This window comes from Marinobacter sp. (assembly GCF_048259445.1).
Lineage (GTDB): Bacteria > Pseudomonadota > Gammaproteobacteria > Pseudomonadales > Oleiphilaceae > Marinobacter.
In genome coordinates, this window is record NZ_JBLXHQ010000003.1 from 1 (window position 1) to 115343 (window position 115343).

General features: G+C 54.2%; 105 protein-coding genes (1 of these 105 running past the window's edge). 50 read left to right on the forward strand and 55 right to left on the reverse strand.

Annotation, left to right across the window (positions count from 1 at the left end; all coding sequences use genetic code 11):
* Positions 1–74: 74 nt before the first annotated feature.
* The 3 genes from hflC to ACN0RL_RS02765 all read left to right on the forward strand — a co-directional run bounded on the left by hflC (position 75) and on the right by ACN0RL_RS02765 (position 3693).
* Positions 75–950: a protease modulator HflC gene (gene hflC, locus ACN0RL_RS02755; protein WP_417513467.1), complete on the forward strand. Its 876-nt coding sequence runs from the start codon at positions 75–77 to the stop codon at positions 948–950.
* Between the two features lie 179 nt (positions 951–1129).
* Complete coding sequence (locus ACN0RL_RS02760; protein WP_417513469.1) at positions 1130–2311, forward strand: ATP phosphoribosyltransferase regulatory subunit; 1182 nt, start codon at positions 1130–1132, stop codon at positions 2309–2311.
* Positions 2312–2397: 86 nt separating this feature from the next.
* Positions 2398–3693, forward strand: a complete 1296-nt coding sequence (locus tag ACN0RL_RS02765) for an adenylosuccinate synthase (protein WP_417513471.1) — start codon at positions 2398–2400, stop codon at positions 3691–3693.
* A 70-nt stretch (positions 3694–3763) separates the two neighbouring features.
* Here the strand turns inward: ACN0RL_RS02765 and cmoB are convergent, their stop codons facing one another.
* From cmoB to ACN0RL_RS02785, 4 genes are read right to left on the reverse strand one after another with little or no spacing between them, the layout of a single operon-like run.
* Positions 3764–4756, reverse strand: a complete 993-nt coding sequence (cmoB, locus tag ACN0RL_RS02770; protein ID WP_417513473.1) for a tRNA 5-methoxyuridine(34)/uridine 5-oxyacetic acid(34) synthase CmoB — start codon at positions 4754–4756, stop codon at positions 3764–3766.
* A gap of 24 nt (positions 4757–4780) precedes the next feature.
* Positions 4781–5536 carry a carboxy-S-adenosyl-L-methionine synthase CmoA gene (gene cmoA / locus ACN0RL_RS02775; protein ID WP_417513475.1) on the reverse strand — a complete coding sequence of 252 codons (756 nt, stop codon included), beginning with the start codon at positions 5534–5536 and terminating at the stop codon, positions 4781–4783.
* Positions 5529–5915, reverse strand: a complete 387-nt coding sequence (locus ACN0RL_RS02780; RefSeq protein ID WP_417513477.1) for a kinase — start codon at positions 5913–5915, stop codon at positions 5529–5531. Before ACN0RL_RS02780 ends, cmoA begins: the two co-directional genes overlap by 8 nt.
* 30 nt (positions 5916–5945) lie before the next feature.
* Positions 5946–6947 carry a serine/threonine protein kinase gene (locus ACN0RL_RS02785; protein WP_417513479.1) on the reverse strand — a complete coding sequence of 334 codons (1002 nt, stop codon included), beginning with the start codon at positions 6945–6947 and terminating at the stop codon, positions 5946–5948.
* Between the two features lie 182 nt (positions 6948–7129).
* Here ACN0RL_RS02785 and ACN0RL_RS02790 point away from each other — a divergent pair, with 182 nt between their 5' ends.
* On the forward strand, positions 7130–8239 hold the full coding sequence (locus ACN0RL_RS02790) for an NAD(P)/FAD-dependent oxidoreductase (protein WP_417513481.1): 1110 nt from the start codon (positions 7130–7132) through the stop codon (positions 8237–8239).
* 11 nt (positions 8240–8250) lie between these two features.
* On the opposite strand, the gene ACN0RL_RS02795 is transcribed toward ACN0RL_RS02790, so the two are convergent.
* Positions 8251–8574 (reverse strand): ComF family protein, encoded by a 324-nt coding sequence (locus ACN0RL_RS02795; protein WP_417513483.1) that lies wholly within the window; start codon positions 8572–8574, stop codon positions 8251–8253.
* A gap of 461 nt (positions 8575–9035) precedes the next feature.
* On the opposite strand from ACN0RL_RS02795, the gene bioB reads away from it, so the two are divergent.
* The 7 genes from bioB (at position 9036) to ACN0RL_RS02830 (ending at position 17348) form a co-directional block, all read left to right on the forward strand.
* Entirely contained in the window at positions 9036–10094 is a 1059-nt protein-coding gene (gene bioB / locus ACN0RL_RS02800) for a biotin synthase BioB (RefSeq protein ID WP_417513485.1), read from the forward strand.
* Positions 10095–10301: 207 nt separating this feature from the next.
* Positions 10302–11465 (forward strand): 8-amino-7-oxononanoate synthase, encoded by a 1164-nt coding sequence (gene bioF, locus ACN0RL_RS02805; RefSeq protein WP_417513487.1) that lies wholly within the window; start codon positions 10302–10304, stop codon positions 11463–11465.
* Between the two features lie 12 nt (positions 11466–11477).
* The gene (bioD, locus tag ACN0RL_RS02810) at positions 11478–12170 is read left to right on the forward strand and encodes a dethiobiotin synthase (protein ID WP_417513489.1); all 693 of its coding nucleotides are present in this window, start codon (positions 11478–11480) and stop codon (positions 12168–12170) included.
* Positions 12171–12221: 51 nt separating this feature from the next.
* Positions 12222–12467, forward strand: coding sequence for a flagellar basal body rod C-terminal domain-containing protein (locus tag ACN0RL_RS02815; RefSeq protein ID WP_417513491.1), 246 nt, complete (start codon positions 12222–12224; stop codon positions 12465–12467).
* 11 nt (positions 12468–12478) lie between these two features.
* Positions 12479–13231 (forward strand): putative metalloprotease CJM1_0395 family protein, encoded by a 753-nt coding sequence (locus ACN0RL_RS02820; protein WP_417513493.1) that lies wholly within the window; start codon positions 12479–12481, stop codon positions 13229–13231.
* A gap of 318 nt (positions 13232–13549) precedes the next feature.
* Positions 13550–15349, forward strand: coding sequence for an acyl-CoA dehydrogenase C-terminal domain-containing protein (locus ACN0RL_RS02825; RefSeq protein ID WP_417513495.1), 1800 nt, complete (start codon positions 13550–13552; stop codon positions 15347–15349).
* Between the two features lie 202 nt (positions 15350–15551).
* Positions 15552–17348: an acyl-CoA dehydrogenase C-terminal domain-containing protein gene (locus tag ACN0RL_RS02830; protein ID WP_417513497.1), complete on the forward strand. Its 1797-nt coding sequence runs from the start codon at positions 15552–15554 to the stop codon at positions 17346–17348.
* A gap of 89 nt (positions 17349–17437) precedes the next feature.
* Here the strand turns inward: ACN0RL_RS02830 and ACN0RL_RS02835 are convergent, their stop codons facing one another.
* The 5 genes from ACN0RL_RS02835 to leuS all read right to left on the reverse strand — a co-directional run bounded on the left by ACN0RL_RS02835 (position 17438) and on the right by leuS (position 22821).
* On the reverse strand, positions 17438–18073 hold the full coding sequence (locus tag ACN0RL_RS02835; protein ID WP_417513499.1) for an endonuclease: 636 nt from the start codon (positions 18071–18073) through the stop codon (positions 17438–17440).
* 195 nt (positions 18074–18268) lie between these two features.
* Positions 18269–18532, reverse strand: a complete 264-nt coding sequence (locus tag ACN0RL_RS02840; RefSeq protein WP_417513501.1) for a hypothetical protein — start codon at positions 18530–18532, stop codon at positions 18269–18271.
* Between the two features lie 110 nt (positions 18533–18642).
* Complete coding sequence (gene holA / locus ACN0RL_RS02845) at positions 18643–19650, reverse strand: DNA polymerase III subunit delta (protein ID WP_417513503.1); 1008 nt, start codon at positions 19648–19650, stop codon at positions 18643–18645.
* Positions 19647–20234, reverse strand: a complete 588-nt coding sequence (gene lptE / locus ACN0RL_RS02850; protein ID WP_417513505.1) for an LPS assembly lipoprotein LptE — start codon at positions 20232–20234, stop codon at positions 19647–19649. The genes holA and lptE overlap by 4 nt, the downstream gene beginning before the upstream one ends.
* Position 20235: 1 nt before the next feature.
* Entirely contained in the window at positions 20236–22821 is a 2586-nt protein-coding gene (leuS, locus tag ACN0RL_RS02855; RefSeq protein ID WP_417513928.1) for a leucine--tRNA ligase, read from the reverse strand.
* 261 nt (positions 22822–23082) lie between these two features.
* On the opposite strand from leuS, the gene ACN0RL_RS02860 reads away from it, so the two are divergent.
* Complete coding sequence (locus tag ACN0RL_RS02860; RefSeq protein ID WP_417513507.1) at positions 23083–23631, forward strand: zinc ribbon-containing protein; 549 nt, start codon at positions 23083–23085, stop codon at positions 23629–23631.
* A 180-nt stretch (positions 23632–23811) separates the two neighbouring features.
* On the opposite strand, the gene lnt is transcribed toward ACN0RL_RS02860, so the two are convergent.
* From lnt to miaB, 5 genes are all read right to left on the reverse strand, one after another.
* Positions 23812–25368: an apolipoprotein N-acyltransferase gene (gene lnt / locus ACN0RL_RS02865; protein ID WP_417513509.1), complete on the reverse strand. Its 1557-nt coding sequence runs from the start codon at positions 25366–25368 to the stop codon at positions 23812–23814.
* The gene (locus ACN0RL_RS02870; RefSeq protein WP_417513511.1) at positions 25358–26206 is read right to left on the reverse strand and encodes an HlyC/CorC family transporter; all 849 of its coding nucleotides are present in this window, start codon (positions 26204–26206) and stop codon (positions 25358–25360) included. The genes lnt and ACN0RL_RS02870 overlap by 11 nt, the downstream gene beginning before the upstream one ends.
* Complete coding sequence (gene ybeY, locus ACN0RL_RS02875; protein WP_417513513.1) at positions 26203–26676, reverse strand: rRNA maturation RNase YbeY; 474 nt, start codon at positions 26674–26676, stop codon at positions 26203–26205. The genes ACN0RL_RS02870 and ybeY overlap by 4 nt, the downstream gene beginning before the upstream one ends.
* The gene (locus ACN0RL_RS02880; RefSeq protein WP_417513515.1) at positions 26673–27656 is read right to left on the reverse strand and encodes a PhoH family protein; all 984 of its coding nucleotides are present in this window, start codon (positions 27654–27656) and stop codon (positions 26673–26675) included. Before ACN0RL_RS02880 ends, ybeY begins: the two co-directional genes overlap by 4 nt.
* 442 nt (positions 27657–28098) lie before the next feature.
* Positions 28099–29445: a tRNA (N6-isopentenyl adenosine(37)-C2)-methylthiotransferase MiaB gene (miaB, locus tag ACN0RL_RS02885; protein WP_417513517.1), complete on the reverse strand. Its 1347-nt coding sequence runs from the start codon at positions 29443–29445 to the stop codon at positions 28099–28101.
* Between the two features lie 332 nt (positions 29446–29777).
* Here miaB and trmH point away from each other — a divergent pair, with 332 nt between their 5' ends.
* Entirely contained in the window at positions 29778–30509 is a 732-nt protein-coding gene (gene trmH / locus ACN0RL_RS02890; RefSeq protein ID WP_417513519.1) for a tRNA (guanosine(18)-2'-O)-methyltransferase TrmH, read from the forward strand.
* Positions 30510–30540: 31 nt separating this feature from the next.
* Here trmH and ACN0RL_RS02895 read toward each other — a convergent pair whose 3' ends face one another.
* Together ACN0RL_RS02895 and ACN0RL_RS02900 are read right to left on the reverse strand one after the other, a co-directional pair.
* Positions 30541–30843, reverse strand: a complete 303-nt coding sequence (locus ACN0RL_RS02895; protein ID WP_417513521.1) for a type II toxin-antitoxin system RelE/ParE family toxin — start codon at positions 30841–30843, stop codon at positions 30541–30543.
* Positions 30840–31043: an addiction module protein gene (locus tag ACN0RL_RS02900; RefSeq protein ID WP_417513523.1), complete on the reverse strand. Its 204-nt coding sequence runs from the start codon at positions 31041–31043 to the stop codon at positions 30840–30842. The genes ACN0RL_RS02895 and ACN0RL_RS02900 overlap by 4 nt, the downstream gene beginning before the upstream one ends.
* Positions 31044–31061: 18 nt before the next feature.
* Between ACN0RL_RS02900 and ACN0RL_RS02905 the strand changes: the two genes are divergently transcribed.
* Positions 31062–31280, forward strand: a complete 219-nt coding sequence (locus tag ACN0RL_RS02905; protein WP_417513525.1) for a hypothetical protein — start codon at positions 31062–31064, stop codon at positions 31278–31280.
* 1 nt (position 31281) lies between these two features.
* Here ACN0RL_RS02905 and ACN0RL_RS02910 read toward each other — a convergent pair whose 3' ends face one another.
* From ACN0RL_RS02910 to ACN0RL_RS02925, 4 genes are all read right to left on the reverse strand, one after another.
* Positions 31282–32298 (reverse strand): nucleoid-associated protein, encoded by a 1017-nt coding sequence (locus ACN0RL_RS02910; protein WP_417513527.1) that lies wholly within the window; start codon positions 32296–32298, stop codon positions 31282–31284.
* Positions 32299–32553: 255 nt separating this feature from the next.
* Positions 32554–34212 (reverse strand): sulfate adenylyltransferase subunit CysN, encoded by a 1659-nt coding sequence (gene cysN / locus ACN0RL_RS02915; protein ID WP_417513529.1) that lies wholly within the window; start codon positions 34210–34212, stop codon positions 32554–32556.
* Position 34213: 1 nt separating this feature from the next.
* Positions 34214–35122 carry a sulfate adenylyltransferase subunit CysD gene (gene cysD / locus ACN0RL_RS02920; protein ID WP_417513531.1) on the reverse strand — a complete coding sequence of 303 codons (909 nt, stop codon included), beginning with the start codon at positions 35120–35122 and terminating at the stop codon, positions 34214–34216.
* Between the two features lie 183 nt (positions 35123–35305).
* Positions 35306–35716, reverse strand: a complete 411-nt coding sequence (locus ACN0RL_RS02925) for a PilZ domain-containing protein (protein ID WP_417513533.1) — start codon at positions 35714–35716, stop codon at positions 35306–35308.
* A 295-nt stretch (positions 35717–36011) separates the two neighbouring features.
* On the opposite strand from ACN0RL_RS02925, the gene rimO reads away from it, so the two are divergent.
* Entirely contained in the window at positions 36012–37355 is a 1344-nt protein-coding gene (gene rimO / locus ACN0RL_RS02930; RefSeq protein ID WP_417513536.1) for a 30S ribosomal protein S12 methylthiotransferase RimO, read from the forward strand.
* Positions 37356–37417: 62 nt separating this feature from the next.
* Here the strand turns inward: rimO and oadA are convergent, their stop codons facing one another.
* Together oadA and ACN0RL_RS02940 are read right to left on the reverse strand one after the other, a co-directional pair.
* Positions 37418–39223: a sodium-extruding oxaloacetate decarboxylase subunit alpha gene (gene oadA / locus ACN0RL_RS02935; RefSeq protein ID WP_417513538.1), complete on the reverse strand. Its 1806-nt coding sequence runs from the start codon at positions 39221–39223 to the stop codon at positions 37418–37420.
* Between the two features lie 19 nt (positions 39224–39242).
* Positions 39243–40658 carry an acetyl-CoA carboxylase biotin carboxylase subunit gene (locus ACN0RL_RS02940; protein ID WP_417513540.1) on the reverse strand — a complete coding sequence of 472 codons (1416 nt, stop codon included), beginning with the start codon at positions 40656–40658 and terminating at the stop codon, positions 39243–39245.
* A gap of 132 nt (positions 40659–40790) precedes the next feature.
* Here ACN0RL_RS02940 and ACN0RL_RS02945 point away from each other — a divergent pair, with 132 nt between their 5' ends.
* On the forward strand, positions 40791–41759 hold the full coding sequence (locus tag ACN0RL_RS02945) for a LysR family transcriptional regulator (RefSeq protein ID WP_417513542.1): 969 nt from the start codon (positions 40791–40793) through the stop codon (positions 41757–41759).
* Here the strand turns inward: ACN0RL_RS02945 and ACN0RL_RS02950 are convergent.
* The 5 genes from ACN0RL_RS02950 to ACN0RL_RS02970 all read right to left on the reverse strand — a co-directional run bounded on the left by ACN0RL_RS02950 (position 41742) and on the right by ACN0RL_RS02970 (position 48060).
* Positions 41742–43097, reverse strand: coding sequence for an MBL fold metallo-hydrolase (locus ACN0RL_RS02950; RefSeq protein ID WP_417513544.1), 1356 nt, complete (start codon positions 43095–43097; stop codon positions 41742–41744). The two genes, ACN0RL_RS02945 and ACN0RL_RS02950, sit on opposite strands and share 18 nt — an antisense overlap.
* 187 nt (positions 43098–43284) lie before the next feature.
* Entirely contained in the window at positions 43285–44751 is a 1467-nt protein-coding gene (gene gatB, locus ACN0RL_RS02955; RefSeq protein WP_417513930.1) for an Asp-tRNA(Asn)/Glu-tRNA(Gln) amidotransferase subunit GatB, read from the reverse strand.
* A gap of 6 nt (positions 44752–44757) precedes the next feature.
* A complete protein-coding gene (gene gatA / locus ACN0RL_RS02960) occupies positions 44758–46215 on the reverse strand; it encodes an Asp-tRNA(Asn)/Glu-tRNA(Gln) amidotransferase subunit GatA (protein WP_417513546.1) in 1458 nt (485 codons plus the stop codon).
* Positions 46216–46255: 40 nt separating this feature from the next.
* Positions 46256–46543, reverse strand: coding sequence for an Asp-tRNA(Asn)/Glu-tRNA(Gln) amidotransferase subunit GatC (gene gatC / locus ACN0RL_RS02965; RefSeq protein ID WP_304102171.1), 288 nt, complete (start codon positions 46541–46543; stop codon positions 46256–46258).
* A gap of 86 nt (positions 46544–46629) precedes the next feature.
* A complete protein-coding gene (locus tag ACN0RL_RS02970; protein ID WP_417513548.1) occupies positions 46630–48060 on the reverse strand; it encodes a mechanosensitive ion channel domain-containing protein in 1431 nt (476 codons plus the stop codon).
* Between the two features lie 268 nt (positions 48061–48328).
* On the opposite strand from ACN0RL_RS02970, the gene ACN0RL_RS02975 reads away from it, so the two are divergent.
* From ACN0RL_RS02975 to ACN0RL_RS03000, 6 genes are read left to right on the forward strand one after another with little or no spacing between them, the layout of a single operon-like run.
* The gene (locus ACN0RL_RS02975) at positions 48329–49369 is read left to right on the forward strand and encodes a rod shape-determining protein (protein WP_072797766.1); all 1041 of its coding nucleotides are present in this window, start codon (positions 48329–48331) and stop codon (positions 49367–49369) included.
* 29 nt (positions 49370–49398) lie between these two features.
* Positions 49399–50307: a rod shape-determining protein MreC gene (gene mreC, locus ACN0RL_RS02980; RefSeq protein ID WP_417513932.1), complete on the forward strand. Its 909-nt coding sequence runs from the start codon at positions 49399–49401 to the stop codon at positions 50305–50307.
* Positions 50307–50783 carry a rod shape-determining protein MreD gene (gene mreD / locus ACN0RL_RS02985; RefSeq protein ID WP_417513550.1) on the forward strand — a complete coding sequence of 159 codons (477 nt, stop codon included), beginning with the start codon at positions 50307–50309 and terminating at the stop codon, positions 50781–50783. The genes mreC and mreD overlap by 1 nt, the downstream gene beginning before the upstream one ends.
* Positions 50784–50785: 2 nt before the next feature.
* On the forward strand, positions 50786–51388 hold the full coding sequence (locus ACN0RL_RS02990; RefSeq protein WP_417513552.1) for a Maf family protein: 603 nt from the start codon (positions 50786–50788) through the stop codon (positions 51386–51388).
* Positions 51385–52866 carry a ribonuclease G gene (gene rng, locus ACN0RL_RS02995; protein ID WP_417513554.1) on the forward strand — a complete coding sequence of 494 codons (1482 nt, stop codon included), beginning with the start codon at positions 51385–51387 and terminating at the stop codon, positions 52864–52866. The genes ACN0RL_RS02990 and rng overlap by 4 nt, the downstream gene beginning before the upstream one ends.
* A 49-nt stretch (positions 52867–52915) precedes the next feature.
* On the forward strand, positions 52916–56677 hold the full coding sequence (locus tag ACN0RL_RS03000; RefSeq protein ID WP_417513556.1) for a YhdP family protein: 3762 nt from the start codon (positions 52916–52918) through the stop codon (positions 56675–56677).
* 6 nt (positions 56678–56683) lie between these two features.
* Here ACN0RL_RS03000 and yjgA read toward each other — a convergent pair whose 3' ends face one another.
* The 12 genes from yjgA to ACN0RL_RS03060 form a co-directional block, all read right to left on the reverse strand.
* Positions 56684–57217, reverse strand: a complete 534-nt coding sequence (gene yjgA / locus ACN0RL_RS03005; RefSeq protein ID WP_417513558.1) for a ribosome biogenesis factor YjgA — start codon at positions 57215–57217, stop codon at positions 56684–56686.
* A gap of 22 nt (positions 57218–57239) precedes the next feature.
* Positions 57240–58601, reverse strand: a complete 1362-nt coding sequence (gene mgtE, locus ACN0RL_RS03010; protein ID WP_417513560.1) for a magnesium transporter — start codon at positions 58599–58601, stop codon at positions 57240–57242.
* Between the two features lie 74 nt (positions 58602–58675).
* On the reverse strand, positions 58676–58945 hold the full coding sequence (locus tag ACN0RL_RS03015) for an HPr family phosphocarrier protein (RefSeq protein WP_417513562.1): 270 nt from the start codon (positions 58943–58945) through the stop codon (positions 58676–58678).
* A gap of 6 nt (positions 58946–58951) precedes the next feature.
* Entirely contained in the window at positions 58952–59836 is an 885-nt protein-coding gene (rapZ, locus tag ACN0RL_RS03020; protein ID WP_417513564.1) for an RNase adapter RapZ, read from the reverse strand.
* Positions 59837–59865: 29 nt separating this feature from the next.
* Positions 59866–60336 (reverse strand): PTS IIA-like nitrogen regulatory protein PtsN, encoded by a 471-nt coding sequence (gene ptsN, locus ACN0RL_RS03025; RefSeq protein WP_417513566.1) that lies wholly within the window; start codon positions 60334–60336, stop codon positions 59866–59868.
* Between the two features lie 85 nt (positions 60337–60421).
* Complete coding sequence (hpf, locus tag ACN0RL_RS03030; RefSeq protein ID WP_417513568.1) at positions 60422–60730, reverse strand: ribosome hibernation promoting factor; 309 nt, start codon at positions 60728–60730, stop codon at positions 60422–60424.
* Between the two features lie 105 nt (positions 60731–60835).
* A complete protein-coding gene (locus ACN0RL_RS03035; RefSeq protein ID WP_417513570.1) occupies positions 60836–62377 on the reverse strand; it encodes an RNA polymerase factor sigma-54 in 1542 nt (513 codons plus the stop codon).
* Between the two features lie 174 nt (positions 62378–62551).
* The gene (gene lptB / locus ACN0RL_RS03040) at positions 62552–63277 is read right to left on the reverse strand and encodes an LPS export ABC transporter ATP-binding protein (protein ID WP_417513572.1); all 726 of its coding nucleotides are present in this window, start codon (positions 63275–63277) and stop codon (positions 62552–62554) included.
* Positions 63278–63304: 27 nt separating this feature from the next.
* A complete protein-coding gene (gene lptA, locus ACN0RL_RS03045) occupies positions 63305–63838 on the reverse strand; it encodes a lipopolysaccharide transport periplasmic protein LptA (RefSeq protein ID WP_417513574.1) in 534 nt (177 codons plus the stop codon).
* Positions 63822–64442 (reverse strand): LPS export ABC transporter periplasmic protein LptC, encoded by a 621-nt coding sequence (gene lptC / locus ACN0RL_RS03050; RefSeq protein ID WP_417513576.1) that lies wholly within the window; start codon positions 64440–64442, stop codon positions 63822–63824. Before lptC ends, lptA begins: the two co-directional genes overlap by 17 nt.
* A gap of 2 nt (positions 64443–64444) precedes the next feature.
* Positions 64445–65008, reverse strand: a complete 564-nt coding sequence (locus ACN0RL_RS03055; RefSeq protein ID WP_417513578.1) for a KdsC family phosphatase — start codon at positions 65006–65008, stop codon at positions 64445–64447.
* A 47-nt stretch (positions 65009–65055) separates the two neighbouring features.
* Complete coding sequence (locus tag ACN0RL_RS03060; RefSeq protein WP_417513580.1) at positions 65056–66036, reverse strand: KpsF/GutQ family sugar-phosphate isomerase; 981 nt, start codon at positions 66034–66036, stop codon at positions 65056–65058.
* Positions 66037–66360: 324 nt separating this feature from the next.
* Between ACN0RL_RS03060 and ACN0RL_RS03065 the strand changes: the two genes are divergently transcribed.
* The 11 genes from ACN0RL_RS03065 to ACN0RL_RS03115 all read left to right on the forward strand — a co-directional run bounded on the left by ACN0RL_RS03065 (position 66361) and on the right by ACN0RL_RS03115 (position 75192).
* Positions 66361–67173, forward strand: coding sequence for an ABC transporter ATP-binding protein (locus ACN0RL_RS03065; protein ID WP_417513582.1), 813 nt, complete (start codon positions 66361–66363; stop codon positions 67171–67173).
* Positions 67170–67952 (forward strand): lipid asymmetry maintenance ABC transporter permease subunit MlaE, encoded by a 783-nt coding sequence (mlaE, locus tag ACN0RL_RS03070; RefSeq protein WP_417513584.1) that lies wholly within the window; start codon positions 67170–67172, stop codon positions 67950–67952. The genes ACN0RL_RS03065 and mlaE overlap by 4 nt, the downstream gene beginning before the upstream one ends.
* Before the next feature lie 34 nt (positions 67953–67986).
* Entirely contained in the window at positions 67987–68436 is a 450-nt protein-coding gene (gene mlaD / locus ACN0RL_RS03075) for an outer membrane lipid asymmetry maintenance protein MlaD (protein ID WP_417513586.1), read from the forward strand.
* A 73-nt stretch (positions 68437–68509) separates the two neighbouring features.
* Positions 68510–69121, forward strand: coding sequence for an MlaC/ttg2D family ABC transporter substrate-binding protein (locus ACN0RL_RS03080; RefSeq protein ID WP_417513934.1), 612 nt, complete (start codon positions 68510–68512; stop codon positions 69119–69121).
* A complete protein-coding gene (locus tag ACN0RL_RS03085; protein ID WP_417513588.1) occupies positions 69118–69426 on the forward strand; it encodes an STAS domain-containing protein in 309 nt (102 codons plus the stop codon). Before ACN0RL_RS03080 ends, ACN0RL_RS03085 begins: the two co-directional genes overlap by 4 nt.
* Before the next feature lie 26 nt (positions 69427–69452).
* Positions 69453–69695 carry a BolA family protein gene (locus ACN0RL_RS03090; protein ID WP_417513590.1) on the forward strand — a complete coding sequence of 81 codons (243 nt, stop codon included), beginning with the start codon at positions 69453–69455 and terminating at the stop codon, positions 69693–69695.
* A gap of 34 nt (positions 69696–69729) precedes the next feature.
* Entirely contained in the window at positions 69730–70992 is a 1263-nt protein-coding gene (gene murA / locus ACN0RL_RS03095; RefSeq protein ID WP_417513592.1) for a UDP-N-acetylglucosamine 1-carboxyvinyltransferase, read from the forward strand.
* Between the two features lie 29 nt (positions 70993–71021).
* On the forward strand, positions 71022–71660 hold the full coding sequence (gene hisG, locus ACN0RL_RS03100; RefSeq protein WP_417513594.1) for an ATP phosphoribosyltransferase: 639 nt from the start codon (positions 71022–71024) through the stop codon (positions 71658–71660).
* A 183-nt stretch (positions 71661–71843) separates the two neighbouring features.
* Positions 71844–73154, forward strand: coding sequence for a histidinol dehydrogenase (gene hisD / locus ACN0RL_RS03105; protein WP_417513596.1), 1311 nt, complete (start codon positions 71844–71846; stop codon positions 73152–73154).
* Positions 73147–74199: a histidinol-phosphate transaminase gene (hisC, locus tag ACN0RL_RS03110; protein ID WP_417513598.1), complete on the forward strand. Its 1053-nt coding sequence runs from the start codon at positions 73147–73149 to the stop codon at positions 74197–74199. The genes hisD and hisC overlap by 8 nt, the downstream gene beginning before the upstream one ends.
* A 249-nt stretch (positions 74200–74448) precedes the next feature.
* Positions 74449–75192: a Nif3-like dinuclear metal center hexameric protein gene (locus ACN0RL_RS03115; protein ID WP_417513600.1), complete on the forward strand. Its 744-nt coding sequence runs from the start codon at positions 74449–74451 to the stop codon at positions 75190–75192.
* Here ACN0RL_RS03115 and ACN0RL_RS03120 read toward each other — a convergent pair whose 3' ends face one another.
* Entirely contained in the window at positions 75193–75621 is a 429-nt protein-coding gene (locus ACN0RL_RS03120) for a YhcB family protein (RefSeq protein WP_417513602.1), read from the reverse strand.
* A 195-nt stretch (positions 75622–75816) separates the two neighbouring features.
* Between ACN0RL_RS03120 and zapE the strand changes: the two genes are divergently transcribed.
* From zapE to ACN0RL_RS03140, 4 genes are all read left to right on the forward strand, one after another.
* Positions 75817–76950: a cell division protein ZapE gene (zapE, locus tag ACN0RL_RS03125; protein WP_417513604.1), complete on the forward strand. Its 1134-nt coding sequence runs from the start codon at positions 75817–75819 to the stop codon at positions 76948–76950.
* A gap of 256 nt (positions 76951–77206) precedes the next feature.
* Positions 77207–79057, forward strand: coding sequence for a DUF1302 domain-containing protein (locus ACN0RL_RS03130; protein ID WP_417513606.1), 1851 nt, complete (start codon positions 77207–77209; stop codon positions 79055–79057).
* A 33-nt stretch (positions 79058–79090) separates the two neighbouring features.
* A complete protein-coding gene (locus ACN0RL_RS03135; protein ID WP_417513608.1) occupies positions 79091–80452 on the forward strand; it encodes a DUF1329 domain-containing protein in 1362 nt (453 codons plus the stop codon).
* A 164-nt stretch (positions 80453–80616) separates the two neighbouring features.
* Complete coding sequence (locus ACN0RL_RS03140) at positions 80617–83304, forward strand: LuxR C-terminal-related transcriptional regulator (RefSeq protein WP_417513610.1); 2688 nt, start codon at positions 80617–80619, stop codon at positions 83302–83304.
* A gap of 22 nt (positions 83305–83326) precedes the next feature.
* Here the strand turns inward: ACN0RL_RS03140 and ACN0RL_RS03145 are convergent, their stop codons facing one another.
* From ACN0RL_RS03145 to pilB, 12 genes are all read right to left on the reverse strand, one after another.
* Positions 83327–84241 carry an acyltransferase gene (locus tag ACN0RL_RS03145; RefSeq protein WP_417513612.1) on the reverse strand — a complete coding sequence of 305 codons (915 nt, stop codon included), beginning with the start codon at positions 84239–84241 and terminating at the stop codon, positions 83327–83329.
* Positions 84242–84278: 37 nt separating this feature from the next.
* Positions 84279–85214 (reverse strand): glucosaminidase domain-containing protein, encoded by a 936-nt coding sequence (locus ACN0RL_RS03150; protein ID WP_417513614.1) that lies wholly within the window; start codon positions 85212–85214, stop codon positions 84279–84281.
* A 102-nt stretch (positions 85215–85316) separates the two neighbouring features.
* Positions 85317–87506 (reverse strand): hypothetical protein, encoded by a 2190-nt coding sequence (locus tag ACN0RL_RS03155; RefSeq protein ID WP_417513616.1) that lies wholly within the window; start codon positions 87504–87506, stop codon positions 85317–85319.
* 120 nt (positions 87507–87626) lie between these two features.
* Positions 87627–88187 carry a YfaZ family outer membrane protein gene (locus ACN0RL_RS03160; protein WP_417513618.1) on the reverse strand — a complete coding sequence of 187 codons (561 nt, stop codon included), beginning with the start codon at positions 88185–88187 and terminating at the stop codon, positions 87627–87629.
* A 123-nt stretch (positions 88188–88310) separates the two neighbouring features.
* A complete protein-coding gene (gene yacG / locus ACN0RL_RS03165) occupies positions 88311–88499 on the reverse strand; it encodes a DNA gyrase inhibitor YacG (protein WP_417513620.1) in 189 nt (62 codons plus the stop codon).
* Positions 88500–88516: 17 nt separating this feature from the next.
* Entirely contained in the window at positions 88517–90877 is a 2361-nt protein-coding gene (locus ACN0RL_RS03170) for a response regulator (protein WP_417513622.1), read from the reverse strand.
* Positions 90878–90920: 43 nt separating this feature from the next.
* Positions 90921–91664, reverse strand: coding sequence for a tRNA (N6-threonylcarbamoyladenosine(37)-N6)-methyltransferase TrmO (tsaA, locus tag ACN0RL_RS03175; RefSeq protein ID WP_417513624.1), 744 nt, complete (start codon positions 91662–91664; stop codon positions 90921–90923).
* 149 nt (positions 91665–91813) lie between these two features.
* On the reverse strand, positions 91814–92935 hold the full coding sequence (locus ACN0RL_RS03180; protein WP_417513626.1) for a hypothetical protein: 1122 nt from the start codon (positions 92933–92935) through the stop codon (positions 91814–91816).
* Positions 92907–93506, reverse strand: coding sequence for a dephospho-CoA kinase (coaE, locus tag ACN0RL_RS03185; RefSeq protein ID WP_417513628.1), 600 nt, complete (start codon positions 93504–93506; stop codon positions 92907–92909). The genes ACN0RL_RS03180 and coaE overlap by 29 nt, the downstream gene beginning before the upstream one ends.
* Positions 93507–93514: 8 nt before the next feature.
* On the reverse strand, positions 93515–94384 hold the full coding sequence (locus ACN0RL_RS03190; protein ID WP_417513630.1) for a prepilin peptidase: 870 nt from the start codon (positions 94382–94384) through the stop codon (positions 93515–93517).
* The gene (locus tag ACN0RL_RS03195) at positions 94381–95601 is read right to left on the reverse strand and encodes a type II secretion system F family protein (protein WP_417513632.1); all 1221 of its coding nucleotides are present in this window, start codon (positions 95599–95601) and stop codon (positions 94381–94383) included. The genes ACN0RL_RS03190 and ACN0RL_RS03195 overlap by 4 nt, the downstream gene beginning before the upstream one ends.
* Positions 95602–95603: 2 nt before the next feature.
* Positions 95604–97319 carry a type IV-A pilus assembly ATPase PilB gene (gene pilB / locus ACN0RL_RS03200; protein WP_417513634.1) on the reverse strand — a complete coding sequence of 572 codons (1716 nt, stop codon included), beginning with the start codon at positions 97317–97319 and terminating at the stop codon, positions 95604–95606.
* A 395-nt stretch (positions 97320–97714) separates the two neighbouring features.
* Between pilB and ACN0RL_RS03205 the strand changes: the two genes are divergently transcribed.
* From ACN0RL_RS03205 to ACN0RL_RS03215, 3 genes are all read left to right on the forward strand, one after another.
* Positions 97715–98173, forward strand: coding sequence for a pilin (locus ACN0RL_RS03205; protein ID WP_417513636.1), 459 nt, complete (start codon positions 97715–97717; stop codon positions 98171–98173).
* A gap of 77 nt (positions 98174–98250) precedes the next feature.
* Positions 98251–100119, forward strand: coding sequence for an O-antigen ligase family protein (locus ACN0RL_RS03210; RefSeq protein ID WP_417513638.1), 1869 nt, complete (start codon positions 98251–98253; stop codon positions 100117–100119).
* A 296-nt stretch (positions 100120–100415) separates the two neighbouring features.
* Complete coding sequence (locus ACN0RL_RS03215) at positions 100416–100856, forward strand: pilin (protein ID WP_417513640.1); 441 nt, start codon at positions 100416–100418, stop codon at positions 100854–100856.
* A gap of 85 nt (positions 100857–100941) precedes the next feature.
* On the opposite strand, the gene ACN0RL_RS03220 is transcribed toward ACN0RL_RS03215, so the two are convergent.
* On the reverse strand, positions 100942–103155 hold the full coding sequence (locus ACN0RL_RS03220; protein ID WP_417513642.1) for a mechanosensitive ion channel domain-containing protein: 2214 nt from the start codon (positions 103153–103155) through the stop codon (positions 100942–100944).
* Positions 103152–104513, reverse strand: coding sequence for an MBL fold metallo-hydrolase (locus ACN0RL_RS03225; protein ID WP_417513644.1), 1362 nt, complete (start codon positions 104511–104513; stop codon positions 103152–103154). Before ACN0RL_RS03225 ends, ACN0RL_RS03220 begins: the two co-directional genes overlap by 4 nt.
* A gap of 161 nt (positions 104514–104674) precedes the next feature.
* Here ACN0RL_RS03225 and cysQ point away from each other — a divergent pair, with 161 nt between their 5' ends.
* The 10 genes from cysQ to ACN0RL_RS03275 all read left to right on the forward strand — a co-directional run.
* Positions 104675–105442 (forward strand): 3'(2'),5'-bisphosphate nucleotidase CysQ, encoded by a 768-nt coding sequence (gene cysQ, locus ACN0RL_RS03230; protein WP_417513646.1) that lies wholly within the window; start codon positions 104675–104677, stop codon positions 105440–105442.
* A gap of 46 nt (positions 105443–105488) precedes the next feature.
* Positions 105489–105968 carry a transcription/translation regulatory transformer protein RfaH gene (rfaH, locus tag ACN0RL_RS03235; protein ID WP_417513648.1) on the forward strand — a complete coding sequence of 160 codons (480 nt, stop codon included), beginning with the start codon at positions 105489–105491 and terminating at the stop codon, positions 105966–105968.
* Positions 105969–106023: 55 nt separating this feature from the next.
* Positions 106024–106803: a Wzz/FepE/Etk N-terminal domain-containing protein gene (locus ACN0RL_RS03240; protein WP_417513650.1), complete on the forward strand. Its 780-nt coding sequence runs from the start codon at positions 106024–106026 to the stop codon at positions 106801–106803.
* Between the two features lie 220 nt (positions 106804–107023).
* Positions 107024–108514 carry a capsule assembly Wzi family protein gene (locus ACN0RL_RS03245; RefSeq protein WP_417513652.1) on the forward strand — a complete coding sequence of 497 codons (1491 nt, stop codon included), beginning with the start codon at positions 107024–107026 and terminating at the stop codon, positions 108512–108514.
* Between the two features lie 79 nt (positions 108515–108593).
* Positions 108594–111170 (forward strand): SLBB domain-containing protein, encoded by a 2577-nt coding sequence (locus tag ACN0RL_RS03250; protein WP_417513654.1) that lies wholly within the window; start codon positions 108594–108596, stop codon positions 111168–111170.
* An 11-nt stretch (positions 111171–111181) separates the two neighbouring features.
* Positions 111182–112123, forward strand: coding sequence for a Wzz/FepE/Etk N-terminal domain-containing protein (locus ACN0RL_RS03255; RefSeq protein ID WP_417513656.1), 942 nt, complete (start codon positions 111182–111184; stop codon positions 112121–112123).
* Positions 112120–113247 (forward strand): dTDP-glucose 4,6-dehydratase, encoded by a 1128-nt coding sequence (locus ACN0RL_RS03260; protein ID WP_417513658.1) that lies wholly within the window; start codon positions 112120–112122, stop codon positions 113245–113247. Before ACN0RL_RS03255 ends, ACN0RL_RS03260 begins: the two co-directional genes overlap by 4 nt.
* Positions 113244–114125, forward strand: coding sequence for a glucose-1-phosphate thymidylyltransferase RfbA (rfbA, locus tag ACN0RL_RS03265; RefSeq protein ID WP_417513660.1), 882 nt, complete (start codon positions 113244–113246; stop codon positions 114123–114125). The genes ACN0RL_RS03260 and rfbA overlap by 4 nt, the downstream gene beginning before the upstream one ends.
* 11 nt (positions 114126–114136) lie before the next feature.
* Positions 114137–115186 carry a TDP-N-acetylfucosamine:lipid II N-acetylfucosaminyltransferase gene (locus tag ACN0RL_RS03270; RefSeq protein ID WP_417513662.1) on the forward strand — a complete coding sequence of 350 codons (1050 nt, stop codon included), beginning with the start codon at positions 114137–114139 and terminating at the stop codon, positions 115184–115186.
* A 1-nt stretch (position 115187) separates the two neighbouring features.
* Positions 115188–115343, forward strand: the start of a protein-coding gene (locus tag ACN0RL_RS03275) for an acyltransferase (RefSeq protein ID WP_417513664.1). 408 nt of this gene lie beyond the right edge of the window; the window shows 156 of its 564 coding nt (coding positions 1–156); its start codon is at positions 115188–115190; its stop codon lies beyond the right edge, outside the window.

Here is a 115343-nt window from a genome sequence, read left to right on the forward strand (position 1 = left end):
CAGACGGTCACGGATCAGGTCATCCAGGAAATTCGAACTCGGCAGGACACTAATACCCGGAGGAGCAGATAATCATGGGACCTAAAAGTGTAGTGGGTCTTGCAGGCGCTCTTATCGTTGTCCTGCTGGTACTCTCGAGTGTGTTTATTATTCCGGAGACCCATCGCGGGGTCATGCTGAGGTTTGGTGAGCTGGTTGAGACAGACATCAAAGCCGGTATTCACTTCAAGGTTCCGGTTATTGATCAGGTTCGGGAGTTTGATATCCGCGTTCTGACCATGGATCTGCCTTCGCGGCAGTATCTGACGGTTGAGAAGAAGCCGCTGGATGTCACCTCCTATATCGCCTGGAAAATTCGCGATGTGGATCAGTTCTATCGGGCGACAGGCGGTGATGAGTTTCGTGCCCAGTCACTCTTGTTATCCCGGGTGGACAATGGTCTGCGAGACGAGTTTGGTGTGCGCACCATGCATGAGGTGGTTTCCGGCCAGCGCGATGAGCTGATGAATACCTTGCGTGAACGGGTCAATGAAACGTCCGTCAAGGAATTCGGCATTGATGTAAAAGATATCCGGGTAAAAGCTATCGAATTTCCGGGGCAGGTCAGTGATAACGTTTATCGCCGCATGGCCACTGAGCGTGAAAAGCTTGCTCAGGAATTCCGGTCCCGGGGTCGGGAGCTGGGAGAAGGTATCCGCGCAGATGCTGATCGTCAGAAAACCGTTACTTTGGCAGCTGCATTCGCATCTGCGGAAGAAACCCGCGGTGAAGGTGACGGTGAGGCGGCCAGGATCTACGCAGAGGCATATGGCTCCAACCCGGAGTTCTACAGCTTCTACCGTAGCCTGCAGGCGTACAGAAACACCTTCTCAAGCAAAGACGACATAATGGTTATCGACTCTAACAGTGAATTCCTGAAATTCATGAAGGATTCGAACGGCGGAAGCTAAAACTTCCTCCGTGCGTCTGAAAACCGGAATACCTTGGTATTCCGGTTTTTTTGTGCGCGTCAACAGTGTAAAATCCTTCAGGTTTTGGTTCGGGTTTTTCTGTCCCGAATGTCACCCTAAAATCTGCATGCTTCTTCTTTACCACGAGCAGGAGTGTGCGGGATGGACTACGGAATCTCATGACAGTATCTGATCGCTGGTTACTGCCGGACGGGGTAGAGGATATTTTGCCGCCCCTGGCCGGACAGATAGAATCCCTGCGCCGGGATGTAATGGATACCTGCCAGCGTTGGGGCTACCAACTGGTAATTCCTCCGCTTATCGAATACCTCGAATCCCTTTTTACCGGAACCGGACATGACCTGGAGTTGCAGACCTTCAAGCTGACTGATCAGCTGACGGGACGTATGATGGGTGTCCGTGCCGATATGACGCCTCAGGCTGCGCGCATTGACGCCCACACTCTGGGGCAGGAAGGGATTACCCGCCTCTGTTATGCCGGGCATGTACTGCATACCCGTCCCAAACACATGCTGACCGGGCGCACGCCGATTCAGGCGGGTTGTGAGCTGTTTGGCAGTGCTTCTGAATCTGCGGATATGGAAGTCATCAGCCTGATGCTCGAAGCCCTTCGCGTCGCAGGCCTTCCGAGCGTTCATCTGGACCTTGCGCATGTGTCCATCTACGAAAGTCTCATTGGTGAAGCCGGATTTGACCGGGATACCAGTGCGGCCATCTTTGATGCCATGGTACGCAAGTCTGTACCTGAGCTGGACAGGCTTCTGGGTAACTGCCCGAATGGTTCGGCTGGAGCGCGCCTTCGTGATCTGGCTCGCGTCAGCGGTGGACCGGAAGCGCTGACCGAGGCGCGCCAGATTCTGAGCGGAGCATCTGACAACCTGAGTGCTGCTCTGGATCAGTTGGGTCGGGTTGCTGAGATGCTGGAAAGAGACTTTCCGGAAGTCAGCTTTGGTTTTGATTTCTGCGAACTGCGCGGTTACAACTATCACACCGGTCTGGTGTTTGCGGCTTATGTGCCGGGCCATGGTGATTCGGTTGCAAAGGGTGGCCGTTACGATGCCATTGGCAGTGACTTCGGGCGTGCTCGCCCGGCTACAGGGTTTAGCCTGGATATTCGGGCTCTGGTAACTCTGGGCAAGCGTTCGGTCTGTCGCAGCAAAGCTGTGTGGGCGCCTGCAGACAATGATTCAGCGCTGGAACAGGCTGTCGCTGCACTGCGGATGACGGATATCGTCGTCCGGGCACTACCGGAAGACAACGGAGTGAATCCCTTAACCCGGGGGTGTGACCGGAAGCTGGTAAAACAGGGTGATCATTGGGTCGTTCAGACGCTGAGTTAAACCGACGAGCTGTTTTGAGCGGGCGAAAGTACATTTGCCAAATTTGCAAGACGCACGCCATGCCGTGTGCGCATTGAGAGAGAATCATGGGTAAAAATGTTGTTGTGCTGGGCACCCAGTGGGGTGATGAAGGCAAGGGTAAAATCGTCGATCTTCTGACTGAAAAAGTCGCTGCGGTGGTTCGTTTTCAGGGCGGCCACAACGCGGGTCATACACTGGTTATTGACGGTAAAAAAACGGCTCTGCACCTGATTCCCTCTGGCATTCTCCGGCAGGACGTTCAGTGCCTGATTGGTAACGGCGTGGTTTTGTCGCCGGAGGCACTTTTGAAGGAAGTTCGTGGGCTGGAAGCCTCTGGCGTAGCGGTCCGCGACCGGTTGCGTATCAGCCTGGCATGTCCGATCATCCTGCGCACACACGTGCGTATCGATCAGGCCCGCGAACGCGCTAAGGGAATCGACAAGATCGGCACCACCGGCCGGGGCATTGGGCCGGCTTACGAAGATAAGGTTTCACGCCGTGGTGTTCGTCTTGGTGATCTCCACAGCCCGGCAGACTTCGAGGTGAAGCTGCGGGAAATCATGTCCTATCACAACTTTGTGTTGACCGAGTACTTCAAGGAGGAAGCTGAGGATATCGATGCGGCTCTGGAAGAGTTGATGCAGATGGGTAAGGAAATTCTGCCGATGGCAGCGGATGTTACCGATTTGCTGCACGACTATCGCAAGCGCGGTCAGGACATCATGTTTGAGGGCGCCCAGGGTTCCTTGCTGGACATAGATCTGGGAACCTACCCGTACGTAACCTCTTCCAATACGACCGCTGGCGGCACAGCTACCGGCTCTGGTTTTGGCCCTCTGTACCTGGACTATGTGCTTGGCATCACAAAAGCCTACACCACCCGCGTGGGGTCTGGCCCGTTCCCGACCGAGCTTTTTGATGAAATGGGGCAGCACCTCGCGGTTAAAGGCAACGAAGTGGGTACAACAACCGGTCGCTCACGTCGTTGTGGTTGGTTTGATGCCGTTGCCTTGCGCCATGCTATTCAGATCAACAGTGTATCCGGCATTTGTCTTACCAAGCTGGATGTCCTTGACGGGCTGGAAACGGTTAAAGTCTGCGTAGGTTATAAAACGCCTGATGGCGAAATCACCCGTCCACCGATCGGTTGTGACAGCTACAAGGATATCGAGCCGGTATACGCAGAGTTGCCGGGTTGGAGCGAAAGCACATTCGGGCTGACTGAACTCGACCAGTTGCCGGAGAATGCTAAAGCCTACATTCATTTTCTTGAAAAACAGATTGAAGCGCCGATCGATATTATTTCGACCGGCCCGGACCGTATTGAAACAATTGTCCTGCGCCACCCGTTTGACGGTTAAGCGTTAAGAGGTCGGGAAACCCGCTCTGCCTGAATCGGCACGGCGGGTTTTTTGTGCTCTTTTTTAATATTCAGGGCTTCTCAGCGATGATCGTGGCACGCTTTGGCCCGGGATAACCTTCGATGGTTCGTTCAGGGTTGTCCGGATCCAGAAAGTCCTGAAGCGAATTGAAGCGCATCCAGTCTGTGCTGCGCTGTTCGTCAGTGCTGGTTGCAGAGACATCCACAACGCGGGCGTTGCGGAATCCGGTGCGATCCAGCCACCTTAGCAGCGTATCGCAGCTCGGCAAAAACCATACGTTGCGCATCTGCCCGTAACGGTCTTCGGGCATCAAGCTGTAACCTTCAGGCCCATCTACAATCAGAGTTTCGAGCACCAGTTCACCACCTCTGCGTAAAGTGCCTTTGAGCTCCAGAAGGTGATCGAGCGGTGATCGGCGATGGTATAACACGCCCATGGAGAAAGTGGTGTCAAAGGTTTCGAGCCCTTCTGGCAGATCTTCCATGCGGATGGGCAGCAGGTCGACTGGAGCTTCAGGCAGGTAGCGCTTTACGCTGAGAAACTGGAACATGAACAGCAATCCGGGATCAATGCCAATCACCCGTCCTGCACCTTCGCCCAGCATGCGCCAGCAGTGATACCCGGAGCCACAACCTACGTCCAGAATGCGTCTGCCCTTAAGGTCAGAAAGGTAGGGTGAAACCCGATCCCACTTCCAGTCGGAACGCCATTCGGTATCAATGTGGGTGCCGAAGAAGTCAAAGGGCCCCTTGCGCCAGGGCATAAGGCCACGGAGCCCACTCTCAAGCGCTTCTTGCTGGCTAAAGTTCAGGGTGGTCGCTGAGCCAAGGGTAATCGCAGAGGTATTCAGCTCTGATGTTGTCCCGGAAATATTCGGGAGGCTGTCCAGTGCTGACTGCCAACGAGCAAGATCGCCGTGAGGATTTTCGTCAAAACGGCGGGTCAGCTGGGTTCTGATAATCTCGGCCCAGCTGCTCTGGCCAGTGTCGTCCAGTTCAGCCAGAAGCTGGCCAAAGCAGGTCTTCCAGTCAAAATTCGACATGGTCTGCTCGCTCTCCGTAGGGGTTCAGCCGGCCTTGATAGCCAGCATGGATACGAAGTTGAAGCACTGATACCAGACCAGAACCCGTTCAAAGCCCGCGTCTTTGAGGCGTTGCTTATGTGCTTCAAGCGTCTCGGGAATCAGTACCTGCTCAATGGCGCTGCGTTTCTGGCTGATCTCCAGATCCGAGTAACCGTTGGCACGTTTGAATTCATGATGGAGCTGCGTCTGAATGGTCTGCTCCTCCTCGGAATCGAAGCGGATTTTTTCCGAAAGGATCAGCACGCCGCCGGGTCTGGTGGCCTCGGCAATTTTGCTCAAAAGGCTGCACCGCTGCTCCGGCGGAACAAACTGCAGGGTGAAATTCAAAGTTGTTACGGAGGCGTTCGCAAGTTCCGTATCCTGAATGTTCTCGCAGCGCAGACTCACCGGTAACGAGTGATCGTCAAGCGCTATGTAATGCTCGCAGCGCTCGATCATTGCCTCCGAATTATCAACACCCACCAGAGAGCAGTTATCAAACGAAATGCCGTGACGCATGGCCAGGGTAGAAGCGCCTAAAGAGCAGCCCAGGTCATAACAGTTGGAGTTGGCTTGGGCATACTGCTCGGTGATGACTTCAATCATCGGAATGATCGTGGTGTATCCAGGTACGGAGCGGCGGATCATGTCCGGGAATACGCGGGCAACCGCCGCATCGAACCGGAAGTCCTCCGGTTGCCGCTCGGTGGCAAAAAGCCGGTCTGTCTGTTGCTCCGGTGAGTGGTCGGTCTTACTCATCGCTGGCGGGCTTCTCTTGTTGAACAGGTTCATCAGGCTGTGGCACGACCGCCGGTGCGGTGGCTGTGGGCCGATAGCAGCGTACGCCACGGTTTTTGTAGTCTACAAGGATGCCGCGGAAGGACGGGTCCACATCCGCAGCGATGGCCAGATAGCCGTTTTCACAAGCCGCGTGAAGCTCGGAGGCCTTGGGTGACATGCGGAAGGTCTCGCCCGGCGTTATATGGATCGCCTGAAAGTCGCCTACCGGCACATGATCCTTGTTATCCGAATGCTTGATGCTCCCGCTGGCCTCCAGTACCAGTACGGTACCGATAATCGTGACCAGAGCGGTCACAAACAGGCTGCGGATGGAGTAACGGGCCTCGTTCTGGCTCATGCATACCTCAATTTGAATGTGAGTGAATAATCAGTATTGACCGGGAAGTACAATAGAGGGCGCTTGCAGAGCTGCCAACTGCTCTCTCAGCGACAGCACCTGATCTGACCAGAATCTGGGCTGGGCAAACCAAGGGAAAAAACGCGGAAACGCCGGATCATCCCAACGCTTTGCAAGCCACGCACAATGGCTGATCTGCCTGTAACAGCGCAAAGGCTCAATCAGATGTCTCTCACGGCGATTGTAATCCCGGAACATTTCATAGCCTTCCAGCAACTCACCCAGTTGCGCGCCGCGCTCACTATCCTCTCCGTTCAATAACAGCCACATGTCCTGAATCGCGGGGCCGGAACGGCAGTCGTCCAGATCCACAAAGAGCATCTGCTCATCACGGCACAATATGTTACCGGCGTGGCAGTCTCCGTGCAGTCGCAGAGTTTCAACGGTGCCGGCATCTTCCATGCGGGCGCGGCAATGGGTCAGTAAGTCCGGGATCAGGCTGTCCCAGGCCGGTCGAAGATCCTTCGGGATCCAGTTCCCTTCAAGTAAAAGGTGGTTGCTAGCTTCAATACCATCAAGAGGTGAAAGGGCTACGCGATGTTGAAAAGGCTTCAGGGCGCCAATGTTGTGGATCTGACCGAGCCACTGCCCCAGTCGGTAAAGGGTGTCGGTAACACTTGTATCGGGGGCCTGACCGCCACGTTGGTTAAACACAGCGAAGAAAAAGTCACCATGTTTTCCGAGCGTATCGCCGGATGGCATAACCAGTGGTGCGACGACCGGAATATCCGCTGCGAGTAATTCCCGGGTAAATTCGTGTTCTTCCCGTATTTGCGCTTCTGTCCATCGACCGGGGCGATAGAACTTGGCAATCACGGGAGCACCTTCGTCCAGCCCTACCTGATAAACCCGGTTTTCATAGCTGTTCAGAGCAAACAGCCGGCCACTTACCGCAAAACCGACCTCTTCCATGGCATCCAGAATCGCATCCGGTGTCAGGGCATCGTAGGGGTGGGTAGAGACGTTTGTCATAAAACAAAGCCAGGCTGTTGAATTTGGACCCAAGTATACCTGCTTGGCAGCGCTCTCGTAATGCGGGGTCGGGATGTTTCCGTGGGTTCCTGCCTGCCGGATATTGGGGTACCTTAAACCTCACCGGTTTCCGGCTACCGGAAACTGACCGACGGGCAGGAAAAAGGCAGCAGGGATATCACGTGACAAGCGACTTTCTGGAAGTGGATACCCTTGTGATCGGGGCTGGCGTTGTTGGGCTTGCGGTGGCGCGGACACTTTCCAAATCAGGCAGGGAAGTCATTGTTCTCGAGGCAGCAAGCCGTTTCGGCGAAGGCATTTCTTCACGTAACAGTGAAGTGATCCATGCCGGGATCTATTATCCGCAGAATTCGCTGAAAGCCCGTCTTTGCGTGGAGGGCCGCAGAAAACTTTACGACTACTGTGCAACCCACAAGGTAGGGCACCGTAAGTGCGGCAAGTGGATAATTGCAACCAGTAACGCGCAAAACCGTTTGCTTGAAGGTATTCAGTCGCAAGCTGCAGACAATGGTATTTCTCTGACTTTGGCGGGTGGCGAGGATGTTGCACGGGAGTTGCCGGGAGTCCGGGTTACCGCGGGGCTCTGGTCGCCGGAAACAGGCATTCTGGATACCCATGGTCTTATGCTCGCGCTGCTGGGTGAACTCGAGGATGCGGGTGGCTCGCTGGTGCTGCGTTCTCCGGTGGAATCCGTTGAATCGGCTGCTGACGGTCACCTGCTTCAGGTCGCCGGAGCTACGCCGTGCAGGATCAAAGTCCGGAATCTTGTTAACGCCGCGGGCTTAGGCGCAGTGCCATTGGCCCGGGGTTGGCTGGGGCTGCCCGATGAACAACGGCCATCGCAATGGTTCGCCCGGGGCGTCTACTTCAGCTACAGCGGTCGCCATCCTTTCAATAATCTGATCTATCCGGTGCCAGAGCCAGGTGGGCTCGGTGTTCACCTTACGCTTGATCTTGCCGGGCAGGCGCGATTTGGCCCGGATGTAGAGTGGATCGAGCGAGAAGACTATGCGGTCGATCCGGAGCGGTCACGGGATTTTGCCGCGGGTATAAGGCGGTGGTGGCCTGGCCTCGAGGTTGATCGTCTTCAGCCGGCATACGCTGGCATCCGGCCTAAATTGAAAGACGCAGAAGGCGGGTTTTTTGATTTCAGGGTCGATGGTCCCGAGGAACACGGTGTTCCGGGACTGGTAAACCTTTTCGGGATCGAGTCGCCGGGTCTGACGTCTTGCCTGGCGATCGCTGACCTGGTAAAGAACAAACTGGCATAGCCTGAGCCCGCCTAGCCAGGTGTTCGTGCCAGTGCCCAGACCTGAATCTCCTCTGCTCCAGCTTCCCTCAGAACCGATGCAAGTATCCGCACCGTTGCACCGGTCGTTACCACGTCGTCAACGATGGCCACCCTTTCTGGCACCGCCCCACACACTTTAAAAACGCCACTCAGATTTGCCAGCCTTGCTTCTCTGCTCAGTCCCCGTTGGGCCTGGACTTTGTGTACTCGACGAACGACATCGCTGCCAACCGGAATACTCAACGCCTTGCTCAGGCTTTCTGCGATATCCCGGGCCTGATTGAAACCGCGTTTACGACGGCGTGCGGGGAACATGGGGGAGGGGATCAGGATGTCCGGTTTCGTGCTACAGGATCCCTGAAGAGAGGAATGCAGGTAGTCCGTTAAACCGGCCACCAGTGGCCGTACAAATTTACGTTGGCTGTTATATTTGTAGCGGCTGATCATGCTATCGACAGGGTACTGGTAGCGCCAGGGTATGAGTGAGCGATCGAACGGCGGTGGTGACTGCAGGCAGTCACCACAAATAGCGCTTGTTCCAGGGAACGCGAGCGGGAGGGCGCAACAGTGACAGTGCCATTGGTTAACCGGGAGATCGGCCTCGCAATGGTGGCATAAGCCGTTGATAGAATGAGAGGAAAGGCAGCTTACGCACAGTCCTTTGGTTTTTTCGCTGTCAACCCATATTGATTTTAGGGTTGACAGTCGATTCAGTCCCTTTATCATCTGATTCATCCGTAAACCAAGCGACCGAAAAAGGTTAACAGGACTTCTGCATGACTGCCACATCAATACGCCATGACTGGACGCTTCAGGAAGCTAGGTCACTTTTTGAATTGCCTTTCAATGATCTTTTGTTCCGTGCCCAGTCGGTGCACCGGCAGCATTTTGATCCTAATGAAGTTCAGGTCAGCACCTTGCTTTCGATCAAAACCGGAGCCTGTCCGGAGGATTGCAAATATTGCCCCCAGAGCGGTCATTACAATACCGGCCTGGAAAAGGAAAAGCTGCTGGAGCTGGAGAAAGTAGTTGCGGAAGCCCGTGCCGCAAAGGAAAAAGGCGCCTCGCGTTTCTGTATGGGCGCTGCATGGCGCAGCCCTGCCGAGAAGGATATGCCCTATGTGCTGGATATGATCCGGCAGGTGAAATCTCTGGGGCTTGAGACCTGCATGACACTGGGCATGCTGAAGCCGGAGCAGGCGGACGAGCTGGCGACGGCCGGGCTGGATTATTACAACCACAACCTGGATACCTCCGAGAAGTACTACAGCCACATTATTACCACTCGCACCTATCAGGATCGGCTGGATACGCTTGATAACGTTCGCAACGCAGGCATGAAGGTGTGTTGTGGCGGCATTATGGGTATGGGTGAAGAAGAGGATGACCGGGTTGGTTTGTTGGTTCAGCTCGCAAACCTTCCACATCATCCGGAAAGTGTGCCGGTTAACATGCTGGTGAAGGTTAAGGGGACTCCCATGGAGGATGTGGAAGATCTGGATCCATTTGAGTTTATTCGTGTTCTTGCGGTAGCTCGCATCATGATGCCTGCCTCCCATGTGCGCTTGTCTGCTGGTCGGGAAACGATGAATGAGCAGATGCAGGCGTTGTGTTTTCTGGCGGGCGCCAATTCTATTTTTTATGGAGAGAAGTTGCTGACGACTTCGAATCCCGAGGCGGATGCGGATATGGCTTTGTTCCGTCGCCTCGGTATCCGGCCCGAACAGCGGGAGCAGTGCGCATCTGAGGCTCGGGATGAAGAAGTGATTGTCGACGCTTTGGAGCATGAGGCTACGCGGCATATGTTTTATGACGCTACTCTTGAGTCTGCTTAGCTTAGCCCTGTTGGGCGAAAGCGGCGGGCGGACGGTTCGCTCCGGGATACGCTACGAGCACATCCATGTGCGCTTGTTTCGGGCCGTCCTTGGCCCTCTACAATCCCGGAGCGAACCGTCCGCCCGCCGCCCGTAGCTTTCAGGTGCCCTCCGGAATACCCCAATACCTGCAAACAAAACACTTGTAATTTTTCTGGATGCATATTCGTGCGTAACTTCATCGCAGAACTTGAAAAACGAAAACAGGCGGGGCTTTACCGGACCCGCCGGCAGATTTCTGGTCCTCAGCAACCGGTTTTAACCGCCAACGGTAAGCGGTTACTGTCGTTTTGCAGCAACGATTACCTCGGTTTGGCCAATCATCCTTCGAATGTTGAAGCGCTCAGGAATGCCTTGCCTGAAACGGGGCTGGGCGGCGCGGCCTCGCATCTCATTTGCGGACACCATGATGCGCACCATCTTTTGGAAGAGCGTCTTGCGGCGTTTACCGGGCGCAGTTCGGCGTTGTTTTTCTCCACCGGGTATATGGCCAATCTGGGCGTAATTTCAGCGCTGGTGGGGCAGGGCGATACAGTTTTTTCAGATCAGCTGAACCATGCCTCCATTATTGATGGTTGCCGTCTTAGCCGGGCGAAGGTGCGCCGTTACGCTCATGGCGATGCGACATCACTCGAGGCCATGCTTGCTGATACCCCTGGTCACAAGCTGGTGGTTACAGATGGCGTGTTCAGTATGGATGGTGATGTGGCGCCCCTGCGGGAACTCTCACAGGTTTGCCGGAACCACGGGGCTTTGCTTGTGGTTGATGACGCTCATGGTTTCGGGGTGCTTGGACCGCATGGGCAAGGTAGCGTGGCGGAGCTTGGTTTGTCCGAAGAAGATGTGCCGGTTCTAATAGGAACATTAGGTAAGGCCGCAGGCACCAGCGGCGCGTTTGCCGCGGGGCCGGCGGTGCTGATGGACTACCTGGTGCAGAAGGCCCGAACCTACATTTACACCACAGCGATGCCCCCGGCGTTGGCGATGGCAACGTGTAACAGTCTTGATCTGATCGAGCGTGGTGATGAGCGACGAACTCACCTGCAGGAACTGGTTGAGCGTTTTCGGCGTGAGGCCAGTGTTCTTGGTTACGAGCTCATGCCCTCGCGAACGCCCGTTCAGCCGATTATGATCGGGGGTAACCGCGAGGCCCTGGCGCTGAGCCAGGCTCTCGAAGACTTTGGATTGCTAGTGACCGCTATCCGCCCGCCAACGGTACCCGAAGGCGAGGCACGGTTGCGGGTTACGCTCAGTGCGGCTCATTCACACGACGACCTGGATTGTCTGTTGCAGGCTTTGTCGGATTGTCGCAATTTAATGAATTCCCGATAGCAGTCTGACTCTATGGCTAAAAAAACGTTTTTTGTGACAGGCACAGATACGGAAGTTGGTAAGACAATGGTGTCCGGGGCAATTCTGGAAGCCGCCAAAGCCGCCGGCAAGCGCACGCTGGGCATGAAACCCATCGCCTCCGGTTGCGAGGTTACAACTGAAGGACTGCGTAATGAAGATGCGTTGATTCTGCAGCAGGCCGCCACTGAATCTCTTGCCTACGATCTTGTAAACCCCGTCGCACTGGCGCCGGCCATCGCACCTCATGTTGCAGCCGCGCAAGCCGGACGTGCCATTTCGGCCGATCGCCTGGTGGGGTTCTGCCGTGGTATGCAAATGCGCCCGGCGGATCTTTTGTTAATTGAAGGCGCGGGCGGTTGGCGAGTTCCCTTGAATGACCGGGAAACCTACTCGGCTGTGCCCAGGGCACTTGGTGTGCCGGTGATTCTAGTGGTTGCTCTCAGGCTCGGATGCATTAATCAGGCGCTGCTGACTGCGGAGGCTATTCGCAATGATGGGTTATTGCTTGCCGGGTGGGTGGCTAACCACGCGGAACCTGCGGCAATGAGCTGTGAGCAGGAAACACTGGATTATCTCATGGAGCATATCCGGGCTCCCTGTCTTGGTGTTCTGCCCTGGATTGAGGGTGCGGGACCGGCAACTCTGCGTGGCTATCTTGACATTGATGCACTGTTTGAAAATTGAACAATAATATGGCCTAATGGTGTCAATTAATGGTCACGGGAAGCGGTAGTCATGATCAATAATACGCTCTCAATCGGCATTCAAGGCATCCAGGACGGCATGTACGGCATGGAAAATGCCGCACGCAAAATCGCCCGCGCCGGAACTGACGGCCCTCAGGGTAGTGCTGAAGGCGCAAACAGCCTTATTGAACCGATCGTCGATCTCAAACTCTATGAGCGCAGCGTTGAGGCGTCAGCTCAGGTGGTGAAAGCCGCTGATGAGACGCTCGGCACGCTTTTAGACGTTATGGTCTGAGTTCAGGTTCCTTGAACTCTCTTGCGTCGCTCCCTCCCGTATCGACATACAGCGCCTTATCCCCTGCTGTCCGTGAGTCGCGCAACACCGGCAATGTGAATGGCGAACCGCCTTCTGAAACTGGTAATCGGGCGGTTCGAGCTGCAGATGAGAGTGAAGCTGCGGCACCAAACCGCAAGTCCGGTGAAGCGGAAGCCTCTGACAAAGAGGTTGGTGGGCTGGATGAGGCGGAACTGAAAGAACTCTCCGAGCTCAAGGCACGAGATCGTGAAGTGCGCGCCCATGAAGCGGCGCACCAGGCGGTCGGCGGCCAATACGCTGGCAGCATGTCGTTTACTTATCAGCGTGGCGCGGATGGCGCGCAATACGCGGTAGGTGGAGAAGTGTCTATCGATGTTTCTGCTGTTAACGGCGACCCTCAGGCAACCATCGAAAAAATGCGTGTGGTTCGCGCCGCTGCAATGGCGCCTGCGGAACCCTCCGGTCAGGATCGTGCGGTGGCAGCACAGGCGATGCAGACCATGCTGCAGGCTCAGTCCGAACTTGCCTCAGAGCAGGGTTCCTCCGACTCTGAGAAAAAAGTCTCAGCCCGCGTTGATGAAAATGACTCTTCTGATGCTCGTGAAAGCTCCAATTCCCCGGAAAGCTCTGCTGAGCGACCGTCCATGGCCGGTCAGCAAGCCCGGAATACCTATCAGGATATCGCTGGTTTCGTGCCAGGCCCAACCTCCGAAAAAGACGGGTTTCTACCCATTTCAGTCTGATCTGATCGCCAGTTAGTCTTTCGGCGGGCAGGCATCTTCTGTTTCCATTCTATAAATAGCCCGCAGCGGGTCAGCTCACGGCCAGGCGCCACTGGTGGCCTTATGCGTGCATTTGAAAGGCGCCGCGGGAATGTGCATCGGTGACCAATCTCTACACAATTTATTCACCCGGCTATTGACAATTCCGTGCCTCTAAACGTATGTTTCAAACAAGTGTTTAATTAATGCTGCAGCCACCCTGCTGCAGTGTCTGAGCAAACCCAAGGCCACAAGCTGTTATTTCTTTTTCAGCCAAGACCGAAAACCGAGGTGGTTTACATGCCTGATTACAAAGCGCCCCTGCGTGATATCAAATTCGTAATGAACGAGCTGCTCGACAGCGAGACCCACTACGCCAGTCTGGAAGGCGCGGAAGACGCAACTCCGGATATGGTTGATGCCATTATTCAGGAAGGTGCAAAGTTTGCTGAGCAGGTACTGTCCCCGCTGAACACGGTTGGTGACAGAGAAGGCTGCACCTGGAGTGAAGACGGTGTAAAAACACCGACAGGATTCAAACAAGCATACAACCAGTATGTCGAAGGCGGTTGGCCGTCGTTGGCTGCAGACCCCAATTATGGTGGTCAGGGCCTGCCAAGCTCGCTCGGAATTGTTATGAGCGAAATGAACGGCACATCGAACTGGTCCTGGGGTATGTACCCGGGCCTCAGCCATGGCGCGATTAACACGCTTGAGGCACACGGCACAGAAGAACAGAAGCAGACTTACCTTACCAAAATGATCAGCGGTGAGTGGACTGGAACCATGTGCCTGACTGAAGCCCACTGTGGCTCGGATCTCGGCACTCTGCGTACCAAGGCAGAGCCCAACGCAGACGGTTCCTACAGCATCACCGGTACCAAGATTTTCATCTCTGCCGGTGAACATGACCTGACCGACAACATCGTTCACATCGTTCTGGCACGTTTGCCGGGCGCACCCGAGGGTACCAAGGGCATCTCCCTGTTCATCGTACCCAAGTGTGTGCCTGCGGCAGACGGCTCTGTTGGCGAGCGTAACGCGGTATCCTGTGGTTCCATTGAACACAAGATGGGTATCCACGGTAACGCGACCTGTGTGATGAACTTCGACGGCGCCAAAGGCTGGCTGATCGGGCCAGAAAACAAGGGCCTGAACTGCATGTTCACCTTCATGAACGTTGCCCGTATTGGCACCGCGATTCAGGGTCTTGGTGCGGCAGAGCTTGGTTTCCAGGGGTCACTGGCCTATGCCAAAGATCGTTTGGCCATGCGCTCGCTGAGTGGAGCCAAGAATCCGGAAGGTATTGCAGATCCGATCATCGTTCACCCTGATGTTCGCCGTATGCTGCTGACCCAGAAAGCCGTGGCAGAGGGTGCTCGCGCACTGATTTATCTGACTGCCCAAAAAGCGGATCTTGTTGAACGTGGCAAGTCCGAAGAAGAGCGCAAAGAAGCTGATGAACTTCTGGGCTTCCTGACACCGATTGCCAAAGCATTCCTGACAGAGATCGGTTACGAGGCAGCCAACCTGGGTATGCAGGTATTTGGTGGCCACGGATTCATCTCCGAGTGGGGCATGGAGCAAAACGTACGTGATGCCCGCATTGGCATGATCTACGAAGGCACCACCGGTATCCAGGCGCTGGATCTTCTGGGCCGCAAGGTACTGATGACCCAGGGCGAGTCCTTGAAAGGCTTTACCAAGCGGGTTCACACCTTCTGCAAAGAGAACGCCGATAACGAGCAGATGAAGCCGTTTATCGAGCCTCTGGCAGCTCTCAATAAGGAGTGGGGCGACCTGACCATGAAAGTGGGCATGACCGCTATGAAGAACCGCGAAGAAGTTGGTGCCGCCTCTGTGGATTACCTGATGTACTCCGGTTATGCGGTGTTTGCTTACCTGTGGGCCCGTATGGCCAAGATCGCGCAGGACAAGCTGGCTGAAGGCACCAGTGAAGAACTGTTCTACAACGCCAAGTTGCAGACTGCACGCTTCTACTTTACCCGCATGCTGCCGCGTACCAAGACCCACGCTGTAACCATGCTGGCGGGTGCGGACACCCTGCTGGATATGCCGGAAGAAGCTTTCGCACTCTGATTCCGGAGGGCATTGCTGATTAACCGGTAGAAAAAGCCCGCGCTCTCAGGAGCCGGGCTTTTTTCATGAGTTACGGCCGGGTTTGAGTTAGAATGTTCACCTATAAAATATAACAATCCCGGACACACGGCCCGAGCAGGTGAGCTGGCTTCGCACCGCTGCCATCTGCACAGACAGACTGTTATGAAATTGGAGAGTTTTGATGGCTGATTATCAGGCACCATTGCGTGACATGCGTTTTATCCTGAACGAAGTTTTTGATGCTCCGGCACTCTGGGCCTCACTGCCCAAAGTCGCTGAGAACGTGGACCCCGAGACGGCAGATGCGATTCTTGAAGAAGCCGGCAAAATTACGAGCGGCGTGCTGGCACCTCTGAATCGCGAAGCGGACGAGCAGGGCTGCAAATGGAACGAAGGCGAAGTAACTGCGCCGGAAGGTTTCAAAGAAGCATACCAGACGATTGTAGAAGGCGGCTGGAACGGTTTGGGTGGCAATACCGAGTTTGGTGGCATGGGCATGCCCAAAACGCTGGTTGCTCAATTTGAAGAAATGATGCAGGGCGCCAACATGGCTTTTGGTCTTGCGCCGATGCTGACGGCTGGAGCCTGTCTTGCTTTGGATGCTCACGGCAGCCAGGAGCTGAAAGAGAAGTACCTCCCGAACATGTACTCAGGCGTCTGGTCCGGGGCCATGGATCTGACCGAGCCTCATGCCGGCACCGATCTGGGTATTATCCGCACCAAAGCTGAACCGAATGACGACGGCTCGTTCAATGTGACCGGCACCAAGATTTTTATCACTTGGGGCGAGCACGACATGGCGGAAAACATTATCCATCTGGTCCTGGCCAAGTTGCCTGGTGCGCCAAAAGGCCCCAAGGGTATTTCCATGCTGCTCGTTCCCAAATTCATGGTCAACGACGATGGTTCGCTGGGTGAACGTAACAGCCTCAGTTGCGGCTCCATCGAGAAGAAGATGGGCATCAAAGGCTCCGCAACCTGCGTAATGAACTTCGACGGAGCCAAAGGCTGGCTCGTGGGTGAGGAAAATAAAGGCTTGAATGCCATGTTCACTATGATGAACTATGAGCGTTTAGGTGTGGGTATCCAGGGTATAGGTGCAGCAGAAGCTTCACTGCAGAGCGCTCGTGATTACGCTATGGAGCGTATTCAGAGCCGTGCCCCTACCGGAGCGCAGCAGCCTGAAAAAGCGGCAGATCCTATTCTTGTGCATCCGGATGTCCGTCGCATGCTGCTGACCATGAAGGGCTACGTTGAAGGCGGCCGTGCCTTCTCGACTTATGTGGCGCAGTGGTTGGATATATCCAAATATGCGGATGCCACTGAGGAAGATCGCCGTACCCACGCAGAAGGTATGGTTGCGCTGCTGACACCGGTTGCAAAGGCATTTCTGACAGACCGCGGTCTGGATGCCTGCATCATGGGCCAGCAAGTGTTGGGTGGCCATGGGTTTATCCGTGAGTGGGGCCAGGAGCAGTTGGTTCGTGACTGTCGCATCACCCAGATCTACGAAGGCACCAACGGCATTCAGGCGCTGGATCTCATGGGACGCAAGGTAGTTGGAAGCCAGGGTAAGCTGTATGAGCTGTTTGCTGAGGATATGGCGGGCTTTATCGAGGAAAACAGCGGCGAGGAGAGCTTGCGTCCTTATCTGGAGCCGCTTGCAGCAGCACTCGAGCGTCTGTCGGACGTCACCGAGCACGTTATCAAGCAGGCGTCTGAAAACCCCGATGCCGTTGGCGCGGCTTCAGTGGACTACCTTGATCTGTTCGGGCTGACCGCATTGGGTTACATGTGGGCACGCATTGTGAAGGCGGCGGCACCGAAAGCCGGTGACGATACCTCCGGCTTCTACAGTGGCAAGCTGAAAACTGCACGCTTCTATTACGATCGTCTGTTGCCGAAAACGGTTTCGCTTGCAGAGGGTATTCGTAGTGGCAGTGAATCCATGATGGCTTTAACTGCTGAGGAATTCTGATTCCTCCCGTGAAATGAGAAAAAGCAGGCCTTCGGGCCTGCTTTTTTGCTTTTGCAGCAGTGCTGCGCCCGAATCAATCAGGCTCAGTATTAAAGGCGTTCTATGCGTGTCGGGTCGGTGATATAGGGGTTGTCATTGCCCTGAATTTCCGCAACTTTTTTGTGGCGGGATAGTTCCCTGTCGTCAGGAGGGTCTGCACGGTTCCAGTTCTGGAAGACCTGGGCGGACCCAAGCCAGGGCAGGCTATAAGTGTTAACCATATAGCTCATGCTACGGGCAACATCACCTTTGACCCTGGTGGGCGGTTCAAAGAAGTGGCTGCTTTCCCGGATGCCGCAGTCGTCTTGTTTGACAGTCTCTCCAAGATCTTCGTAGCGGGCATTGCGCCTCCGGAGCTCTGTGCGGCTTCGCACCGGAATCATGTTGTGAAGATCAGATGCTATCTGGCGATAACGGTTGTCCTTCTCGCACTGGCGTGAAGTGCCACATGAGAGCGCGTTGCGTACATCTGCGAGCGGGTAGATGTAGCCTTCCGTCAGTGTGAAGCCTTTTCGGGAAAATGGTGCATCGCAAAAAAATGACTGGCCACCGTCCGCATACAGGTTGCCCCAGAACTGATCTTTGATAACGGTTGCGGGGTCACTGAAGCGGATGTTCTGGCCGATAACAAACGTTGCGGTCAGCATAAAAGCGAAGGCGGTGGGGATGATCAACAACTTTTTCATATGCCATTTTTACCTCTCAGCGTCTGCAAGCGCCTTGGCGGAAGAGGCCTTATTGGTCCTTGTACGGTGTGACCTGGCTCTCCCGTCAAAAACAATGACGCTCGATTCACTTCTAGAGGGACTATGACATAAGGACCCCTGTGCTGGGGCCCTTCATGGTAAAGATTTGTAGCGTTCTGTTAACGGTTTAACATTTTACTTCATTTTATTGCGAATATTCTCATATCCCGTCTTCAGATCTTCTCCCAGTTTCTTGGCTGTCTGGCGTGCTTCCTGGGATACTTCGTTTGCATCATCCATTACCTGATCAAAACGGCTTCTGAATTTGTCCCATTCCTGATCGAGTTCATCGAACTCGTCTTTTACGTCCTGACGAGCAAGATGGAGCTGTACGCGAGCTTCGTCACGATACTGTTTGATTTTATCCGAGAGAGTTTTGAGTTCTTCTTGAAGACCCATGCCAGGCTCCTTTTCGAGTTAGTGATAGCCTAACCATGCGCTTGATAATGAAAAGCTGTCAAGTGACAGACCGGCAAGAAAGGTCCTATATCGGATGTATTTGACCCATGTCAGGATCTGGCTGCCAGGAGTGCAGACATATCTCTCAGGTAATGCCATGGGGAGAGCTCGTCAAAGCCTTTTGCAGCGCGATCAACCTGGCTGCAAAGTTTTACGGCTTCGTGCAGTTGTATCGGGTTCAGGCGCCGGGCTGCCTGCTCCAGTGCTCGCGCTCGCTGTGGTTGAAAAACGCCACGCTTCTTGAAAAATGCCGATGGGTTTTCTGTTCTGTTTTCGCCAGACTTCAGCTCCAGTAACAGATTGAGATCACGGCTCAATACCGCGAGAAGGCCGAGAGGGTTTTCACCTTCCTGCTGCAATACGCCAATCATTTTCCCGGCATGGGGCGCGCGCCCACTGATCAGCTCGGTAACAAGTTCAAAGCCGTTGAAGCGTGAACTGTCCTGAACAGCCTGTTCAACCGTTTCCTCGTCAATGGTGTTGCCATTGGTAAGAAGCGATAACCGGTCAAGCTCCTGGCTGGCAGCAAGCAGATTGCCCTCTAGTCTTTCCGCCAGCAACGCCAAAGCTCCCCGAGTCAGGCTTAGCCCCCGGTTTCCTGCTCTTTGCTGAAGCCAGCCCTGAAACTTGTCAGCATCCACCGGCCATACCGGCACGTGAACACCTTTGGATTGAAGTTCCTTGTACCATTTTCGCCGGGTTTCCGCTGCGTCCAGGCGAGTACTGATCAGAAGGACAATGATATCTTCGGGCGGCTGGGCAAGAACCCGCTCAAGAACCGCGCGACCGTCTCCCAGCTTTCCTGTGGGCAGACGTATTTCGATTCGACGGCGTTCAGCAAACAGGGACATGGCATTAAATTCGTCGGCAACCATATTCCAGTCAAGCTGCTGGTCGGCATGAAAGGTCAGACGGTCCTCGAAGCCGGCTTCTCTTGCGGCACCCCGGATCTGGTCACAGCACTCCTGCACCAGCAGAGGCTCATCTCCGGAAACCAGGTAGACCGGCGCGAGGCCTTTATGCAGCAGCTGTGACAGTTGGCCCGGGTTGGTCTTCATGGTTTCGCGGGTTGGGCGTTGGCCGGGGTGGTGGCCTTATTGTGGCTGTCCCGGATCTCCTGCAGCCGTTCCCGGGTGATGGGCACCAGGCGGAAGATAATCTGTTGCGCCAGACGGTCGCTCAGTTGCTGTTGCAGATTTTCTTCCTCGCGCTGTTTAGCGAGCACGTTGGTATCATCATACCTGTAACTTTCAGTGGTTGTGAGGCGAGTGCTGGCGATGATCGGAATGCCGTCGGCACTGATCACTTCAAGGTTAACCGAGTGTCTGAGCGTATATTCGGCGGCCGCAGCCTGAACGGTAATTGCAGAGGCCCGGCGATCCTGTTCAAAACCGCGGATCCGGAGGTGATACTTTGCCTCTTCTTCCGTAGCCAGCCAAATCCCGCCAAGCTCAAGCTGATTTTGAACCGACAGGCAAAGGGATGTGGGTACCGGAGCCTGGCAATCGAGATTAAGAGGCTCAAGGGCTGAGGAAACCGGTGATGCACCCCGTAACTGAAAACCACAGGCTCCCAGGCTGACTGCCATAACGCTGACGGCAATCAGTCGGGCTGCGTTTACGCGCAAGGTGCAGGGCCTCATATCAGTTGGCCACCACGTTAACCAGTTTACCGGGCACAACGATGACTTTGCGAACCGTCACTCCTTCGATAAAGCGCAAAACATTTTCATTTTTCAGTGCCAGCGCTTCGAGGTCGGATTTGCTGATGTCCGCCGGAACGTCTGCCTTGGCGCGCACTTTGCCGTTAACCTGCAGCACTACCTGAATCTCGCTGCGAACCATGGCGGATTCATCAGCTACCGGCCAGGGCGCATCAACAACGGGACCCTGTTGGCCAAGAGCCTCCCAGAGCGTGTGGCAGATGTGCGGCACAATCGGTGCCAGCATAACGACAGCTGCTTCCAGTGCCTCCTGGCGGGCTGCTCTCGTTTGTGGCTCGTCGCCATTCAGGCGGCTGACATCGTTCAACAGCTCCATCACCGCAGCAATCGCGGTATTGAAGGTCAGGCGACGGCTGATATCGTCGCTGACCTTGGTGATGGTTTCGTGGGTTTTGCGTCGCAGATCTTTTTGGGCGTCATTCAGAGAGCCTGCATCCAGAGCTGGTGCGACTCCGCCTGCCACCTGCTCGTTCACCAGGCGCCAAAGACGCTTCAGGAAGCGGTGAGCGCCCTCTACGGCGCTGTCTGACCACTCAAGAGACTGCTCGGGCGGTGCAGCAAACATCATGAACAGGCGTACAGTGTCGGCGCCATGAGCATCAATGATTGATTGTGGATCTATGCCATTGTTCTTTGATTTGGACATCTTGGTAACGCCGCCGGCGATAACAGGTTGCCCGTCCTCTCTGTGTACCGCGCCAGTCGCGTGGCCTTTGTCGTCCCGCTCGACAATGACGTCCGCCGGAGCAATCCAGACCTTGCCGCCCTTTTCGTCATCACGGTAGTAGGTGTCCGCGAGCACCATTCCCTGAGTCAGCAACTGCTTGAAAGGCTCTGAGCTGGTGACCAGGCCAACGTCACGCAACAGCTTATGGAAGAACCGCGCGTAAAGCAGGTGGAGAATTGCGTGCTCAATGCCGCCGATGTACTGATCTACCGGCAACCAATAGTTTGCGGCTGCAGGGTCAAGCATGCCCTTGTCGTAATTCGGGCTGCAAAAACGAGCGTAGTACCAGGACGACTCCATAAAGGTGTCGAAGGTGTCGGTTTCCAGCGTTGCAGGCTGGCCGTTGAAAGACGTTTTTGCCCATTCAGGATCCGCCTTGATGGGAGACAGTACACCATCCATCGCGGCGTCTTCCGGCAAGCGAACCGGTAGCTGATCATCCGGTACCGGGCGCTGGGTGCCGTCTTCCATTGTCATCATCGGGATGGGTGCGCCCCAATAGCGCTGGCGCGATACGCCCCAGTCACGAAGGCGGTAATTGACGGTACGCTTGCCAATGCCAGTCTTTTCCAGATGGGTTGCAATGGCGTCAAAGGCCTCTTCGCTGGTCAGGCCGCTATATTTGCCGGAAGAAACCAGTACGCCCTTGCCAGTGAACGCCTGCTCCTGCACGTCGATTTCACGGCCGTCAGTGGCAGCGATCACCTGCTTGATGGGCAAGCGGTATTTGAGCGCAAATTCGTGGTCACGCTCATCATGGCCCGGCACGGCCATCAGCGCGCCGGTTCCGTAATCAGTGAGCACAAAATTGGCGACCCAGACCGGAATTTCTTCCTGTGTCAGCGGGTTGATAGCCTTGAATCCGGTATCAACGCCTTTCTTTTCCATGGTGGCCATTTCAGCTTCAGCCATTTTGCTGTTACGGCACTCATCTACAAATGCTGCAACGTCCGAATGACGCTCGGCGGCAGCTTTAGCCAGCGGATGCTCAGCAGCCACAGCCATATAACTCACGCCCATCAGGGTGTCGGGGCGAGTGGTATAAACTGTGAGGCCGTCTTCGCTGTCCTTCAGAGGGAAGGTCAGTTCCGTACCTACAGATTTACCAATCCAGTTGCGCTGCATGGTCTTGACCTGCTCCGGCCAGCCGTCCAGATCGTCCATGTCGTTCAGCAGTTCTTCGGCATAATCGGTAATGCGAATAAACCACTGGGGAATCTTTTTCTGCTCAACGAGAGCACCGGAGCGCCAGCCGCGGCCGTCTACAACCTGCTCATTGGCAAGAACAGTCTGGTCGACAGGGTCCCAGTTCACGGTGGACATTTTCTTGTAAACCAGGCCTTTTTCATAAAGGCGCGCGAAGAACCACTGTTCCCAACGGTAGTATTCCGGTTTACAGGTAGCCAGTTCGCGACTCCAGTCGTACCCGAAGCCCAGCTGTTTGAGCTGGTTTTTCATGTATTCGATATTGGCGTAAGTCCACTTGGCTGGTGCCGTCTTGTTGGCAATGGCGGCATTTTCAGCGGGCAGGCCAAACGCATCCCAGCCCATGGGCTGCATAACGTTCTTGCCCTGCATGCGCTGATAGCGGGAGATGACATCTCCGATGGTGTAGTTTCTTACGTGCCCCATGTGCAGCTTGCCGCTGGGGTAGGGGAACATGGACAGGCAGTAGTATTTCGGTTTGTCCGGATCTTCCCTGACTTCAAAGGTTTTGTTTTCTTCCCAGAAGGTGCGCGCATTGAGTTCAACGTCACGGGGATTGTAGTGCTCGTCCATACCTGCCATTACTTAAGTTACCCTGTATCAAAATGATGTGCGGAGCGGCCGGACATTCTAGCGCACACAAGGCGTAACAGGTAGTCTGCCAAAATGTGAATACTGTGCCATGATGTTTAATATGGTGAAGGTTGCCAGCCGGCGGGTCTCCCCGGAACACGCCGTGAATACGTCCATGTAGGCTTGACTGCAGCATCCATGCTGCAGACAGTTCCGGGGAGACCCGCCGGCTGTCGCCCCGTAAATTATGAGGAGTCCTCAATGACAAAACCAGAACGCAGCCACCTCTCAGGCCAAGCGCTAGCAGCCTATGACCGCATGCTTGAGCAAGTTCAGAATCGTTTGCGCACAGTGCAGGAAACCACGCTGGAAACCCTGGAAGAAGAAGTTGATAAGGCGATAGAGGTGGAGCAGGAACTGGAGGAAATGACCAGGGACGAGCTCAGCCTGCTTGGAACCTACCTCCAAAGGGATCTGGAGCATCTCATTCATTTTGTTGATGAAACGGGTGAAGGCCTTGCTGAATGGCTTCAACTCGACATATCACTGCTCGAAAACAGTCTCACTGAGCGCTTGCTGTCGGTTGCCGATCAGACCAGGGTGGATACCCTGACGCTCCGGCAAAAACTTGAAACCCACGGCGCCGGGCAGTACATCGCCGGAGAGGTCGCGACGGCCGGTATGTTCCAGTGCCTGAACTGTGAGCACATGCTATGCCTCACCTCTACCAGCCATCTGGAGCCTTGCGAGGCTTGTGGTTCGAAGTATTACAAGCGTGTGACCAGCCGTTGGCCAAGAAAAGAAAGCTGATCTCAGGTTTTGAAGAAGGGCAGGCCCCGCCTGAAGTTTGAGCAGTCGGGGCAGTAACGGCTTTCAAAACCGTGCGGAGCCATGGATGGCGGAGCCGAGCGTACAGGGAGGTATTCACAGCGTGTTTTGAAAGCCGTTACTGCCTCGACTGCAGGCACCAGGCTCAAATCTCAAACAGAATCAGCTCTTGGGAATAACCCGCTCACGAACAAACACAATCAGAATCAACGCCAGAGTCAGAACCGGCCAGGAAGCCGTCATCATATAAGGCGTACTGCCACTCGCCGTGTACACTTCGCCGGTTAAAACAGCCCGCTCAAACTGCGGAATACGCGCCGTAATCCGGCCTTTGTAGTCAATGATCGCCGTCACACCATTGTTGGTGCCACGAATCATATAGCGCCCGGTTTCCAGCGCCCGCATGCGAGCAATCTGCAAATGCTGCAGCGGCCCCACTGAATCTCCGAACCAGCCGTCATTGCTGATCGTCAGCAGCAAATCCGAATTCACCGCATTGCGGGCAAGAAAGTCCGGATAAGCCACCTCGTAGCAGATGAACGGCATCACCTTTGTGCCATTTGCCGTTAAAGGTCTCTGATTTTCCGGCCCTTTTGTAAAACTCGACATGGGCAGGTCAAAAAAACCGATTAGCCCGCGCAGAACACTCTCCAGCGGAACGTACTCTCCAAAGGGCACCAGCTTCTGCTTGTGATAAATTCCACCGCTACCGTTATTGCCAATGGCCATAATGCTGTTGTGGTAGGTGAAGCCATCGGCCCTTTCACTGAAGCCGTACCAGGGGATCCCTGTTATCAAAGTGCTCTCTTCCCCGAGATTCTCCTCAATGTGATCAATGATTTTGCCCGCCTGATCCTGAGGAATGGGGATAGCTGTCTCTGGCCAGAGAATCAGATCGATATCCCAGTGAGGATCAGTCATGCCCAGATAAGCCACAATCTGATCTTTCATGAACTCCGGGTCCCACTTGATAAGCTGGGGGACGTTGCCCTGCATGGCCGCTACCGAAGTGGGCTCGGTGTTGATGTCGGTCCAGTCAATACGGTTCAGGGCGGGTGCCGTGAGCCACGGAATCAGTGCGACGGCGACCACAACGCCGGCACCGACTCGCTGCTGTTTATAGACAAGCCAACCGGTTGCAAAGATCGCAGCGCCGCTGGCGGCTATCCAGAAGGTGATACCATGAACCCCGACCATCGGCGCCAGCCCCGCCAAAGGGCCATCGGTATGGGCCGTGCCCAGATAGAGCCATGGGAAGCCGGTTAGCAGCCAGCCGCGGAGCCAGTCCCCAAGTATCCAGATAGCCGGAAAGAGAATAAGCCGTCGCACAGCGCTGTTTTTTGCCAGCTTGCCCCAGAACCAGAATGCGAGCGCCGGGAACAGAGCCAGCACAGCCACAAAGGCAGCTGTGAGCAATACTGCAATCGGGATGGGTGTATTGCCGAATTCGCTGATGCTGATATAAACCCAGCTTGCGCCTGAACCAAACAGGCCCAAGCCCACCAGCAAACCAGCTAAGAAGAGGGATTTTGCCGGTAGAGGAATGGTAACCAGCAAAGTGAGCAGCATGGAAACCGGCCCAAGCCACCAGAAGTGGAAGGGTGAGAACGTCAGAGTTTGCAGAGCCCCGGCAACCAAAAGCGTTGCCGCACTTGACCAGCGGTTGGAGAAAAAAGAATGGGCTGCTGCAATCAGGGGCTTTGAATCGTCAAGGCTCACTGCGGGTTACCTGTAACAGACGGATGACACGGTTGTCAGCGTTGGCAATGGTAAAGCACAAGCCACCGAATTCAACCGTTTCACCGCGTCTGGGCAGGTGTCCAAATTCCTTGAGCACTACGCCACCAATGGTGTCGAACTCTTCCTCATCCAACCCCGTGTCGAAAAACTCGTTGAAATCGTCGACCGGTGTCACCGCTTTAACGGCGTAAGAGCCATCGCCCCGAGCCTTGATATGGGTTTCTTCGTCGAAATCGTGTTCATCCTCGATTTCTCCGACGATCTGTTCCAGCACATCCTCAATGGTAACCAGACCAGCCGTCCCGCCGTATTCGTCAACGACAATGGCCATGTGGTTGCGGTTTTCCTTGAATTGCTTGAGCAGTTGGTTCAGGCGCTTGCTCTCGGGAACGAACGTGGGCGGCCGCAAAATCTCGCGAACGTGAGACCAGTCCATGTCGTTATTGAGGGCCAGCGGTAAAAGATCTTTGGCGAGAAGAACGCCGATGACATCATCCTGGCTGTCACCAATAACCGGGAACCGGCTGTGGGCAGACGAGATGACTTCATCCAGAAATTCTTTCGGATCCTGAGAAGCCCGAACGGTGACCATCTGGGAGCGGGGGATCATAATCTCATCCACACGCATATCCACCACCTGCATCGCGCCCTCGATGATGCTCATCGCATCGACATCGATGATGGCCTGGGATTCGGCGCTTCGTAATATTTCCAACACGTCTTCGATTGATTCTGGCCCGCTGGAGAAGGCATGTGATATTCGCTCCAGCCAGGACTTGTTAGAGCCCTGACTGCGACTCGACTGATCGTCGCTCATGAGTCTTTTACCGTTTCCTCTGCTGCGTAGGGATTGCCGAACCCAAACTGTGCCAGCAACCGGATTTCCAAGGCCTCCATGGCCTCTGCGTCTTCATCGTCAATGTGATCGTAGCCCTGGAGATGCAACATACCGTGAACCACCATGTGTGCCCAGTGTGTTGACGGCTCTTTCAGTTGCTCCCTCGCCTCATCTTCCACGACCGGGGCGCAAATAACCAGATCTCCTGCCACTGGCATTGTTATACCGGCTGGAGCTTCAAATGGAAAGGACAACACATTGGTTGGTTTATCCTTGCCCCTGTATTGACTATTCAGCGCCTGGCTTTCGTCGATACCGACAATGCGGATGGTCACCTCGGATGGATTCTGTTCCAGCCAGGCGGCCTGGGCCCAGGTCTGAAACTGAGACTCCTCTGGTACGCCCGGACCGTTATATACGTTCTGGAAATCAACCGTTAGTTCGCTCACTGCTTGCGCTCACCCCGCTCGTCGAGCGAGTCGTAGGCTTCCACAATCCTCTGAACCAGAGGATGCCGGACGACGTCCTTGGCTTCGAAACGGGTAAAGCCAATCCCCGTAACCTTGTCAAGTACGCTTGCTGCATGGATCAGCCCGGAGTTCTGACCGCGCGGCAAATCCACCTGAGTGGTGTCGCCCGTAATCACGGCTGTGGAGCCAAACCCGATTCGCGTCAGGAACATTTTCATCTGTTCACGGGTAGTGTTCTGGCTTTCATCCAGAATAATAAACGAGTTGTTCAGAGTTCGGCCACGCATGAACGCCAGAGGCGCAATCTCGATCACACTTTTCTCAATCAGCCGGGTAACGTGATCAAACCCGAGCATTTCATAAAGAGCGTCGTACAGCGGGCGGAGGTAAGGATCCACCTTCTGCGCCAGATCACCAGGCAGAAAGCCGAGCTTCTCACCCGCCTCAACCGCAGGGCGCACCAGCAGAATCCGCTTGACCTGTTCGTCTTTCAGAGCTTCTACCGCGCAGGCCACGGCCAGCCAGGTTTTACCCGTACCGGCGGGGCCAATGCCAAAGTTGATATCATGGGAGCGAATGCTGTGCACATACTTCTGCTGATTCGCACCCCGGGGTTTGGCGGTCAGCTTCGGGGTTTTGATGATGGTTACCGAACCGTCAAACGGGATATCTTCCGGCAGTCTCTCAAACCCGGTTTCCCGGATGTACAGGTGCACGGTATCCGGTGAAATATCATCGGTGGCTTCGGTTTCCCGATAGAGATGCCTGATCACTTCCACCGCTGCTGCAACGTGCTCGGTTTCACCCTCCACCCGGAAGTGATGGCCTCGCCGGCTGATCGATACTTGCAGACGCCGCTCGACGTGTTTCAGGTTCTCGTCAAACTGGCCGCAAAGGGTGGTCAGCCTGCGCTGGTCTGCCGGGTGTAGATCGAATTGTCTGGAATCGTTGGTGTTCAAATTTTCTCCGTTTTTACTCCCCTTTCGGGAGTACGCATATCAGGCTTGGTTGCTATCGGAGTGGAGGGGAAACCTCTTTCCAAAAAGCGCCCGTGAATACGTCCCTGTAGGGCTCGGTCGGGCCATCCTTGGCCCTCCACGTTTTTGGAAAGAGGTTTCCCCTCCACTCCCTCTGAACTATGTGCTGGCCTAAAACTCAAAAACAAGTGATTCGTAGCAATTTGATGGTTTGGTGTTTTAACCTGAGATTAGGTCAGCTGTATTGGAAAGTCTTCTGCAGGCCGCACTGAAGTTTGCCGAGAGCGGTGGTGGCTTCTTCCCAAAAATGTCTGCGGCCAAGGATGGCCGCAGCCAAGCCCACATGGATGTGCTCGTAGCGTTTTTTGGGAAGAAGCCACCACCGCTCTCTGACACCAAGCCCAGAAAACATGGGAGCCGAAGTTCAATACAACTCAGAACCCACAGGCACACCGCGCAGAGAGTTAGCGTAAGCCTCAACAATCTCAACGTCGATAAAGTGCCCAACAATCCCCGGATTATCGTGGCGGAAATTCACAATCCGGTTGTTCTCCGTACGCCCGGAATACTCCCCTGGATCCTTCTTCGACAGTCCGGTTACCAGAATACGCTGGGTTGAACCCACCATCTTGCGGCTGATATCCATGACCGTCTGATTGATCCGATCCTGCAGGATCTTTAGCCGCTGTTTCTTCACTTCCATCGGCGTTTCATCCGGCAGATCCGATGCGGGGGTGCCCGGGCGAGCGCTGTAAACGAAGCTGAAGGACATATCAAAACCGATATCGTTGATCAGCTTCATGGTGTCCTCAAAGTCTTTCTCGGTTTCACCAGGGAAGCCGATAATGAAGTCTGATGAAAAGCTGATATCCGGGCGAATCTTGCGCAAGCGACGCAGTTTGGACTTGTACTCCAGAGCCGTATGGCCGCGCTTCATGGCCGCCAGAATTCGATCCGAGCCGCTTTGTACCGGCAGGTGCAGGTGGCTGACCAGTTCGGGAACCTGTTCGTAAACTTCAATCATCGCATCGGTAAATTCAACCGGGTGCGAGGTGGTGTAACGGATGCGATCGATGCCGTCGATGGTAGCAATCAGAGTAATAAGTTCAGCCAGGTCCATCACATCGCCATCATGGGTCTCGCCGCGATAGGCGTTAACGTTCTGACCCAACAGGTTTACTTCCCGCACACCCTGGCTGGCCAGGTGGGCGACTTCAGCAATTACATCGTCGGCTGGCCGGCTGACTTCTTCACCACGGGTATAAGGCACCACGCAAAAAGTGCAGTACTTGCTGCAGCCTTCCATGATGGATACGAATGCTGAAGGACCATCGGCGCCGGGATCCGGCAGGTTGTCGAACTTTTCGATTTCCGGAAAGCTCACATCCACCACGCCAACGCCGTTACCTTTCATGCGCACTTCGGTAATCATATCCGGCAGGCGGTGCAGGGTTTGCGGGCCGAAGACCATATCCACATAAGGCGCCCGGTCAAGAATGGCCTGACCTTCCTGGCTGGCGACGCAGCCGCCAACGCCGATAATCAATTCCGGTTTGTTGGCTTTGAGTTTTTTCCAGCGACCCAGCTGATGGAAGACTTTTTCCTGGGCCTTTTCACGGATGGAGCAAGTGTTCAGCAACAGGATGTCAGCGTCTTCTGGCGATTCGGTCATCTCAACCGCTTCGCCGGTTTTAAGCAGGTCGGCCATACGGGATGAATCGTATTCATTCATCTGACAACCGTGGGTCTTTATGAACAGCTTTTTGGCCATGGGTCTCAACATAACTGGATGTATTTGGCGCCCGGAGTTAAAAAATGTCCGGATTGGGCGCGCTGAAAATGAGAACTGGGCATTATAACGAGGTGATCATTCAGCAACCAGCGTTGTCTCGGTAATCTGCCAGTTTTGCTGTGGTATTATTTCCCGTCTTTGTATTTCGGAGTGGGCAGCGATGGGTGCAGGCCTCTCCAAAAAGCGCCCGTAAATACGTCCATGTAGGGCTCGGTCGGGCCATCCTTGGCCCTCCACGTTTTTGGAGAGGCCTGCACCCACCGCTGCTTCGACTTCGGAGTTTTGATCGCCCAATACCGACAGTAAAAACAATGACCCCTGAACGCCTTGCCCGCATCAAACAGGTTTTGAATACCCGTCAGCCGGATCTGAGTGTACTGACCGATCAGGTTCACAAGCCCCGAAACCTCTCAGCCATACTCCGTTCCTGTGACGCCTTCGGATTGGCGAACATGCACGTAGTTTGGCCCAAAGAAGGCTTTCGGGCGTTCCGGAAAACAGCCGGTGGTAGCTTCAAGTGGGTAACGCCCCACACCCATCGCACCATGGACGAGGCCATAGAAAATCTGAAAGGGCAGGGGCACAAGCTCTACGCGGCACAGTTGTCAGATCGCGCCATCGACTACCGTTCCGCAGACTTCACTGTGCCCTGTACCATCATCATGGGCAACGAAGTAGACGGTGTTAGCGCTGGCGCCGCAGAGCAGGCCGATGAACACATCGTTATCCCCATGATGGGCATGGTGGAATCCCTCAACGTATCCGCCGCATGCGCTATCATACTCTCCGAAGCCCAGAGACAGCGCAAAGAGGCCGGTCTGTTTGATACCCGGCGCATACCAGATGAAGAATACAACCGCCTGCTATTTTGCTGGTGCCAACCGGTCGTCAAACGCTACTGCGACGACCGAAACCTGCCATACCCACCCATCGATCACGAAACCGGTGAGTTAATTGACGGGGTAGGGTGGATGCAGAAAGTCCGTGTGCAACGGGCAAACCGCATCCGTTGGAGCGAAGAAAGTGCTGAGCTGAAAGTCTGAGCAATTCTGCCCGTTATGGCGCGCTTCCTGTTCAGGAGCTGAGTCTTTTCTCTGCTTCACCTGGATTAGCCCGAGTGTCGAGAATCGCGATAACTGAAACTTCTTCGTCGCTTAGTTCGTAATAAATTAGAAATGGAAATCGCTTTGAAGGGCAGCCGTAATACCCCAGAGTTTGCTGGTGGATACCGCCAAAAAATTCTAGGGCTTCAAGATCGGTGATGATTGAATCGAAAAAATACTGCCCTAAAACAGCGACAAGTTTTTCGTAAAACAGCGTGGCAGAGTCGACATCTGCCAAGGCTTCATCCGTGAGCCTGACGTTTCTGTGCTTCATCCCTGTATGCCGCGCTCCTTCAGTTTATTCAGACTCGTGTAGCTTACCTTCCCCTCCTGAATTTTTGCAGTTCGCTTTCGCAGTTCAGCTTGGTGCCATTCGGGTGGTTCCGGGAGGTTTTGATTGCGGGTAAGAGCCTCCCATAGTTGCTCCATAGCATGAACCTTCTCGAGATCAGTCATTCGATCAATATTTTGCATAAGAGCTCCCTCCAACGAGTGACAAAAAAAGCATGCCAAGAATCACAATTGCGTTCCATGAACAAGGCGCTGAAAACTGGATTAATCAAAGACCAAACTAAAAACGTCCGATCGGCCCGTGGTGTGGTGAAGCTTTTCTGCCGGAAAAAGATGTCTGAGCGCAGCGAGTTGCTTTTTCCGGCAGAAAAGCTTCACCGCGCCGCGGAGCCAGCCACCAAAGTGGCCAGCCGCAAATAGGTCAGTCCTCGCGATTCTCCAAATACCGCTCCAATTGCTCCCGCAATGCCTTGGGCAAGCGCGTAATCGTCAGCGCATCCTTGTCGCGGTCATAGTAAACCGCCTGATTCACCAGATCCGAAGAAAAAGAAACACTCATACCGCCACCAGAACCCGCGATACGCACCAGCTTCTTCACCTTCCGGTGATCCGGGTGCAGCACGCCGCTCTCCGGCATCTCCGCCGACTTGCTGGCAAACTCCTTGAAACGCCCCGGCTCATCCTCATCCAGATAACCGGATAAAGCCTCAATAGCAACCGGCTCACCCAGAGCGTGCTGCTCTTTGCAGAATTCATATGCCCGCGTACGCACTTCACCAGCTTTTTCAGGCTCGGAGGATTTGGCAAAGGCCTCCACAGCGTCGAGAAACGTCAGAGTTTCCTTTTCTACATCCACCTGATTGGTAAAGCCGCACAGCCGGATAAACAGCTCTCCCGGCTCACCCGTGCCGCGTGCATGAACCAGTGTAAGATAGTTCTCGGCTGCGTTATCGCCAAGCCAGTCATCCAGCTCAACCCGCATGGCAAGATTCAGGCGCGACGTGCTCAGTACATCCGTTGTGTCCAGTGCCTGATTGCCATCAAAGCGCAGCGCGCCATCGCTCTCCAGAATCATCACATAAACCACATCCGAATCTGCAAGCGCTTCATGCACAACCGTAAGCTGCCCCACAAACTCTTCCTGGCAGCTCGTCAGTAACTCCTGCCACTGCCCAAACACCCGATCCGTAAAAGACGCAAAACTCTGCTTATCCTCCAGATAATCCTTCAGCCAGCCCTTAAACGGGCTTTCACCAAGATCATCCGAAAATCGCCCATACTTCTTGCCAGGTTTGCTGTTGAACAGCCGCTTCATCTGCTTATGCAGGCCCTCATAATCGCCACCCGGTTCCTGCAGCGCTTCACCACTTTGCAGGCGGGCAGGCTGCCCAGGCTGATACTGACTGGAAAATGCGGTGCGCAGATGTTTAATGGCCATAAACAGAGAAACCCTAAAATGAATAAACAAAAAAAGCCCTGAAGGAAACTTCAGGGCCTGAGATTCTGCCACGTACAGCAATTACATTCACGATTAATACTAGGGCTGCCTGGTTGGGAGTTGGCCAAGGAGCGGGGGTGTCTTTTCTTCTGGAAAAACAACTCGCTTCGCTCAGACATCTTTTTCCGGCAGAAAAGACACCCCCGCTCCTTGGCTCCTATCACTGTATTAGGCGCTATAAATACTTGTTCAGATTTATACTCGTTTGTTTCGTATCAACTCTTGTACAAGAGATGCAGCAACACCGGAAACCTCCTCAGCACTATCGGCGACGATAGAAACATTAGCCACATCAGCGCCAAGGTTCACAACAACCGCGATTAGTCCATAAGCTGTCATGAGTTGTGCAGTGCGTCGGCGATCATCTGCATTACCGGCGTTATCTTCGCTTAGGATGACGGTGGTTTTACCCTGGTCAAACAGTGCGCGCTCAACGGCAAGAGCAAGCGCTTGAGCTTGTTTGCCAGCGCAACCAATAATCATCGGCTTCTGTGCCAGACGGCGCTCACGCTCTTCCGGGCTGACGGGCTCCAGAGTGCCTGCAGTATCTGCCAGGCCATCAATCATGCCGGCACCAACGGTTACGTTGGTGAGCCGATCGATCACAATGAAACTGCCGGTGACGTGATTGCGCTGGTAGGCATCGAAGGCAATTGGCTGGCTCAGGGTGAGGTCACACAGACCAATTTCATTCACTTGTAAAAGGGCTGGATTGGCGTGTTGCTCCAGCGTGTTTACGTCGGTCTGATAGTGAATTTTTCGCACAGTGCCGGACGTAAAAGTGGGTCCCAATTTGATGTCGTACAAACGGCCAGTATGCAAAGGCGCATCTGCCATCCACACAATGTTGGCCTTAAAACGGTTGCGAACCTCTGGCTCGTCTTCAGGCTTTACCAGCATGTCGCCTCGGCTGATATCAATCTCATTCTCCAGCGTGAGCGTTACCGCCTGGTCTATATAGGCCTCTTCAAGGTTGCCATCGAAGGTGACCACTTCCTTAATGGTGCTGGTGCGCCGTGAGGGCAGGGCCATAACCTTGTCGCCCGGGCGGATCATGCCGGAGGCGATGGTGCCACAGAAGCCGCGGAAGTTCAGGTTGGGACGGATAACGTATTGCACGGGAAACCGGAAGTGCTCCAGATTCTTGTCGCGGTTTACTTCCACCGTTTCCAGAATGTCCATCAGTGGCTGGCCGTTAAACCAGGGCGTGTTCTCGCTGCGGTTAACAACGTTGTCACCTTCCAGTGCGGAGATGGGCACAAAACGGATGTCTTTTAGTCCGAGTTTCGCGGCGAATGACAGATACTCTTCTCTGATTTCGTTAAAGCGGTCTTCGCTGAACTTCACCAGGTCCATTTTGTTCACCGCCACAACTATGTGTCGGATGCCGAGCAGCGAGGCGATATAGGAGTGCCTGCGGGTCTGGGTCAACACGCCACGGCGGGCGTCGATCATCAGGATGGCAACCTGCGCCGTAGAAGCACCGGTGGCCATGTTGCGGGTGTACTGCTCGTGCCCCGGCGTGTCCGCAATGATGAATTTGCGCTTGTCGGTGGAGAAGTAGCGATACGCGACATCAATAGTAATGCCTTGCTCCCGTTCAGCCTGCAGGCCATCAACCAGCAGTGCCAGATCCAGCTTTTCACCGGTAGTGCCCATTTTGGCGCTGTCGGTTTTCAGGGTGGCCATATGATCTTCGTAGATCATTTTGGTGTCGTGCAGCAGGCGACCGATCAGGGTGCTTTTGCCATCATCGACGCTGCCGCAGGTAAGCAGGCGCAGCAGCTCTTTGTTTTCGTGCTGCTTGAGATAGGCCTGGATGTCTTCGGCGATGAGATCGGATTGATGTGACATATCAGAAGTACCCTTCCCGCTTTTTCTGTTCCATGGAGCCAGCCGAATCATGGTCAATCACCCGGCCCTGGCGCTCCGAGCTGGTTGCCAGCAACATTTCCTGGATAATTTCGGGCAAATTGTCTGCCTCGGATTCGATAGCACCGGTCAGCGGGTAGCACCCAAGAGTTCTGAAACGGATGGACTTCATCATCGGCGCTTCGCCCTCTTTCAGTGGCATCCGATCGTCGTCCACCATGATCAGTGAGCCATCGCGCTCCACCACCGGGCGCACTGCCGAGTAGTAAAGGGGCACGATTTCAATGTTTTCCAGATAGATGTACTGCCAGATATCCAGCTCGGTCCAGTTGGACAGCGGGAACACGCGAATACTTTCACCCTTGTTCACCTTGCCGTTGTAGGTGTTCCAGAGCTCGGGGCGCTGATTTTTAGGGTCCCAGCGGTGATACTCGTCCCGGAAGGAATAGACCCGCTCCTTGGCCCGGGATTTCTCTTCATCCCGGCGAGCGCCACCGAATGCGGCATCGAAGCCGTACTTGTCCAGCGCCTGCTTGAGCGCCTGGGTTTTCATTACATCGGTATGTTTGGCGCTGCCGTGGGTGAACGGACCGATACCTTGCTCAACGCCATCCTGGTTGGTGTGCACAATCAGATCCAGGCCGTATTCCTTCACCTTGCGCTCCCGGAAATCGATCATGTCCCGGAACTTCCAGGTGGTGTCTACATGCATCAACGGAAAGGGTAGCTTGCCCGGGTAGAAGGCTTTGCGGGCCAGGTGCAGCATAACCGCAGAATCTTTCCCAATGGAGTAGAGCATGACCGGGTTATCAAACTCGGCGGCCACTTCGCGGATGATATGGATGCTTTCCGCTTCCAGTTGTTTCAGATGCGTGAGGTTGTATGTGGTCATGATAATCCGTTGTCGCAGCGTGCCTGGAAGGCGTGCAAATTTGAGCGATCATCATATCAGAGGCCATAAGGCTATAAGAAGACTTGCGGTTAGAGTTTTGAGTTATACCAATATAGCACTCAAAAGCCAGCACTCAAGTGGATGCGCACGGAAATATAGTGGGATGATCTATGTATTGCGGTGTCAGGCAGGTTTGCGCGTATTGGCCAGAAGTTCGCGCACGTATCTGTCTACGTAATCAAATCCGTTTCCTTCAAAATCTGAAAACTGGATGCCCAGCTGAAACTCATCCCGGGCCATTCTTCGCAGATGAATGATGTTTCCGTCAGCTGAAATTGATACCGGTTGGGTTGGGATAACCGGCACGGAGAACCGGGCTTTGACAGCAATCCAGTTCCCGGGGGCAGGAGCCTTCAGGTGGGGGATAAGCTGCCCCGCCGTTTCCTGATTGCAGGAGACCATCACGCCTGTCCGGGAAAGGTTGGATATTTTGCAGGTGAGCTGGCAGCCATCCGGCTTTTCGATAACGATGTCGCTTTCAACATCCACGCGTTGCTGATTCCGCAGGTTTGGCTTCATTGTGGCAGCTTTCATGGGCGCTCTTGTGGGTACTGTTAGGGCATGCTCGGATTCAAATAATGTTTCAGAACAACGTGTAATCGACAAAAAGTGTAGTTGTTTGTTTTCTGATCAGCAACTTGAGTGTCGTATATTATTGCAGATTTATTATATTTTTCTGAACAAGGGTTCACACTTTTGATTCAGATCAGGAGCCTTTAGCCGCCCGGGTAGCTCGGCTTTTGCTGCAGAAAGGCACTTGATTGGTGTAAAATCCCTGCCTCCATTCATTTGTGTGCTCGCGGCGGGCGCCAGGAATCCTGAACGTTTTATGACAGAAAAAACCGAGAATACAGTGGTCAGCAACGGCAAGGTTGGCTTTATCAGTCTGGGGTGTCCCAAAGCACTGGTAGATTCCGAACGCATCCTGACCCAGCTGCGACTGGATGGCTACGATGTGGTACCCACATACAACGATGCAGATATTGTGGTGGTGAACACCTGCGGTTTTATTGATGCGGCCAAGCAGGAATCACTGGATGCCATTGGTGAGGCCATCAGCGAAAATGGCAAGGTGATCGTTACCGGTTGCATGGGTGTTGAAGCTGACAAGATCCGCGAAACTCATCCGGGAGTGCTGGCGGTATCAGGCCCGCACGCCTATGAGGAGGTGGTGGGTGCGGTGCACCAGTTCGTTCCGCCGACCCGCAAGCATGATCCGTTCACCGATCTCGTGCCTCCCCAGGGTGTAAAACTGACACCAAGACACTTCGCTTACCTCAAGATTTCAGAAGGTTGCAACCATCGCTGCACCTTCTGCATTATTCCGTCTATGCGCGGTGATCTGGTCAGCCGACCCATTGGCGATGTGATGGACGAAGCCCAGCGACTGGTCGATGCTGGCGTAAAAGAATTGCTGGTGATCTCCCAGGACACCTCGGCCTACGGCGTAGACACCAAGTACCGCACGGGTTTCTGGCAGGGACGTCCACTGAAGACCAAAATGCAGTCGTTGTGTGAGGCCCTGGGCGAAATGGGTGTGTGGGTTCGCTTGCACTATGTGTACCCTTACCCCCATGTGGACGACATTATTCCGCTGATGGCCGAGGGTAAGATCCTGCCGTATCTGGATATTCCGTTCCAGCACGCCAGCCCGAAAGTGCTGAAGGCCATGAAGCGCCCGGCTCACGACAGCAAAACCCTGGATCGAATCCGTAAGTGGCGGGAAATCTGTCCGGAACTGACCATTCGCTCGACTTTCATTGTAGGTTTCCCGGGTGAAACCGAAGAAGATTTCCAGTACCTGCTGGATTGGCTGGATGAAGCTCAGCTGGATCGCGTGGGTGCCTTTACCTACAGTGCGGTTGAGGGCGCGAAAGCCAATGAGATTGAAGGCGCCGTGCCTGAAGAGATCAAGGAAGAGCGTCTGGCTCGGTTTATGGCCAAACAGGCGGAAATCTCGGCCGCCCGTTTACAGGCGAAGATCGGCACTACCATTGATGTGTTGATTGACGAAGTGGACGAAGAGGGCGCCATAGGGCGCTCCAAAGCGGATGCGCCGGAGATTGACGGTATGGTGTACTTGAACGACGTTACGGATGTGACACCGGGGCAGATTGTTCGTGCGGTTGTTGAGCACGCCGATGAACACGACCTGTGGGCAGTTCTCGCCTAACCTTTTCGGCAAACAGCAAGCCGCCTCTGCAACCAGAGGCGGCTTGTGCTTCTGTTTTATGATCACACAATATTGATCAGTACCTCACCCGGGGTTACCCGGTCGCCTTTGGTCACATAGATAGCCTCTACCTTGCCGTCGATGTCGGCGTGTACCTCGGTTTCCATTTTCATTGCCTCGGTAATCAGTACTGCCTGGCCCGCACTGACGGTATCGCCTTCGCTAACCAGCACTTCAACAACGTTGCCGGGCATGGCCGTGCTGACGTGCCCGGGTGTCGAGGCTTTCATGCGACCGCCGCTGTTTTCTGCCACATATTCGTTCAGTGGTTCGAACAGTACTTCTTCTGGCATGCCGTCCAGCGACAGATAGAGTTTGCGTTTACCCGCGCCTGATTCGCCAGAACCGGTAACTGTTACCTCGTAGCTTTCACCGTGCACTTCAATGCGGAATTCGGTGGCAACGCCGGTGCTGAGGCGCTCTCGGGATTTCGTTTCCGGTGGCAGTAATGCTTCGGGCACCAGGGTGCCGTCTTTGCGCTGCTGCAGGAATTCGCGGCCCAGGTCGGGGAACATGGCGTAGGTGAGGACATCTTCCTCATTGAGGGCCAGCTCGCCTATGTCTTTGCGCAGTTTGTCCATTTCCGGGCTGAGTTGATCAGCGGGCCGGCCTTCGTCTACAGCTTCGTTGCCGATGGCCTTATTGCGCACGTCGGCGTTCACCGGTGCCGGTGGTTGACCATAGCCTCCCTGCAGGTAGCGTTTGACTTCATTGGTAATGGTTTTGTAACGCTGGCCGGCCAACACGTTGTACACCGCCTGAGTGCCCACGATCTGTGAGGTGGGGGTGACCAGCGGCGGGAAACCCAGATCTTCCCGCACCCGCGGAATTTCATCAAACACTTCGCGGATGCGATCCAGTGCACTCTGCTCTTTAAGCTGGTTCGCGAGATTTGACATCATGCCGCCGGGCACCTGATTGATCTGGACCGACACGTCCTCTCGAGTAAATTCGCTTTCAAATTGCTGGTACTTTTTGCGGACTTCGCGGAAGTAGTCGGCAATCTCGCTCAGCAGATTCAAGTCAAGCCCGGTGTCGTAATCAGTGCCCTTCAATGCGGCCACCTGAGTTTCGGTTGCCGGGTGACTGGTGCCCGATGCGAACGAGGAAATAGCAGTGTCCATACGGTCCACGCCGGCTTCAATGGCTTTTAGTTGGCACATGGGCGCCAGGCCGGAGGTAGAGTGGCTGTGAATCACTAATGGCAGGTCCACTTCCGCCTTGATGGCTTTCACCAGATCATAGGTGGCGTAGGGTGTCAGCAGCCCGGCCATGTCTTTGATCGCTATGGAATCTGCGCCCATGGCCTGCATGTCTTTAGCTTGCTTCACGAACAGTGCCGGGGTGTGCACCGGGCTGGTGGTGTAGCAGATGGTACCCTGGGCGTGTTTGCCGGCCTTTTTTACCGCTTTCATGGCGGTTTCGATGTTGCGCAGGTCATTAAGTGCGTCGAATACGCGGAACACGTCAATGCCGTTGGTAGCAGCTTTTTGCACAAAGGCTTCCACGACATCATCGGCATAATGCCGGTACCCCAGCAGATTCTGGCCTCGCAGCAGCATTTGCAGGCGGGTCTCCGGCAAAGCCTCGCGCAGTTGCCGCAGGCGTTCCCAGGGGTCTTCTTTCAGAAAGCGCACACAGGCGTCAAAGGTGGCGCCGCCCCATACTTCCAGCGACCAGTACCCCACCTGGTCGAGCTTGCTGCATATGGGCAACATGTCCTCGGTGCGCATGCGGGTGGCGATCAGCGACTGGTGCGCGTCACGCAGAATCAGGTCTGTTACTTCAATGGGTTTTGCTTGGCTCATGATGTCATTCTCCTGCGGTTTACCAGCCTGAGTGCGCGGCGATGGTGGCGGCAATGGCGAGTGCGATTTCACTGGGGTGGCGTTTGGTGGAGTACTTCAGAAGTTCCGGATGGCCAGGTACAAAGCTGGTGTCAAAGATGCCGGCGCGGAAATCCGGGTGGTCCAGGATCTGCTGATAATACTGGGCGGTGGTTTTGATGCCGTGCAGGCGCATGTCATCCAGTGCGCGTTTGCCGCGGGCAATCACTTCGTCCCAGGTCAGCGCCCACACCACCAGCTTCAGGCACATGGAATCATAATAGGGAGGGATCTCATAGCCGGTGTAGATGGCCGTATCTACCCGCACTCCGGGTCCGCCGGGCGCGTAATAATGGGTGATGCGTCCGAAACTGGGCAGAAAGTCGTTTTTCGGGTCTTCCGCGTTTATTCGAAACTGCAGTGCATATCCCCGGAACTGGATATCTTCCTGGCGATAGCTCAGGGGCAGGCCGGAGGCGATACGCAGTTGCTCGCGCACAATGTCCACACCGGTTATGGCCTCGGTGATGGTGTGCTCAACCTGCACCCGCGTGTTCATCTCCATAAAATGCACTTCGTTGCCAGCCAGCAAAAACTCGACGGTTCCTGCATTCTCATAACCGACAGCTTTCGCCGCCCGCACCGCCAGATCACCAATGTATTGGCGCTGCTCCGGAGTAAGCTGTGGGCTGGGTGCAATTTCAATCAGCTTCTGGTTACGTCGCTGTATGGAGCAGTCACGCTCAAACAGATGGATAGCGTTGCCCTGGCTGTCTGCCAGTATCTGCACCTCAATGTGGCGTGGGTTAACGATGCACTTTTCCATGAACACTTCGGCGGAGCCAAAAGCCTTGGTGGCTTCAGAAATGACCCTTGGGTACTGCACTTTTAACTCTTTTGCTGAATCACAGCGACGGATACCGCGACCGCCACCGCCGGAAGTGGCTTTCAGCATGACCGGATAGCCAATGTGGTTGGCCAGATCCAGAGCTTCTTCGAGGCTGGCCAGATTACCCTCGGACCCCGGTGTGATGGGAATGCCAGCCGCACGCATGCTGTCGCGAGCCTGGGTTTTATCACCCATGCCGTGGATAACGCTGGATTTGGGGCCAATAAACGCCACACCCTTCTGCTCGCACAGGCGGGCAAAGTTGGCGTTTTCTGATAAAAAACCGTAACCGGGGTGGATAGCATCGCAGCCGGTTTCCACAGCCAGGTTTACGATGCGGGCGGGGTCGAGATAGCCCGCCAGCGGGTCGTCACCCAGAGAGTAAGATTCGTCGGCCCGCTTTACGTGTAGGCCGTAACGGTCGGGTTCGGTGTAGATGGCCACCGAGCGTATCCCCATTTCTGCACAGGCCCGCACGATGCGGACGGCTATTTCGCCGCGGTTGGCGATCAGTACTTTCTTCAGCATGGGAGATTCCTCGTTTCGTCGTCCCGAATGAAGGTGATGAAAGACTAACGGTGTAGACCTTTGTCGAAAAATTGATATTATTTTGTTTATCTATAAGTAATAACTTATGCACAGTAGCGGGAAACCGGTTTTATGCCTCTCAGTATCCAGAAACTGGCCAGCCGCCTTACCTTCCGGCAGCTTCAGGTTTTCAAAGCGGTGAATGATCTGAAAGGTTACAGCAAGGCGGGGGAATTGCTCGGGTTGACCCAACCCGCCGTTAGCAGTCAGGTACGTCATCTGGAGCAAGCGCTGGGCATGCCGATGTTTGAGTATGTTGGGCGCAAGCTCTATTGCACGGCTGCTGGCGAGGAGATGGCAGGTTGTGTGCGGTCAGTATTCCGGGAGCTGGAGCGTGTGCAAAATAGCCTGGCGGCTCTGGAAGGGCAGGTCGCGGGCGAACTTCGGCTGGTAGCGGTGAATACCGCACAGTATGTAGTGCCTTATATGCTGAGTGCGTTTTTGCAGCTGAACCCCCAGGTGACTGTTTCAGTGGCAGTGGTAAACCGGGCAACGGCTCTGCAACGGCTGAACGACAATTCCGATGATCTGGTTATTATGGGCATGGTGCCCGCAGAGAGGCCATTGGCTTCGCTACCGTTTCTGGATAATGAACTCGTGCCGGTGGTGCCCGATGGCCATCCATTACTTCAGCAACAAAATGTGACGGCCCAGGAGTTTCTGGATTGTGGGTTGCTGGTGCGGGAAAGTGGTTCGGGTAGTCGCCTGGCGCTGGAGTTGCACTGCCAGGATCAGCGTTTACAGACAAAGCCAAGTATCGAATTAGGCTCCAATGATGCGTTAAAGCACGCTGTTCTTGCGGGCCTGGGTGTGGCTGTCCTGCCCAAGTTGGGTGTGTCGTCAGAACTGGCCCTGGGCAGCCTGCACATTATTGATATCAAAGGCTTTCCACTGCGACGTAGCTGGTGTGTAGTCTACCCGCAGGCTCGGCATCCAACGCCGGCCATGCGGGCATTTATTGACTACGTGCAGCAGAACATCCGCCAGTTCGAGCAGATGTTTCTGCGGCGTCCGGAACAGAATTCAGGAGTCGGCCATTAGCGCACCGACGGATCCCAAAAATACATCAACATTTCTGATGCCTCTGCGCATCAACACCGATGCAGCGATTGCTGCTCGTGCACCACTTCCACACATGATGGTGTAATGTCTGGCAGGATCGAGCTCACTGGCCTCCTCCGCCAAAGTCCCTGTGTAATGGTGACTGGCCTGGTCAACGGGGTTTTCATCCACCTCGCCTTTGCCTCGAACATCCAGCAGCCTCCAGTTCTCCGGAGGAGCGGCTCTGCGCTTTTTGAAATCTTCCAGATCAATCACCGTTACGGCCCTGAACGGTTCTGCCATGGCAGCCCATTGCGGCATGTCCGGCGCCAGGTATCCGAGCACCCTGTCAAAGCCGATACGTGCCAGGTGGCGTGCGGCCAGCTCCGCCTCCGGCGCGCTGGCAGCGACAAGAGCCAGCTTGTCATCGGGGTTCAAAAACCAACCCGCGAAGGCCGGAATCATGGGCGTCGGAAGTGCCAGGCTGTCTGGGATATGAGCCCCCAGGAAGCTGCTGATTCCGCGCACGTCGATGATCACAGTCTGGTCCGGCAGTTCTTTAAACGCGTCAGGAAAGAGCGCTGCCGGAGTCAGGATCGAGCTTGTCGCGCGGCCACCTTCCATGTTCAGGCGTTCCATTTCACGGAAGTAGGGCGGCTGGTAATGATGTTCCTGTACTTTCCGGTTGATGAACTCCTGGCGGGACGGGATTTTCATCATGGGGTTGTTGCGGCGTTCATAGCCAATGCTCGAGAATTCCCGGTCGGCCATATTGTCGCCACATACAGAACCGGCACCATGGGCCGGATAGATGAGTGTTTGGTCGCCCAGATTGACCAGTTTTTGCAGGCTGTCGAAGAGCAGGCCGGCGACTTCTTCAGAGCGCTCCGGATAGAAATCGGTGCGGCCAACATCGCCGATGAACAGGGCGTCGCCGGTGAATACGGCCACGGCGTCATCACCGAAATCGGTATCGTAGAGCACAAACGACAGGCTGTCGTCGGTGTGGCCGGGAGTCTCCAGTACTCGCAGTTGCAGATTGCCGAAGTTGAACTCGTCGCTTTCACGGGTGGTTTTCGCATAGCGTACGGTTCCCGCAGCATTCGGCCCGTGGAAGACAGCAGCGCCGGTCAGTTGCGCAAGTATGGGGGCGCCGGAAATCAGATCTTCGTTGCGGTGCGTTTCAAAGATATGCGTTATCCGGCAGCCTTCTGCGGCAGCGGCTTCGGCATAGACTTCACAGTCGCGACGGGGATCGATAACTGCGGCCCGGCCGTTGTTGCCGATCAGGTATGAAAGATGGGACAAGCCTTCGGATTTGAAGGTCTGAATAAACATGGAGCCTCCTTCCAGAATCAGATTGAGGAATGTGAACCATGTTTAGCACATCGTTGGCGCCGTTGGGTCGCCCGCAGATTACCGTATTGAGGTTGTAAAATTAAGGATGCTTAACAAGCGTTGTCAGCCATGCACCAGTGAAAGACCCGGGAACTCTGGCTGACAACTCAATTGCACTTCGGAGCGATTAATTGTTCAGTTTTTTCAACAGGATCTCGTTGAACAGTTTCGGGTTGCCCTGTCCCTTTGAGGCCTTCATCAGAGGTCCCATAAAGCCTCCGAGCATTTTTTTCTGCTTTTTGGGGTCGGTTTCCTGTTGATACTGCGCAACCTGGTCCGGCATGCCCGCCAGAACCTCATCCACCATTTGCTCCAGCGCACCGGTGTCCGACACCTGCTTCAGGCCCTGAGTCTCAATAATGGCATCGGCATTGTCCCCATCACCATTCCAGAGCGCATCGAACACTTTCTTGGCCCCGGATGACGACACAGTATTGTCGGCAATGCGCGAGACCAGATGGCCTAGCTGCGTGCCGGTGATCGGCGCCTGAGATACTGTTTTGTCTTCGGCGTTCAGGCGCGCGGAAAACTCACCCAAAACCCAGTTGGCGATGAGTTTTGCGTCTTTGCCATGGCTGGCAGCTTCTTCAAAGAACGCAGCCATGCGGGCATCGTCGCTTAGCAAGCGTGCGTCGTAATCGTTCAGGCCGTACTGCTCCATGAATCGTGCTTTGCGCTCGTCTGGCAGTTCCGGTAACAAATCGCGGGCGCTTTCAATAAAGGCGTCATCGATCACGACGGGCAGCAGATCCGGGCAGGGGAAGTAACGGTAATCGTTGGCTTCTTCCTTGCTGCGCATGGAGCGGGATTCGTCGCGGTCGCCGTTATAGAGGCGGGTTTCCTGAATGATGCGCCCGCCGTCTTCCAGAATGTCCATCTGCCGCTCCACTTCGTGGGCAATGGCCTGCTCCATAAAGCGGAACGAGTTCAGGTTCTTGGTTTCGGTTCGGGTGCCCAGCTCGTCCGAGCCTTTCGGCTTGAGTGAGATGTTTACATCAAAACGCAGGGAGCCCTGGCTCATGTCCCCGTCGCAAATACCGATGGAGGACACAAGGCTGTGCAGTTTCCTGGCGAAGGCCACGGCTTCTTCCGCGCTGTTCATGTCCGGCTCGGTGACAATTTCAATCAGCGGTGTGCCGGCGCGGTTCAGGTCGATACCCGTCATGCCATGGAAGTCTTCGTGCAGCGACTTACCGGCATCCTCTTCCAGGTGCGCATGGTGAATGCGCACACGCTTGCTGCTGCCATCTGCGAGATCAATATCCACAAAGCCGGGGCCAACAATCGGGTTGTCCAGCTGTGTGGTCTGATAGCCTTTGGGCAGATCCGGGTAGAAGTAGTTTTTACGGTCGAACACCGAGCGCCGGCCGATTTCGGCGTTTACCGCCAGGCCGAACATCACTGCGTAACGGAACGCCTGTTCGTTGGGCACCGGTAAGGTGCCAGGCATGGCCAGGTCAACGGCGCTGGCCTGGGTGTTGGGCTCGGCGCCAAAGGCGGTGCTGGAGCCAGAAAAAATCTTGGTTCTGGTGGCAAGCTGAACGTGAATTTCCAGCCCGATCACAATATCCCACTGCATAACTGTTCTCCTGATTCGGGCTTACCGGGGAAGCTTCTGATGCCAGTCGGTAACCTGCTGGAACTGGTGCGCTGCATTCAGCAGGCGGGCCTCTTCAAAATAGTTCCCGATAATCTGCAACCCAACCGGCAGGCCATCTATAAAACCTGCCGGCACCGACATGGCCGGCACGCCCGCAAGGTTCACGGCGATGGTGAAAACATCTTCCAGGTACATGGTCACCGGGTCGCTGGTTTTCTCACCCTGCACAAACGCAGGCGAGGGCGTCACCGGGCTCATCAGAACATCCACTTCTTTGAAAGCGTTGATGAAGTCCTGCTGGATCAGGCGGCGAACCTTCTGGGCTTTCAGATAGTAGGCATCAAAGTAGCCAGCCGAGAGGGCATAGGTGCCCACCAGAATACGACGCTTGACCTCACCTCCGAAACCCTCGGCCCGGGTGCGGGTATAAAGGTCGCTCAGATCCTGGGGGGCTTCACAGCGATAGCCGTAACGCACACCGTCAAAGCGTGAAAGGTTAGCGGATGCTTCAGCTGGCGCAATCACATAGTAGGCAGCAATGGCCAGCCTGGCATGGGGCAGTGACACTTCTTTGACCGTCGCACCCAGCTTTTCGTATTCCTTCACCGCATTGCGAACCTGCTGCTCCATCGCGGGGCTTAACTGATCGGAGAAGTATTCTTTTGGCAAGCCGACACGCAGGCCTTTCAAGGGCTCGTTAAGGGTGGCGGTATAATCTGGCACAGCACGATCAGCGGATGTGGAATCCTTCGGATCGAACCCGGCCATAACATTCAGCATCAGGGCGTTGTCTTCTGCCGTGCGTGCCATGGTGCCGCCCTGATCGAGGCTGGATGCAAAAGCAATCATGCCGTAGCGGGAAACCCGGCCGTAGGTGGGCTTCAGGCCGGTAATACCGCAAAGGGCTGCCGGCTGGCGGATGGAGCCGCCAGTGTCGGTGGCTGTAGCTGCGGGTATCAGGCGAGCCGCGATGGCGGCTGCGGAACCACCAGAGGAACCGCCGGGCACGCGCTTATCGCCGCTGCTCAATCCCCAGGGGTTGGTTACCGGGCCAAAGAAACTGGATTCGTTGGAGGAGCCCATGGCGAACTCATCCATATTGGTTTTGCCGAGGCATACTGCGCCAGCAGCACGAAAGTTGGCGGTAACGGTGGCGTCGTAAGGCGGTACAAAATTGGCAAGCATTCTTGAACCGGCGGTCGTGGTCACGCCATTGGTGCAAAAGATGTCTTTGTGGGCGAAGGGGACGCCTGTCCACGCGCTGGCTTTGCCGGCTGCGCGCTGTTCGTCAGCTGCTTTGGCATCGGCCATGGCCTGCTCTTCGGTGATCGTAATAAAGCTGTTGTAGTGGCCGTCTTCTGCGTTTATGCGATCGAGGAACTCACGGGTCAGTTCCACGCTTGAAATCTTGCCGCTTTCCAGTTCGCGGGAAAGCTCTGCTACGGATTTATTATGCATGTTCCATCCTGATGCTGGGCTGATGGTGGGATTCGTCAGATCACTCAATAACTCGGGGCACCAGATAGAGGCCATTCTCGGTGGCCGGAGCGATGGCCTGGAAAGCCTCGCGCTGGTTGCTTTCGGTCACCTCATCGGCGCGCAGGCGCTGTACAGCATCCAGCGGGTGGGCCAGAGGCTCTACGTTATCGGTATCGGCGGCGCTGAGCTGGTCAACCAGGCTGAGAATATTGCCCAGGTCTTTCTCCAGTGCGGGTATTTGCTCTTCGTCAAGACGAATACGGGCCAGCACGGCGACTTTTTCAATGTCTTCGCGGGAAATGGTCACGTTGACTCCAAAGTATAAAACAGCGTTTTCAAGAAGGCCGTTATGGTAACAGATTCGAGGCTGTGCGGGAGAGCCGAGGCTCAGGGCTATTCAATCGGCCGGGCATCGTCCAGCAGGTCTTCGATGGCGGCATCACTGCGCTCTTCGTGCACCTGTCGCGAAATAGTAGTGTCCGGGCGAACATTCAGTACTTCGTCAGGTGATGAGGTGGAGATTTGCGAAGAGGTGGCAGAGGTGTCTGAACCTTGTTTTTCCGGCTCCGCCGGCATTTCCGGTGGCTCGGTTGCTGGCAATGCCGCCGGTGTCTGGTCGAAACGCAGTCGGTAGATGGGTTCGGGTAGGGTGAAGCCCTCGGCTTCCAGTGCATTTTTGGCCGCGCGAATGGAAAGGCTGCGGGCTTTGCCGTAGTCGGATTCGCGCTGGTCAATCCATGCCATGAATTTGATCAGAATGTTGGAGTCACCTACGGATTCGATAATCCCGTGGGGCTCCGGGTCTTCCAGTACCCAGTTCAGCTGTTTCAGAGCGGTCAGCCCGGTCTGGATGGCCTGGGCCGGGTCGTCCTCCGCATCAACGCCCAGCACAAAGTCGAAGCGGCGCTGAGGGTTGCGTGTGTAATTCAGGATGACAGCTTTGAACACGGTCGCGTTGGGGATGCGTAAGTGGTTGCCGTCGAGAGTCATCAATACCGTGGAGCGTGATGTCAGCCTCACCACAACGCCTTCATAGTCGTTGATAACTACGTGCTCCTGAGCCCGGAAGGGCTGGCGGATGCTCAGCATGATGCTGGAAATGTAATTTTCCATGGAGTCTTTGACTGCAAAACTGATGGCCAGGCCCAGCACGCCGGCGCCTCCAACCAGGGTGCCCATCAGCGCGGTGGCCCCGAGTATATTCAGGGCAAGTAGCAGGCCCAGAAGTATTGTCACCAGCCTGACGGCATGGCCAGCGAGTTCCGCCAGAAACGGGTTTTTGGTTAATCGTAGCCAAAGTGTGTTGTGGCCTGCCAGACGATGTCCGGCGAAGGCCACTATGATAAAAATGCTGAGCGCAACCAGCAGCAGTGGCAGGGCTCTTACCCAGCCGCGCAGGGTATTTTGCAGTGAATCCCAGAGGGGGTTGAGGTTGTCCTGCAAATCCAGAGTGCGCACAACTCTGTCGTCAACAGCGATGGCGCCCTCTATCCGGCTGGCCAGTTTCAATGCTCGTTGAGCCTGGGCTTCGTTGGCAATCTGGCCTGACAGCGCCACTACGCCGCTGTTAACGTTCACCTGTAGTGACTCAAACTGCGGAATCTGATCAAAAATGCTGGTGATGCGTTCTGCGATCAAAGCGTCACTGTCGTCACCTGGCTGCAAGGCTATCGCCCCTGCGGGTTCGGTTTCGCTTTGCTGGGCCAGAGCATGGGCGGGAAAGCCCGCGATCAGGGTCAATACCAGAAGCAGAAATAAAAGCAGGCAAACGGCCACTGTTGCTGTGCGGAGGCGCTGTTGCAGTTTGATTTCTGGTATTCTCAACTGGAGCCTCAATGGTGGCAGGTTGAACTGTTTTGAGAAGGCTTTCAGGCTATCTTCAGTATGAAGCAAAGATCAACCGACGGCCTGCGTCAACCAGTAATTTGCTGCTTCCTGGATTCTGGTCTCGTAAGCGCATGAACAATTGTTCATGCGCGCAGCAATATCATTTGCCTTTGCAACAGGCTGCGCCTTGCCTGAGCGGGGGGGCACTGCTAAAGTTGCCGCATCTTTCCGCAACCGCAACTCTCAGGTTGAAACTACACGAATGTTGATTAAAAGACTCCGAGGCTTATTCTCCAGCGACCTGTCCATTGATCTGGGCACCGCCAACACCCTTATTTTCGTGCGTGACCGCGGGATTGTGCTGAACGAGCCTTCCGTTGTAGCCATTCGTACCACAAACTCCCAGAAAATGGTTGCCGCTGTGGGCGCTGAAGCGAAGCGTATGCTGGGCCGGACGCCAGGCAATATCACCGCTATCCGCCCGATGAAAGACGGCGTGATTGCTGATTTTGTGGTGACCGAGAAAATGCTCCAGCACTTTATTCACAAAGTGCATGAAAACAGCTTTATTACCCCGAGCCCCCGGGTTCTGGTGTGTGTTCCCAGCAAATCCACCCAGGTAGAGCGCAAAGCCATCCGCGAGTCCGCTCTGGGCGCGGGTGCCCGGGAAGTATTCCTGATTGAGGAGCCCATGGCCGCAGCGATCGGCGCCGGCCTGCCAGTAGAAGAAGCCAGTGGTTCAATGATTGTGGATGTGGGCGGCGGCACCTCCGAAATTGCGATTATTTCCCTGAATGGCATCGTCTATGCGGATTCAGTAAGGGTGGGTGGAGACAAGTTCGATGAAGCCATCGTCACCTATGTTCGCCGTAATTACGGAAGCCTGATTGGCGAATCTACCGCCGAGCGTATCAAGCATGAAATCGGATGTGCATACGAAGGGCTTGAGATTCTCGAAATCGATGTTCGCGGTCGTAATCTGGCCGAAGGTGTACCAAGGGCGTTCACCCTTAACAGTGAAGAAATCCTGGATGCGCTTCAGGAATCTCTGGCACAGATAGTACAAACGGTTAAAAGCGCACTGGAGCAGTCCCCGCCAGAGCTGGCTTCGGACATCGCAGAGCGCGGCATTGTTCTGACCGGTGGCGGCGCACTGCTGCGCGGGCTGGACAAGCTGATCAGCGAAGAAACCGGGTTGCCGGTTATTATTGCCGAGGATCCGCTTACCTGTGTCGCCCGTGGTGGTGGTAAGGCGCTGGAAGTGATTGACCGGGGTGGCATCGGAATGTTCTCACCGGAGGGATAATCCTTTGGGGAGGGATCGCCATTAAAACCATTTTTGTCCAGGGGCCAGTGCCTGGCCTCAGGCTTCTGCTCGTTGTTATCGTATCGGCAATGCTGATTGTTGCCGATCAGCAGTTCGACCGTCTCACGCCTGTCCGAAGCACTCTGGCAACCGGCCTCACTCCTGTTTACTGGCTTGGCAATGCGCCCTATCAGTTCAGTGACTGGGCCGCGGGCCTGTTTACCACGCGCGAAGATGTGAAACAGGAAAACGAAGATCTGAAAGCCCGCTTGCTTATCCTTGAGCGCAGGGCCCTCAAGTACGCCGCCCTGGCTTCTGAAAATAACGAACTGCGCCGCCTCATGAATTCCTCGGAGCTGCTGGATGACCGGGTTATTGTCAGTGAAGTGGTGAGCGTATCGCCAGATCCCTATTCCCATGAAATTATTATTAATAAAGGCCGTAGTGACGGTTTGCAGGTCGGGCAGGCCATACTGGATGCCTATGGACTGATGGGGCAGGTCGTGCAGACCAGCCAGGTCACCTCCCGTGTACTTCTTGTTTCCGACAGCAGTCATGCCGTACCAGTTGAAGTAGTGCGGAACGGTCTGAGGGCCGTTCTTCTGGGTACTGGCGATTCAGGAACCCTTGATCTGGTTCATGTACCTGATACTGCAGATATCCGTGAGGGAGACTTGCTTGTCAGTTCCGGCCTCGGCGGTCGCTTTCCGAGAGGCTATCCGGTTGCCGAAGTCAGCCTGATCAACAAAGAGCCAGGCGAACCTTTTGTATCGATTCGGGCGCGACCCAAGGCGCAGCTTAATCAAAGCCGCCTGGTACTGGTGGTTTTTCCACCAAAAGGCGGGCTTCGGTCTGAGCCTGCTATCGATGATCAGGCTCAGCCAGGTTCGGAACGAGAGTCGCCTGCTTCCGCTACAGAGCAAGAGGGCGAGGGCTGATGTTATCTGTAATCAGTTATCCGGTATTTGTGTTGTCAGTGCTCGTATCACTGGTGCTGAGCATCTCTTTATTTCCTGCAGGCTGGTTCGAGTTTCGGCCTGAATGGCTCGGTTTGATTGTGTTTTACTGGACCTTCCGGGCCCCGGCGCAGTTCGGCATCCTGTTCGCCTGGTGTCTTGGCCTGTTGCTCGACGTGCTGGAAGCAACGCCGTTGGGCGTCAATGCTTTGGGCATGGGGCTGATAGCCTTCCTTGTGCTTACCATTCACCAGCGACTGCGGATGTACCCCATACCGCAACAGTGTCTTATGGTGTTTCTCCTTCTGGGCATAAATCAGATGCTGGTGCACTTCCTCAAACAGCTGTTCGGAGGCGAAGATGCCGGTTTCAGTTACCTGTGGCCGGCACTGACCAGCGCCCTGGTGTGGCCGCTGTTTTCCATCCTGATGGATAACATCAACCGGAAACTGGGGTAGCCATGACCGGCATTATTCTGGCCTCTGCCTCACCGCGCCGCGCGGAACTGCTTGAGCAGATCGGTGTCGCGTTTTCTGTGCAGCCTGCGCATATCGACGAAACACCCGGAATGGCAGAGATGCCCGGAGATTACGTTGAACGGCTGGCCCGGGAGAAAGCCCTTGCTATTGCGGCCAGCTTTCCCCATGGGCTGGTTATCGGGTCCGACACCTCTGTGGTTCTGGACAACGTGATTCTCGGGAAACCATCTGATGAGCGCGAAGCCAGAACGATGCTCGCGGAATTGTCGGCCAGAACTCATCAGGTGATGACGGCCATTGCGCTGATGCATGGCGGGCGCTGCGAGTCACGCCTGGTGACGACAGAAGTTACTTTTCGCAGGCTTCAGGAGTCTGAAATTGCAGCCTATGTGGCCACCGGTGAGCCCATGGACAAGGCTGGAAGTTATGGAATTCAGGGCCTTGGTGGTATTTTTGTTAAAGAACTCAAAGGGAGCTACAGTGCGGTTGTTGGCCTGCCATTGCAGGAGACAGCTGCCATGCTGGCCGATGCCGGTTGCCCTGTCTGGAAACACTGGCCGAGTAGTCGGGAGAGCCAATCATGAGCGAAGAAATCCTGATCAACGTAACGCCGGTTGAAACCCGGGTCGCGCTGGTCGAGAACGGTATGCTACAGGAAGCGTATATCGAGCGTGCCAGCCGTAAAGGCATTGTCGGCAATATCTATAAAGGCAAGGTTGTGCGTGTGCTTCCAGGCATGGAGGCAGCGTTCGTGGATATAGGCCTGGAAAGGGCAGCCTTTATTCATGCCTCCGATGTTGTCTCGAGCCAGTCCGGCACGCCAGACTCCGGCGAAGGGCCAAAAACGGTTCCCGATATACGTACGCTGTTGCGGGAAGGCCAGTCGTTGGTGGTGCAGGTAACCAAAGACCCTATTGGCACAAAAGGCGCCCGGCTTACCACTCAGCTTTCCATACCCTCCCGTTACCTGGTTTTCATGCCGGAAGTCAGCCACGTGGGCGTTTCCCAGCGGATTGAGGACGAGACCGAGCGCAACCGGTTGAAAACTCTCGTTGAGGAGGGCGCCGCAGCGCATCCTGATGTGCAGGGGGGTTATATTATCCGCACGGCGGCTGAGGCCGCATCGGAAGAAGAGCTGATAGCAGATATGAATTATCTGCATCATCTCAGCCAGTCAATTCACGAACGTATTGGAAAAGTGCAGGCTCCTGCAGCTGTGTATAAGGATTTACCTCTGTTTATCCGCACCATCCGTGATCTCATCAGACCACAGACTGAAAAAGTGCGCATCGACAGCCGCGAGAGCCACCAGCGCGTGATGGAATTTGTCGAAGAGTTCGTGACAGAGTTTGCCGACAAGGTGGAATACTACCCGGGTGAGCGGCCAATTTTCGATCTCTATTCGGTGGAGGATGAGATCCAGAGGGCGCTTAGCCGTAAAGTTCAGCTCAAGTCCGGCGGTTATGTGATCATTGATCAGACCGAAGCCATGACAACCATCGATATCAATACCGGTGCTTTTGTGGGGCATCGTAATCTGGAAGAGACCATTTTCAAGACCAACCTGGAAGCGGCCCGGGCGATCAGCCGTCAACTGCGCCTGCGTAATCTGGGTGGCATTATCATTATTGATTTTATCGACATGGAAGACGCCGAGCATAAGCGCCAGGTTCACAGGATGCTGGAAAAGATGCTTGAGCGGGATCATGCTAAAACCAAGATTACCGGCGTGTCCGAGCTGGGCCTTGTGGAGATGACCCGTAAGCGCACCACTGAAAGCCTTGGACAGGTTCTGTGCGAGCCTTGCCCGATCTGTGATGGCAGAGGCTTTCTGAAAACCAGCGAGACCGTGTGTTTTGAGATTTTTCGGGAAATCCTGAGGGTAAACCGGGCTTACGATGCAGAAAGCTATCTGGTCATGGCTTCTCAGAGTGTGGTTGATCGCCTGCTTGATGAGGAGTCCGACAACGTGGCCGACCTTGAAACCTTTATAGAAAAAACGGTCCGTTTCCAGGTGGAACCATTTTACAGCCAGGAGCAATACGATGTCGTTCTGCTCTGATTTCGGGGCGATATACCGGCCAAGGGGGTGATATAGAGTGGCACCCCGGATGTCTTCTTCCGATAGCCAGCCTGTCCGTTTGATTGCGCTGCTTACCAGCGCTTTCTGGTGGCTGTTGGTGGTTATTCTGGTGCTGTTTGCGCTCTATGCCGGAATTGGCCGGCAGCTCACCCATAATATCGATGCCTTCCGGGGAGACCTTTCCCGCGAGCTATCGGCTCGTCTGGATCATGACGTCAGCATCGGCAGCCTCTCCTCCCGCTGGTTCTGGCTTGACCCTTCCTTTACCGCGCAGAATATAGAAATTACCAACCCCGATACCGGGGTTCGGGCATTGAATCTGCAGCATCTGACTATTCGTTTCGACGCATTGGCCTCGCTGATGCGCTTCAGAATTGTGTTCGAGGATTTTGAGGCCGAGGGGCTCGAGTTGACTTTGAACCAACGTGACAGCGGCGACCTGGGCGTTCGGGGTGCGGATTTTCAGGAACCCTTCAATAACCGGCTCCGGTACTGGCTGGAAGTCGCCGGAAAATGGCTGTCAGACCCTTATATAAAAGTGACTCGCGTAAGCCTGGGTATCCGGGATAACCAGGGCCAGCTCAGGCACCTTGATATTCCCCAGCTTGATCTGAGATACCAGCAGGGTCTTTTTCGCGCATCAGGTCGCGCCATGCAATCCGCAACAACCCAGCAGCTTGCCAGCTTCACGCTTGTGGGAAAGCATTTCTTTCGCGGTGATTTTACCGGCCAACTCTATCTCGATGTAGATTCCGGGCGCCTGTTTGACGGGCTGATTGATGAGTATCAATGGAGGGATATACGCGTCGAAGGGTTCGATCTGGGTGGTGAAGCCTGGCTTACCTTTCGCTCCGGTGTCTTGCAGCAGGTCAGCGGGACAGTCAGAACGCCGTACCTGCAGCTTGGAGTTGCAGGCGAATCCCTCGCGCCGCTGGAGGACATCAGCGCCCGTTTCGGCTGGCGTCGTCATAACGCTGTAATGGAGGCTCAGGACGGTGCCAGCGCGCAGCCCGATACCATCGGGGAGTGGCATCTGAAACAGTTGGCCTGGACCTGGAACGGCGACAATGTGCCTCCTTTCAGCCTCCTGTTATCGCCGCAGGCCAAGGGTTTTTCTATAACGGCGGACGCTCTGCCCCTGCGCCCGTTAAGGCGCCTTGCCGGAACCTTGCCGCTGCTGCCGGATGTAGCTCGTGACGCACTGGAGCAGTACCGCCCGGTCGGTTTTCTTGACGGCATGACGCTCAGCATTCCGGGTAATGCCGGTAGCAGTTTCGAATTATCCGGGCGCCTCAGAAATGTCGGGGCAGCCGCATACGGTGGTGCTCCGGCAGCAAAGAGTGTGAACGGATTTATTTATGTTGATCAGACATCGGGCTATGTAAATGCCCGCTCCGGCTCTCAGCCCGTGACCCTCGAGTTCCCGGCACTGTTTGGCAGTGAGTGGTCGCTACCCGAGTTGGATGCCACCGTCGCGTGGAAGCTGGATGGCCCGGTAACTCGGGTATACGCGTCAGACATACGCATGACCTATGGCGAGAACACCCGGCTGACCGGAGCTTTTGATCTGAAACTGGATCGTCAGGGTGAAGATGATCTGGGATTGCGAGTGGGTGTCGAGAACGGTGATGCCTCGATGCTGGCAGACTTTGTGCCCGAAAAAATCGTGAACGCCGGTCTCTATGAATGGCTCACTTCCGCGATAAAGGATGCAGATATCACATCAGGCGTGTACTACGGTCATGGACAGATTGGTGGAGGCGCACCTCCAGGGTCATTTGTTTCTTCCATGTGGTATGAGTTTGAAAACGGCACTGTCCGGTATGATGAACAATGGCCCGAAGTGACCGAGGCGCGCGGGCGAGTTGCCATACAGAACGGCGACACTCTGGTATCCCTTGAGTCCGGGAAAACCGGTGGATTGTTGCTGAACCCCGGAACAGTCACAGTTATTCCCGGCGATGAAGGGGCGCGGGTCCGGGTGGATGTCTCGGCGCCCGTGCCGGGTAATGCTATCGCGTTCTGGATGACCGACAGTCCCTTTGGGGCAATAGCCGGTCCTCAGGCTGCAAGCCTGGAATACGGTGGCGATTACGCGCTTGACCTGGAGATTGATCTGCCTCTTGATAACGCAGGTGGCGTGATTGTGGAAGCCGGCGTCAGTACCGCGAACGGCTATGTCGGATATCCGGACGCAGACCTGAGTTGGGAAGAGATTTCCGGGTCCCTGAATTACCATACGGCCAGAGGTTTTTCCGGAGGCCCGCTTAGCGCCCGGTTTCTGGGTGAGCCGGTCAAGGTTATGTTCAGCCAATCGTCTTCTGACAAGGCTTCCGGCGCCGACAGGCTTACCATCAGGCAAACTGGTTCCCTGTCTGTAGCTGACGCACTACGCCATGCAGGTTTGGCTGAGGGGGCTGAAAATAGTGGCGGCGAACAAAGCAACTACGGTCTGAAAGGGGGCATTGATTACTCGGCGGAGCTCAGTGTGGCCGGTGACGCAGCTTCGGGTATTACCGTCAGCTCAACCCTTGAAGGATTGGCTATTGACTGGCCAGGCCCGTTTTCGAAGGAGTCGGCAGAATCTGCCCCGCTGGTTGCGGAAATCGATCCCGGGGCGGCAGACGGTCTTGGCATCACCGGGAGCTGGAAGGATCGTGCAACCTTTGACATGCTGCTGAAAAGCTCGGGTGTTGAGCTGACGTTCGATGAGCTGTACCTGGGTGATCAGACTCTCACCAATATCCACCTGGAAGCCCTGGATCTGGGCGATCGCTGGATTCTTACGACCCGCTCCGAGCGCGCGGTTGGCAGGATTGTATTCCCGGACGATGATCGCCCCATAACCGCAAATTTTGAGGTGTTACGTCTCATCCGGAATGATGCCAGGGTGAAGGATGCGCCGGAGCTGCTGACGATTGAGCAGCAGCTGGAAACCTTCCGGGCGATGGATATAGCGAACTGGCCGGATGTGGATATAGATATTTCCGAGCTGCAGCTGAATGAAGACAGCCTGGGGCGTTGGTCGTTCCATCTGCGGCCCGAGCCATCACAGCTAAATATCACCGGTATCGAGGGTCGGCTGAAATCCCTTACATTGCTCGGAGATATGACCTGGAGTGTTATAGACAACAGAGAAACCAGCAGGTTTACCGGGTCGGTTTCTGGCGGTGCACTGGCGGATCTTGGCGAACTGTTCGACACTGATATTCCGCTTTCCAATAAGCAGACCGACGTTCAGCTGGAACTGGACTGGCCGGGCCGGCCGGACGAGTTCGAAATTGCGGGGCTCAGCGGTGAGGTCAGCCTCCGACTGGATGATGGTGTGATTCTGGAGCGCAATAACAGTGCCCAGATATTCCGGGTATTCAACCTGCTTAATGCCGACACACTATGGCGTAGGCTCAAGCTGGATTTTTCCGATCTGTATGAGCGCGGTGTAGCGTTCGATGCGATCTCAGGCAAGGCGAAGCTGAACGAAGGCCTGCTGACCATGGATCCGGAACTCCAGATAGTGGGGCCTTCGCTGGCCTTCAAGCTCAGTGGTAACACGGACCTGGCAGAGGAGGTGCTTGATATGCGCCTGGTGGTCGTTTTGCCACTGACCCAGAATCTTCCCCTGGCCGCGCTGCTGATGGGCGCCAGTGCGCCGATAGGGGGCGCTCTTTTCGTGCTGGACAAGGTTCTGGGCGACCCGCTGAGCAAGTTGACCAGCGCGACTTACAACGTCACCGGCACCTGGGACGAGCCCAAAGTGGATCTTCGGCAGGTTTTTGATACCGGTGGTTAACCAGGGTTAGGCCTCAACCTCGTCAATGCGCTCCCGCAGGTAACGGAACAGCTTGCGGGTCTGGCCGGTATTTTTCTGTTTTTCCACATCCCTGCGGGCGTTGCGAACCAGGTTGCGTAAGTGTTGTATGTCAGCATCAGGGCAGTAGCTGAAGAACTCACCCGCCACGGAATCACCTTCTGCAATCATACGGTCACGCCAGCGTTCAGCCAGGTGATGGCGACGAGTGTGTTCCTCGCTGCCTGAATCGAAGGCATCAATGGCACGCTGCACCGCTTCCGGATCATCTTCCTGTCGGATAATCTTGCCGATGTACTGCAGATGGCGTCGCTTGGCTTCGTTCTGGCGAATCCTGCGCGACTCCTCAATGGCGTTTCTCAGAGTATCGCTGATCGTAAGCGTATCAAGCTGCTCATTGCTCAGTTCAGTCATGCGCTTGCCAATATTCTGGAGCGCATGCATATCCCGCTTGAGCTGGGACTTACTGGGCCCGGAATATTGCGGGGCCTCGTCTTGATTGTCTTGGTCGTTGTCGATCATTGTTCCTTCCAGGTTTGTCGGATCAGGCGTAGAAAAGGGTGGCAAGGCCGAGAAAAGAGGTGAAACCGACCACATCCGTCACAGTTGTCAGTATAACGCTGCCTGCCAGTGCCGGGTCGATGTTGCGGGATTTCAGGAACAACGGCAGTACCGTGCCCACCAGCGCGGCGGCGACCAGATTGATAACCAGTGCAGCGGCAATAATCGCTCCGATCAATACGTCCTGAAACCAGACCATGGCAGCAATTGCAACCAAAGCGGCCCAGAGCAGTCCGTTAAGAATACCGGAAAGAAATTCCCGGTTCAGCAGCCAGCCTACGTTCGCCCCGCTGATTTGCCCCACAGCCATGCCCCTGATGACCAGAGTCAGGGTCTGGCTGCCGGCAATGCCTCCCATGCTGGCGACAATGGGCATCAGTATCGCCAGGGCGACAACTTTGTCGATGGTGTCTTCAAACAGCCCGATCACGCCAGACGCGATAAAGGCGGTGAGCAGGTTGATGCCCAGCCACACGGCCCTGCGCCTGGTGGTTTTCCAGACCGGTGCAAAAGTGTCTTCGTCGTCATCAAGACCAGCCATGCTCATCAGTGAGTGGTCCGCGTCCTCGCGGATAACATCCACCACGTCATCGATGGTGATCCGGCCCAGCAGCCGACCCTCGTTATTCACGACCGGCGCAGAAATCAGATCATAGCGCTCAAACAGGTTGGCCACTTTGGTGTCGGAGAGGGTTACAGGTATAGGCTCGATATCGGTATCCATGACTTCCCGCACGGTCGCGGTCTGGTTGGATACCAGCATCTTGGTAATGGGCAGCATGCCGATAAATTCGTCGCGTCGGCTCACAACAATAAGGCTGTCGGTCATGGGTGGCAGCGCCCTGTGCCGGCGCAGATATCGCAACACCACATCAATACTCAGGTCGGGGCGCACGGTGATAGTATCCGTGTTCATCAGGCCGCCCGCGGTGTCTTCCGGGTAGGAGAGCACCTCTTCGACCCGTTGCCGATCCTGCTCGTCCATGGTGTCCAGAACTTCCTGGATCACCGTATCCGGCAATTGTTGCAAAAGATCGGCGAGATCGTCGGACTCGAAGTCCTCGATGATATCTGCCAGCTCCTGAGCGTTCAGTCGGCTCAGGTACTCGGCACGAATGTCCTCATTGAGGTACTGGAGAACGTCACCTTCCAGCTGTTTGTCTACCAGGTTCCACAGCAGGGCACGCTGGCGCGGTGGCGACGATTCGAGAAGGTGAGCGATATCACTGGGGCTCAGGCCACCGTTGAGAATACGGGCAACCTGTTTCAGGGCACCACTGTCCAGCGCTTCACTCAGTGAGCGTAAACGCTGGCGGGCCTGGCTTTTATCCAGATTATCAGACATGTATCACCTGCGCTCAGAAAACGCCCGTATTATAACGGAGTTAGCGTGAGCACGTGAGAAAGAGTTGAAGAGGCTTATTCGCCTTCCCCGAAATAATCATTGATCAGGGTGGCAAGGGCATCAATAGCCTCCTGTTCGCCCGGGCCGTCAGCCACAAGCTCCACCTCTGTGCCTTTACTGGCCGCAAGCATCATGACCTGCATGATGTTTTTTGCGTCCACTTCGCGACCTTTACCGCAGACCTTGACGGAACAATCAAATGCCGACGCTGTGGCAACCAGCTTGGCGGTAGCCCGGGCATGCAGGCCGAGTTTATTGATAATCACAATATGCTGCCGTATCACGCCGGTTCAGACCTCTTTCCGGGCCTGCAGATGTGGCAACTCTGTATGACGTACCTGTGCGTTGCTGCTGTGTTCCCGGAAGTGCCGACCCAGCTGTTCGCAGATATAAACGGATCGGTGCTGGCCGCCAGTGCAACCAATGGAAATGGTCATATAGCTACGATTGCTGTCCGCAAAAGAGGGAATCCAGCTCTCCAGGAACGCAATAAGATCAGCTACCATTTTTTTGCTTGCAGGTTCTTTTTCCAGAAACTCGATCACTGGCTGGTCCAGGCCGGTAAACTTGCGCAGGCTCGTATCCCAGTAGGGATTGGGCAGGCAGCGCACATCAAATACGTAATCGGAATCCAGTGGTACGCCGTGTTTGAAACCGAAGGACTGAAAAAGCAGGGCCAGCTCCTGGTCTTTCCGGCCGGCCACCCGCTGCTTCACCATGTCGCGCAGCTCATACATCGACAGCCCTTTGGTGTTGATGTAGAGGTCCGCGAGCTTTGAAAGGGGCTCTAGGAGACTCTTTTCGTTGCTGATGGCCTCTCTGAGGGAGGTTTTATCATTACTCAGCGGGTGCTTGCGCCGGGTTGCGTGGAAACGCTGCAGCAAGGACTGTTCATCGGCGTCCAGAAAAATGATCTCTACCTGAATATCGTCTCTGCAAAGCTTGCGGTAGATTTCCTCGAAATTAGCCAGCTCCCCGGACAGGTTGCGGGCATCAATACTGACCGCCATCTTGTCGAGCCGCCCGGGCGCACTCTGGTTGGCAGCCTCCCGGGTGAGTGGAAACAGAAGCCCGATCGGCAGGTTATCAATACAGTAGTACCCGAGATCTTCCAGTACGTGGAGGGCGGTACTCTTGCCGGAGCCGGACCGGCCACTGACGATGATCAGCTTCATGATGAAACAGCCTGTTACCAGAGTGGATATCAGCCGCTTGCGGCGGTCATGCGTTGGTATAGCGTAGCTGCATCTTCGCACTGCCTGAGGCGGTCGCAGAAGGTGCGCTCATTGAATTTCTCGGCGAGTTGGCTCAGTAACTCAAGGTGCTCACTGGTGGCCTCCTTGGGCACCACGAGTGCAAACACAAGATCCACGGGCTGATTGTCGATCGCATCAAACTCGACGGCTTCGTCCAGAGTCATCAGAACGCCAATTACGTGCTCAAGCCCTTCGAGGCGGCAGTGGGGGATGGCGATCCCCTGGCCGATTCCAGTGCTGCCCAGCCGCTCACGAGCAATCAGATTGTTGAAAATCTGGCTCTCGCTGAGTGAATCATTTTGCTGACGGATCTGCTCGGCAATGAACTCCAGAACCCGCTTTTTACTCGATGCGGGCACCTTACACAGGGTCAGTTCCGGTGCAAGAATGTTGTCTATTGTCAGGGATGTGTCGCTCATGAATCGACCGCGCTTCCGTTAAAAAAAGCTGCGGCACGTTGCCCGCGCCGCAGCTTGATTAGATTACATGCCTGAAAACAGCCGCCTACCGGGCGGTGTTTCCCTGCATCCTGTCCAGGTTCTTCTCTTTATGCTTGAGGATCTGTCGGTCAAGCTTGTCGACGAGACCGTCGATAGCTGCATACATGTCCTCATTTTCCGCCTTTGCGTGAATCTCACCACCAACCACGTGGAGCGTAGCATCCGCGATCTGCCGAACCTTATCCACTTCCAGTGTTACCTGGCAGTTACTGATATGGTCGAAGTGCCGCTCCAGCCGTTCGAACTTTTCGGATACATAGTCCTTCAAAGCGGGAGTCAGTTCTACGTGATGGCCTGAAATATTGAGTTGCATAGACGTCTCCTGTTGTCATCCGTTCCGGCTTCTGAAGCCGGTCTGAGTGCTGGCGCTTGTGGCTGCACCAGCGAAATCCGTGAGAATCAGTAAACAGTGTCCGGTTCAAACCAGGCGCTTGCGTTCGTTCGAGGGCGGAATGTGCATCGCCTCGCGATATTTTGCAACTGTGCGCCGCGCCACTTTGATTCCCTGTTCTCCAAGCATGGTCGCAATCTTGCTGTCACTCAACGGCTTTTTCGGTGTTTCGGCTGCAATCAGCTTTTTGATCATGGCGCGAATCGCGGTTGAGGAACATTCGCCGCCCTCGTCAGTGCTGACGTGGCTGGAAAAAAAGTACTTGAGCTCAAAAATGCCCCGGGGTGTGTGCATGTATTTCTGTGTGGTGACACGGGAAATGGTGGACTCGTGCATTTCCACAACCTGGGCAATATCGGAGAGAATCAGTGGCTTCATTGCCTCCTCCCCATGATCCAGAAAGCCCTGCTGATACTCAACAATACGTGTGGCTACCTTCAACAGTGTTTCGTTCCGGCTTTGCAGGCTTTTTATGAACCATTTTGCCTCCTGAAGCTGGTCTCGAAGATAGGTGTTGTCAGCGCTGCTGTCGGCACGCCTTATTAATGAAGCATAGCTGGCATTTACGCGGATGCGCGGTGCAATTTCAGGATTCAGTTCCACACGCCAGCGGCCGTTGTGTTTCCTCACGATGACATCCGGAATAACGTAATCCGGTTCTGTGCGATCGATGATGTCGCCCGGCCGCGGGTTAAGACTCGTAATCAGCGTAAGCACGTCGCGCAGCTGGTCTTCTTTGAGGCGGCTGCGGCGAAGCAGCTGAGCATAATCCCGATTGCCCAGCAGGTTTATGTAATGGGTTATAACCAGGCGTGCCTGGGCCAGCCAGGGGGTTTCCGGGGGCAGCTGGTTCAGTTGTATCAACAGACAGTCCTGAAGATCCCGGGCGAAAACTCCCGGCGGGTCGAAGTATTGTAGCCGCCGCAAAACGGCTTCAACTTCATCCATCTCAAGAGGGTCTTCATCGGTATCGTCGCTGAGGCCTGCGTAGATCTCATCAAGAGAGCTGGTGAGATACCCGCGCTCGTCTACCGCATCCATCAAAGCATGGGCAATGGCCTGATCCCGCTCACTCAGCGGAGTAAGGTTGAGCTGCCACTCAAGATGATCTCTGAGGGTTTCGGTTGGCGAGTTCCGGGTTTCGAAATCGTGGTCATTTTCATCATCGTTCCGCGCGGCCGGGGCAGGTGCGGACTGATAGACATCCTCCCAGGCGGTATCAACGGGAAGATCATCGGGAAGCGTATCCGGTATTTCGTTTTCGGATTGCCAGTCAGGGCCGGTTTCGCTTTCATCCCAGTCAGAGCTGGCAGAATCCGCAGCTACGTCGGCTGAAGCCTCATTTGTTGCGGTTTCTTTATCCTGTCCCTGATCGTTGTCGGCTGACGACGATTCAGTCTGGTCATCATCCTCCGATGTTTCCAGCAGGGGGTTGGATTCCAGGGCTTGCTGGATTTCCTGCTGAAGGTCGAGAGTTGATAACTGCAGAAGCCTGATCGCCTGTTGCAGCTGGGGCGTCATGGTCAGGCTCTGACCCAGCTTTAATTGTAATGAGGCTTTCATAACCATCGCTCAGGATCCGTCACTCATACCCGCTCTGAATTTCTTGCGTCGGCTAAAAAATCTAAGTGTGCCGGCTACTTGCCGCCATTTCAGAATACCCTAGCAAGTTCTTTGCCGAGTTTACTTGCTCCGGGTCAGCAAAACAATCGAACGGGTGTAACCGGGTGTCGAAAACAGAGGCTACAGATGGAATTCGTTGCCAAGATACACTTCTTTGACCTGTTGATTGGCCAGAATGGATTCCGAGTTTCCGGAGGCGATAATATGGCCACCGGATACAATATAAGCGTTCTCGCAGATATCCAGCGTTTCGCGCACGTTGTGATCGGTGATCAGAACACCTATGCCTTTGTCCCGGAGGTGGCGAATAATCTGTTTGATATCACTGACGGAGATAGGGTCTACACCCGCAAACGGCTCGTCCAGCAAAATAAAGGCAGGTTCCATTGCCAGGGCGCGGGCGATCTCAACACGGCGGCGTTCGCCCCCGGAGAGCGCCATGCCCAGGCTATCCCGAATATGGGTAATGTGAAATTCTTCCAGCAACTGTTCCAGCTTGCTCAGACGGTCAGCACGGCTGAGATTCTTGCGGGTTTCCAGAATCGCCATGATATTATCCCGCACCGAAAGCTTGCGGAACACCGAGGCTTCCTGCGGCAGGTAGCCAATCCCTTTTCGGGCGCGCCCGTGCATGGGTAAGGGCGTAATGTCCTGGCTGTCGATGGTTATACGGCCATTGTCGGCATTTACCAGCCCGACGATCATATAGAAACAGGTGGTTTTACCGGCGCCGTTAGGCCCGAGCAGTCCGACGATTTCGCCGCTGCGAATTTCCAGCGAGACATCAATGACCACTTTTTTCTGTTTGTAGCTTTTTGCCAGGTTGCTCGCTCTGAGAACTGCCATCGAACCTCTGTCTACTTTAATCAGCTGTTATTGGGTGGAATTGTTGCTGCTGCGGGGCTGGATGATCATTTCGACCCGGCCCGGGCCATCGCCGGTATCCTCGCTGCCTTCCGCGGTGACCACTCGCTGTTCGGTGTCGTAATGAATAATGTCGCCGCTGAACACGTTGCCATTCTGCTCAATCACAGCCTCACGTTCAAAGGTGAGTTGTTTGTCAGGGGCAGACCAGGTGATGTTGAGGGCCTTGGCATCGGTTTCACCTTCTCCGCTGGTAACGGGCTGCTGGTAGCGAGCCGGAGAGCCATTGGCTTCAATCCGGTTCAGACCCTCGACACTGCGATACAAAACCACCCGTTCCGCCGTCAGACGGGTTTTGCCCTGAACCAGCACAACTGCTCCGGTGTAGGTGGCAATGCCCTTACCGTCGTCGAGGCGGGCGCTGTCAGCGCTGACGCTAATCGGATCATCGGAGTCAAGATCAAAAGCCAGGGCCGGGCCAGCGAGGCTTGCAGCCAGTATGGCAGTGAGCAACTTGCGCATTGAGTTATCTGACGGTTTCATAGCGTCCTTCCACCTGGGAATTGAGTTCCAGAATGCGTTCATTAATCCACGCGTTCATGCCTTTAGCCCGGGTAGTGCCCACGCTGTCAGTAATTTCTACAAAATCATCGGTGTAGACTTTACCCTGATCGTTGTCCAGGGTCAGGCTCTCTGTAACCAGCGTCGCTTCACGCTCACCAATTGTGCGCACCACGCGAACGTTGCCGGTCAGGTATAACAGGTCCTCGTTCCGCAACAGGCTACCGTTCTCGGCTTTGAGTACCCATGGCTCGGTGTCGGTTGCGCTGAACACTTCTGCATTGGGCAGTTCCATAGTAGCCAGATTGCCCTCTTCAAACTGCTCGATGCGAGGACTCGTAAAAACAATCTTGCGATTGCCGGCTTCATCGTAAGACGTGTAGCTGCCGTTGATTACAAAGCCGTCGGGCTCGGCATCTCCCCGGAGTTGTCTGGCATCGCTGTAACTGGTTATCGGCTGTTCATCGCTTTGCCACAGAAGAAAAAACGTTGCTGCAGCCGTGGCTGCCAGCGCGAGCATGCGCAGCCGTGGCCGGTTTGCCAGAGCCAGTAATGATCGCAGGCTGTTTTTTTCGCTCTGTGCCATGGTTATGGCTCCAGGTAGGGCGTCAATGCTGAGTTCAGGTTGCCCCCTGCCGTCAGTAGCAGATCGCAGAGCTCACGCACGGCGCCGTTGCCACCGCTAACCCGGGTGCAGTAATCCGCATGCTCTTTCACCAGCCAGTATGCGTTTGGCACCGTAACCCCGAGGCCCGCGTAGCGAATGGCGGGCAGATCGGGCAAATCATCGCCCATATAGGCGATGGTTTCGGGCAATATGTCCAGCGTGCTCACCAGCTCCTGCAAGGCGGTCTTTTTATCCTCGCGACCCTGCATAAGGTGGGGGATTCCAAGGTCTTTCATGCGCTTTTCGGTAAGCGGTGAGCTGCGACCGGTAACGACGGCTACAGTGATGCCCGCGGCCATGATTTGCTTTAGGCCCAATCCATCCAGAATGTTGAACCCTTTCAGTTCATCGCCTTTGGCACTGAAGTAGATCCTGCCATCGCTCATTATGCCATCAACATCCAGGGCAACAAGCTTGATGCGGGCTGCTTTGGCCAGCAGGGTTTCGGGCCAGATTTCCTGAAGTGGGCTTTTCAGTTCTTTCATTAAATCGCTCTCTGAATCGCTATCTTGAGCACTTTTTGAATCACTCTCTAAATCACTCCGGCGCGGAGAAGGTCGTGCATGTTGATGGCGCCGACCAGGGCACCGCTTTCATCGGTAACCGGGAGTGCGCTGATCTTCAGTCCTTCCATAACGTTTAGCGCTTCTGCGGCCAGCTGATCTGGTTGAATGGTTCTTCCATTGCGAGTCATTACATCCCGCATGGGCGTACTGTGAACATCAATGGACTTGTCCAGAGTGCGGCGCAGGTCACCATCGGTGAAAATACCTGTCATGGTGCCAGTGTCGTTTACGACGGTGGTCATGCCCAGCCCTTTGCGTGATATTTCCAGCAAAGCACCACTCAAGGTGGTCTCTTCATTTACCATGGGGATGCGGTCGCCGGTGTGCATAATGTCAGATACCCGCAGCAGGAGTTTACGCCCCAGGCTGCCACCGGGGTGTGAGAACGCAAAGTCTTCTGCGCTGAAACCCCGGGCTTCCAGCAAAGCAACGGCCAGGGCGTCTCCCATCACCAGCGTTGCGGTTGTACTGGATGTGGGCGCCAGGCCGAGTGGGCAGGCCTCCGTTTCAACGCTGACATCCAGATTCGCTACTGCTTCTTTTGCCAATATCGACGTCGGATTGCCGGTCATGCTGATCAGGGGTGCGCCCATGCGTTTGATGAGCGGCAGAATGGTAACCACTTCGCTGGTGCTACCACTGTTTGAAATAGCAATGACAACGTCCTGGCTGGTGATCATACCCATGTCACCATGGCTGGCTTCTCCGGGGTGAACGAAAAAGGCGGGGGTTCCCGTGCTGGCCAGGGTGGCTGCAATTTTGTGGCCTATGTGGCCGGATTTGCCCATTCCGGTCACCACAACACGGCCCTTGCATGCCATGATTACTTCACAGGCGCGTATAAAGTGTTCATCGATGCGTTTTTCCAGGGCGCTTATTGCATCAAGCTCAATGCGAATAGCCTGGAGTGCGGGGTTCCGGAAATCGTATGTTTTTTGCTCGGTCATCGGGAAAGGGGCCTGCTTTCTCGTTATGGTACGGGATTGCGATAAAGTTGGTGGAGTATAACATTTCCCGCCAGCGGCGCGGCCTGGTTACTGCAAGTTCATCAGAGATTGCAACCGAGGGCTTTATAGCGAATTTTGCGGAGAGTTCTCTTTAAAGTTTTCCGTAATGTTCAGTGAAATTGATCATTGCTATTGATTCATTTTGGGAACCACTGATTGAGCTTGTGGGCTCCTTAGAATAATGTAGCCGCTCTCTGAAAGCATAGTGCTATACAGGCTGGTGTGTGTTGAGAGTTAAAGGCTATGGGCTGAAAGGTAAGGAATATGGGTTTGAGCTCGTACATATCATTAAAGGACGTTGTATTTTCGCGCTCTGGTCGCCGCATTTTCAATGGTGTTTCCGTGGAAATCCCCCGTGGGAAAATTACCGCCGTTATGGGCCCCAGCGGCAGCGGTAAAACGACTTTGTTGCGCCTGGTTGGTGGTCAGCTTCGGCCAGACTCGGGCAGTATAATGGTGGATGGTCACCCGATTTCTGAACTTCGCCGTAAAGAACTTTACAAGTTTCGGGAAAAGATGGGCATGCTGTTCCAGAGCGGCGCATTGTTTACTGATTTGAGCGTATACGAGAACGTGGCTTTCCCGATGCGCGTGCACACCAAACTGCCGGAAGACATGATCCACGACATCGTGCTGATGAAACTGGAAGCCGTTGGTTTGCGCGGTGCCCGCAAACTCATGCCGTCGGAACTTTCCGGTGGTATGAACCGACGCGTCGCCCTGGCCCGGAGCATTGCTCTGGATCCGGAGTTGATCATGTACGATGAGCCCTTTGCCGGGCAGGACCCGATTGGCATGGGCGTTTTGGTAAAACTGATTCGTGATCTCAACAGTTCCATGGGGCTCACCAGCGTTCTGGTCTCCCATGACGTTAAAGAATCCCTGAGCATCTGCCACTACGCCTGCATTATCGCGGATGGGAAAGTGATTGGTGCAGGCACGCCTGCCGAGTTGCAGGATCATCCGTCCGAGCAGGTGCAACAGTTTTTGAACGGGCATCCGGATGGCCCGGTGCCGTTCCACTATCCATCCTCGGCGGCGGCTGAAGATTTCGGCCTGTCGGGAGGTGCGTCGTGATCGATAGAATCGCTTCCTTCGGGCGTAGTGGGATAGATCTGGTTATATCCTTCGGCAGGGCCGGCCGCTTTCTGGTGGGTGTGTTGTCAGGCGTTCCACGCCCGGCAACCGGTTTTCCGCTTTTGATGAAACAGCTGTATTCGGTTGGTGTACTGTCGCTGGCGATCATAGTGGTCTCCGGCCTGTTTATCGGCATGGTGCTGGGCCTTCAGGGCTACACCATTCTCAGTGATTTTGGTTCCGAAGCCGCCATCGGGCAGATGATTGCGCTTACCCTGGTGCGCGAACTTGGGCCCGTGGTAACGGCGTTACTGTTTGCCGGGCGCGCAGGTTCCGCGCTGACCGCTGAAATCGGCTTGATGAAGGCGACCGAACAGTTGTCCAGTATGGAAATGATGGGCGTCGATCCCTTGCGGCGGGTTATTGCTCCCAGGCTCTGGGCAGGTTTTATAGCCATGCCGGTGCTGGCTATCATTTTTTCTATGGTCGGTATCTGGGGTGGCATGCTGGTTGGCGTGGAATGGCTGGGCGTTTTCGAAGGTTCCTACTGGGGCAATATGCAGGCTTCTGTGGATTTCTGGGACGACGTAGTAAACGGAGTGATCAAAAGCGTGGTATTCGGTTTTGTATGCGCCTGGATTGCGGTTTATCAGGGCTACGACTGTGTACCCACATCGGCAGGGATCAGTTCGGCCACCACAAAAACCGTGGTTTACTCCTCGCTGGCTGTTCTGGGGCTGGATTTTGTGCTGACCGCAGTAATGTTCGGCAACTTCTGATTAACGATTGACGAGATAATACCGGGAGCGGGTAATGACACAAAGAACAACGGACATCACAGTTGGCCTGTTTATGCTGGCAGGTCTTGCTGCGCTGCTCTTTCTGGCGCTGCAGGTAAGCGGGCTGTCGCCAAAATCCGCCAAAAGCACCTACACCATTTATGCCGATTTTAATGATACCGGCGGCATTACACCCCGGGGCAGGGTGTCTATGGCAGGCGTAACGGTGGGCACTATCGATTCCATCAGTCTGAATAAAGAAACCTTTCAGGCGCGGGTCGCCATGTCGATTCATGGCGATGTAGATAATATTCCAGCCGATAGCGCTGCAGTAATACGTACATCCGGTCTGCTGGGTGAACAGTACATTGATATATCAATTGGTGGCGAAATGGATTCCCTTCAAGAGGGAGACACTTTTTACTCCACCCAGTCTGCCATGAACATTGAACGGCTCATCAGCAATTTTGCGTCTGGTAAATAAGCCAGTTTTGCGACCGAACAGGAGAAACCAGGTGATTGCGTTAACACAGCGAATTTTTCTCGCTCTGACACTGATGGCGTTTTGCGTGGCATCAGCTCAGGCGGGCCCGGAAGAAGACTTGCAACAATATGTGGATGACAACACTCAGGGCCTGGTGAAGAAACTTAATGCCGAGCGCGGGCTCTATGATCGTGATCCTGAGGCGTTTTACCAGAGCATGGACAATGCCCTCGAGGGTTTTGTTGATTTTCGGCGGATCGCAGCTCGGGTAATGGGCCGCTATGCGCGCCAGACAACTCCCGAGCAGCGCGACGAGTTTGTGGTCAAATTCAAGCGCAGCTTGTTTGACAGCTATGCTCAGGCGTTGGTGAGTGCTGAAGATTTCAGAATCAACGTTAACGACGCAACCATCAATTCGCAGGATGATAACCGCGCCTCTGTGGCCATGGAGGTGATTACCGCCTCCGGCAATCGTTATTCAGTCACTTATTCCATGTACCGCAAGGAAAGCAGTAGCTGGATGATGGAAAACATTATTGTCGAAGGGGTCAATATCGGCCTTTCATTCCGGGACCGTTTCACTCAGGAAATGGAAGCCAACAGAGGGCAGGTCCAGGCGGTGATTGACGGATGGAGCGACGTTGTGAAATCGCTCAACCTGGAAGATGAAGTGAACAAGTCATGAGCACAGATCTGCCGAGGGTTCAGCTGAAGGATGGCGTGCTCGCAGTCTCCGGCGCAATTGACGCTCACACCGTATTACCGCTACGAGCAGAGGGCGAGCGGCTTATCACAACGGTCAATGACAGCCTGGTGGTTGATCTTGCAGGCTTGTCCGCCACCCACAGCGCGGCTCTCTCCATGCTTCTGTGCTGGAGCCGACTTGCTGAAAAGCTGGGTGTTTCGCTGTCTTTTACGGCGGCGCCAGAACGCCTCGTTTCGCTTGCCGCTTTGAGCAACCTCGAGGATTGGTTACAATCCCGCCCCTGATTTCAACAAACACCTGAGGATTTACTATGGATGCCACCGAAGTCACCGAGCTGGTCAAAGAAGCATTTCCCGATTGTGAGGTGCAGGTACAGATCGACGGTAGCCATTACATGGTGGTGGTCATAGGTGACGTTTTCGAAGGCCTGTCGAGCATCAAGCGGCAGCAACTGATCAACAAGGCGCTATTCCAGCAAATCATGGATGGCACTATTCACGCCCTTCACCCGAAACCGTTTACACCGGCTGAATGGGCCGCGCGCCAGAGCTAGAGCTGAACAGCTCGCACACGACAGGATTACCATTGTGGACAAACTTTTGATCAGGGGCCGTAAGCCCCTGGACGGCGAAATCCGGATTTCCGGTGCAAAAAATGCCGCCCTTCCTATTCTTGCTGCCACTTTGCTGGCGGATGAGCCGGTTACCGTAGGCAACCTGCCGCACCTGCACGACGTGACTACCATGATCGAGCTGCTTGGTCGCATGGGTGTGGAGCTGATGATTGATGAGAAGATGAGCGTGGAAATTCACGCCAACACCATCAAGCATTTTCATGCGCCTTATGAGCTGGTCAAAACCATGCGCGCCTCCATTCTGGTGCTTGGGCCGTTGGTGGCACATTTCGGCGAGGCTGAAGTCTCTCTGCCCGGTGGTTGTGCCATTGGCAGCCGCCCGGTAAACCTGCACATCCAGGGCCTCGAGCAGATGGGCGCGGATATCAAGGTGGAGAACGGCTACATCCGGGCGAAAACCAACGGGCGTTTGAAAGGCGCGCACATCTTCATGGATGTGGTGACGGTAACCGGCACTGAAAACCTGTTGATGGCTGCAACACTGGCCGATGGTAAAACCATCCTCGAAAACGCCGCTCGTGAGCCGGAAGTGGTGGATCTGGCCGAGTGCCTGATTGCCATGGGTGCGAAGATCACCGGGCACGGTACTTCGACCATTGTTATCGAAGGCGTTGAGCGCCTGCACGGCTGCCATTACAACGTGCTGCCAGATCGTATTGAAACCGGTACTTATCTGGTGGCGGCAGCCGCGACCGGTGGCCACGTAAAACTGAAAGATACCCGCGCGGATCTTCTCGATGCCGTGCTGCTCAAGCTGGAAGAAGCCGGTGCCCATATCACCTCTGGTGCGGACTGGATCGAGCTGGATATGAAAGGTCAGCGCCCGAAAGCGGTCAATATTCGTACGGCGCCTTATCCGGCGTTCCCGACCGATATGCAGGCCCAGTTTGCTGCTATGAATGCCGTGGCAGAAGGCACAGGCACGATCATCGAGACGGTGTTCGAAAATCGTTTCATGCATCTGCAGGAGCTTACTCGCATGGGCGCCGATATTACGCTGGAAGGAAATGCTGCGATTATCAAAGGTGTTGATCATCTGACCGGTGCGCCGGTGATGGCAACCGATCTGCGCGCATCCGCCAGCCTGGTTATTGCGGGCCTGATGGCAGAGGGCGATACCATTATCGATCGCATCTACCATATTGATCGTGGCTATGAGTGTATTGAAGAAAAATTGCAGCTGCTTGGTGGAAGTATCCGCCGCCTGCCAGCGTGACAGACACAAGCGGTAAACCGGAAGGACGCATGACAGACTCCATTACCATCGCCTTGTCGAAGGGGCGAATCCTGGAAGAAACTCTGCCGCTGCTGGCAGACGCCGGGATCGAGCTGGTTGACGACATCAAGAAATCCCGAAAGCTGGTGTTTCCCACCACCGATCCTAATGTGCGGGTGCTTATTATCCGTGCAACCGACGTACCGACATACGTGCAGTATGGCGGCGCCGATCTGGGTGTAACGGGTAAGGATGTGCTGATGGAGCATGGCGGGGAGGGGTTATACGAGCCTCTGGACCTGAACATCGCCCGCTGTCGCCTTATGACAGCTGGCCCTAAAGGTGAAACGCCACCCGCCGGGCGCATCCGGGTCGCAACCAAGTTCGTTAATATGGCTCGCCGGTATTATGCGGCTCAGGGGCGGCAGGCCGATATCATCAAGCTTTACGGTGCGATGGAACTCGCGCCGATTCTTGGCCTGGCCGATGAGATTGTGGATATTGTAGATACGGGCAATACCTTGAAGGCCAATGGTCTTGAGGCGCGGGAGCTGATCGACCATATCAGCACTCGGTTGGTGGTGAATCGTGCCTCTATGAAGATGAAACACGAGCAGATTAACCCCATCATTGAGAAGATGGCAGCGGCTGTGGATAAACGTCGCTAGTACTGATCGAAAACTTGTGCGCTGAAGCAGTCGTGTCAGGCTTTCGAAAACACGCTGTGAATACTTCCATGTACGCTTGGCTACGCCATCCATGGCTTCGCACAGTTTTCGAAAGCCTGACACGACTCCTTCGCAGTGTATTGGGTGCATGATTCCAGAAACAATCCAAGCAGGATTTGAGAAATGACCGTTAGCATCAAACGATTGAACGCTTCCCAAAGTGACTTTGACAGTGAGCTGGCTACGCTGCTGGCCTGGGATGACAGTGTTGATCATCAGGTGAACGAAACGGTACGTCATATTCTGCACGAAGTGAAAACCCGCGGTGATAAGGCGGTTTTGGAGTTCACCGAAAAATTTGATCGGCTGAACGTCGGCAGTGTTGCCGAGCTGGAAATGAGCCAGGACCGTTTGCAACAGGCCCTGAAAGCGATTCCGCAAGATCAGCGCGTGGCGCTGGAACAGGCTGCAGATCGCGTGCGGGATTATCACGAGCGGCAGAACCAGAAATCCTGGCAGTATCAGGATGAAGACGGCACCGTGCTGGGCCAGAAAGTAACGCCACTGGACCGCGCCGGGCTTTACGTTCCTGGCGGTAAAGCTGCTTATCCTTCTTCCGTATTGATGAATGCCATTCCCGCCAAAGTTGCAGGCGTGGGCGAAGTCATTATGGTTGTGCCTACTCCGGATGGCGTGGTGAATGATCTGGTGTTAGCTGCGGCGGCTATCGCAGGTGTTGATCGTGTATTCACCGTAGGCGGTGCGCAGGCTGTTGGTGCTCTGGCCTACGGCACAGAAACCATCCCCGCAGTGGACAAAATTGTGGGCCCCGGCAACATTTTTGTGGCCACGGCCAAGCGGGAAGTCTTTGGTACCGTCGGCATCGACATGATCGCCGGCCCCTCGGAAATCCTCGTGATCTGCGACGGAAAAACCGATCCCGACTGGATCGCCATGGATCTGTTCTCCCAGGCTGAACACGACGAACAGGCCCAGTCCATATTGATCAGCCCCGATGCCGATTTCCTTGATGCGGTCGAAGCGAGCATCAACAAATTGCTGCCTACCATGGAGCGCGCCGACATCATTCGCACCTCCATCGCCGAGCGCGCGGCTCTGATTCACGTTGCCGACCTCAGCGAAGCCGCCAAAGTCTCCAACCGGATTGCACCGGAACACCTTGAGCTGTCTGTGGAAGACTCGGAAACATTGCTGGAAGAAATCCGGCATGCCGGTGCTATTTTCATGGGCCGTTACACGGCCGAAGCTCTGGGCGACTACTGCGCGGGGCCGAACCACGTGCTGCCCACCAGTGGGACCGCACGGTTTTCATCCCCATTGGGTGTTTACGACTTCCAGAAGCGCTCATCCATCATTGGCTTCAGCGCCAAAGGCGCAGACCGAATGGGGCGAGTAGCATCGGTTCTGGCGCGAGGTGAGGGCCTGACAGCTCACGCACGTTCAGCTGAATACAGGATTAAAAACGATGAGTAAGTTCTGGAGTCCGTTGGTTAGCAGTCTGGTTCCTTATGTGCCAGGCGAACAACCCAAAATGGCCAACCTGGTAAAGCTGAACACCAATGAAAACCCGTTTGGCCCATCACCAAAAGTCATAGAAGCCATACAGGCCGAACTCAACGACAGCCTTCGCCTCTACCCGGACCCGGAAGGCGAAAGCCTGCGCCAGACCATCGCCGGTTATCACAGCGTAAACCCCGAACAAGTATTCCTGGGGAATGGCTCCGACGAAGTTCTGGCTCATATTTTTTATGCTCTGTTCCAGCACGGCCAGCCCATACTGTTCCCGGATATTACCTACAGCTTCTATCCGGTGTACTGCGGCCTATACAACATTGAAGGCAAAACCGTACCCGTTACAGACAGCTTCGAAATCAACCCCGAAGACTACAAACAGCCCAACGGCGGAATCATCTTCCCCAACCCAAATGCGCCTACCGGGCGTTACCTTGGGCTTGAGCACGTAGAGGCAATCCTTCAAGCCAACCCCGAGCGTGTTGTAGTAGTCGATGAGGCTTATGTGGATTTTGGCGGTGAATCCGCTATTAAGCTTGTTGATCAATATCCCAATTTGCTTGTCAGCCAGACACTGTCCAAGGCCCGTTCATTGGCAGGCCTCCGCGTCGGCTTCGCGATCGGACACCCGGATCTTATCGAAGCGCTGAATCGCGTCAAAAACAGCTTCAATAGCTACCCGCTGGACAGACTGGCCTTGGCTGGTGCGAAAGCCGCGTACGAAGACGAAGCCTGGTTCCAGAAGTCCTGTGAAGGGGTGATTTTTGAGCGGGAGCGTGTGACTGAGGCTCTGGAAGGTCTGAATTTCGAAGTCTTGCCTTCGAAAGCCAACTTCGTTTTTGCCCGCCATAGAGAGAATTCCGGTGAAAGCCTGGCAAAAGCTCTGAGGGAGCAAGGCATCATTGTTCGCCACTTCAATAAGTCCAGAATCAGTGAATTCTTGCGGATTACCATTGGCACTCCCGAGCAGAATGATGCTTTGATTACTGGCTTAAAATCTCTGTAAACGACTGAAGTCTGATCGAGGCTGGTAGTGAGAGGAGGCGTTCCGGGAATGTAGAGGGCCAGGGACGGCCCGAAACAAGCGCAAATGGGTGAGGCAAGCGTTTATAAAGCGGAGCTTTATGTGCCGCCGAACGACAGCAATCTGTGATTGCTGGCCGGACCCCGCAAGGGGTGCTCGTAGCGGTTCCCGGAAAGCCCCTCCGCCCTGCCAGTCGGCAACTCCAGAGTCTAACGAAAAAGAGGATAAACCATGGCAACCCGTGACACTATTCTCGCGAAACTCAATGAATGGCTCCAGCCGGAAAACTTCCAGGACTATTGCCCCAATGGACTGCAGGTTGAAGGCAAAAGCGACGTAAAAACCATCATCACCGGTGTAACCGCCTCCCGCGCACTCATCGAAGCAGCCATCGCCGCAAACGCCGACATGGTTATCGTTCACCACGGCTACTTCTGGAAAGGCGAAGATCAGCGCATCCAGGGTATGAAGCGTGAACGATTAAAGCGGCTTCTGGATAACGACATAAACCTGGTCGCCTACCACCTCCCCCTGGATGACCACCCGGAATACGGCAACAACCGCCAGTTGGCAGACATCCTCGGTATCGGGAATCCCCAGCCATTAAACGGTCTGGTCTGGGAAGGTGAGCTTCACGAAGCAATGTCGCCCGAAAAATTCGGGCTGCACATCGCCAGAGCGCTCCATCGGGAACCTCTGCGGGTCGGCGACGGAAAAGCAGAAATCAAACGGGTAGGGTGGTGCACAGGGGCGGCGCAAGGGTTTATCAATACAGCGATTGATGCAGGCCTCGATGCCTACATCAGTGGCGAAATCTCCGAACCGACAACCCACACCGCCAGAGAGTGCGGTATCCATTATTATGCCGCCGGGCACCACGCAACCGAGCGCTATGGAGTGAAAGCGCTCGGTGTGGCGTTAGAAAAGGAATTTGGCACAAGTCATCGGTTTATTGATTGCGATAACCCGGTCTGATCAAGCCTGCGGTGCTTTATCGCCCTTCTTCAGGCCAAAATCTTCAGAAAGCGTGCCCGACGTCTTGGGAGCATAGTCACGGGGCGGCTCGACACCGTCCTCGCTGACTTCCTCAAGGCGCTTGCGGGAGGTTTGCTCAGCAAGCTCAGCCATCCAGTCCTCATCATTGCACAGGCGGTTAGCGCCGCGAGCCATATGCTGGTTTACATCACGGTACGCATCGTTAAACCGGCTCAGTAAATGGGCCGACTCCATAAAATGCTCATTTACCTGGGCCTGATAACGGGTGTACTCGTTGCGCAGCTCTTCGGCCTGCTGTTCCGCACGGCGCTGTCGGAGGGAAGAACCCTGCCCCGAGCGGCCAACAAGTGCTCCGATGATAATGCCAACAATCAATGCGGCAATCGCTGCCAGAATCAGGTTCGTCATATGCTGTGTCGTCCTGTTGCCTGAAAAATGAACCAAGTCATGTGAGCCAGTATAACGCCCGCAGCTCCATCAGCCCATGCTTGCGTGCTGAGCCAATCGTCGTATTGCCCCGCAGCCCTTCAGCATGGCGAAAAAACCGTAAATACGCGATAATACGTCGCGCCAAAATCAACGATCAGACCCCGGGATTTCCTGATGACAGTTTCCATGCCTTCTGAAACCACTGCAAGCCAGACCCCCTGGCAGCGCTATCAAGCGGATCTCGAACGCCCGGATTTTCTCAGTGATGCCGCTCAGGCAGACGCAGTTCAACGCCTCCAGACACTTTACGACAAACTGGTGGAAGCGGAAAGCGAACGCGGAAAAGCAATGGCCAAATTGCGGCGCAAGTTGAAGAAAGGCCGGGAAGAACCGGTTAAAGGCCTGTATTTCTGGGGAGGCGTTGGCCGAGGCAAAACCTATCTGATGGACACCTTTTATGAGTCGCTGCCGTTCAAGCGCAAGATGCGCGTGCACTTTCACCGCTTCATGCAACGGGTTCATCAGGAACTGAAAAACGTCAAAGGTGAAAAGAATCCGCTGGATCTTGTGGCCAAAAAGTTTGCCGATGAAACCCGCGTGATCTGCTTTGACGAATTCTTTGTGTCAGATATTGGCGATGCCATGATTCTTGCAACCCTCATGGATGGTCTGTTCAAACGCGGCGTTACCCTGGTGTGCACATCCAACATCATTCCCGACGGTTTATATAAAAATGGTTTGCAGCGAGCGCGGTTCCTGCCCGCGATAGCACTGGTGAACAAGCACACTGACGTTGTGAACGTAGATGGCGGCGTTGATTATCGTTTGCGAACGCTGGAGCAGGCTGAGCTTTACCATTCTCCGTTGGGCGAGGAGGCCGATGCCTCCCTGCGCAGGAGCTTCGACGCACTGGCGGTAGAAGCCGGAAAGCACAGCAAATCTATGGAGATTAACGGCCGAAAAATTCCCGCACAGGCGCATGCCGACGATGTGGTGTGGTTCGATTTCAAGGATGTGTGTGACGGCCCCCGCAGCCAGAACGACTACATTGAGATGGCGCGCCAGTTTCACGCAATCATCATCAGTAACGTCCCCGTGCTTGGCGGTGACAAAGATGACCAGTCACGCCGGTTCGTGAACATGGTCGACGAATTCTATGACCGCAATGTAAAAGTGATTATGTCAGCAGCTGTGCCTATTACTGAGCTCTACTCCGGCGGTCGCCTGAGCTTCGAATTCGAGCGCACTGAATCACGGCTCCTGGAAATGCAGTCACAAGAATATCTGGAAGCTCCGCACAAGCCCTAGCAGGCGCAAAAAACCATCAAAAGCAAAGTGGTTGCATCCGGAATTGTTGTCTATAGTGATTCTGTGCGAGAAAACCCGGCGTCGATCGGGGTGGTGAGCGGGTGGTGAGAGTAAAATCATACTTTTGACTGATCAAAGCACTGGACAGCGTTAGCTATAGTGCCTACATCACGAGCACTGTGCATGAAGCCTCCAATACATCGTGAATACCAATAATCAGAGCAGCGACTCAGAACAACAATGGAGTAGCCTTCCAATGACAAGAAAAATACACCAATGGCAGCGTTGGACAAGATTACCGCTTGCCGTGGCAGTGGCAGCAGGTATGTCTGGCCACGCGTCTGCGTACTCTTTTTATCTCGGGGATGTAGAAGCCCAGTTCAACACCACGCTCTCAGCCGGGGCCGGGTGGCGAGTTGAGGATCGCGACAAGCGGCTGATTGCCCAGGGCAACCTGGGGCCGCAATTTGCGAACACCACCACGGGTGCATCAACGAACAACTACGACGATGGCAACCTGAACTTTGAGAAGGGCGACACCTACTCCAAGATCGTCAAAGGTAACAGCGAGCTTTTCCTCGACTACGCAGTCGACAGCCAGTATCTGACCCGGGTAGGTGGCTTCGTGCGCGGTCGTTACTGGTACGACTTCGAACTGAAAGATGAAAGCCGCGCAGTCGATGATGTCGGGCAGCAGCGCGAACTCAACAGCAGCGCTAAAGGCAATGCCTCCGGCGGCGAAATTCTGGACGCTTACATATTTACTGACTGGTACTTCGGGAACGTTCCGGTGAGTGCCCGTTACGGCAAGCAGGTGGTTAGCTGGGGTGAGAGTACTTTCATCCAGGGCGGTATAAACACAATCAACCCTATCGACGTCCCGGCGTTCCGCGCTCCGGGTTCCGAGCTGAAAGATGCGCTGCTGCCGGTTGAAATGTTCTACATATCGGCCGGTGTCACGGAAAACGTTTCGGTAGAGGCTTTCGTGCAGACAGACTGGGCTCCCGTTCGCCCGGATGATTGCGGCACCTTCTTCTCCACCAACGACTTTGCAGCAGATGGCTGCGGTCCGGTTCTGCTTGCTGGCCAGCTGCCAGACTCCCAGGCTCTGGCCCAGGGATTCGTAGCACCCCGTCTTGGTGATGTCGAAGCGGATTCAAAAGATCAGTTTGGTGTTGCGATGCGCTGGTATGTGCCGGCCCTGAACGATTCCGAGCTCGGCTTTTACTACATCAAGTATAATAGCCGTTTGCCGTACGTGAGCGGAACGATCAAAGATTCAAGCAGCCCCTTCCCCTCGTATTTTATAGAGTACCCTGAAAATATTAACCTCTATGGTATCAGTATCAACACCAACACTCCGGGTGGCTGGTCTCTGGGTGCTGAATACTCGTATCGTGACAAAATGCCTCTGCAGTGGAACGCGTTTGAGCTGATCTATGGTGGTCTTCAGCTTGCCAACCCGATTGACGGCTCGCCGGTCAGTAAGCTGGAACAACAGCGTACAGAGGAGTTGGGCACTCTCACGCCAGGGGCCAGGGTATCCGGAAACGACAGCTTTGGTGTTTCCCAGGCCCAGTTCACCCTGCTCAAGTTCTTCGACCAGGTGATGGGCGCAAGCCGAGTGACCTTTATCACGGAATTCGGCGCAACCTACGTGCACGACCTTCCCAGCCTTGATGACGCCCGTTATGGCCGCTCAGGCACCTTTGGTCTTGGCACACTTCCAACAGACGCTGGCGGTGGAAACATTGTTGACGTCTGCGCAGCTGGCATCAACATCAACCCGAGCTATTGCACCAACGATGGGTTTACCACAGACTTTTCATGGGGCTACAGAGCCCGTATGGTGTGGAACTACCCGAATGCCATTGCCGGTATAAACCTGTCTCCGCAGGTGGCCTGGAGTCACGACGTGGAAGGTTATAGCCCGCAGCCCGGAGGTAATTTTAACGAGGGTAACAAAGCTATCGGCCTGTCTCTCGAGGCGGTTTACCAGAACAAGATTACCGCCGATATCGGTTACACCAACTTTTTCGGTGGCAAGCCCTATAACGAGTTGACTGACCGGGATTTCGTGAGTGCCAGCGTTTCCTACTCATTCTGAACCGCCAAGAATTCGTTTAACGAGGTAATTTAAATGAAACTGAACAAGAAATTACTCACCACGGGAATTCTGGCTGCAAGTCTTGTTGCAGGTCAGGCCTGGGGTGCGGTTTCTGCCGAAGAGGCAGCCAAGCTGGGCGACTCCCTGACTCCGATCGGTGCAGAAAAAGCCGGTAACGGCGGTGATATTCCCGCCTGGACAGGCGGAATGACCACGTCTCCCGCAGGCTATAAGGGCGACGGCATATACGTGAACCCGTTCCCGGATGAGACCCCCAGGTTTACTATCAATCAGAGCAACGTAGCGGAGTACGCCGATAAGCTGTCGCCAGGACAGGTTGCAATGATCAAGCAGTACCCGGACTTTGTGTTGCCGGTATACGAAACTCATCGTACAGCCGCTTATCCGCAAGACATCATGGATGAGACGGTCAAAAACGCGACCCGCGCTGAAATGATCAAGGATGGTAATGGTCTGAGTAACTATCAGAACGCAACACCGTTCCCGATCCCTCAGAACGGGCTCGAAGCATACTGGAACCACATCACGCGCTATCGCGGTGGCTCTGTACAGCGTAACGTCGGGCAGGCTACACCTACCGCTAATGGCGCCTTCTCCATTGTAAAGTTTCAGGATGAGTTGACCTGGAGAAGTTACCTTACGGATTACCAGCCGGGTGAAGATGCCAACGTGCTGTTCTACTTCAAGCAGGCTATCACCGCTCCGGCGCGTCTGGCCGGTAACGTACTGCTGGTTCATGAGACCATCGACCAGGTTGCAGAACCACGTCGTGCGTGGGTATACAACGCGGGCCAGCGTCGTGTTCGCCGCGCGCCTCAGGTTGCCTACGACGGACCGGGTACAGCGTCTGACGGCATGCGGACATCGGATAACTTCGATATGTTCAACGGCGCGCCAGATCGCTATGACTGGGAGCTGGTAGGCAAGAAGGAAATGTACATTCCGTACAACTCCTACAAGCTGGTCGATCGCAGCCTCACATATGACCAGATCATCAAGCCGGGCCATATTAATCAGGACCTGACCCGTTACGAGCTTCACCGTGTGTGGCACGTACGCGCGACCTTGAAAGACGGTGAGCGTCACATCTATGCGAAGCGTGACCTCTTCATTGATGAAGATACCTGGCAGGCTGTTGTTATCGACCATTACGATGGCCGTGGAGAGCTCTGGCGCGTGGCTGAAGCCCATTCTATGCAGTTCTACGACCAGATCGTTCCCTGGTATGCAGTTGAAACCCTTTACGATCTTCTGTCCGGACGCTACCTGGTCAACGGTCTGACAAACGAGGAAAGTGAACCCTATCAGTTTGGTGTTGAGCGCCAGTCGAGAGACTATACTCCGGCCGCTCTGCGCAGAGCCGGAACCCGTTAAACGGGTGTGCTGATCTACAGAAACGGGGGGCCTTTGGCCCGCCGTTTCTGTTTTCACGATGAAAAACTGTCACCGTATAAATACCTTTCACGTCAAAACTTTGCAGCCAGCCCCTCAATTGGTTTAACCTCGTTGTCATACTAAAGGTGTATCCGGGGCAGTATGTGAAATCATTCCATGATGGCTGTGCGGCCAATGACGAATTCCAGACAGCAAACAGCGGACTCCAGCGGGGTGAACTCGTAAGGGATCTGCTCAGGCAGAGATTGCAGTTACCTGCCGCTCCTAGCCATTCGTTGGCACGTCCTAATCTTGATACTTTGATCGCCGAGGCATTAACACCGCGCGGTGTTACGTTTGTAGAAGCCCCTTGCGGGTATGGAAAATCCCATACCGTTGCCATGGGGATTCAGGCAGCGGGGATCGAAGAAGAAAGTGTCCGATGGTTACCACTGAATTCTCAGGATAATGCGCCCACCCGTTTTCTCAGTCTGTTGTCTGTTGCTCTGGGTATCCCCGAATCGTCTGAAAGCAGCCTGCAAGGCGGCGCCACATTCCCGGATGCCCTCGCGATAATGCTAATGGGGCTGAAAAAAACGCCTGCAGAAAAACACTCCGTGCTTGTTCTGGATGGTCTTCACCACATCACCAACCCGGCGGTTGTCGCTCTGTTACAGCAGCTGGTGGCGGACATACCGCCCCACTTCTCGGTTGTCATGCTTTCAAGGCAGGCGCTGCCCTATGAAACTCACGCTCTGGAGCTGGAAAACCGGTTTACCCGTGTTGGAGTCGAAAAGCTTGAATTCAGCCGAAGCGAAACCTTTGAGTTTTTCAGGGACATTCTGGGTGATCATCAGCTAACCAGTGTTGCGATTGACCACTTGTATGATCTTACAGAGGGCTGGCCAACGCCTCTGGCGCTTTACCGCCGGGATATTCTGCAAAGTACAGAAAGACATGCTGTTTCCGAAACGCCCGGTGTTGAGCGCTTTTTGAAGGAGTCAGTCCTGGGCAGTCTGACACCCAGCCAAATACGGGCCTTGAGGGCGATATCAGAACTCGGGCTCTGTTCCGATGAATTGGTGTTGACGCTTCAACCTCTGATACCCGACGGTGTGATGCTGCCATCCGAGGTTCTTGAACGGGGTTTGCCCGTCAAGATCATGCCGGGTTGGGGGCGCTGGTACCGGCTAAACCCGTTGTTGATGGAGTGGTTAAAAGCACCCGTAATGGCAGGTTATGCTGACCGGATGTTGGCGGCCAGTCGGTGGTTCGGCAGTCGCGATCAATTTCCTGAGGCACTCAAGTATTCACTGCTGGCAGGTGATGCAGAAGAAGTGATCCGTATTGCGTCTGAAGGATCCGAAGCACTTTTGCTTGGGCAGGACACGGCATCGCTTCTGCGTTTGCGTAAAAGTCTGCCTGCTCCCCTGCTTGAGCGTAGCCCCAGGCTTAGAATTGTTTATAGCTGGGTACACGCCATTGGTGGTCAGTTTCGGCAAGCGCGCGCACTGATTGACGGTATGGATGCTGAGAACCAGCAAGAACATAAAGCACGAATCTGTGCGCTTCGAGCGTTTATCCTGCGTGGGGAAGGGCAGGTTGCAACCGCTCTGGAAATGGCCGAACGCGCTCTTTCCGGCCCTGAGTTGTCCACCCAGGGCCAGTTGGTCACCCAGATGGTTCGTGCCAGCGCTTTGTGTGCGTCAGGGCGGTTCACGGAAGCCCGGGAGGCCAATCGCGCGGCATCCCGCCTGGCAAGGGAGGCCGGGGACTCTGGTTCAGAAGCGCTGGCAGTATACTCCCATGCCCGGATCGAACTTGGAAAAGGCGCGCTCAGGCATGCAGAACAACTGCTGAGAACCGGGCTGGATACCGTTGTGCAGGAACTTGCCCGGCCCGCCAGGATTGGAGAAACACGGCTTCAACTGAACCTTGTGCTCGTACTCTGGCATCAGGGGCGTGACTCTGAGGCGGATCGGCTTCTGGTGATCTGTGGGCGCCATGCAGAGCAGACCCGGGATCTCGGTCTTCTGCTGGCAATGGCTATCCGGGTATTGATGTGTCGCTCCCAGGGCCGCCTGGAAGACGCATTTGTGTGGATTGGCAGAGCAGAGCGCACCATGCACACCTGGCAGGTGGATGAGTCGCTTTACGTGCCGGTGCTGGAAGCTCTGAAGGCCAGTTGCTGGTTGGCCCTCAATCAGCTGGAAAGTGTCGGCCAGGCGCTTATGAGATTACAGCCATACCGGGAAGCTGGCTGCGTACCGGAGCTCTTCCCGATGATGCCGGGATTACTGGACTGCCTTCAGGTGCGCCTGGATCTCGCCCGGGGCGAAACCGTGAGGGCCCGGGAAACCCTCGCAAGCTCACGTAAGCGATACAATGAGGCCATTCCATGGGGCGTGGAGATACACATGAGGCTATTGGAGGCCATACTCGTCAGCGAGGATAAAGGCCTGGCCGTCGCGCAGAAGATGGTTTTAGCGGTGGTATCGGAGGCGGAAAAGGAACACTTTATAAGCCCGTTTGCAGAGCTGAAGCTTGAGCTGAGGGATCTGATGGAAAAGGCTTACAACCAGCTTTCGGAAACACCTTTCCGGGAAGCTCTGGGGCACCTGTTCGGCATAGCGGGAGGCAAGTTGCCTGCGTCGCTGGCCGAGCCTATCAGCGATCGCGAACAGAGTGTGCTTGAGCTGATCGCCAAAGGTTTATCGAACCAGGAGATTGCTGACAAACTGCACATCTCCTTGCATACGGTAAAAACTCACGCCCGGCGTATAAACGCCAAGCTGGAAGTGCGCTCGCGAACTCAAGCGACGGTTCGCGCCCGGGAGCTTGGGCTGCTGTGAAGCCAGCGAGGCTCAGGTTGAATCAGGCCTGATTCCGGCTTTCGCTTTTGATTGCCTCTATACGGGCATCTTTTTCGGCCCAGAGTTCACTTACCCACCGCTGAAACTCAACCCGGGTTTCCCGGCTGTTTTCATAATCCATTCCAAGAAACTGTGCCGGAATTTCCCGTACCCGGATATCGATCACAATGGTGCGGATGCGCCCGCTCAGATAATCCCAGATACCTATCCTGCCGTGCTCTCCGGGGTAAACAATCGTCACATCCAGCATGGTATGCAGCATTTCACCCATGGCACCCAGAACAAAGGCGGTACCGCCCGCCCTTGGCTTCAGGAGATGCTTGTAAGGGGAGTTCTGACGTTTGTGTTTCTCCGGCGTAAAGCGGGTCCCTTCCATGAAATTGAAGATGGTCACCGGTGTATAGCGGAACTTTTCGCAAGCCGCCTGGGTAGCGGCGATATCTTTACCTTTCAGTTCCGGCTTCCGGGCAATCTGCTCTTTGGTGTGGCGGTGCATAAACGGAAAGTCCAGCGCCCACCAGGCAACACCCAGCAATGGAACCCAGATCAGCTGTTTTTTCAGGAAGAACTTGAGCAGGGGTATCCGGCTGTTGAGCACATACTGTATGGCCGGAATGTCAGCCCAGCTTTGGTGGTTGCAGGTGACAAAATACCAGTGTTCGCGGCTGAGATGTTCCGCGCCCCGCACATCCCATTCAACCTTGTGCAGCGTATCCATTACAAGGTTGTTGACCCCTATCCACACCCTGGCGATGGTATTCAGCACAAGGGTACAGCCCTTGCGAACAGAGATTACAGGGAGGACAAGCTTGAGTAGCGCAAACAGCATCAGAAACGGAAAGAGTACGAGTGTATTCAGCAACACGAACAGAGCCGCCAGGGTTCCCTTCAGCGGCGCAGGCAGAAAATCAAGCATGCGGGAATGTCTCAGGTTATCAGGGGTTAATCGGAAATCAGCCCTCGGCCGAAGCAGCGGTTCTCTCTCCCGCAAGCTGGCCTGGGAGAAGGGTCTGCCCGGCTTTTGCCGATGCCAGGCTCTTCAGGTGCGACGGGCTTCGATCGCTTAAAATATTCCTGAATTCCGTATCGTAGAACTCCAGATTGTTATAACGGATCATCGAGCGAATTTCATTAACATATTCTTCGCCGCGCTCAGAATAGCTGCTTAATCCGCGGGCGAGGGCAAGCCCTGAAAGCGGATCACCGGCTTCTCTGTCATCAAGACGGGTGTCACGCAGCCCCTGATAGCTGGCATGCCGGTTCAGGTTCTGAATATAGGCCCGCACAGAGTGATAGGGTGATGGAAAGGCTGCCACTTCATGGCTGGCACCTTCAACCCGGTTCAGGGGCACCAGGCCGCAACCTTTGGAGAAACACCATTGGCCGAACAGGTTGTTTCCCCGCAGAGCAAAGCGTGAGGTTCCCCAGGCAGACTCATTGGCGGCCTGCGCCAGAATCAGAGAAGGCGGGATGATATCCAGACGTTTTCTCAGTAAGGCAAATTGCTCAGGGCTGCCGGGCTCCTCGTCTACCCGCAGGCGCTTTGATTGAGCTGCGAGCCAGGTGTATTCCTGTTTCGACAGGGTGTCTTTCGTGCTGAGGCTGTCCAGGTAGTCCCGTTCAATAAGTATGCGGGAATTGGCAAGGACAATACGGGGGTAAAGGAACGAGAAAAAGGCCACCTTCTTCTCTGTAGTGTCCTGATAGTCAGAGAAGTCCGGAAGCTCCTCACGGGCCCAGGAGGGCAGCGGAGGCAGTGAACTCAAAGCGGGCTCTGAGCCACTATTATTGTCATAGACTGATCTTTCCGAGGGTACGTAGAGCCCGCCTCCGATGGCAAAAGCGACCAGCGGAACGACCAGCATTAGCGAACGCATTGCAGCTGACATAAAACCTCTCTCCACAACCTGTCTCTGTGCCCGGCAGGCCTTCAACCCAGGGATACGTGTTGATAATTATAACAGGTTGTACGGGCAGGGATGCCTGAGGGTTCAAGGCAGCCGGGTTGCGATCAAAAGTCCGAGCTGCTCTTCGCCATCAGCGACGTTCCGGAATACGAGAAAAAACTGGCTCTGATCCGCGGTCACAAAACCTTTCAACAAAAGATCTCCGGCACTGAAACTGATACGCCCGCTGCCCGCGTCAGTGTATGCCAGGTTTGCAGCTAATTGCCCTGATTCCGGCGCAGAGACGCTTTCGTCATTTACGGAATGGAGCACTTCAAGCGTGTCACTAGCGAGGCTTGCGGTATTACCCGAGAGTTCCAGAGCGCCATTGTTCAGATGAATGAGTCTGTTGAAGCTGTCTTTAATACCCAGCACAAAACCCTGTACCCGGTATTTTCCTGTACCCGGTGCCGCTAACGAACGTTGTTCAACGGCAATGAGTAAACCGTCGCCCATTACACCGCTTGCCGATGCGGCATCGGCAAGGTTGAATGCCAGCAAGGAGCCATCCGGCACGCTTGCGCCGACGCCCAGATCCGGCTCTCCGGAAGCACCTGCCGGGTTGTTAACATCGAGATTAAGCCGGCCAATGTTCTTGTTGCCGCTGCTCAGAAGGGCGGTGCGGGGGGTTATAATCCAGCTGTCAGAACGGGCTCCTGTGGTGTCTGCGGAGGCTGCGCCTGAACTGTCGCGGCTGAGTGTGGTAAATGTCTGAGCCTGAGTGATGGAGTTGTTACCAGAGCCCGCACGAATCTGCCATGAGCCGGATCCTGCCTCAACCTGCATGGGTGTCGCTGATTCTGAAAACCGTGTGGTCAGGTAAACCGTGTTGTAATCACGGCCATTCAGGACGTCGGCATCAAAGCCCTCTTGCCGTAGCAGGTTGAGTTCCAGCGCTGAGAGGTAGTGAGATTCCAGCTCGTCTTTACGCTTCAGCTTGCCGCTCTCCGATTTTAGGGTAATGGCTTTGCCTGCAGTGAAATAGCCTGTCAAAGTGCGATCCGGGCCGGTATTGGCGCTGCCGGCGCCTCCGGTATAAGCGTCCAGAAAGTACGGGTTACGGGTCCAGCCTATGGTTCTTGCACTGTTTCTATCGGTGATGCTCTGATAGAGGGCACGGCCTGCCAGCAGGCGGGCATCATCAACCAGGGTGGCGGCACCGGGCGATGTGGAGTGAGTGTTCAGAGCCCAGGTATCTTCCCCCCGGGCATAGAAGTCGTTACCTTTTTTGTGAATCAGCGTTTTGCGATCGTAGGGGATTTGTGAGGTAAGAGACGTTACCTTGACGTTGAAAATATCAAAGCTTGCCAGCGTAAGCCCCGGGTATCGATATGCGGGTGCAGAACCGGTGCCGGTTTGCTCCTCTCGCCCCAGGCGAATGCCCCACTGGCCAGATCCGGTAAAACTGTCCTCGAGAAATGTTTGCCCCAACTCTATCCCCATGAAAACCGAATTGTAATCCGCCGAACTTGCAGAGATTTTGCCGGATGACTGATCGTCCAGAATTGCGTAGTCCGCCATCGAGGCCACATAGCTGGTAAAATCGGCACGCCGGGAAAGCACATCCAGTGCGCTGGCAACACTGGCGCCGGTTGGAATATCAATCTCGAAATCGTGGACCTGATCGGCCAGAGCAGGCCAGACATATTTATTGAGACACAGAGAGCTGTTTTCGGCTTCCACACAGTCAAGAATTCCCTGGTATTCGCCGGGGGTATATCGGGGAAGGGTGTTGCGCACCAGATATTCGGAGAACGGATTGATCTTGATGTCCCGGTCCGCATCGGCCGCCAGAGCTCGCAATGTGGCGTTGCCGTACGTGGCTTCGATAATGACGTCTGGCCCCTGGGGCTGGCCATTCTGAAAGCTGATTATTGTAAACCCGTTGCTGTCCTTGCGCGTGGTATAGGGTTCGGAGCCAAGGTTTTGCAGGTTTCGATTGGTCTGGTACACGCTGATTGCGTCTGGCTGAACAAGGCGCAGGTTACGCCGTGTTGGCTCGCCGTCTGGTGCGAGACTGCCAGGCACCTCAAGGGTAATGCGGACTTCGTTGGTGCTCAGGCCGTTAGTATTGCCAGAATCGCCGGTGCTGCCGGAGCTGAAGTCGTCCACCGGGTTTTTCGTGCCGGCAAAGGAGTTGGGCTGGCTTCGCACGCTTTCAATGGCGTCTTCACCGCCACAGGCGGTAATCAGCGTAACAACAGATAAGAGAAGTAACCCGGGATTCAGTCGCATGTCTGGCAGTCCGTGCTAGAAACGGTAGCCAGTCTAGCAGTGCAGGTTTCAGGAAAGCGTGAGGAAGGGCACGAAACGGGCGCCGGGGGAAGGGCGCCCGTTTTAAGTCGCTGAACGGTTTTAGAAGAAAATCTTCATGCCGGCCATAATGCCTTCATCCAGATTGATGTCACCCCGGTAGGGCGCATCCAGTTCGGTGTTCAGGTACCGGTAACCGGCGAATAGCTCCGCGTTGCGGATAACCCGGTAGCTGCCACGGAGCTCAACGCTTGTCATCTCTTCAGAGTCGCCAAACGAGAGAATTCGTGGAGCATAGTGCAGGCCACCTGTGAACGACAGGCCAGGTACGTTCGGAATGTTCACGGTAGCAAAACCACCCAGACCCACTGCGCCGCCATCCACACGGTCGTCATCCCAGCCTATGGCTCGCATGCCAATACCGGCGGTTGTAGGCAGGTTACCCAGAGCAGTGCGGCCCTGAGCATGAAAATCCACGTTACCAATATGGCGGCTGCCTTCATGGTAGGTGTAGCCGGCACCAAGCTGAAGGTCGTTGTTGTTGCCGAAGAAGTTTACCTGGCCCTTAACAGAATCGTTGGTGAGGCTCAGGTCCAGATCGCTGGCGAACGCAGGCGCAGCGGCCAGAGAAAGAACCAACACGGAAATACGGGATACTTTCATTCTTTTACCTTCTTGATTGCGGTGCACGTACTGATTGGGGCGAATGGTAACGGCCTGAATGGGGTACCACAACTTACAAGCATGTAAGCTCATGGCAAGAACCACGCGAAACTGTCTGTGCAGTTAATGGCGCGTTGTTTCGCCGCCCTGATCAAGATCGTCCGGAGACGCATTTTCCGCCGGAACCCGATATTCCTCATTGGCCCAGGCGCCAAGATCAATCAGCTTGCAGCGTTCTGAACAGAATGGCCTTGAGGGATTGGACTCTGACCATTCTACGGATTTTTTGCAGGTGGGGCATTCTACGTTCATGTGGACCTTTCAAATCGTTAAACAGGGGCTTTTGCAGGTGTGCCATGGGCGTATTGTTCCAGAACAGCCCGCAGCATTTCAATATGGACAGGCTTGGCAACAAATGAATCCATCCCGGCCCGGCGGCAACGCTCTTCATCCTCTTCCATAGCGCTGGCGGTAAGCGCAACGACCGGTACCCGTGACCGTTTCCGGGTTGCCTCCCATGCGCGCAGGCGCCGAGTGGCCTCAAAACCGTCCATCCGGGGCATTACACAATCCATAAATATCAGGTCGAATGGATGCCATTGCCACAGGCTGGATGCAGCCTCGCCATCATTTGCGGTCATAACATCGCAACCCAGTTTCTCCAGCAACCTGCGGGTCAGTGTACGATTTACCGGGTTATCCTCAACCAGCAGCACCTTCATTCGGCGGGAGGTGAGTTCCCGGCGCTTTTCAGTATCCTCGCTGGCCTGCAGGGAAAAGCGGGTGAGAAAACGTCGCTCATGCTTTGTGGCGTCCTCAAACAGCTGGTTGAGAATCGGTGTGAGGCAGGATTCCCGCAAGGATTTACTGAGAAAGGCATCCGACCCGGCCTGACGAAAATGTTCGGCATCCCCGCGCTGAGGGTTGGATGAGAGAATCAGGAGGCGCATATCGGCCCATAAAGGATTACCCCGAATCTGGCGACACAGCAAATCGCTGTCCATGTCCGGCAAAAAACCGTCGAGAATGATGGCATCAAACGGCTCCTGACTGTCGAATGCCAGTCGTAAAGACGTGAGTGCCTCCCCGGCGGATTTAACGGCCTCGATGTGGACATCATGGCGCGACAGCATTTCCAGAGTAATTTTGCGGGAGAGCTCGTAAGAATCAGCTACCAGAACGCGTTTACCCTTTAACATGCGCGTGTCCGGGCGTACTCGGGATGTGTTCTCCGGCGCTGCGGGCAGGGTAAGCTCAACCCAGAAGGTAGAGCCTTCCCCGGGCTGGCTTTCCAGGTCCAGAGATCCATGCATCAGGTTGACGAGCTGGCGGCAGATGGTCAGCCCCAGCCCGGCACCGGGTAGCTGACGCTGAAACCTCTGCCCCAGTTGCACGTAGGGCTCATACACCAGCGGAATGTCTTCCGGGTTAATGCCAATGCCCGTATCTTCTACTGCCAGGCGCAGACGAACCTTCTCATCCCGGCGCCCCAGCACTTCAATACTGATCAACACGTGCCCGGAATCCGTAAACTTGATAGCGTTGGAAACCAGGTTCAGTAAAACCTGACGAATCCGCACAGGGTCCCCTCTCAGAGCCCAGGGCAGCTCCTCGTCAATGCGTAACTCCAGTGCCAGCCCCTTCTCCCGTGCCCGGTCGCCCAGCATGTGCACCAGATCGTTGAGGGTTTCCCGTAAATCGAAAGGAATGTCCTCTAGTACAAGCTTTTCCGCTTCCATGCTGGAAATGTCCAGCAGATCATTGATGATGGCTGAGAGCCCTTCTGACGCGCTCAGCAGAGTGTGGACGTACTCATTCTGCTCCTGATCCAGCTGCGTATCGGTTAACAGGTTGGCGTAGCCGAGAACAGACTGCAGGGGCGTGCGCAGCTCATGGCTTACATTGGCGAGAAACTGGTTTTTTGCGCGGTTGGCCCGTATTGCTTCATCCCGCTCATCCTGGGATTGAATGGTGGTTTGCCGGAGTGATCGGGTGTCTTCCAGAATCTGCAGCCGCATCTTGTTAAGCGCCTGCTCAAGCTCTGAAAGTTCATCGGGATTGCGGGGCGGTTTGCGCTTAAGATGCAGCGGGTCCACCAGCGCATCCAGATTCAGCCGTGCGGCGTAATCGGCCATGGTTTCTAGGTGACGGGAGAGGGTGAAGCGAACAATAATCACCAACCCCAGCGTGCCCAGCATCACCACAATCGATTGAAAGAGCAGATTAATCAGAGCGCCGCTGCGAAGCTCGGAATACACCTGCTCAACCGATGAGGTAATCGTAAGAGTGCCCATGTTTTCGGGGCCGCGAAAAGTAGCGCGGTTGAATACCAGCGGAAACGTTTGTGAAATTACCCGGCCTTCCGGGTGGCCCCCGGTACTGAAATGCTCCCCGGAGGAGGTTACAACGCTGGCGTAATCAATCGTCTCTACAGCCCGCATGTCATCCAGGCTGTTGGCTACCTCGCTGAAATTCATCAGCCAGATGTTGTTGCTCATGCCTCCGGAGACCAGCCCTGCGGCCCGTTTCTGGGTTTCCTGCAGATCGGACTTTCGGCGCTCAAACTCGCCAATCATCTGCACGCCGGTCGCAACCAGAGAAAGCACCAGGCTGAATATCAGAACATACGCAAGCAGCCGCATTGCGAGCGGTCGGATACCCATGCGCGTAAACATTCGATTTGAAGGCAAGGCACAAATTCCCTGTGTCGACTACAAAACCATCCACGGAAGTCTAACAGACCGTCAGCACTTCGACACGTTTCTGTGAATGATCATTCACAAACCGGAATCGCACGTTCAGATCATAGAGATGCGCCCCGTAAATACGCTCCTCATCGCGCCCTCTGCGAAAGGAAGGGCGGGGGTCATAGCTCACCACATCGGCAATGAGCAGCTTCAGATCCGGGTACTGCTCTACGGGCAGGCTGGCAAGCTGTGCCTCTGCCTCAGGAAGGAAAACGACGTCCAGGCGCTCGGTAGGAGCCGATTCAGCCCAGCCCAGCGCTGCATCCGGCACTGAATCCGCAAACGGCAGATAAGGTTTGATATCCAGAATCGGCGTGCCATCAATCAGATCGTGATCGCTTATCTGCAAGGTCAGCTTGCCGTCTTTGATTACAAGCCCCTCGTTCCTGACTACGGATAGTCCGAGACTGTTAGGCCTGAACGGTGAGCGGCTGGCGAATACACCCATTTTCTGGTTCCCGCCCAGGCGAGGTGGCCGAACCACCGGTCGCCACTCTGCCCGCACGGCTTCATGAAACTGGAAAATTAACCAGATATTGCTGGCGGTTTCCAGGCCACGGAATGCGTCTTCCCGGTTATATGGCGGCTGTATAATCAGGTCTGCTCTGGCGTGACGGGTGAGCCCCGGCTGACGCGGGACTCCGAATTTGTCTTTGAAGCACGAGCTGGTGATGGCAATGGGTTGCAGTGCCAGAGCTTCTTCGGATGGTATTGACGGGTGTCTGGGCATGGGTCCTCATTCATACTCCGTGGTTGAGGCCTGCAAGCGGGGCCTTCCGGGAACCGCTACAAGCACATCCATGTGCGCTTGACTCCGGCCATCCATGGCCTCCGACATTCCCGGAAGGCCCCGCTTGCAGACCTCCTCAGGCTCTGGAGTCAGAAATCAGGGTTAATGCTACCCGAAAAGAACATTTCTACGCGAAAAAGAACGGAACCCTGGTCTTTAAAGCTCTTTTCTCTCGGAAAAGTCAGCGCCGGAATGAGCTCTGCAAACAGCCAGTCGCTGTGGAGCCTGTAACGCCAGGTAAGGTCAACGAACGCCGAGGTTGTCCGCCAGTTTGGTTTGCTCTCACCCAGAACACCTACGCGAGGGTTCACGGTTGATCGATTATTGATGCGCTTAAACGTACTGAACGTCTGCGAAGCCACAAATTCGCTGTCGCTGTGCACCCATTCAAGCTCCGAAGAAGACCAGAACCGCCAGCCATTGCCAACATCCCGGCTGGCGCTGAACCAGGTGCGGGCACCCCAGCCTTCCTGGTGGTAATAATAAAACCGCTGCTGTGCTCTGAAGGCCCAGTCGGCATCCGCATTCCAGCGCTTCTCTGCTGTAGCACGCCAGAAGGCATCCGGTGGAAAGCGCAGTTTGGCGCCTATGTCGTTAGAAAGGTTGATCGCGTCTCCGATCTGCGAGAGATACCGAAAGGCACCGGTCGCAGTGCCTGTTGTTCGGTCTGCTTCCGTCAGTTGCCGGTCGCGCTGGCGTTCTTCCAAAGGAATAAGCTCGTCGCTTTCACTTTCGATAACCAGGCGCAGTTTTCGCTTTGTGGTGGGTATATCCAGCCGGAACCGGGCTTCCGGTTCAAATTGGGCCGGGTCGCCGTATTCGGATTCGGTGGCGAAACCAAGGCGCAGGTAGCTTTCGTTGTTCGGGAGATTACGGGTTTCTCCGGAGAGCGTCCGGTCGGCCCAGTTGCCAAGGGATTGCACTTTGGGGCCCTGGATACGCTCCTGGCGCAGAATGAAGTTACTGAAGCCCATCCAGTAGGAGTCTTTTGGCTCTGCCCAGTACTCATCCGGCTCAAATGTGTAGAACGAGATTGGCAGCTTCTCCGGGGTCAGGATATCGGGTATCGAATACTCCTGAACCTTGAACACCGGCTCAATGCCGTGGCTGTGCGTGCTGAACAAAAAGAGCAGTGCTGTAACGGTTCGGACAAAAGACGAACCGAGCCTCAAACGGAACAGATCAGCCAAAGTCCACCATGAACCTTTCATGCAATGCGCGAACCTCAGCTGCAACTTTTTCTGTGGGCTGGTTGTTATCAATAACAGCATCCGCTCTGGAAACTCGCTGCTCGCGTGGCATCTGAGCTGCAATAATACGCTCAACCTGCTCGCGGGAGTTGGTGTCCCGGGTCATGGTGCGATCAATCTGTATATCCACTGGAACATCCACCACCAGCACTTTTTCAACCAGTTTGTGCTGGTCGGTTTCAAGCAGCAGGGGAGACACTAGCAGAACATAAGGCAAAGTATAATCGGAGGGGTATAGCTGCCGAATCAGCTCTTCACGAATGATCGGATGCAACAGACCTTCAAGCCACAAACGCTGCTCCGGCTGCTCAAACACAATCTGCCGAAGGCGTGTTCTGTCGAGCGCTCCGTCTGGCGTGAGAATGTCCTGCCCGAAGTGATCAGCAATAGCTGCCAGCGCAGGCATGCCCGGCTCAACCACTTCCCGGGCCACATCGTCTGCATCCACCCAATGCACGCCCAAAGCGCCAAACTGACGAGCGACCGTGGACTTGCCCGATCCGATACCACCTGTAACACCGATAATGATCATCTGATTCGTCAAATCCCTAAAAATCCATACCAGAATTCCTGGATCTCAACGCCAAACCACAAACACAGCAACCCGGCAGCCGCCAGGTAAGGCCCAAATGGGATAGGTACTTCACGCCCATGTTTCTTGAAAACCATCAGGCTGATACCCACAACGGCACCCACAACCGACGACAACAGAATCACAGCGGGCAACAATTCCCAGCCCAGCCAGGCGCCCAAGGCGGCCAGCAGCTTGAAATCGCCGTGCCCCATGCCTTCTTTGCCAGTCGCCAGTTTGAACACCCAGTAAACAGACCAGAGGGAAAGGTAACCAAAAACTGCGCCGAGGAAGGCGCTGTTAAAATCGCCGAGATACCCGAAATAGCTCAACACCAATCCGAGCCACATCAAGGGCAGGGTGATACTGTCTGGCAAAAGCTGAGTGTCGAAATCGATTACGGTCAGGGCTACCAGTGCCCACACCAGCAGCAGCGCCAGCAATGTCGATTCTGAAGGGCCCCCAACCACTAAAGTGATCACAGAAAACAGAGCGGTTACCGCCTCAATCACCGGGTAACGAATAGAGATATGGGCCTTACAGCCAGCACACTTTCCGCCGAGAAACAGATAGCTGATAACCGGAATGTTCTCCCAGGCCCGGATTTTATGGCCACAGGAAGGACAGGTAGAAGCCGGGCTCGAAAGTGTTACACGCTCTTCCTGCTTGTGCTGCGCTTCCGGAATCTCAAGAAACGCCTCGCACTGACAGCGCCAATCCTGATGCATCATTTTTGGCAGACGAAGAATAACAACGTTCAGGAAGCTACCGATGCATAGGGAGACGAATATGACAGTGAGGTACAAAAGCCAGGGAGTTGAGAGGAAGAAATCTATCACCCAACAACCTGCCCCATCTGAAATATCGGCAAGTACATGGCAATGATCAAACCACCCACAAGCACACCCAGAACCGACATGATCATTGGCTCCATCAGCGCAGTAAGGTTATCCACCATGTCATCTACCACACCCTCATAGTGTTCAGCCACCTTCTCCAGCATCTCGTCCAGATTGCCGGACTCCTCACCGATAGCCGTCAACTGCACAGCCATCACCGGAAAAATGTCCTGCTCCCGCATGGAGGCCTGCAACTGAGTACCGCTGGAAACATCGCTCTTGATGCGTTGAATGGCATCTCGATAAACCGCGTTACCGGTCGCGCCGGCAACCGAATCCAAGGCATCTACAAGGGGAACACCCGCAGCAAAGGTTGTCGACAGAACCCGGCCGAATTTTGCAACCGCAGACTTATCGAGAATTTCACCGACGACAGGCAGTTTGAGGACATATTTATCCACAAAATCCGAGAACTTCTGTGAGCGCCTGTTGGCTTCCTTGAACAGGAAGATCGTTCCCATAATGCCCAGTAGTACAACAAACCACCAAGACTGCATCCACTCAGAAAGTCGCACAACCATTTGGGTAAACACAGGAAGTTCTGCTCCAAAGCCCTGGAACAAACTTTCAAACTGGGGAACAACTTTTACCAAGAGAATAGCGGTAACAACGATAGCTACGACAACGACCGCAATCGGGTAGGTCATCGCCTTTTTCACTTTCTTCTTAAGTAGCTCAGTCTTCTCAAGATAGGTGGCGATACGGTCGAGCATCTTCTCAAGCGCACCGGCCTTTTCACCGGAGTCCACCAGGTTGCAATAAAGACTGTCAAAGTGTTTTGGATGTTTGCGAAGCGCCCCCGCAAAACTGGTGCCGGATGAAATGTCGTTCCGGATTGCCATCACCAGATCTTGCAGCCCTTTGTTTTCAAGCCCATCAGTAACAATGTCAAAGCTCTGAACCAGGGGTACACCCGCTTTCATCATCGTCGCCAGTTGCCGGGTAAGCATGGCGATGTCGAAAGGCGTGATCTTCTTGCTACCACCAAAGAGGGGCTTGGGCTTTTTCTTGACCTTGTCCGGGATAATTCCCTGCTTACGGAGCTGTGCCTTTACCAAGGCAAGATTGGAGCCGGTAAGCTCGCCCTTGGACTTATTACCTCTCCGGTCTTTTCCTTCCCAGATATACGATTCCAGCTTTTGCGCTTTCTCTGCCATGCTTAATCCTTCGTCACGCGGTTGGCTTCCTCAAGACTGGTTACACCCTCGATCACTTTCATAAGTGCTGATTGGCGTAAATTCCGGAAGCCTTCGGCCTCAGCCTGCTGTGCAATTTTAATGGAGCTGGCTTCTTCCATAATCATGCTCGCCAGCTTACTCGTAACCTTGACCACCTCGTAAATACCGACGCGACCTTTATATCCTCCATTGCATTTATCACAGCCCTTGGGGTGGTACAACTTGAAGCCTGTATCAATTTGTTCCTGTGTGAACCCTTCGGTCAAAAGTACGTCTTTTGGAACGTCGCCGGGTTGTTTACACGCACTGCAAAGGCGTCGGCCAAGCCGCTGGGCAATAATCAGGCTTACAGACGTGGCAATGTTAAACGCAGGCACACCCATGTTCATCATCCGAGTGAGTGTTTCCGCCGCACTGTTGGTGTGCAGGGTAGATAGAACCAGGTGACCGGTCTGCGCTGCTTTAATTGCAATGTTGGCGGTTTCAAGGTCTCGAATCTCACCCACCATGATCACATCCGGGTCCTGTCGGAGAAAAGCCCGCAGCGCTTCCGCGAATCCAAGGCCAACCCTGTTGTTCACGTTAACCTGATTGATACCTTCCAGGTTGATTTCTGCCGGGTCCTCCGCCGTGGAGATGTTGATATCCGCCGTATTCAGAATGTTCAGCCCGGTATAGAGCGAAACGGTTTTACCTGAGCCCGTAGGGCCTGTAACCAGAATCATACCCTGCGGCTGCGCAAGCGCATCCATGTACAGCTTCTTCTGATCCTCCTCGTAGCCCAGCGCATCAATGCCGAGCTTGGCCTGGCTGGGATCCAGAATCCGAAGAACGATCTTCTCCCCCCAAAGTGTTGGGAGGGTGTTAACCCGGAAATCAATGGCTTTGGTTTTGGATAGCTTCATCTTGATCCGGCCATCCTGGGGAACGCGCCGCTCGGAAATATCCAGCTGCGCCATGATCTTTACACGTGCAGAAATTTTTGGTGCCAGCTTAATGGAGGGCCGCGACATCTCTTTCAAAATGCCGTCTGTCCGGTATCGAACCCTGTAGATTTTTTCGTAAGGTTCAAAATGCACATCCGAAGCGCCGCCGCGAATGGCGTCCAAAAGCATCTTGTTAACATATTTTACAATGGGCGCGTCATCTACATCGCTTGCAGTAACAGCCCCGTCATCTTCCTGCTCGCCTCCCTCGGTTTCGACGCCTTCCAGATCCGCATCGTCCAGATCCCCCATGCTGGTGTCATGAGACTCCAGGTACTTGTCGATAGCTTCACGGAGCTTGGCGTCATCAACCAGAATAGGGTCGGTGCTCAGACCGGTGTTGAACTTGATTTCATCCAGCGCCTGAATGTTCGTGGGATCAGACACCGCAATGAAAAGCCTGTTGCCCCTCTTGTATAAAGGAAGGGCGTTATGCTTTCTCACCAGTTTCTCGTCAACCACCTTGTCGGGCATCATTTCAGGAAGAAATGCCGAGAGGTCCAGAACCGACACTCCAAACTCCATTGCAGCCGAAAAGGCCAGTTTGGAGCTATCTGCCAACTTGTTCTGGGTAAGATAGGTGATCAGTGGAATGCGATTTTGAGAAGCCTGAACAAAGGCATCTTTGGCGACTGCCTCATCAAGAAGCCCGTCATCCACGAAGCGCCGGGCCAGACCGGTAAGCGTGATGTTACTTTGGTTAGTAGCCATAAACTGAGTAAAGAATGCCGTCTAAGTGACTGAAAGAAGGTTTTGTCTATTAAGCAGAGTTTAGATGGCTGGCATGTGTTTGGAAAGGCGTGTGGTTAGTTTGCGGGCTTCAATTGAGATTGGTTCGGCAAAAAGAAGTGAGTAGGAAGGGTTGGTGTGTGACAAATTTTGTCACCGAGTGACGGGGAGCGGCTCTGAAGTGATCGTGCTGACATGTTGCGTTATGTGTGATGAGGTGTCGTAGGCTCTTGATTGATAATACTTTGATTCTATTTTTGTTAGTTGGCATGAGGAATGCTTGAGGTTGCCCAGGCTCAAGAAAACCGGTTGCGGGGCAAGGCTCCACCGGCCCCGGGCCAATTCGAGTTGATCAACGACAATCATAGAGGTCGAATATGAAGAACATGAAAATCAATCATGCCCAGAAGGGTTTTACGCTGATCGAACTTATGATCGTTGTTGCGATCATTGGTATTTTGGCGGCTATTGCAATCCCTCAGTATCAGGATTACACGGCGCGTACGCAGGTTAATCGCGCTTACAGTGAATTATCATCGCTTCGAACGGCGGTGGAAGAAAGGCTGACTCGAGGTATTACGACTGGTACTTATCCTGATCTTGGTTTCACTGGTTCGAACCTTACAACCGAAACTTCCGCAACAACTGCAAACTTCCCGGGTGGCGTTGGTGATTTGGTTGCAACTTTAGGTGACAACGCCGGTGCGGGTATCGCAACAGCTACTATCACCTTGAGTCGTGCGGCAAATGGCGCGTGGTCATGCGCAGTGGATGGTAATAGTCTGACTACATTTAAAGATTCTTATGCGCCAGCGGGCTGTACTTACACTCCCTAATCGCGACATGTCTTGAAGATGAAAGAGGGGGCCATTACGGCCCCCTTTTCGCTTATCAAAGCTGCGGTGGAATGCCGGTGTCGGTATTAGCAAACTTGCCCAGTATTCAATGGCCGGAGCACGATATGATCTTTTTGCTATCACTTCTGATTTTGGCATTGTCGTTTTTATTTCCCATTGGCTTGTATCCTTTTCAAGATTTTATTAGAGATTTTCTTGCATTCTCGGCAGTTCTCTTGATCTTTTTGTCTCTACTCCAAGGGAAAATCCTAGAATTTGGAGTTTCAAGATCTTTAGGCTTTCTACTGGGGTTGTTTTTCCTTCTTTTAGTAAGCTTTATCGTGTTTGATCCAGAGATAGTGATATCTTATAATCACTACTTGCTTTCGATAGTGTTTGTCTTCATGTTGTCCGTGTCAACTTCCACCTTGGTTCATAAGTTTTCTATTTCATCAGTTGTTAATTTTGCTTTTTTGGTTGTTTTTTGGATAAGCTTTATTTCCATCATCTTAAGTTTTCTTAGGTTTTACGGGGTATTAAAGGTTGTTTTCCCGGTTATTTTGAATGATGGAGACAGGCTGATTGGGCCATTTGGTCAGCCAAACTTACATGCTCTCATATCATCTTTCGGTGTTCTTAGTTTAGTTTATTTTAGATTTGTAAAAACATTTATTAACAGGTGGGCGTTTTGGGCTCTGGTGTTGCCCTTTTTCTATGCAGGCGCGTTAACTGCTAGTAGAACATGGATGATCTCTATCGTTATAATAAGTTTGGCTGTTTTAATTTACGCTTTGAAAGTTAATTTATCAGGCAAGCCTTTTCTCAGGGAGCATTATGTTACTCCCCTTCTTCTTTTAATTTTAATGGCTGTATTTTATGGGTTGGCACCAAAGTTGGACTCGGTGCTTGCAGGCCCGTTGGTTGAATCAGGATATATAAATCGCACATCGTCTGAGGAGGTGCTCGCTAAACGTCTGAGTTCGGGCTCCTCAGGCAGGCTTGCGGAATGGAAGAAGACCGTTGTTGGGTTTTCTGATATTGATAATTTGTGGATTGGGAATGGTTTGGGGCGATATGGTGAATTCAGTAACCGGATAGAGCTTAAAAATAATATTTCGGGGAATGGGAATTTCTGGGGGCATTCTCACAATATTTTCATTATGTTTTTAATCGAGTTTGGTTTTCTTGGTTTGGCATATGTAATATTTTTATTTTTATATATAGGGGTGGTTTTTTATAAATCAATCTTTTGTGTCAATGGAAGGGCTGAGTTTGTTTTTCCTTTTTCGATAGTTTTTATTTTGTTGGCTCACAGTTTGGTAGAGTTTTCGCTTTGGTATTTTCCGTTTTTGTTCCTGTTTGTTGTTTTTTTTACCGCAATGGATAAGTTTTATTTGTTCACGGTTTCGTCGAAATTTTTTCCACGAGTTGTCGCCGTTTTGTTTTTTGTTATTTTTACGCCTCTTGGGATTTATGTTGCGAAAGATGTGTATTCGGTTACAAAGATAATGTACGAAAAGACGTCAGATTTTAGTGATGTTTGGGAGTTGGGATATATCAGTAATAGCTCGATTATTGGTGATAAGGCGCTCATGGTTGCTATATTGCGTTTTCCTCCAATGGTTTCCGGTGGCGAGCAAAGCCTTAAGCAGCTTGCTAAGTACGCTGACTGGCGGCCTCGTCCTCTGTTTTTGCTTCGAGAGGCATCATTGTCTGCTTTTAATTTAGCTTATGAAGATTCATGCCATAAAATTATCAATGCAATAAAACTATATCCAGATATTATTGTGCCCTTAAAAAGAGAAATTAAACTATTAGTGGATAGCAAAGATTTTGGTGAGAATAGTGATTCTTATTTTGATGCTTGTGTTATGGAAGGGGTGAATTATTGGGTTCGTAATGGGCGAAAAAAAGCTGCATTACTTGCGGTTGACAGTGCCGATTGAGATGCCCCCCCTCTCTGTCAGGGTGGTTGGAACCCTACCCGATTAGGCTTTCTCAATAAAGTGGAGCGCAACAGAGGTTATCATGACGTATTCACTGGAGCGTAGAGAACCTATTTTGCGTATGTCTGGTAGTTACCTCCAAGAAGCTAAGGTGGGGGGTATCTCTGAACATGGAACGGCCAAACCCAGCCTCGCCGCAAGATAAGCCTTCCAAACAATAATCCATTCTTCAATCAGGTCATGGCTCGGAAATTGCTTTTTAAAGTATAAATTCAACTGCCAGAACCTGATCGCTGATGACTAAAAATGCCGGCTTTACCTTAATAGAACTGATGATAGTCGTGGCTATCATCGGCATCCTTGCTGCCGTTTCTATACCTCTCTATCAGGGTTACATCTTCAAAGCACAGATAAGTCGGGCCGTAGGCGAATTGTCAGCCTATAAAGCCCCGTTTGAAGAGCGCGTAGGCTCTGGTGGGAATGTCGCTAATAACGATATTGGCTATAATCCTTCCGATCTTACTAATGGAAGTCAGGCAACGAATATAGGTAAGCTCAATCCTGACGGATCAGGGCAGCTTCAAGTGACCATGGGCGGCAATGCACACCCAAATTTGACAGGTTTGGTTCTGCGGTTTGAACGAACACCTTCAGGCGCGTGGAGCTGTGTGCTAGACAACACAGCGGTTGCGGCGATGTGGGAAACGTCTTATTTGCCTTCTGGCTGCCGCCTGTAAAACTAAATGCTGTATTTCGATATGCCCAGCAGTTAGTGTTTTAGTGGTCGTAGTGCAGTCCTAGGCACAAGAATCGGAGGCGGAGTCAGGTATTACCCGGAGCCTTGCGCTCCATCAACGGCGACCTGGAGCCACCCTCCCCATCCATCTGAACACTAATCCTGGGCGCCGCAACATCAATATACCGCTCCTCCATATTCCGCTTAAGCAACAGATTAAACGCTCTCGAAACATCCCACTGAAACTCAGGTTTCGTCCGCATCCGCATCCGCAACACAGGGCAACCTTCCTCGAACGAGTGAATCCCCTGCATTTCAAGAGGTGACCAGATTAACCAGCGCATGTCCGGCTGTGTGCGGAGCTCCTCAGCCGTTTCTTCCATCAAAAGGATCGCGTCATCAATGGGCAGCTCACGGGGAATCCGGATTTTGATGAGCGCGATACCAAACTGGCGGGACATGTTGTGAATGGAGCTGATTTTGCTGAAGGTGATGTGATGAACAACCCCGTCGAGATCCCGCATGCGCACGGTGCGTAAGTTGAAGCCTTCCACCGTTCCTATGTAGCTGTTGATCTCTACAAAGTCGCCGACGGACATGGAGTCTTCAACCACAATGAAAAGGCCGGTGATCAAATCCTGAACGAGGGTCTGGGCGCCAAAACCGACGGCCAGGCCGATGATACCGGCACCTGCCAGAAGGGGCGTTACGTCGACGCCGAGGGAAGACAGGCCGACAAATATGGCGACTATTATAATCGTGACCAGCAGGGTGTTCCGGGCAATGGGAACAATCGTCTGCGCCCTTGCCGGGTTGATCTTTTTCTTGCGATCTCCACCGCGCAGTGCTCGCTCCAAGAGCTCATCTACGAAAATCCAGATGAGACTGGCAATCAACCAGGTGAGAATCACACCGATCAGGCTATTGGTTAAGCCGGCACTGATGGGGGGCTTTTCGCCTACGCCCAACAGGGACAGGTCCCATATCTGCAAAACCAGTTCAAAGAACGCCAGCCACGCAGTAGTTTGCAGCAAGCGATAACCAAAGCGCACCAGCCTTTGGCTGAATTTGCTCAGAGCCTGGTGCTTCGGGCTATTCTCCTGAATGCCAAAGAGCCCCTGAATGGCGAGGGTTACCGCAAGTAGTAGCGCACAGACCATTGCCTTACCCAGAGCCGCATCGGCCTCCCCGCCATTGGCAAAAACTGCGACAACGGATGCGCTGATGGCCAGCAGCATCGGGATATGCCAAAGCCTCGCCAGCAGTGCCGTGACTTCTCGCCAAACACCCTGATTTTTGCGTTGCTTGTAGGGGCGATTGCGAATCAAATGAGTGACGGGGCGGCGGTTTCTGACGATGAGGAAAAAGCTCAGGAGTGCGGCGGCTATGCTGAAGGTGAGGGCAAGCGCGCTGGCGAGCTCCGTGCCGAGTTGAGAGGTGAGTTCCGCGGTACCTAGTGCATCTTCAAGCGCGAGGAGTACGCCGATAATGAACAGGGGCACCAGCATTCGCCGGCGCAGGATAAGAACGGCTGTCTGGCGATGGCCGCTTGAAAAAATAGATATGGTTACATCAAAGAGTGATGTCAGCCCGCGAGCCCACAGAGCTGCGTAAGCGAGGATAAGAACAGTGCTTTGAGCGCCTGCAGACATGCCGAATGTGGGCAGGCCAACCAGAAGGGCGGTAAACGTAATCAACCAGGGCAAGAGGCGCCGCGCCATGTGCGCGATCAGCATCCAGGTTTTGGGCTGTCGCGGCATTGTTACGGGCCAGTCTCGCCAGGCGTATAACATGCGAGCTAATCGTGAGAGGCCCCACAGTGCGACCAGCCATGCCAGGAACCCGGCAATGGTTTCCATTACAACGAGAAACGACGCACCTTCCAGCAGCTTCTCAGCTGCACTGTAGGCATTCTGGAAGTTCGTTTTCCATTTCCCAAGTGGCGTTTCTGCGTTGATGTCCGGATTAGCGGCTTCATCAAAGAAAACGGCCAGAGCACCCAGTACGCCCTCACCACCGGAGGCCCTCTGTGCGGTTTGGGAGGATTCTGCTTGAAGTCCCTGTTGTATGGACTTGAGTTGCTCTAGCAGAGCGCGCCGGCTTTCGTCATCTTCCAGGGCCTGAATGGTTACCTCAAGAGACGCCCCAAGCTCCTCGGGCGAGGCGGCTTCTTTATCTGTTTGCTCAGAAGAGCCGCCCGAGAGGCCGGGTATCCCTGGAAGCGTGAAGGGTTGAGCCTGAGCCGTACCCACCGCAAAAAGCAGCAGGAAAAAGGCGATTAAAAGTCTGGTAAACCTCAAATCTCAACCTCTTCAAACAAATCCGGCACCTCAGAATCCCATCCAAACTTTTCATTGATCCGCTTGCGCATTATGTCACTGGCCAGCATCTCGCCGTGGGTAACGTACACTTTTTCGGGCTCAAGGGAGCCCTGCGCGAGCCATTGCAGGATCTCATTATAGTCGCCGTGAGCTGAGAGGGAGCCCAAGTTGTGGATTTCGGCTTTTACGGGCCAATACTCTCCGTGGATTTTTACCGACTCCACGCCTGCCACCAGCCGATCGCCCCGGGTTCCTGGTGCCTGAAAGCCCGCAAAGACGACACTGTTTCTGTGGTTTGGTAGCAGCGTTTTCAGGTGGTGGAGAACCCGTCCGCCGCTCGCCATGCCGCTGGCGGATACGATGATGCAGGGGTAGCGGGCCGAATCCAGCTTGATGGATTCATCCACGGTGCGGACGAACTCGGTGTGGCTGTCGATCACTTCGCACTGGCTTGCGCTCAGCTTGTGCTCTTTATGGTGCTTGCAGAAAATCTCCGTGGCTTTAATGGCCATGGGGCTGTTGAGGAATACCGGTAGTTTGGGAATGCGCCCTTCTTTCATGATCTTGTGAATCACGTAGAGCAACATCTGGGCACGGCCAACGGCAAAAGCCGGTATCAATACAATGCCACCACGACCAGCGGTGCGGGTAATAATCTCTGCCAGCTCGGTCTCCGGGTCGGTTTCCTCGTGCAGCCTGTCGCCGTAGGTCGATTCGCACACAAGCACGTCGGCTTTGCTGATCGGTTCCGGCGGGCGCATGATCGGATCGTTCTGTCGGCCTACATCACCGCTGAATACCACTGTGCGGTCATCCGTTTTGTGGTGAACATGTACGCAAGAGGATCCCAGAATGTGCCCGGCTGGAGTGAAGGTCACTTCAAAGCCCTTCACCGGCTCAAAGGTTTCGTGGTAGTGAAGAGGTTCAAAGTGTTTCAGGGCTTCCATGGCATCCTTCACCGTAAACAGCGGTTCCGGGTTTTCATGCTTCGAGAATTTCTTGCGAAAAGCGTATTTGGCATCCTCTTCCTGCAGATAACCTGCATCCGGAAGTAACACCTTGCACAAATCGTAGGTGCCCTGGGTGCAATAAACCTTGCCTTTGAAACCGTTTTTGACCAGCGCGGGCAGGTAACCTGTATGGTCTATGTGGGCGTGGGTCAAAACCACCGCATCAATAGTGCCCGGGTCTACAGGAAACTTGGCCCAGTTCCTTCGGCGCAGGGTTTTAACGCCCTGGTACATGCCGCAATCAATCAACACACGGTGTTTATCGTCGGAAAGCAGGTAGCGTGAGCCGGTTACCGTGCCGGTACCACCGAGGAAGCGAAGTTTCATAAACATAGACCTTCTGGCTGGTGAGGCGTTGGAGCCTCTGAGTCGCAGTTCAAATTGCTTCTTTCAGGGTGCCTGAAAGCGACCTGCCAGAAAAGCCTGAATACGATCAGCCAGTACTATTTGTTATTATGCATGGATACAAGCAACGCAGGACGCAGAATATGCCATACACTTCATTACTCGCAGATGTGATTCGACTGGCCGACGAAGCCAGTGCAAAAGTGCTTCGAATCTACCAGTCTGACTTCAAGGTAAATTACAAGGAAGACGAGTCGCCGATCACCGCTGCGGATATTGCAAGCCACGAGATCATCGTGAAAGGCCTGCGCAACCTGAGCCAGGATATACCGATTCTTTCAGAAGAGGGCGCCCAGGCCAGCTGGGAGGAACGCAAGCAATGGCGCCGGTTCTGGCTCGTTGACCCAATTGACGGGACCAAAGAGTTTACGCAACGCTCCGGAGAGTTCACGGTAAATATAGCCCTGATTGAAAACGGTGAGCCAGTAATGGGCGTTGTTACGGCCCCTGCTTTAAAAGAGGCGTTTTGGGGCATCAAAGGTGAGGGCGCTCACAGGCGTGACAGGAGCGGGCAGATTCACCGCATCCGCGTGGCCGAGCCCCCGGCAACCAAACGCGTCATTGCCAGCAAAAATCACATGAATGATGAAACTCGCAACTTCATCCGAGCGCTGGGTGCGCACAAAACGCTTCAGGCTGGCAGCTCCCTCAAATTCTGTCGAATAGCTGAAGGCCATGCCGATATTTATCCCCGAATGGGGCCCACCAGCGAATGGGACACGGCTGCAGCCCATGCCGTTCTGCTTGCTGCCGGCGGAAATGTACACACTTTGGAGGGCCAGCCATTGCAGTACGGTAAAGAGGATGTGCTAAACCCGTATTTTATTGCGGCGGGAAACTGGTACTTTTGATACGCCTTAAGGCTCACTGCTCATTATCAACTGACACCGGAATCTTATGACCTGGTACGCACTCCAGCACAAGCCCGCGCAAGGTGATAGGGCTCTTGCCAATTTGCAGAATCAGGACATTGCCTGTTTCTACCCTAAGATTCAGGTTGAAAAAATCAAAGCAGGAAAACGCATCCAGAAGCTGGAGCCACTGTTTCCCGGTTATTTGTTCGTCAATCTGGAGCAAACAGACCCCGCCTGGGCAAAGCTGCGGTCAACCCGCGGAGTACTGCGTGTTGTGAGTTTCGCTAACAAGCCTGCCGCGATTTCAGATGACGTCATTCGGCACGTTAAAGACAGCCTTGATTCGGTCACGCAGCAGGGTGGGCTCAAGCAGGGCGAAGCGGTTCAGCTGGGCGAAGGCCCGTTTGAGGGGATTAATGCGGTTTTTCAAGCGTACGATGGCGAAGAGCGGGCTATAGTGTTGATCAGCTTTATGCAAAAGCAGCAATGTGTGAAGGTGCCGGTTTCGGCGATAAAGCATTGAATCAGATTTCGCCAAAGCCCATGCAAAAAAGCCATGTTTTGGAGACTGCAGTCAAATGAGTGACATGCAAAGTGCGCCTCCTGGCGGTCAACGGCCAGAATATTCCGATGAGATCAGCCTGGTTGATCTCGCTGCAACGTTTATTCGGAGGCGTCGGGCTTTTTATGTGGTCTTTGTTGCCGTCACAATTGCTGGCTTGACATACGCAATGTGGATGCCAGACGAGTATGAGTACGCCAGCCTTATCCAGATAGCTCAAAAAGACAGCAAAGAGTTTGTTCAGTCTCCAGAAACGATCATTGCAACACTGGAGAGTCGCTGGTTGCCGGAGGTGCAAACCATATATCGCGAAAAACATGGCACAAAACTGCCTTTTGATGTGTCTTTCAGTAATCCCGAAAGCACTGGCCTGATTCGTTTCATCAGCAACTCGACGAAAGAGGTAGAGAAAGCCATTGTTAGCGCCCACAGTTCCCTGATTGGCAGCGTCAAAGACCATCAGGCGATATTGGTTGCGGTCGAGCGACAAAGCCTCGAGCGCCAGGCAGTGTCTTTGGAAAAGGCTATTGAAACATTGAAGGGTGAGAAAGACGCCGGTGAAGCTATTGCCAGCGCGATAGAGAGGCGCTCCAGGATTGACGCTAAACTCGAGGGGCTGCAGGGAGTGGAGGTGCTTGTTACCAGCCGCCGAAGCGCTGAAAAAGTAGCCCCGAAACGCAGCTTGATTGTTGTGTTGTCGTTACTCCTCGGTAGTATGTTGGGTGTTTTTGTAGCTTTTATGGGCGAGTTTGCAGCTACCGTAAGGGAGCAGGTTGCAGCTGAGAGTGCTAACTAGCTGTCATTTCAAATAAAAGGTTCTCTGGTCTTCTGGCAAGCCATGAAACTTCCGCATTGGTTTGGTTTATGTGTACGTCTTTCTGCCACTTGAATGTCTCATTGAATACCGTAGAATCGCGACTCTTCAAATATTGAACACCCACACACTGACAGGGATGCGCTAGGGAGCGTATAGCTCTCTCTTCGCTTTTTCCCGTTATTGCTGGCAAATTATTTTTATGACCTTAAAACACTGGGCCTTGGTCGGTGGGGCGGTAGCGTGCCTGACCAGCACTTTAACAGCGGCGGCACCCTGGCTGGAGCCGGGTGATGTACGCGCTCGGTTCGCGGTTCAGAAGCTTGCGGATCGCGGGCACCTGCAGCGCCCTGTGAGCAGCTGGCCAATCATGTGGGGCTCAATTACCAATGGGTTGAATGAGTCAGAAAGCAAATCTGACCCCGCCACTGGGCTCGCGCGCAATTACCTTGAATTTGAGCGCAGCCAGCAAGCATCCCCTGGGTTTCGTACCGAGTTTGAAGTCTCTGGCACGAACGAAGTGGCCATGGCTCAGGGCTTTGATCGCGGGCCAATGGCCGAAGGCACAGTAAAACTGGATGTGCAGTGGCAGGGGCAAAACTGGGCTTTTGGTCTAGCCCCGGCTTATGCCCACAACCCCGATGACGACAAAAGCGTCCGATTTGATGGCTCTTATCTTGCCGCAACCGCCGGCAACTGGGTGTTTGGTGCCGGCGCTATTGATCGCTGGTGGGGGCCTGGCTGGCAATCCAGCCTTATCTTGTCCAACAACGCCCGGCCACTGCCCTCTGTATGGCTGAATCGTAAAGACGCCTCCGCGCCTGAAAGCCGATGGCTGAGTTGGGTTGGTCCGTGGCAGTTCACTGTATTTGCCGGGCAGTATGAGAAAGAACGCAAGGTGCCGGAAGCCAAACTGATTGGTATGCGCCTGAACCTTCGCCCGCTGGATGGACTGGAACTGGGGTTTTCCCGTGCAATTATGCTAGGCGGTGAAGGTCGGCCTGAAGGCGCCTCTACCATCTGGAATGCATTGATCGGCAGAGATAATGGACAGCTGGAAGAAGACGATCCGGGCAACCAGCTTGCCAGCATCGATGCGCGTTATGGCATGGCCATAGGCAACCAGTCTTTGGGTGTGTACGGCCAAATGATGGGCGAAGACGAAGCCGGTGCTTTTCCCGCACGTAAATCCTGGCTTTTGGGCACCGATTGGACGAGCCAGCTTTTTAGCGGCGACCAACAATGGTTTATTGAATACGCTAACACCCTTGCTGATGACTTCCTGGGCGACGCCATGCCCAATATCACCTACGATCACTCCCGTTATAATAGCGGCTACCGCTATTACGGCCGCACCATGGGTGCCAGCTTCAGTGGCGATGCCGAAGCCATTACGCTAGGTGGCTTTCACTTCTTCGATGATGGTCGCAACCTCTCGGCCAGCCTGAGCTTTGTTGAATTCAACAAAGACGGAATAAGCCGAACACCGATGATCGATCAAGACATCAAGTTAATGGTTCCCGCTGAAAACGCTAAACAAGTGATCGCAAAAGCCGGCTATGGCACAGAATTGCTCAATGGCTGGCTGGACCTGAGCGCGCAGTTTGCAGACAAAAAGCTCGAATTGATCAATCCGACAGACAATGAAGCAGGCCAATGGTCTGTAGGCGCCAGTTGGCGACACCGTTTCTAGTTCCCGGCAAAGCACCTGCCAGTCCTTAGCCCCTCTCCCAGAACCAATCAATTTAAGTAATAAACCGGACCCTAAAACCGTGAATCTAAAGAACCTCCTGATCTCTTTAACTCTTCTGCTCCCCGTAGCAGCTCAGGCGCAATCCATAACACCCGCCCAGATTCAACAGTTTAAATCTCTGCCCAAAGCCCAACAGGAGGCCTTGGCGCGGCAATACGGCGTAGATCTGGATCAGATTCAGGGAGGAGGCACGGAAACCCGGCCGCAAGTGAATCAGGAGATTTCAGTCGTTGAGCCACTTGAGAAAGACAATGAGCAGAATGGTCGGAAAGACCAGAGTGACAGCAAGCCCTCCAAGGAAGAGCAAGCGTTCAGCGCAAAGAATCATGGCCTGAAGCCGTTTGGGTACGAGCTGTTTGAAGGAAAGCCCAGCACTTTCGCCCCAGTCACAGAAATTCCGGTGCCTGCCAACTACACGATGGGCCCCGGTGACGAATTAAAGGTTCAGCTTTGGGGCAATGATAACCGGCAGCTATCCTTGGTTGTTTCCCGTGATGGCACCATCGAGATGCCCGAAAGAGGGCCGGTTAATGTCGCTGGTATGAGCTTTCAGCAAGTCCGAGAAGAAATCAGCAGGCTGGTTGCAGAGCAGTACATTGGCGTAAAAGCGGCCGTATCTCTTGGTGAGTTGCGAAGTATGCGAGTGTTTGTGCTTGGAGAGGCGCGTACGCCTGGCTCGTTCAGTGTGAGCTCGCTCTCTACCATAACCAACGCACTTTATGTGTCTGGCGGCATTCGCCACACCGGCTCTTTGCGCAACGTACAGCTAAAGCGCAACGGGAAGGTTGTGAGCACTCTTGATTTATACGACCTTCTGCTGAAAGGCGATACCAGCGGTGATGTACGCCTTCAACCCGGAGACGCCGTATTTATCCCGGCTGTAGGTCCCCGTGTCGGGATAGATGGTGAAGTCTATCGGCCAGCTCTTTATGAAATTAACAGTTCCACCACGCTCGACGATTTGGTTGATCTGGCTGGTGGTCTCACGTCGCAAGCCTACCCGCAAATTACCCGTATAGAGCGCACGAATGATGATTTCCTGCGTGTAATAGCAGAGGCTGATCTCACCAACAACAAAGGCAAGCGTGCGAAGGTGAAGGCTGGTGATCGGGTTTCAGTTGCGTCCATTGCCGACGTGACAGGCCAGTACGTTGAAATAACAGGTGCGGCCACTCGTGAAGGCAAATTTGCATGGGTGCCGGGCATGCGGGTGAGCTCCGTAATCCGCAATCTCGACGCAGATTTACTGCCAATCGCAGACACCAATTTTGCGGCTTTGGTCAGGACAAACTCCGAGTCCCAAAACATTTCCGTCCTGAGCTTGGAGCTAAAAAATGCCTTAGCCAACCCCGGCGGTGAAGAAGACCTGGTGCTGCAAGAGAAAGACCAGATTTTAGTGTTTTCGGATGAGGGTAAGGGCAACTTCAAACAGAGCTTTCGCGAACAGGCGACTGCTCGCAATTCAAGCGAAATGGCCCAAAAATCTGCTGACGGTCAAAAAGATCCGCAGCGGTTTCGTCGCGATATACTTTTTAGTCCCGTTGTAAGGCGCTTGAAAGCTCAGGCCACCCCGCTAGCACCTCAGCAAACAATAACCATCAGCGGACCTGTGCGCTACCCTGGTGAGTACCCTCTGCCAGCAACAGGGAAAGTGAAAGATGCCATTGTTATGGCCGGTGGTTTGACGGATTCCGCCCTGATGTTAGATGCAGAGCTGGCTCGCCGGAACCTGAATGTTGATGGAGTAGAGCAAACTCAGCTTCGCACCGTCAGCCTGGTGGAAGCAATGAATGACCAATCCGATATACAGCTGCAAAGCCGTGATCGCCTGATGGTCAAATCCATTCCGCTGTTCGGTGCCACACGTACCATAAAGCTGGAAGGTGAAGTGGTCTATCCAGGCGAGTACACGTTCAGCGATGGCGAGACGCTGGTGGATGTTCTCAAACGTGCTGGAGGGCTCACCAGCAATGCATTCCCGCGTGGGGCGGTATTCACCCGTAAAAAGCTACGTGAGTTGGAAGCTCAGCGCCTGCAGGAAGCTGAAAAGCGCCTGCAGGGTGACCTGCTGGGTGTTCAGTTGGAAGGCGATAACTTTGGTGGCCAGAGTGCACAACGCGTAGAACAGGTTCAGAGCTTGCTAGACGATGTGCAAACTAGCCGACCAGTAGGGCGCATGGTAATTGACCTTGCCTCCGTGATGGAAGATAGCAGCTATCAGTCCATTCGCCTGCAGGACGGCGACGCATTAACCGTCCCCACTATTCCTCAGGCCGTAAGTGTGTTCGGCGAAGTGCAATTCCCCACAAGTCATCTGCACTCAGCAGGTTTAACCGTAGACGACTACCTGGGGCGTTCTGGCGGGCCAACCCGTCAGGCAGACGAGAGTCGGGTGTACGTGGTGAAAGCCGACGGTTCGGTAATGTTGCCTGAGAAAAGCGCGTGGTTTGGCGGTCGCAGCCAGCAGTTGCAGCCAGGGGACACGGTTATCATGCCGATTGATGTGGACCGCCTGAATCAGTTGGAGCTGTGGACGAACGTGAGCCAGATTGTTTATCAGATGGCGCTTGGTGCAGCGGCAGTGGGTAATCTGTGATGAATCAACGAATGGAGCTCGAACAGCAAAGCCAGTACGCAGATGATGAAATTGACCTTAGGCAGCTTTTCGCCACATTGTGGGCAGGAAAGTGGCTCGTTCTAGCGATTACGATTCTATTCGCTGCGGGTGGCGTGGCCTTTGCTCTTATGAAACCGGATATCTATCAAGCCAGCGTACTGGTGGCGCCGGCTAATGATGAAGGTGGCGTTCAAGGCTTGAGTGGCCAACTGGGAGGCTTGGCCAGCTTGGCTGGTATTAACTTGGGTGGTGGCGGTTCCAATCAAACTGTTATCGCTAAAGAAGTCCTACAGTCTCGCGCGTTCCTGACGGATTTCATCCGTAGGCATAAGCTGGCAGTTCCACTGAAGGCCGCTAACGGTTGGAATAAAGAAAAACAGCAGTGGCAGTACAACCGTGAAACCTACAATCCTGAAACGAAAGAGTGGCTTACCGACGATAAAGGCAAGAGTTTTGCCCCCACAAACTGGGATCTGGTGAAAACTTTCAAGGGAAGTCACCTGAGTGTGAGTGAGAGCAAAGATACAGGCATGCTCACAATCAGTATCAAAAACCTTTCACCAAAGGCTGCCAGAGATTGGGCTACTTTATTGGTAGCGGATATAAATGAGCACATGCGCAAGGAAGATGTCGGCACCTCTGAGGCTCGTATTGCCTACCTGGAAGGTAAACTGGAAGAAACCAGCATCGCTGGCATGCAACAAGTGTTTTACCAACTTATTGAAAGCGAAACGCGTACGGTAATGCTTGCCAATGCGCAACCTGAGTATGTATTCAAAACCGTAGATCCCGCCGTCGCACCCCAAGAGAAAAGTGAGCCCAAGCGCGCTTTGATTGTTGTTTTAGCTGTGATGCTCGGGGGCATGCTGGGTATATTTTTTGTCTTCGTACGCGCCTTCATCAAAACCGATAAAGCTGAAGAAAAGCTATGAAATTCCTGATCACCGGCGGCGCCGGCTTCATCGGCTCTGCGGTCATTCGCCATATTATCAATAACACCACCGATGAAGTGGTTAATCTCGATAAACTAACCTATGCCGGCAATTTGGAAAGCTTGGCGCAGGTTAGTAGCAGCGAGCGATACGTCTTCGAACAAGTAGACATTTGCAATCGCGCCGAATTAGACCGTGTATTAGCCCAACATCTGCCAGATGCCATCATGCACCTGGCTGCCGAAAGCCATGTGGACCGCTCAATAGACGGCCCGGCTGAGTTTATTGAAACTAACATTGTAGGCACCTACACCCTGCTGGAATCCACCCGCCAGTACTGGCAGGCCATGGAACCAGGCAAAAAAGCCAACTTCCGCTTCCACCACATAAGCACCGACGAAGTATACGGCGACCTCCCGCATCCGGCAGACTTTTCAAGGGATGAGGCTGACTTCCCCTCTCCTCTCGCGGGAGAGGGGCCAGGAGAGAGGGGGAAGTCATTGCCTCTCTTCACAGAAGAGACAGCCTACGCCCCAAGCTCCCCCTACAGCGCCAGCAAAGCCAGCTCAGACCATCTGGTACGAGCCTGGTATCGCACCTACGGCCTGCCAGTACTCGTCACAAACTGCAGCAACAACTACGGCCCCTACCACTTCCCGGAAAAACTCATCCCCTTGATGATCCTCAACGCCCTGGAAGGGAAGCCGCTGCCCGTATACGGCAAAGGCGACCAAATCCGTGACTGGCTCTACGTAGAAGACCACGCCCGAGCACTCTACAAAGTGGCCACAGAAGGTAAAGTAGGCGAAACCTACAACGTCGGCGGTCACAACGAAAAAAAGAACATACAAGTAGTACACACCCTATGCGATATCCTCCAGGAATTGCGCCCACAGGTAAAAAGCTACCGTGATCTTATCACCACAGTAACCGACCGCCCCGGCCACGACAGACGCTACGCCATAGACGCCAGAAAAATCGAAAACGAACTAGGCTGGGTGCCAGAAGAAACTTTCGAAACCGGCATCCGCAAAACCGTACAATGGTACTTGGAAAACCAAGAGTGGTGCCAAAGAGTGCAAGACGACACCTACCAAAGAGAACGTCTGGGAGCAACAGTATGAAAGGCATCGTCCTCGCGGGCGGCTCCGGCACCCGCCTGTACCCCATAACACTCGGCACCTCCAAACAACTCCTGCCGGTGTACGACAAACCAATGATTTACTACCCGCTCTCTGTGCTCATGCTAGCTGGCATCCGGGATATTCTCATCATCACCACCCCGGAAGATCAGGCAGGATTTCAGCGGGCATTGGGTACCGGTGAACAATTCGGTATTCACCTGAGCTACGAAATCCAGCCAAGTCCGGATGGCCTCGCCCAGGCCTTTATCATTGGCGAAGAGTTCATTGGTAGCGACAGCGTGTGTCTGGTATTGGGTGACAACATCTTCTATGGTCAGGGATTCGTTCCTAAGCTCCACGAATCCGTGAAGCAATTGGAAGTGCAGGGCGGGGCGACCGTATTCGGATATCAGGTCAAAGACCCGGAACGTTTTGGCGTGGTGGAGTTTGACGGTGCGCAAAAAGCCATCTCTATCGAAGAAAAGCCCACCAGGCCTAAATCACATTTTGCAGTCACCGGTCTCTATTTCTACGACAACAAGGTGGTCGAGATTGCCAAAGCCGTTCAGCCATCAAACCGTGGTGAGTTGGAGATTACAGACGTGAATCGGGCGTATCTGGGAAAAGGCGAATTGAGGGTAAACCTGCTGGGTCGGGGCTTTGCATGGCTGGACACAGGCACTCACGAAAGCCTGCTGGAAGCCGCCCAGTTTGTAGAAACCATAGAAAAGCGCCAAGGCTACAAGATCGCCTGTTTGGAGGAAATTGGTTACAACCAGGGCTGGTTAAGCAGGCAAAAAGTAGAGCAACAAGCGCAGGAGTTACGCAAAAACAGCTATGGCGACTACCTCAGCGCCTTAGTCGGTGGTGAGCTCTGAAAGGTACTTTTGTGATTTTACATGTAGCAGGGCTAGATAAGTTTATTCCACCGTTTGTCAAACTCGTCAAAGAAGAGTTTCAGGAAGAAAAACATCAATTTTGGTTCACGGGTTCCGCCGAAAAATACCCCCTAGAGCAGAGTGAAACCGTGTATGTGTGTAAAGGTGGTGTTTGGGGCAAACTTGTGGGCTACGCAAAACTGATAAAGCAGTTCCACATCGCTCGAAAGGTTATGCTGCATGGGTTATTCAATATAAGGGTTGTCCTAATTCTTGCTTTGTGTCCGTGGGTACTGCCTAAGTGCCACTGGATCATCTGGGGGGGCGACCTTTACCAATACACAAAAGCTTCAAATACTGGGGCTTCTCGCATTAAAGAGAGTCTGCGCCGGTTTGTCATCCGCAGGGTTGGCCATTTGGTAACGTACATCGAAGGTGATGTGGAACTGGCTCGACAATGGTATGGGGCCGAGGGCGCATATCACGAATGTATCATGTATCCGAGCAATGTGGTCGACCCCAAAATGGCCATGGAATTAGACTCAGCCCCTGACCATAATGGCTTGAACATACTGCTCGGTAACTCTGCCGACCCGAGTAACAACCACATCGAAGCGCTCTATCGTTTGCTGCCGTTCAAAGATCAGGACATCACAATATTCGCACCCTTATCTTATGGCGACCTAAATCACGCAAAAGAAGTAATCGGCCTGGGTGAAGAATGGTTCGGAAGTAAATTTGTGCCCATGACGGATTTTATGCCGTTTGAGCAATACCTAGAGTTTTTGAAAAGCCTTGATATTGCGATCTTCAACCATCAACGCCAACAAGCAATGGGCAACACTATTACGCTTTTGGGTATGGGAAAGACGGTGTTTATGCGGAGCGATGTAAGCCACTGGCGTTTTCTGAATAGCTTAGGAATTAAGCTGAAAAATGTTGAAAATATAGAGCTCTGCCGGATCACGTCTGATGAGGCGGAAGAAAATGCCCATGTAGTTCGCTCATATTTTTTAAGGGCAACGCTGGTTAAGCAACTTTCAGAGATTTTCGAGGGATAACATGGCTTATCTGATCAGAGAGCAGCTTGAGACGATGGGGTTTAAGGCTGTAGGTGAAAACGTAAAAGTCAGTGACAAGGCGAGTATTTATAATCCCGACATGATTGAGTTGGGTGATTATTCGAGGATAGATGATTTTTGCGTAATATCGGGCCGA

What these genes read in the sequence shown, in the direction of transcription:
- ACN0RL_RS02760 (WP_417513469.1), top strand. Translation starts at nt 1,130, where the DNA reads ATGACAGTATCTGATCGCTGGTTACTGCCGGACGGGGTAGAGGATATT.
- ACN0RL_RS03260 (WP_417513658.1), top strand. Translation starts at nt 112,120, where the DNA reads ATGAAATTCCTGATCACCGGCGGCGCCGGCTTCATCGGCTCTGCGGTC.
- hisG (WP_417513594.1), top strand. Translation starts at nt 71,022, where the DNA reads ATGACAGACTCCATTACCATCGCCTTGTCGAAGGGGCGAATCCTGGAA.
- ACN0RL_RS03145 (WP_417513612.1), bottom strand. Translation starts at nt 84,241, where the DNA reads ATGCTTGATTTTCTGCCTGCGCCGCTGAAGGGAACCCTGGCGGCTCTG.
- bioB (WP_417513485.1), top strand. Translation starts at nt 9,036, where the DNA reads ATGACTGCCACATCAATACGCCATGACTGGACGCTTCAGGAAGCTAGG.
- ACN0RL_RS02780 (WP_417513477.1), bottom strand. Translation starts at nt 5,915, where the DNA reads ATGAGCCAGAACGAGGCCCGTTACTCCATCCGCAGCCTGTTTGTGACC.
- hisD (WP_417513596.1), top strand. Translation starts at nt 71,844, where the DNA reads ATGACCGTTAGCATCAAACGATTGAACGCTTCCCAAAGTGACTTTGAC.
- ACN0RL_RS02940 (WP_417513540.1), bottom strand. Translation starts at nt 40,658, where the DNA reads ATGCTGAAGAAAGTACTGATCGCCAACCGCGGCGAAATAGCCGTCCGC.
- ACN0RL_RS02795 (WP_417513483.1), bottom strand. Translation starts at nt 8,574, where the DNA reads ATGTTCCCCGCACGCCGTCGTAAACGCGGTTTCAATCAGGCCCGGGAT.
- ACN0RL_RS02990 (WP_417513552.1), top strand. Translation starts at nt 50,786, where the DNA reads ATGACCGGCATTATTCTGGCCTCTGCCTCACCGCGCCGCGCGGAACTG.
- ACN0RL_RS03225 (WP_417513644.1), bottom strand. Translation starts at nt 104,513, where the DNA reads ATGAAACTTCGCTTCCTCGGTGGTACCGGCACGGTAACCGGCTCACGC.
- ACN0RL_RS03120 (WP_417513602.1), bottom strand. Translation starts at nt 75,621, where the DNA reads ATGACGAACCTGATTCTGGCAGCGATTGCCGCATTGATTGTTGGCATT.
- ACN0RL_RS03065 (WP_417513582.1), top strand. Translation starts at nt 66,361, where the DNA reads ATGGGTTTGAGCTCGTACATATCATTAAAGGACGTTGTATTTTCGCGC.
- trmH (WP_417513519.1), top strand. Translation starts at nt 29,778, where the DNA reads ATGACCCCTGAACGCCTTGCCCGCATCAAACAGGTTTTGAATACCCGT.
- yjgA (WP_417513558.1), bottom strand. Translation starts at nt 57,217, where the DNA reads ATGATCGACAACGACCAAGACAATCAAGACGAGGCCCCGCAATATTCC.
- ACN0RL_RS02860 (WP_417513507.1), top strand. Translation starts at nt 23,083, where the DNA reads ATGACAAAACCAGAACGCAGCCACCTCTCAGGCCAAGCGCTAGCAGCC.
- ACN0RL_RS03130 (WP_417513606.1), top strand. Translation starts at nt 77,207, where the DNA reads ATGACAAGAAAAATACACCAATGGCAGCGTTGGACAAGATTACCGCTT.
- hisC (WP_417513598.1), top strand. Translation starts at nt 73,147, where the DNA reads ATGAGTAAGTTCTGGAGTCCGTTGGTTAGCAGTCTGGTTCCTTATGTG.
- leuS (WP_417513928.1), bottom strand. Translation starts at nt 22,821, where the DNA reads ATGGACGAGCACTACAATCCCCGTGACGTTGAACTCAATGCGCGCACC.
- lptE (WP_417513505.1), bottom strand. Translation starts at nt 20,234, where the DNA reads ATGAGGCCCTGCACCTTGCGCGTAAACGCAGCCCGACTGATTGCCGTC.
- ACN0RL_RS03240 (WP_417513650.1), top strand. Translation starts at nt 106,024, where the DNA reads ATGAGTGACATGCAAAGTGCGCCTCCTGGCGGTCAACGGCCAGAATAT.
- ptsN (WP_417513566.1), bottom strand. Translation starts at nt 60,336, where the DNA reads ATGAGCGACACATCCCTGACAATAGACAACATTCTTGCACCGGAACTG.
- pilB (WP_417513634.1), bottom strand. Translation starts at nt 97,319, where the DNA reads ATGGCTACTAACCAAAGTAACATCACGCTTACCGGTCTGGCCCGGCGC.
- ACN0RL_RS02950 (WP_417513544.1), bottom strand. Translation starts at nt 43,097, where the DNA reads ATGTTTATTCAGACCTTCAAATCCGAAGGCTTGTCCCATCTTTCATAC.
- yacG (WP_417513620.1), bottom strand. Translation starts at nt 88,499, where the DNA reads ATGAACGTAGAATGCCCCACCTGCAAAAAATCCGTAGAATGGTCAGAG.
- holA (WP_417513503.1), bottom strand. Translation starts at nt 19,650, where the DNA reads ATGAAGACCAACCCGGGCCAACTGTCACAGCTGCTGCATAAAGGCCTC.
- hpf (WP_417513568.1), bottom strand. Translation starts at nt 60,730, where the DNA reads ATGCAACTCAATATTTCAGGCCATCACGTAGAACTGACTCCCGCTTTG.
- ACN0RL_RS02870 (WP_417513511.1), bottom strand. Translation starts at nt 26,206, where the DNA reads ATGAGCGACGATCAGTCGAGTCGCAGTCAGGGCTCTAACAAGTCCTGG.
- mlaD (WP_417513586.1), top strand. Translation starts at nt 67,987, where the DNA reads ATGACACAAAGAACAACGGACATCACAGTTGGCCTGTTTATGCTGGCA.
- ACN0RL_RS03195 (WP_417513632.1), bottom strand. Translation starts at nt 95,601, where the DNA reads ATGGCAGAGAAAGCGCAAAAGCTGGAATCGTATATCTGGGAAGGAAAA.
- ACN0RL_RS03000 (WP_417513556.1), top strand. Translation starts at nt 52,916, where the DNA reads ATGTCTTCTTCCGATAGCCAGCCTGTCCGTTTGATTGCGCTGCTTACC.
- ACN0RL_RS03055 (WP_417513578.1), bottom strand. Translation starts at nt 65,008, where the DNA reads ATGAAAGAACTGAAAAGCCCACTTCAGGAAATCTGGCCCGAAACCCTG.
- ACN0RL_RS03255 (WP_417513656.1), top strand. Translation starts at nt 111,182, where the DNA reads ATGGAGCTCGAACAGCAAAGCCAGTACGCAGATGATGAAATTGACCTT.
- gatA (WP_417513546.1), bottom strand. Translation starts at nt 46,215, where the DNA reads ATGCATAATAAATCCGTAGCAGAGCTTTCCCGCGAACTGGAAAGCGGC.
- ACN0RL_RS02900 (WP_417513523.1), bottom strand. Translation starts at nt 31,043, where the DNA reads ATGCAAAATATTGATCGAATGACTGATCTCGAGAAGGTTCATGCTATG.
- zapE (WP_417513604.1), top strand. Translation starts at nt 75,817, where the DNA reads ATGACAGTTTCCATGCCTTCTGAAACCACTGCAAGCCAGACCCCCTGG.
- ACN0RL_RS03205 (WP_417513636.1), top strand. Translation starts at nt 97,715, where the DNA reads ATGAAGAACATGAAAATCAATCATGCCCAGAAGGGTTTTACGCTGATC.
- tsaA (WP_417513624.1), bottom strand. Translation starts at nt 91,664, where the DNA reads ATGCCCAGACACCCGTCAATACCATCCGAAGAAGCTCTGGCACTGCAA.
- ACN0RL_RS03245 (WP_417513652.1), top strand. Translation starts at nt 107,024, where the DNA reads ATGACCTTAAAACACTGGGCCTTGGTCGGTGGGGCGGTAGCGTGCCTG.
- ACN0RL_RS02815 (WP_417513491.1), top strand. Translation starts at nt 12,222, where the DNA reads ATGATCAATAATACGCTCTCAATCGGCATTCAAGGCATCCAGGACGGC.
- ACN0RL_RS03085 (WP_417513588.1), top strand. Translation starts at nt 69,118, where the DNA reads ATGAGCACAGATCTGCCGAGGGTTCAGCTGAAGGATGGCGTGCTCGCA.
- ACN0RL_RS02925 (WP_417513533.1), bottom strand. Translation starts at nt 35,716, where the DNA reads ATGAAAGCTGCCACAATGAAGCCAAACCTGCGGAATCAGCAACGCGTG.
- rng (WP_417513554.1), top strand. Translation starts at nt 51,385, where the DNA reads ATGAGCGAAGAAATCCTGATCAACGTAACGCCGGTTGAAACCCGGGTC.
- ACN0RL_RS03150 (WP_417513614.1), bottom strand. Translation starts at nt 85,214, where the DNA reads ATGTCAGCTGCAATGCGTTCGCTAATGCTGGTCGTTCCGCTGGTCGCT.
- ACN0RL_RS02895 (WP_417513521.1), bottom strand. Translation starts at nt 30,843, where the DNA reads ATGAAGCACAGAAACGTCAGGCTCACGGATGAAGCCTTGGCAGATGTC.
- ACN0RL_RS02765 (WP_417513471.1), top strand. Translation starts at nt 2,398, where the DNA reads ATGGGTAAAAATGTTGTTGTGCTGGGCACCCAGTGGGGTGATGAAGGC.
- ACN0RL_RS03155 (WP_417513616.1), bottom strand. Translation starts at nt 87,506, where the DNA reads ATGCGACTGAATCCCGGGTTACTTCTCTTATCTGTTGTTACGCTGATT.
- ACN0RL_RS02825 (WP_417513495.1), top strand. Translation starts at nt 13,550, where the DNA reads ATGCCTGATTACAAAGCGCCCCTGCGTGATATCAAATTCGTAATGAAC.
- lptA (WP_417513574.1), bottom strand. Translation starts at nt 63,838, where the DNA reads ATGAAACCGTCAGATAACTCAATGCGCAAGTTGCTCACTGCCATACTG.
- ACN0RL_RS02835 (WP_417513499.1), bottom strand. Translation starts at nt 18,073, where the DNA reads ATGAAAAAGTTGTTGATCATCCCCACCGCCTTCGCTTTTATGCTGACC.
- cysN (WP_417513529.1), bottom strand. Translation starts at nt 34,212, where the DNA reads ATGTCACATCAATCCGATCTCATCGCCGAAGACATCCAGGCCTATCTC.
- ACN0RL_RS03180 (WP_417513626.1), bottom strand. Translation starts at nt 92,935, where the DNA reads ATGAAAGGTTCATGGTGGACTTTGGCTGATCTGTTCCGTTTGAGGCTC.
- ACN0RL_RS03060 (WP_417513580.1), bottom strand. Translation starts at nt 66,036, where the DNA reads ATGACCGAGCAAAAAACATACGATTTCCGGAACCCCGCACTCCAGGCT.
- coaE (WP_417513628.1), bottom strand. Translation starts at nt 93,506, where the DNA reads ATGATCATTATCGGTGTTACAGGTGGTATCGGATCGGGCAAGTCCACG.
- mreD (WP_417513550.1), top strand. Translation starts at nt 50,307, where the DNA reads ATGTTATCTGTAATCAGTTATCCGGTATTTGTGTTGTCAGTGCTCGTA.
- cmoB (WP_417513473.1), bottom strand. Translation starts at nt 4,756, where the DNA reads ATGTCGAATTTTGACTGGAAGACCTGCTTTGGCCAGCTTCTGGCTGAA.
- ACN0RL_RS03080 (WP_417513934.1), top strand. Translation starts at nt 68,510, where the DNA reads ATGGCGTTTTGCGTGGCATCAGCTCAGGCGGGCCCGGAAGAAGACTTG.
- oadA (WP_417513538.1), bottom strand. Translation starts at nt 39,223, where the DNA reads ATGAGCCAAGCAAAACCCATTGAAGTAACAGACCTGATTCTGCGTGAC.
- ACN0RL_RS03160 (WP_417513618.1), bottom strand. Translation starts at nt 88,187, where the DNA reads ATGAAAGTATCCCGTATTTCCGTGTTGGTTCTTTCTCTGGCCGCTGCG.
- hflC (WP_417513467.1), top strand. Translation starts at nt 75, where the DNA reads ATGGGACCTAAAAGTGTAGTGGGTCTTGCAGGCGCTCTTATCGTTGTC.
- rfbA (WP_417513660.1), top strand. Translation starts at nt 113,244, where the DNA reads ATGAAAGGCATCGTCCTCGCGGGCGGCTCCGGCACCCGCCTGTACCCC.
- cysD (WP_417513531.1), bottom strand. Translation starts at nt 35,122, where the DNA reads ATGACCACATACAACCTCACGCATCTGAAACAACTGGAAGCGGAAAGC.
- lptB (WP_417513572.1), bottom strand. Translation starts at nt 63,277, where the DNA reads ATGGCAGTTCTCAGAGCGAGCAACCTGGCAAAAAGCTACAAACAGAAA.
- ACN0RL_RS02840 (WP_417513501.1), bottom strand. Translation starts at nt 18,532, where the DNA reads ATGGGTCTTCAAGAAGAACTCAAAACTCTCTCGGATAAAATCAAACAG.
- mgtE (WP_417513560.1), bottom strand. Translation starts at nt 58,601, where the DNA reads ATGTCTGATAATCTGGATAAAAGCCAGGCCCGCCAGCGTTTACGCTCA.
- ACN0RL_RS02910 (WP_417513527.1), bottom strand. Translation starts at nt 32,298, where the DNA reads ATGGCCATTAAACATCTGCGCACCGCATTTTCCAGTCAGTATCAGCCT.
- ACN0RL_RS02945 (WP_417513542.1), top strand. Translation starts at nt 40,791, where the DNA reads ATGCCTCTCAGTATCCAGAAACTGGCCAGCCGCCTTACCTTCCGGCAG.
- ACN0RL_RS03090 (WP_417513590.1), top strand. Translation starts at nt 69,453, where the DNA reads ATGGATGCCACCGAAGTCACCGAGCTGGTCAAAGAAGCATTTCCCGAT.
- cmoA (WP_417513475.1), bottom strand. Translation starts at nt 5,536, where the DNA reads ATGAGTAAGACCGACCACTCACCGGAGCAACAGACAGACCGGCTTTTT.
- ACN0RL_RS02785 (WP_417513479.1), bottom strand. Translation starts at nt 6,947, where the DNA reads ATGACAAACGTCTCTACCCACCCCTACGATGCCCTGACACCGGATGCG.
- ACN0RL_RS02830 (WP_417513497.1), top strand. Translation starts at nt 15,552, where the DNA reads ATGGCTGATTATCAGGCACCATTGCGTGACATGCGTTTTATCCTGAAC.
- ACN0RL_RS03115 (WP_417513600.1), top strand. Translation starts at nt 74,449, where the DNA reads ATGGCAACCCGTGACACTATTCTCGCGAAACTCAATGAATGGCTCCAG.
- ACN0RL_RS03215 (WP_417513640.1), top strand. Translation starts at nt 100,416, where the DNA reads ATGACTAAAAATGCCGGCTTTACCTTAATAGAACTGATGATAGTCGTG.
- ACN0RL_RS03135 (WP_417513608.1), top strand. Translation starts at nt 79,091, where the DNA reads ATGAAACTGAACAAGAAATTACTCACCACGGGAATTCTGGCTGCAAGT.
- rapZ (WP_417513564.1), bottom strand. Translation starts at nt 59,836, where the DNA reads ATGAAGCTGATCATCGTCAGTGGCCGGTCCGGCTCCGGCAAGAGTACC.
- rfaH (WP_417513648.1), top strand. Translation starts at nt 105,489, where the DNA reads ATGACCTGGTACGCACTCCAGCACAAGCCCGCGCAAGGTGATAGGGCT.
- cysQ (WP_417513646.1), top strand. Translation starts at nt 104,675, where the DNA reads ATGCCATACACTTCATTACTCGCAGATGTGATTCGACTGGCCGACGAA.
- miaB (WP_417513517.1), bottom strand. Translation starts at nt 29,445, where the DNA reads ATGGCCAAAAAGCTGTTCATAAAGACCCACGGTTGTCAGATGAATGAA.
- lptC (WP_417513576.1), bottom strand. Translation starts at nt 64,442, where the DNA reads ATGGCACAGAGCGAAAAAAACAGCCTGCGATCATTACTGGCTCTGGCA.
- rimO (WP_417513536.1), top strand. Translation starts at nt 36,012, where the DNA reads ATGACAGAAAAAACCGAGAATACAGTGGTCAGCAACGGCAAGGTTGGC.
- ACN0RL_RS03035 (WP_417513570.1), bottom strand. Translation starts at nt 62,377, where the DNA reads ATGGTTATGAAAGCCTCATTACAATTAAAGCTGGGTCAGAGCCTGACC.
- bioD (WP_417513489.1), top strand. Translation starts at nt 11,478, where the DNA reads ATGGCTAAAAAAACGTTTTTTGTGACAGGCACAGATACGGAAGTTGGT.